Source organism: Streptomyces sp. NPDC002817 (assembly GCF_053592055.1).
Genome location: NZ_JBSFUY010000015.1, coordinates 1 through 81,703, shown reverse-complemented (window position 1 = coordinate 81,703; position 81,703 = coordinate 1). Strand labels below are relative to the sequence as shown.

74 protein-coding genes and 1 tRNA gene are annotated in these 81,703 nt (G+C 71.1%); 31 read left to right on the top strand and 44 right to left on the bottom strand.

Features of this window, described 5'->3' with window-relative positions:
* Positions 1 to 391 precede the first annotated feature (391 nt).
* Positions 392 to 1,459, bottom strand: coding sequence for an RNA ligase (ATP) (locus ACWD3I_RS26450; RefSeq protein ID WP_365408914.1), 1,068 nt, complete (start codon positions 1,457 to 1,459; stop codon positions 392 to 394).
* A 146-nt stretch (positions 1,460 to 1,605) separates the two neighbouring features.
* On the opposite strand from ACWD3I_RS26450, the gene ACWD3I_RS26445 reads away from it, so the two are divergent.
* Positions 1,606 to 2,340 carry a hypothetical protein gene (locus ACWD3I_RS26445; RefSeq protein ID WP_365408911.1) on the top strand — a complete coding sequence of 245 codons (735 nt, stop codon included), beginning with the start codon at positions 1,606 to 1,608 and terminating at the stop codon, positions 2,338 to 2,340.
* On the opposite strand, the gene ACWD3I_RS26440 is transcribed toward ACWD3I_RS26445, so the two are convergent.
* Both ACWD3I_RS26440 and ACWD3I_RS26435 read right to left on the bottom strand, forming a co-directional pair.
* Positions 2,286 to 3,014: a 3-keto-5-aminohexanoate cleavage protein gene (locus ACWD3I_RS26440; protein ID WP_365408908.1), complete on the bottom strand. Its 729-nt coding sequence runs from the start codon at positions 3,012 to 3,014 to the stop codon at positions 2,286 to 2,288. The genes ACWD3I_RS26445 and ACWD3I_RS26440 overlap by 55 nt on opposite strands.
* Positions 3,015 to 3,145: 131 nt before the next feature.
* Complete coding sequence (locus ACWD3I_RS26435) at positions 3,146 to 3,748, bottom strand: hypothetical protein (protein ID WP_365408905.1); 603 nt, start codon at positions 3,746 to 3,748, stop codon at positions 3,146 to 3,148.
* A gap of 223 nt (positions 3,749 to 3,971) precedes the next feature.
* On the opposite strand from ACWD3I_RS26435, the gene ACWD3I_RS26430 reads away from it, so the two are divergent.
* Complete coding sequence (locus tag ACWD3I_RS26430; protein WP_365408902.1) at positions 3,972 to 6,755, top strand: penicillin acylase family protein; 2,784 nt, start codon at positions 3,972 to 3,974, stop codon at positions 6,753 to 6,755.
* Positions 6,756 to 6,773: 18 nt separating this feature from the next.
* On the opposite strand, the gene ACWD3I_RS26425 is transcribed toward ACWD3I_RS26430, so the two are convergent.
* Together ACWD3I_RS26425 and ACWD3I_RS26420 are read right to left on the bottom strand one after the other, a co-directional pair.
* Complete coding sequence (locus ACWD3I_RS26425; RefSeq protein WP_365408899.1) at positions 6,774 to 8,090, bottom strand: serine-threonine protein kinase; 1,317 nt, start codon at positions 8,088 to 8,090, stop codon at positions 6,774 to 6,776.
* Between the two features lie 96 nt (positions 8,091 to 8,186).
* Positions 8,187 to 9,425 carry an exo-beta-N-acetylmuramidase NamZ family protein gene (locus tag ACWD3I_RS26420; RefSeq protein ID WP_365408896.1) on the bottom strand — a complete coding sequence of 413 codons (1,239 nt, stop codon included), beginning with the start codon at positions 9,423 to 9,425 and terminating at the stop codon, positions 8,187 to 8,189.
* Between the two features lie 112 nt (positions 9,426 to 9,537).
* On the opposite strand from ACWD3I_RS26420, the gene ACWD3I_RS26415 reads away from it, so the two are divergent.
* Genes ACWD3I_RS26415 through ACWD3I_RS26405 form a run of 3 tightly spaced genes read left to right on the top strand, consistent with a single transcriptional unit; the run spans position 9,538 to position 12,595 of the window.
* The gene (locus tag ACWD3I_RS26415) at positions 9,538 to 10,311 is read left to right on the top strand and encodes an SDR family oxidoreductase (RefSeq protein WP_365408893.1); all 774 of its coding nucleotides are present in this window, start codon (positions 9,538 to 9,540) and stop codon (positions 10,309 to 10,311) included.
* Positions 10,308 to 11,975 (top strand): class I adenylate-forming enzyme family protein, encoded by a 1,668-nt coding sequence (locus ACWD3I_RS26410; protein WP_365408890.1) that lies wholly within the window; start codon positions 10,308 to 10,310, stop codon positions 11,973 to 11,975. Before ACWD3I_RS26415 ends, ACWD3I_RS26410 begins: the two co-directional genes overlap by 4 nt.
* Before the next feature lie 26 nt (positions 11,976 to 12,001).
* Complete coding sequence (locus ACWD3I_RS26405) at positions 12,002 to 12,595, top strand: TetR/AcrR family transcriptional regulator (protein ID WP_365408887.1); 594 nt, start codon at positions 12,002 to 12,004, stop codon at positions 12,593 to 12,595.
* 59 nt (positions 12,596 to 12,654) lie between these two features.
* Here the strand turns inward: ACWD3I_RS26405 and ACWD3I_RS26400 are convergent, their stop codons facing one another.
* The 3 genes from ACWD3I_RS26400 to ACWD3I_RS26390 form a co-directional block, all read right to left on the bottom strand.
* A complete protein-coding gene (locus ACWD3I_RS26400) occupies positions 12,655 to 13,869 on the bottom strand; it encodes an acyl-CoA dehydrogenase (protein ID WP_365408884.1) in 1,215 nt (404 codons plus the stop codon).
* 6 nt (positions 13,870 to 13,875) lie between these two features.
* On the bottom strand, positions 13,876 to 14,898 hold the full coding sequence (locus tag ACWD3I_RS26395; RefSeq protein ID WP_365408881.1) for a phosphotransferase family protein: 1,023 nt from the start codon (positions 14,896 to 14,898) through the stop codon (positions 13,876 to 13,878).
* A gap of 201 nt (positions 14,899 to 15,099) precedes the next feature.
* Positions 15,100 to 15,396 (bottom strand): hypothetical protein, encoded by a 297-nt coding sequence (locus ACWD3I_RS26390; protein WP_365408878.1) that lies wholly within the window; start codon positions 15,394 to 15,396, stop codon positions 15,100 to 15,102.
* A gap of 112 nt (positions 15,397 to 15,508) precedes the next feature.
* Here ACWD3I_RS26390 and ACWD3I_RS26385 point away from each other — a divergent pair, with 112 nt between their 5' ends.
* Entirely contained in the window at positions 15,509 to 16,465 is a 957-nt protein-coding gene (locus ACWD3I_RS26385) for an NADP-dependent oxidoreductase (RefSeq protein WP_365408875.1), read from the top strand.
* Positions 16,466 to 16,471: 6 nt separating this feature from the next.
* Here ACWD3I_RS26385 and ACWD3I_RS26380 read toward each other — a convergent pair whose 3' ends face one another.
* From ACWD3I_RS26380 to ACWD3I_RS26365, 4 genes are read right to left on the bottom strand one after another with little or no spacing between them, the layout of a single operon-like run.
* Positions 16,472 to 16,795, bottom strand: a complete 324-nt coding sequence (locus tag ACWD3I_RS26380; RefSeq protein ID WP_365408872.1) for a DUF202 domain-containing protein — start codon at positions 16,793 to 16,795, stop codon at positions 16,472 to 16,474.
* The gene (locus tag ACWD3I_RS26375) at positions 16,792 to 17,184 is read right to left on the bottom strand and encodes a YidH family protein (RefSeq protein ID WP_046256647.1); all 393 of its coding nucleotides are present in this window, start codon (positions 17,182 to 17,184) and stop codon (positions 16,792 to 16,794) included. Before ACWD3I_RS26375 ends, ACWD3I_RS26380 begins: the two co-directional genes overlap by 4 nt.
* Positions 17,185 to 17,215: 31 nt before the next feature.
* Positions 17,216 to 17,731, bottom strand: coding sequence for an NUDIX hydrolase (locus tag ACWD3I_RS26370; protein WP_365408868.1), 516 nt, complete (start codon positions 17,729 to 17,731; stop codon positions 17,216 to 17,218).
* Between the two features lie 52 nt (positions 17,732 to 17,783).
* Positions 17,784 to 18,698, bottom strand: a complete 915-nt coding sequence (locus ACWD3I_RS26365; protein ID WP_365408865.1) for a DMT family transporter — start codon at positions 18,696 to 18,698, stop codon at positions 17,784 to 17,786.
* Positions 18,699 to 19,036: 338 nt separating this feature from the next.
* On the opposite strand from ACWD3I_RS26365, the gene ACWD3I_RS26360 reads away from it, so the two are divergent.
* The 4 genes from ACWD3I_RS26360 to ACWD3I_RS26345 all read left to right on the top strand — a co-directional run bounded on the left by ACWD3I_RS26360 (position 19,037) and on the right by ACWD3I_RS26345 (position 22,955).
* The gene (locus ACWD3I_RS26360; RefSeq protein WP_365408862.1) at positions 19,037 to 19,987 is read left to right on the top strand and encodes a hypothetical protein; all 951 of its coding nucleotides are present in this window, start codon (positions 19,037 to 19,039) and stop codon (positions 19,985 to 19,987) included.
* A gap of 34 nt (positions 19,988 to 20,021) precedes the next feature.
* On the top strand, positions 20,022 to 21,551 hold the full coding sequence (locus ACWD3I_RS26355; protein WP_365408859.1) for an APC family permease: 1,530 nt from the start codon (positions 20,022 to 20,024) through the stop codon (positions 21,549 to 21,551).
* Between the two features lie 74 nt (positions 21,552 to 21,625).
* On the top strand, positions 21,626 to 22,351 hold the full coding sequence (locus ACWD3I_RS26350) for a molybdopterin-dependent oxidoreductase (protein WP_365408856.1): 726 nt from the start codon (positions 21,626 to 21,628) through the stop codon (positions 22,349 to 22,351).
* A complete protein-coding gene (locus ACWD3I_RS26345) occupies positions 22,335 to 22,955 on the top strand; it encodes a cytochrome b/b6 domain-containing protein (RefSeq protein ID WP_365408853.1) in 621 nt (206 codons plus the stop codon). Before ACWD3I_RS26350 ends, ACWD3I_RS26345 begins: the two co-directional genes overlap by 17 nt.
* Here ACWD3I_RS26345 and ACWD3I_RS26340 read toward each other — a convergent pair.
* The 5 genes from ACWD3I_RS26340 to ACWD3I_RS26320 form a co-directional block, all read right to left on the bottom strand.
* Entirely contained in the window at positions 22,866 to 23,975 is a 1,110-nt protein-coding gene (locus ACWD3I_RS26340; protein ID WP_365408850.1) for a hypothetical protein, read from the bottom strand. The genes ACWD3I_RS26345 and ACWD3I_RS26340 overlap by 90 nt on opposite strands.
* 228 nt (positions 23,976 to 24,203) lie before the next feature.
* Positions 24,204 to 25,232 (bottom strand): L-idonate 5-dehydrogenase, encoded by a 1,029-nt coding sequence (locus tag ACWD3I_RS26335; protein ID WP_365408847.1) that lies wholly within the window; start codon positions 25,230 to 25,232, stop codon positions 24,204 to 24,206.
* Positions 25,232 to 25,993, bottom strand: a complete 762-nt coding sequence (locus tag ACWD3I_RS26330; protein ID WP_365408843.1) for a glucose 1-dehydrogenase — start codon at positions 25,991 to 25,993, stop codon at positions 25,232 to 25,234. The genes ACWD3I_RS26335 and ACWD3I_RS26330 overlap by 1 nt, the downstream gene beginning before the upstream one ends.
* A gap of 19 nt (positions 25,994 to 26,012) precedes the next feature.
* Positions 26,013 to 27,410: a GntP family permease gene (locus tag ACWD3I_RS26325; protein ID WP_365408840.1), complete on the bottom strand. Its 1,398-nt coding sequence runs from the start codon at positions 27,408 to 27,410 to the stop codon at positions 26,013 to 26,015.
* A 50-nt stretch (positions 27,411 to 27,460) separates the two neighbouring features.
* Positions 27,461 to 27,967 carry a gluconokinase gene (locus ACWD3I_RS26320; RefSeq protein ID WP_365408837.1) on the bottom strand — a complete coding sequence of 169 codons (507 nt, stop codon included), beginning with the start codon at positions 27,965 to 27,967 and terminating at the stop codon, positions 27,461 to 27,463.
* A 148-nt stretch (positions 27,968 to 28,115) separates the two neighbouring features.
* Here ACWD3I_RS26320 and ACWD3I_RS26315 point away from each other — a divergent pair, with 148 nt between their 5' ends.
* On the top strand, positions 28,116 to 28,817 hold the full coding sequence (locus tag ACWD3I_RS26315; protein ID WP_365408834.1) for a FadR/GntR family transcriptional regulator: 702 nt from the start codon (positions 28,116 to 28,118) through the stop codon (positions 28,815 to 28,817).
* Positions 28,814 to 29,197 carry a hypothetical protein gene (locus tag ACWD3I_RS26310; protein ID WP_365408831.1) on the top strand — a complete coding sequence of 128 codons (384 nt, stop codon included), beginning with the start codon at positions 28,814 to 28,816 and terminating at the stop codon, positions 29,195 to 29,197. The genes ACWD3I_RS26315 and ACWD3I_RS26310 overlap by 4 nt, the downstream gene beginning before the upstream one ends.
* On the opposite strand, the gene ACWD3I_RS26305 is transcribed toward ACWD3I_RS26310, so the two are convergent.
* The 5 genes from ACWD3I_RS26305 to ACWD3I_RS26285 form a co-directional block, all read right to left on the bottom strand.
* Positions 29,170 to 29,553: a YchJ family protein gene (locus ACWD3I_RS26305; protein ID WP_451084191.1), complete on the bottom strand. Its 384-nt coding sequence runs from the start codon at positions 29,551 to 29,553 to the stop codon at positions 29,170 to 29,172. The genes ACWD3I_RS26310 and ACWD3I_RS26305 overlap by 28 nt on opposite strands.
* Positions 29,554 to 29,563: 10 nt before the next feature.
* On the bottom strand, positions 29,564 to 30,907 hold the full coding sequence (locus tag ACWD3I_RS26300) for a M1 family metallopeptidase (RefSeq protein ID WP_365408917.1): 1,344 nt from the start codon (positions 30,905 to 30,907) through the stop codon (positions 29,564 to 29,566).
* Between the two features lie 74 nt (positions 30,908 to 30,981).
* Positions 30,982 to 34,842 (bottom strand): Pls/PosA family non-ribosomal peptide synthetase, encoded by a 3,861-nt coding sequence (locus ACWD3I_RS26295; protein ID WP_365408825.1) that lies wholly within the window; start codon positions 34,840 to 34,842, stop codon positions 30,982 to 30,984.
* A 263-nt stretch (positions 34,843 to 35,105) separates the two neighbouring features.
* Positions 35,106 to 36,653 (bottom strand): pectate lyase family protein, encoded by a 1,548-nt coding sequence (locus ACWD3I_RS26290; RefSeq protein WP_365408822.1) that lies wholly within the window; start codon positions 36,651 to 36,653, stop codon positions 35,106 to 35,108.
* 156 nt (positions 36,654 to 36,809) lie between these two features.
* Positions 36,810 to 36,897: transfer RNA gene (locus tag ACWD3I_RS26285), tRNA-Leu, on the bottom strand.
* A gap of 187 nt (positions 36,898 to 37,084) precedes the next feature.
* On the opposite strand from ACWD3I_RS26285, the gene ACWD3I_RS26280 reads away from it, so the two are divergent.
* The 3 genes from ACWD3I_RS26280 to ACWD3I_RS26270 all read left to right on the top strand — a co-directional run bounded on the left by ACWD3I_RS26280 (position 37,085) and on the right by ACWD3I_RS26270 (position 39,723).
* Positions 37,085 to 38,410, top strand: a complete 1,326-nt coding sequence (locus tag ACWD3I_RS26280) for a M20/M25/M40 family metallo-hydrolase (RefSeq protein ID WP_365414216.1) — start codon at positions 37,085 to 37,087, stop codon at positions 38,408 to 38,410.
* A gap of 158 nt (positions 38,411 to 38,568) precedes the next feature.
* Positions 38,569 to 38,802, top strand: a complete 234-nt coding sequence (gene chpH, locus ACWD3I_RS26275; RefSeq protein WP_030954008.1) for a chaplin ChpH — start codon at positions 38,569 to 38,571, stop codon at positions 38,800 to 38,802.
* A 126-nt stretch (positions 38,803 to 38,928) separates the two neighbouring features.
* Positions 38,929 to 39,723 carry a chaplin gene (locus tag ACWD3I_RS26270; RefSeq protein ID WP_365407802.1) on the top strand — a complete coding sequence of 265 codons (795 nt, stop codon included), beginning with the start codon at positions 38,929 to 38,931 and terminating at the stop codon, positions 39,721 to 39,723.
* A gap of 66 nt (positions 39,724 to 39,789) precedes the next feature.
* On the opposite strand, the gene ACWD3I_RS26265 is transcribed toward ACWD3I_RS26270, so the two are convergent.
* The gene (locus ACWD3I_RS26265; RefSeq protein ID WP_005485166.1) at positions 39,790 to 39,978 is read right to left on the bottom strand and encodes a DUF5703 family protein; all 189 of its coding nucleotides are present in this window, start codon (positions 39,976 to 39,978) and stop codon (positions 39,790 to 39,792) included.
* A 47-nt stretch (positions 39,979 to 40,025) separates the two neighbouring features.
* Here ACWD3I_RS26265 and ACWD3I_RS26260 point away from each other — a divergent pair, with 47 nt between their 5' ends.
* The gene (locus tag ACWD3I_RS26260) at positions 40,026 to 40,703 is read left to right on the top strand and encodes a hypothetical protein (protein WP_365407798.1); all 678 of its coding nucleotides are present in this window, start codon (positions 40,026 to 40,028) and stop codon (positions 40,701 to 40,703) included.
* Between the two features lie 158 nt (positions 40,704 to 40,861).
* Here ACWD3I_RS26260 and ACWD3I_RS26255 read toward each other — a convergent pair whose 3' ends face one another.
* Together ACWD3I_RS26255 and ACWD3I_RS26250 are read right to left on the bottom strand one after the other, a co-directional pair.
* On the bottom strand, positions 40,862 to 43,048 hold the full coding sequence (locus ACWD3I_RS26255; protein ID WP_365407795.1) for a helix-hairpin-helix domain-containing protein: 2,187 nt from the start codon (positions 43,046 to 43,048) through the stop codon (positions 40,862 to 40,864).
* Positions 43,045 to 44,028: an aldo/keto reductase gene (locus tag ACWD3I_RS26250; RefSeq protein ID WP_361486871.1), complete on the bottom strand. Its 984-nt coding sequence runs from the start codon at positions 44,026 to 44,028 to the stop codon at positions 43,045 to 43,047. Before ACWD3I_RS26250 ends, ACWD3I_RS26255 begins: the two co-directional genes overlap by 4 nt.
* 178 nt (positions 44,029 to 44,206) lie before the next feature.
* On the opposite strand from ACWD3I_RS26250, the gene ACWD3I_RS26245 reads away from it, so the two are divergent.
* Both ACWD3I_RS26245 and ACWD3I_RS26240 read left to right on the top strand, forming a co-directional pair.
* Positions 44,207 to 45,262: an LLM class F420-dependent oxidoreductase gene (locus ACWD3I_RS26245; protein WP_365407791.1), complete on the top strand. Its 1,056-nt coding sequence runs from the start codon at positions 44,207 to 44,209 to the stop codon at positions 45,260 to 45,262.
* Positions 45,263 to 45,496: 234 nt separating this feature from the next.
* A complete protein-coding gene (locus ACWD3I_RS26240; protein ID WP_365407788.1) occupies positions 45,497 to 46,285 on the top strand; it encodes a ferritin-like domain-containing protein in 789 nt (262 codons plus the stop codon).
* Positions 46,286 to 46,294: 9 nt separating this feature from the next.
* On the opposite strand, the gene corA is transcribed toward ACWD3I_RS26240, so the two are convergent.
* A complete protein-coding gene (gene corA, locus ACWD3I_RS26235) occupies positions 46,295 to 47,290 on the bottom strand; it encodes a magnesium/cobalt transporter CorA (protein ID WP_365407785.1) in 996 nt (331 codons plus the stop codon).
* A 62-nt stretch (positions 47,291 to 47,352) separates the two neighbouring features.
* Here corA and ACWD3I_RS26230 point away from each other — a divergent pair, with 62 nt between their 5' ends.
* The 4 genes from ACWD3I_RS26230 to mshC all read left to right on the top strand — a co-directional run bounded on the left by ACWD3I_RS26230 (position 47,353) and on the right by mshC (position 50,850).
* The gene (locus ACWD3I_RS26230) at positions 47,353 to 48,039 is read left to right on the top strand and encodes a histidine phosphatase family protein (protein ID WP_365407782.1); all 687 of its coding nucleotides are present in this window, start codon (positions 47,353 to 47,355) and stop codon (positions 48,037 to 48,039) included.
* 67 nt (positions 48,040 to 48,106) lie between these two features.
* Complete coding sequence (locus ACWD3I_RS26225) at positions 48,107 to 48,697, top strand: DUF3090 domain-containing protein (protein ID WP_046256624.1); 591 nt, start codon at positions 48,107 to 48,109, stop codon at positions 48,695 to 48,697.
* On the top strand, positions 48,661 to 49,470 hold the full coding sequence (locus tag ACWD3I_RS26220) for an SCO1664 family protein (RefSeq protein ID WP_365407779.1): 810 nt from the start codon (positions 48,661 to 48,663) through the stop codon (positions 49,468 to 49,470). The genes ACWD3I_RS26225 and ACWD3I_RS26220 overlap by 37 nt, the downstream gene beginning before the upstream one ends.
* A gap of 150 nt (positions 49,471 to 49,620) precedes the next feature.
* Positions 49,621 to 50,850 (top strand): cysteine--1-D-myo-inosityl 2-amino-2-deoxy-alpha-D-glucopyranoside ligase, encoded by a 1,230-nt coding sequence (gene mshC / locus ACWD3I_RS26215; protein ID WP_365407776.1) that lies wholly within the window; start codon positions 49,621 to 49,623, stop codon positions 50,848 to 50,850.
* A 75-nt stretch (positions 50,851 to 50,925) separates the two neighbouring features.
* On the opposite strand, the gene ACWD3I_RS26210 is transcribed toward mshC, so the two are convergent.
* The gene (locus ACWD3I_RS26210) at positions 50,926 to 51,192 is read right to left on the bottom strand and encodes a hypothetical protein (RefSeq protein WP_234441497.1); all 267 of its coding nucleotides are present in this window, start codon (positions 51,190 to 51,192) and stop codon (positions 50,926 to 50,928) included.
* Here ACWD3I_RS26210 and ACWD3I_RS26205 point away from each other — a divergent pair, their 5' ends adjacent.
* A complete protein-coding gene (locus ACWD3I_RS26205; protein ID WP_365407773.1) occupies positions 51,193 to 51,663 on the top strand; it encodes a hypothetical protein in 471 nt (156 codons plus the stop codon).
* Here ACWD3I_RS26205 and ACWD3I_RS26200 read toward each other — a convergent pair.
* On the bottom strand, positions 51,653 to 53,383 hold the full coding sequence (locus tag ACWD3I_RS26200) for a S8 family peptidase (protein ID WP_365407770.1): 1,731 nt from the start codon (positions 53,381 to 53,383) through the stop codon (positions 51,653 to 51,655). The genes ACWD3I_RS26205 and ACWD3I_RS26200 overlap by 11 nt on opposite strands.
* 274 nt (positions 53,384 to 53,657) lie before the next feature.
* Here ACWD3I_RS26200 and ACWD3I_RS26195 point away from each other — a divergent pair, with 274 nt between their 5' ends.
* Positions 53,658 to 54,614, top strand: coding sequence for a superoxide dismutase (locus ACWD3I_RS26195; RefSeq protein ID WP_365407767.1), 957 nt, complete (start codon positions 53,658 to 53,660; stop codon positions 54,612 to 54,614).
* 36 nt (positions 54,615 to 54,650) lie between these two features.
* On the opposite strand, the gene ACWD3I_RS26190 is transcribed toward ACWD3I_RS26195, so the two are convergent.
* Entirely contained in the window at positions 54,651 to 55,637 is a 987-nt protein-coding gene (locus ACWD3I_RS26190; RefSeq protein WP_365407764.1) for a PAC2 family protein, read from the bottom strand.
* Between the two features lie 306 nt (positions 55,638 to 55,943).
* Between ACWD3I_RS26190 and ACWD3I_RS26185 the strand changes: the two genes are divergently transcribed.
* Positions 55,944 to 58,382, top strand: a complete 2,439-nt coding sequence (locus ACWD3I_RS26185; protein WP_365407761.1) for an NACHT domain-containing protein — start codon at positions 55,944 to 55,946, stop codon at positions 58,380 to 58,382.
* A 1-nt stretch (position 58,383) separates the two neighbouring features.
* Here the strand turns inward: ACWD3I_RS26185 and ACWD3I_RS26180 are convergent, their stop codons facing one another.
* From ACWD3I_RS26180 to ACWD3I_RS26150, 7 genes are all read right to left on the bottom strand, one after another.
* A complete protein-coding gene (locus tag ACWD3I_RS26180) occupies positions 58,384 to 59,055 on the bottom strand; it encodes a FadR/GntR family transcriptional regulator (RefSeq protein ID WP_365407758.1) in 672 nt (223 codons plus the stop codon).
* Positions 59,056 to 59,153: 98 nt separating this feature from the next.
* Entirely contained in the window at positions 59,154 to 60,449 is a 1,296-nt protein-coding gene (locus ACWD3I_RS26175; protein WP_365407755.1) for an amidohydrolase, read from the bottom strand.
* Positions 60,446 to 61,198, bottom strand: coding sequence for a nucleoside phosphorylase (locus ACWD3I_RS26170; protein ID WP_365407752.1), 753 nt, complete (start codon positions 61,196 to 61,198; stop codon positions 60,446 to 60,448). Before ACWD3I_RS26170 ends, ACWD3I_RS26175 begins: the two co-directional genes overlap by 4 nt.
* Positions 61,195 to 62,061, bottom strand: coding sequence for an ABC transporter permease (locus tag ACWD3I_RS26165; protein ID WP_365407749.1), 867 nt, complete (start codon positions 62,059 to 62,061; stop codon positions 61,195 to 61,197). The genes ACWD3I_RS26170 and ACWD3I_RS26165 overlap by 4 nt, the downstream gene beginning before the upstream one ends.
* Positions 62,061 to 63,119: an ABC transporter permease gene (locus tag ACWD3I_RS26160; protein WP_365407746.1), complete on the bottom strand. Its 1,059-nt coding sequence runs from the start codon at positions 63,117 to 63,119 to the stop codon at positions 62,061 to 62,063. The genes ACWD3I_RS26165 and ACWD3I_RS26160 overlap by 1 nt, the downstream gene beginning before the upstream one ends.
* Before the next feature lies 1 nt (position 63,120).
* Positions 63,121 to 64,650: an ABC transporter ATP-binding protein gene (locus tag ACWD3I_RS26155; RefSeq protein WP_365407743.1), complete on the bottom strand. Its 1,530-nt coding sequence runs from the start codon at positions 64,648 to 64,650 to the stop codon at positions 63,121 to 63,123.
* Entirely contained in the window at positions 64,631 to 65,680 is a 1,050-nt protein-coding gene (locus ACWD3I_RS26150) for a BMP family ABC transporter substrate-binding protein (RefSeq protein WP_365407740.1), read from the bottom strand. The genes ACWD3I_RS26155 and ACWD3I_RS26150 overlap by 20 nt, the downstream gene beginning before the upstream one ends.
* 292 nt (positions 65,681 to 65,972) lie before the next feature.
* Between ACWD3I_RS26150 and mtnA the strand changes: the two genes are divergently transcribed.
* Positions 65,973 to 67,004: an S-methyl-5-thioribose-1-phosphate isomerase gene (mtnA, locus tag ACWD3I_RS26145; protein WP_365407737.1), complete on the top strand. Its 1,032-nt coding sequence runs from the start codon at positions 65,973 to 65,975 to the stop codon at positions 67,002 to 67,004.
* A 60-nt stretch (positions 67,005 to 67,064) separates the two neighbouring features.
* On the opposite strand, the gene mtnB is transcribed toward mtnA, so the two are convergent.
* Genes mtnB through ACWD3I_RS26130 form a run of 3 tightly spaced genes read right to left on the bottom strand, consistent with a single transcriptional unit; the run spans position 67,065 to position 69,000 of the window.
* Positions 67,065 to 67,673 carry a methylthioribulose 1-phosphate dehydratase gene (gene mtnB / locus ACWD3I_RS26140; protein WP_327716077.1) on the bottom strand — a complete coding sequence of 203 codons (609 nt, stop codon included), beginning with the start codon at positions 67,671 to 67,673 and terminating at the stop codon, positions 67,065 to 67,067.
* On the bottom strand, positions 67,670 to 68,404 hold the full coding sequence (mtnC, locus tag ACWD3I_RS26135; protein WP_365407734.1) for an acireductone synthase: 735 nt from the start codon (positions 68,402 to 68,404) through the stop codon (positions 67,670 to 67,672). The genes mtnB and mtnC overlap by 4 nt, the downstream gene beginning before the upstream one ends.
* On the bottom strand, positions 68,401 to 69,000 hold the full coding sequence (locus ACWD3I_RS26130; RefSeq protein ID WP_365407731.1) for a 1,2-dihydroxy-3-keto-5-methylthiopentene dioxygenase: 600 nt from the start codon (positions 68,998 to 69,000) through the stop codon (positions 68,401 to 68,403). The genes mtnC and ACWD3I_RS26130 overlap by 4 nt, the downstream gene beginning before the upstream one ends.
* Before the next feature lie 535 nt (positions 69,001 to 69,535).
* On the opposite strand from ACWD3I_RS26130, the gene ACWD3I_RS26125 reads away from it, so the two are divergent.
* From ACWD3I_RS26125 to mtnK, 4 genes are read left to right on the top strand one after another with little or no spacing between them, the layout of a single operon-like run.
* Positions 69,536 to 70,633 (top strand): substrate-binding domain-containing protein, encoded by a 1,098-nt coding sequence (locus ACWD3I_RS26125; RefSeq protein ID WP_365407728.1) that lies wholly within the window; start codon positions 69,536 to 69,538, stop codon positions 70,631 to 70,633.
* The gene (locus ACWD3I_RS26120) at positions 70,620 to 72,149 is read left to right on the top strand and encodes a sugar ABC transporter ATP-binding protein (RefSeq protein ID WP_365407724.1); all 1,530 of its coding nucleotides are present in this window, start codon (positions 70,620 to 70,622) and stop codon (positions 72,147 to 72,149) included. The genes ACWD3I_RS26125 and ACWD3I_RS26120 overlap by 14 nt, the downstream gene beginning before the upstream one ends.
* Positions 72,150 to 72,187: 38 nt before the next feature.
* A complete protein-coding gene (locus tag ACWD3I_RS26115) occupies positions 72,188 to 73,234 on the top strand; it encodes an ABC transporter permease (protein WP_046256604.1) in 1,047 nt (348 codons plus the stop codon).
* A gap of 15 nt (positions 73,235 to 73,249) precedes the next feature.
* A complete protein-coding gene (gene mtnK / locus ACWD3I_RS26110) occupies positions 73,250 to 74,422 on the top strand; it encodes an S-methyl-5-thioribose kinase (protein ID WP_365407720.1) in 1,173 nt (390 codons plus the stop codon).
* On the opposite strand, the gene ACWD3I_RS26105 is transcribed toward mtnK, so the two are convergent.
* The 5 genes from ACWD3I_RS26105 to ACWD3I_RS26085 form a co-directional block, all read right to left on the bottom strand.
* The gene (locus ACWD3I_RS26105; protein ID WP_365407717.1) at positions 74,411 to 74,980 is read right to left on the bottom strand and encodes an SMI1/KNR4 family protein; all 570 of its coding nucleotides are present in this window, start codon (positions 74,978 to 74,980) and stop codon (positions 74,411 to 74,413) included. The two genes, mtnK and ACWD3I_RS26105, sit on opposite strands and share 12 nt — an antisense overlap.
* A 154-nt stretch (positions 74,981 to 75,134) precedes the next feature.
* Positions 75,135 to 76,751, bottom strand: coding sequence for a glycerol-3-phosphate dehydrogenase/oxidase (locus ACWD3I_RS26100; protein ID WP_365407714.1), 1,617 nt, complete (start codon positions 76,749 to 76,751; stop codon positions 75,135 to 75,137).
* Between the two features lie 51 nt (positions 76,752 to 76,802).
* On the bottom strand, positions 76,803 to 78,344 hold the full coding sequence (glpK, locus tag ACWD3I_RS26095) for a glycerol kinase GlpK (RefSeq protein WP_365407711.1): 1,542 nt from the start codon (positions 78,342 to 78,344) through the stop codon (positions 76,803 to 76,805).
* A gap of 75 nt (positions 78,345 to 78,419) precedes the next feature.
* Positions 78,420 to 79,220 (bottom strand): MIP/aquaporin family protein, encoded by an 801-nt coding sequence (locus ACWD3I_RS26090; RefSeq protein WP_365407708.1) that lies wholly within the window; start codon positions 79,218 to 79,220, stop codon positions 78,420 to 78,422.
* A gap of 337 nt (positions 79,221 to 79,557) precedes the next feature.
* Positions 79,558 to 80,322 (bottom strand): IclR family transcriptional regulator, encoded by a 765-nt coding sequence (locus ACWD3I_RS26085; protein ID WP_365407705.1) that lies wholly within the window; start codon positions 80,320 to 80,322, stop codon positions 79,558 to 79,560.
* 305 nt (positions 80,323 to 80,627) lie between these two features.
* On the opposite strand from ACWD3I_RS26085, the gene ACWD3I_RS26080 reads away from it, so the two are divergent.
* Positions 80,628 to 81,703, top strand: a 1,076-nt coding sequence (locus ACWD3I_RS26080; protein ID WP_451084190.1) for a homocysteine S-methyltransferase family protein, incomplete at its 3' end; no start/stop codon positions are given.

Below are 81,703 nucleotides of genomic sequence, written 5' to 3'. Positions count from 1 at the left end.
GTCCCCAGGCGGGACGTACCCCGCGCTGGCACACCGCGCCCCCAGTCGGGGCACCGCCCGCGCTCGCGCAACGGCGAGCAGGGGACGTACCGGGGGGTGTCCGCCCGCAGCGTCGGGCGACCGACCAACGGCACAGCCCCAGCACGCAGCACCGCCCGACCGAGGACGGACACCCCCCGGTGCGGCACCGACCCCCGACGGCGATCAGTGCGCAACGCGAACCCCCACCGGACCCCGACGGGCCGCCGCAGGCATCCCCCCACCGGACCCCGACGGGCCGCCGCAGGCATCCCCCCACCGGACCGCGACGGGCCGCCGCAGGCATCCCCCCACCGGACCGCGACGGGCCGCCGCAGGCATCCCCCCACCGCCGGAGGCCACCGGCAGCCATTCACTCGAACTCGGTGCCACCCTTACGCGTCAGGTACGCGGGACTGACCGCCTTGGCGATCGCCCGCCCACCCGTAACCGGGCTGTACCGCTCGACAGCCGCCCGGATCACCACACCCTCACGCAGATGCAGCTCCCGCCCGGACACCGTCTCGCGCCCGCTCGCCAACGACAGCACCCGCTCGACGTCGTACGGCCCCTCGAAGAGCCGCGGCACCAACGGCAGCTCCCCGGCCAGCAGTTCCGCCGCATCCAACCACCGCACCACGCCATCGATCTCGGCGGAGACATCGAAGACGGCGAACCCGAGCGTGTCCCGCCGACCGTCCGCACCGTACGTCAGGTCCTGGACACCCGCCCCGTACACCTCCCCGAAGACCCCGACCCGCCGCGCCCCGAGCCGCGCGGCGAGCCGCGAGGCGGCCTCCGCCACACCGTGCCCACGCACCGCACGCCAGTACAGATTCCGCGGATCCTCCTTCAGCGCCAGCGACTTGGCACCGAAGCCCTTGGAGGACACGTACACCCGCGACGAGTCCGCGACATACGTCATCAGGCACGCCGACCCGTGCAGCTTCTCGGTCAGGACGACCGGCTCACCCGCGGCGAACACATCCGGATACCGCTGGATGTTCTCGATGTCCACCCAGGGCATGAGGTCAGGCGCGGACTCGACGTCACCGGCCATCGTCGGCGGCACGGGCGGCACCCACTTGACGACGCCCAGCCGTTCCGCGAAGTCCGTGCCGTCGGCGGCCGCCCGTACAAGGTCCACGTCCACGAGCGCGTTCGGCCGGCACACGATGCCCTGCGACAGTTCACCGCGCAGCCGGATCGCCTTGACCCGGTCCGACGCACTGCCCGCCAGCCGCCCGGTCAGCCCCAACTCCTCGATGAGCCCGCCCGGCAGCACGGCCTGCTCGGGGATGTACACGGCCACGTCACCGGTGCGATACGCACCCTTGGCGACGACGGCCCGATACAGGCCCACTTGGGCAAGCTCCAGCGCATCGGCGTTCGGATGCTCATGGACGGTCAGCACTTCGGCAGTGACGCGCAGCGTCGACATCTGGACCCCTCAACTCGACTCAGGTGCCTTTCATCGCCTCCAACTGTCCTTACGGGAAAGAGGTGGAGCGACCGGATTAGCCCCTGGTAACGTCGCGATCTTCGGCCGGCGGGACCGCCGCGCACGGAGTCCTGACGGGACGAACCATGTCCTCACCGCCCCTCGACGCCGCCCTCACGCGGATATCCACGGTCTTCCACGGCGCATCGAGCCCCGACGAGACCGGCTGCGGCTACTGCCACGCCCCCGAGGAGACCGCGTATCTGCGCACGCCGAACATCCCCGTCCCCCTGGATGTCGTGCAGTACTACCTCTTCGAGGTCTCCGACCACTTCGACGACCATGCCGCCGTCATGCGCCGCCTCCTGCCACAGGCGGCCCGCGCGATGGCCGACGGCACCCTGGGTTCGATCAACTACGGAGCCCACGGGCTGACCCGTGCGGACTGGCGTTCCTGGCCCCCGGAGCAGGCCGCCGCGATCGACGCGTTCCTGCGCGCCTGGTGGCAGGACGCCCTCACCGCACCCGACCCGCCCTACGGCATCGACGACATCTTCGACACCTGTGTCACGATCGCCGGAACGGTGACCCCGTTCCTCGACGACTGGCCCCGCACCCCGGTCGCCGACGCCCACCTCGGACACTGCGCCGATGTCTGGCTCTACGACCTGCTGTCCGACGCCTCCCCGTTCACCTGGTGGTACGACGGCAGCGAGGAGACCGGCGTCGCAGACCTGCGCACCTGGCTCTCCGGGCCCGGCGCCGTCCGCCTCCACGCCCAGGGCGAGCACGACCTCGCGACCCGTGCCGAACTCCTCGCCCTGCCCTACGACGACCGCTGGGCCCACCCGTACTGGACGAGCCCGGCAGCCACCAACTGAGCGTTGGAGGAGGCGGGTTCCCCGTCCGGCAGGACCAGTGTGTCCTCCAGCCCGATCCGCGTCGCGAGCCGCAGGCGCCCGGCCAGCCGCAGCACCGGCCACGCACCGCCGTCCTCACCGTGCAGCAGCACCGGGCGGCCGTGCGCGGCCCCCACCTCGGCCAACAGCGCACGCGCCGTGTCCTGGGCGGTCTCCGGCGACCCATCGGTCACCTCGGCCAGCACCCGCAGCACCCGGGGACCGAGCGGCGACACGGCGAACCGGGAGGCGCCGTCCGTCCCGGACCAGATGCCGGCCTCCACACCGACACCCCGCTCGATGAGCGCGGCCGCCAGCTCTTCCGCCCCCGGCTCGTGCCAGTTGACGGAGGCGTGATCGGGAAGCACGGTCCAGTCCCGCACCCGCTCCAGCCGCCGCGCGGGATCGGGTTCCGTCCAGGCGCCCGTGGTCACCCCGACCGGCACCGACACCCGGGCCCGTATGGCGTCGAGGGTCGCCGCGAGCACCCTGGGCGACAAGGTGTCGTCACCGCACGGAGACTTGGGGTGAACGTGAATGTCCGTGGCCCCGGCCGCGACAGCCGCGGCCGCAGACTCGGCCAGAGCCTCCGGTGACAGCGGCACAGCTGCTCCGTCGTTGGCCCCTCGGGGCCCGTTGAGACACACCTGAACCATGCCTCGATGGTGCCAGCCGCGAGGCACCGGTCACCGGCGGGGACCCACTGCCCGCATCAGTGCCGTACCGCGGTGGACCGCTCGAAGAGGGGGTGCGGCATCCCCGGCGCACCCCCGGTCGCTCCACTCGCTCAGGCGGACATCAGCAGCCGTCCACGCCGGGACGCCGCGAGGGCCTCGGACGTCAGCACCGGACGCGGCACCACGACCCCGCAGTCCGTGCACACCGGGCCCGAGGAGGGTTCGTGGGCCAGGTCGTACATCCAGGTCAGCCGCTCTCCGCTGCACACCGGGCACACCGAGCCCGGCTTGCGCTCCAACGCGGAGATCAGCCTGCGCAGCACCTCGGCCAGCGGTTCACGGGGGTGGAGCCGCGGGTCGTCGCACCACGCGACACCGAAACCGCCCCAGGTCAGCCGGTGCCAGTCGTCGACACTGCCCGGCCTGCGCAGCCCGTCGTGCTTCTCCTTCTTGCGCCGCTCGGCGAACTCGACCTCGTAGGCCAGCCAGACCGAACGCGCCTCTTCCAGTTCGTCCAACGCGGCCACGAGCCGCGCCGGGTCGGGGGACCGGTCCTCAGGACCGAAACCGGCCCGGGAGCACAGATGGTCCCAGGTCGCCCTGTGCCCGTAGGGGGCAAAACGCTCCAGGCACTTACGCAGCGAGTAGCGTCGCAGCGCCAGATCGCATCGCGGATCTCGCACCTGTCTCGCCAGACTCCGGAAACCGGCCATCGCCCTGCACCTCCGTCACACCTGCACCTGTACTTCGGTCACTTCGGCGTCGTCGCTTCGGACGTCGCCGAATAGACGTATCGACACGCGATTCGGCTCCATCCGATTTCCGATGCCTCCCATCAGCCTCCGGACCGGCTACCAAAACTTGACGCATGTTCATCTTCAAACCCGGGGATACCGCCGGTAACGCCTGACTCAACTCCCTTCGGTAGGAGCCGCCATGCCTCGGCGTACCTCGCGCACCGCACTCGACAGACTGAGAACTCCCGGCAGGGTCACCGGGTTCCTGAAGACCGCTTCCGTATGCGCCCTGATTGCAGGTCTTTTGTCCCCGCTTGGTCAAGCGGCCGCGGCCGCCGAAGCGACGGCCGCCAACGACTACTGCGGCAGTCAGTGCTCCGACATCCTGCCGCCCGGCCAGAACGGCAACGCCACCCTCGCCCAGATCCTCCTCAACCAGGCCTTCGGCACCCAGCCCGAGCACGCCGAGGACCAGCTCGGCCCCTACGCCAACCTGGCCAAGGGCTACCCGTCGCTGACCAACGCCACGATCAACAACTTCTTCAACGACGCCTCCTTCGGCGTCCCGTCCGATCAAGTCGCCTCCACTCTCAACCCCGGTGGCCGCAGCGACGTGACGATCGTCCGTGACAAGAAGACGGGCGTGCCGCACATCACCGGTACCACCAGATACGGCACTGAGTACGGAGCGGGCTATGCGGCGGCTCAGGACCGGCTGTGGCTCATGGATGTCTTCCGCCACGTCGGCCGCGGCCAGCTGACCACCTTCGCCGGCGGAGACCCCTCCAACCAGGGCCTCGAGCAGCAGTTCTGGCGCAACGCCCCCTACACCGAGGCCGATCTGCAGGCCCAGATAGACAACGCCGTCGCCAATGCCGGGGCCCGCGGCCAGCAGGCCCTCGCCGACGTCAACGCCTACGTCGCCGGCATCAACGCCTACATCGACGCCTCCGAGAGCGGCCGCTACTTCCCGGGCGAGTACGTCCTGACCGGCCACAAGGACTCCGTCACCAACGCCGGCACCATCGAGCACTTCAAGACCACCGACCTGGTCGCGCTGGCCTCGGTGATCGGCGCGCTGTTCGGTTCCGGAGGCGGCGGCGAGGTCAACAACGCGCTCTCACTGCTCGCGGCGCAGGAGCAGTACGGCGTCACGGAGGGCACGAAGGTCTGGGAGTCCTTCCGCGAGCGCAACGACCCGGAGGCCGTCGTCACCGTTCACGACAAGAGCTTCCCGTACGCCACCAAGCCGGCCGACCCGCAGGGCGGGGCGCTGCCGGACGCCGGCTCGGTGACCACCGAGCCGCTGGTCTACGACCCCACGGGCACCGGTGCGGGGCAGAGCGCCTCCGCGGCCTCCGCGGCGGCGACCGCGACCGCTCTCAGCTCGGCCAGGCGCGGTATGTCCAACGCCCTCGTCGTCGGCGGCAAGCACACCGCCAGCGGCCACCCGGTCGCCGTGTTCGGCCCGCAGACCGGCTACTTCGCACCTCAGCTGCTCATGCTCCAGGAGATCCAGGGCCCGGGCCTCAGCGCCCGCGGTGCCTCCTTCGCGGGCCTGAGCATGTACGTCGAACTCGGCCGCGGCCAGGACTACGCGTGGAGCGCCACGACCTCCGGCCAGGACATCATCGACACCTACGCCGTCGAGCTGTGCCAGGACGACTACCACTACCTGTACCACGGCACCTGTACGGCGATGGAGAAGATCGAGCAGAAGAACTCCTGGGCCCCGACCACCGCCGACGACACCGCCGCGGGCTCGTACACGATGCGGGTCTGGCGCACGAAGTACGGGCCCGTCGAGTACCGGGCGACGGTCGGCGGCAAGAAGGTCGCCTACACCACCCTGCGCTCGTCGTTCATGCGCGAGGCCGACTCGATCATCGGCTTCCAGATGCTGAACGACCCGGACTACGTGAAGAGCCCGGAGACCTTCCAGAGCGCGGTGCAGCACATCAACTACACCTTCAACTGGTTCTACGCCGACTCCTCGCACACCGCCTACTACAACAGCGGCGACAACCCGGTGCGCGCCACCGGCGTCGACGCCGACTTCCCGGTGTGGGCGCGGTCGGCGTACGAATGGCAGGGCTGGAACCCGACGACGAACGCGGCGACCTACACGCCCGCCTCGGCCCACCCCAACTCCATCGACCAGGACTACTACATCTCCTGGAACAACAAACAGGCCGCCGACTACTCGACCGCGCCCTGGGGCGACGGGTCCGTGCACCGCGGCAATCTGCTCGAGGACCGGGTGAAGAAGCTGGTCACCGCGGGTGGCGTGACCAGGGCCGCGCTGGTGAAGGCGATGGCCGACGCGGCCCTGGCCGACCTGCGCGCGGAGGACGTGCTGCCGGACCTGCTGAAGGTGATCAACAGCAGTACGGTCACCGACTCCACGGCCGCGGCCGCGGTGAGCAAGCTCCAGACCTGGCTCACGGCGGGCGGAAAGCGCACGGAGACGTCGGCGGGTTCGAAGGCGTACGCCAACGCCGACGCGATCCGCATCCTCGACGCGTGGTGGCCGCTGCTGGTGAAGGCCGAGTTCGAACCCGGACTCGGCACCGGCCTGTACACGGCCATGACCGCCAACCTGCCCGTCGACGAGGCTCCGTCCGCCGCGCACGGTCCGACCGGCGCGCACGCGGGCAGCTCCTTCCAGTACGGCTGGTGGTCCTACGTCGACAAGGACATCCGCGCGGTGCTCGGTGAGACGGTGCAGGGTCCGCTGGCGCAGAAGTACTGCGGCGGCGGCAGCCTGAGCGCCTGCCGGGACATCCTGATCAGCACCCTGAAGACGGCGGCCGGCAAGACCGCGGCCCAGGTCTACCCGGGCGACGACCTGTGCGCGGCGGGCAACCAGTGGTGCGCCGACTCGATCGTCCAGCGCACCCTGGGCGGCATCAAGCACTACAACATCAGCTGGCAGAACCGGCCGACCTACCAGCAGGTCGTGGAGTTCACCTCACACAGGTGACCTGACAGCGGCGGCGGGTCAGCGGACGCGGCCCGCCGCCAGCACCAGGCGCGCCAGCTCGTGGTGCACGATGTCGCTGTGCGCCCCGGCCGGCGCCCCGCCGCGTTTGACCACCTCGGCCGTGTCGATGTTGACGCACCCCGAGGTGGGCAGCGTCGCCCGCAGCGCGTCGGCGAGCTTCCACGCACGCGTGCCCGGCACCGCCTGCACCCCGTCGAAGCCCATCGCGCCCCACTTGGCGCCCAGCATCCGCCCGACGTCCGCCCCGGCGGCCCCCTGCGCGTCCCCGGCCATCCGTGAGGCCAGCGGGTACATCGTGCCCAGCGCGGAGTCGTGGCGGGAGAAGCAGCACACCAGAGGACCGTCGATCCGGTTCTGCTGACCCTGCAGCACGCCTCCCGCGCGCGTGTCGTGCGGCAGCCGGGACGCGAACGCGTAGTGGGAGAAGGCCCCTTGGAGCAGCGTCACGGACTTCACCGTGCGCACCCCCTCGGGCAGCCCGCGCAGCGCGAACGACACCAGACGCCCGCCGAAGCTGTGCCCGACCAGATGGACCCGCACCTCGGGTGCCTTCGCGGCGAGTTGCCCGATCACCCGCCCCAGACCGCGCTCGCCGACCGTTCCCGCGCGCCGTTTCATGGCGTAGTACGTCGCCTGCCGCAGCAGTTCGTGGGCGCCGTCCCAGGGATTGGGGATCGTGAACCCCGCCGTCCCGTCCGTCGATTCGAGGTGCGCCAGCGTCCGTGCGAAGTCCTCGCAGACCGCTGTCACGGGCCCGGAGAACATGTCCGGCTCGCTCTGCGGCACCCCCTCCGCCAGGGTGTCCGCCCCGAACAGGGCCTGCGGCCCCGGCGGTACCAGCTCGACCAGCATCCGCACCAGCCGGCCGAACTCCTCCAGCTCGGCCTCCTCGCGCGGCTGCTGGTCCAGCAGCCGCGTGATCTGCTCGACGACGGTCGCCCGGCCGGGGAACGTCTCCAGGAGCGCGTGCCGGGTGTCCTTGTCGAGCACCGGACGCCGGGCGGACTCGGCCGCCACGGATCGCGGGAAGTCCGGGATCGGCTCGTCGGAGAACCGCATCGACGGCCACACCACACCCACGAACCCGAGGCGGGCGTTCGGGGCGAGCGCCGGGATCGGCTCGAAGAAGCGGCTGTAGAGCCGGGTCGCGCCGGAGCGGTCGCTGTTCCAGCCGTGCGCGAAGACGATCAGATCCCGGACCTTGCGCTCCGCCACACCGGCGATGAGCCGCTCGCGCCGCTGGCCGTCCGGATCGCCGTCCGAGTCGAAGGTCAGCTCCCAGTACGGACTCACACTCATCGCCGGATCCGCCATGACAGGCCCCCTTGTCCCCCGAAGTGGTGCGATGCGGTCGCATCGTCCTGCCAGGGGGCGAAGTTGGCCATACTCAACGGCTCAACCATCGGGGGATCATCTGTACAGGAGGTACTCCCTACGGGTCGCCCGGAACGCCGCCAGCTCCTCCCGCCAGCCCGCCACGACCTCGTCGGGGCCGGCCCCCGCGTCGATCGCGGTACGCACCCGGGTGGAGCCCGTCAGCTTGTCGATCCAGTTGTCGGGCCGCCAGGCGAAGCCGCTCCACACCCGTTTCGCGGTCACCAGCAGGGCGATTCCGGTGCGCACGGGGTCGTAGGCCGCCCGGTCGTGCACATGGATCTGCACACCGCCGATGGTCTTGCCCTGGAACTTGGAGAACGTCGGAGCGAAGTACGCCTCCCTGAAGTGCACGCCCGGCAGCGCGAGTTCGCCCGCGGCCGCGGCCCAGCGTCCGTCGACGCCCTCCGCGCCGAGCAGTTCGAAGGGCCGGGTGGTCCCGCGTCCCTCCGACAGGTTGGTGCCCTCGAAGAGACACGTCCCCGAGTACACCAGCGCGGTGTCCGGGGTGGGCATGTTGGGGCTCGGCGGCACCCAGGGCAGCCCGGACGTGTCGTAGAACTCCGACCGCTTCCACCCGGTCATGAGTACGGTCTCCAGGGCCACCGGCGCGGTGAGGAACTCCCCGTTGAACAGCCGCGCCAGCTCCGCGACGGTCATGCCGTGCGCCTGTGAGATGGGCTGTCGCCCCACGAAGGTGGCGAACTCCTTGTGCAGGACGGGGCCCTGGGCCGCGCGCCCGGTCACCGGGTTCGGCCGGTCCAGCACCACGAACCGCTTGCCCGCCAGCTGGGCGGCCTCCATGCAGTCGTACAGCGTCCAGATGTACGTGTAGAAGCGCGCGCCCACGTCCTGGATGTCGAAGACGACGGTGTCGACGCCGGAGGCGGTGAAGATGTCGGCGAGTGGTTGCCCGCTCTTCAGGTACGTGTCGTAGACGGGCAGCCCGGTCGCCGGGTCGTCGTAGCGGCCCTCGGATCCTCCTGCCTGGGCGGTGCCCCGGAAGCCGTGCTCGGGGCCGAACACGGCGATCAGGTTCACACGGTCGTCGGCGTGCATGACGTCGACGATGTGGCGGGCGTCCCGGGTGATGCCGGTGGGATTGGTGACGATGCCGACGCGGCGGCCTTCGAGGAGCGCGTACCCGTCGGCCGCCAGCCGCTCGAAGCCGGTACGGAGTGGGCGATGTCGCTCGGCCGCGGAGGCGGGCGGTGCGCTGGAGAATGCCGTTGCTGCCGTGGTCGCTGCGAGGAGAGCTCGTCTGGATAGGCGCATGGGGGGCACGGTATTGCTCCCGCGGGCCGTGCGGAACGACCTCACCCCTTCCTTGATACATACCGACTGGTTAGTCTGGTCATCTCCGCAGAGCCGAAGTCGAAGGAGACCGATGGTGGAAGCCGTGCAGGGTGCTGGTGTCGTCGTCACGGGGGCCGGAGGGGGTATCGGTGCCGCCCTTGCCCGGCGGTTCGCCACCGAGGGGGCCCGCGTTGTCGTCAATGACCTGGACGGCGAGCGTGCCAAGGCCGTCGCCGAGGAGATCGGCGGTATCGCTGTGCCCGGCGATGCCTCCGCCATCGTCGGCGAGGCCCGGGACGCGCTCGGCGGGACCATCGACGTGTACTGCGCCAACGCCGGTGTCGCCTTCGGCGGGCCCGAGGTGGATGATCTCGGCGACGCCAAGGCCTGGGAACTCTCCTGGGACGTCAACGTCATGGCACACGTGCGTGCCGCTCACGAACTGCTCCCCGCCTGGCTGGAGCGGGGCAGCGGACGGTTCGTGTCCACCGTGTCCGCCGCCGGGCTGCTCACCATGATCGGGGCGGCGCCCTACAGCGTCACCAAGCACGGCGCGTACGCCTTCGCCGAGTACCTGTCGCTGACCTACCGCCACCGGGGGATCAAGGTCCACGCCATCTGTCCGCAGGGCGTGCGCACGGACATGCTCTCGGCCACCGGCAGCGCGGGAGACCTGGTGCTCAAGCCGACGGCCGTGGAGCCCGAGGACGTCGCGGAGGCCCTCTTCAAGGGCATCGCCGAGGACCGCTTCCTGATCCTGCCGCACCCCGAGGTCGCCGAGTACTACCGGGCCCGGGCCGCCGACCCCGACCGCTGGCTGGGCAACATGAACCACCTCCAGCAGAAGTGGGAGGAGGCCCGGTGACCGAGTCCCTGTACGCCGCCAAGCCCTGGGTCGCCCTGCTCAACGACGCCCAGCGCGCTCCCATAGCGCCCGACGACTCCCTCGTGCACGCCCTGCGCAGGGTCGTCGCCGAGGCCCCGGACCGCGCTTTCCTCGCCTACTTCGACGGCCGCCTCACCTACCGCGAGATCGACGAGCTCAGCGACTCCGTCGCCGGGCACCTCGCCGCGCGCGGCCTGGAGCGGGGCGACCGGGTGGCGATCCTGCTGCAGAACTCCCCGCACTTCGTCATCGCCCTGCTGGGCGCGTGGAAGGCGGGCGCGACCGTCGTGCCCGTCAACCCCATGTACAAGTCGGGGGAGGTCACCCACGTCCTGCGGGACGGCGAGGTGGCCGCGCTGATCTGTTCCGACCGGGCCTGGGAGTCGTATCTGCGCGAGACGGCGGCGGACTCGCCGGTGCGGATCGTGCTGACCGGCTGCGAGCTGGACTTCCAGACCCGCGACGACGCGCGCGTGCTGGCCTTCGAGCGGCTGCCGCGGGCCGCCGACGCCGACGACCTGGCCGCCGTGGCCCGCGCGGGCCGCCAGGCGCCCGAGGGCCGTGACCCGGACCCGGCCGGCATCGCGCTCATCAGCTACACCTCGGGCACCAGCGGCGCCCCCAAGGGCGCCACCAACACGCACGGCAACATCATGTGCAACGCCGAGCGGCAGCGCACGGGCCTGGCCCTTCCGGACGCGCCCGTGTACTACGCGCTGGCGCCGCTGTTCCACATCACCGGGATGGTGTGCCAGCTCGGTGCCTGCCTCAACAGCGCGGGCACGCTGGTGCTGACGTACCGCTTCGAGGCGGGTGTCGTGCTGGAGGCGTTCGCCGAGCACCGGCCGCACTACACGGTCGGCCCCTCGACGGCCTTCATGGCGCTCGCCGCCCACCCGGACGTCACCCGCGAGCACTTCTCCTCCTTCGTCAACATCTCCTCCGGCGGTGCCCCGCTGCCGCCCGCCCTGGTGGAGAAGTTCCGGGCGGGCTTCGGGCCGTACATCCGCAACGGCTACGGGCTCACCGAGTGCACCGCGCCCTGCGCCTCCGTGCCGCCCCAGCTGGAGGCGCCCGTCGATGCGGTGTCCGGGACGCTGGCCGTGGGCCTGCCGGGGCCCCAGACGGTCGTAAGGATCGTCGACGACCGGGGCGCCGAGGTGCCCTTCGGCGAGCAGGGCGAGATCCTCGTGCGCGGCCCGCAGGTCGTGCCCGGCTACTGGCGGCGCCCCGAGGCCACCGCCGAGACCTTCCCGGACGGCGAACTGCGCACCGGCGACATCGGCTTCATGGACGAGCGGGGCTGGCTCTACGTCGTCGACCGCAAGAAGGACATGATCAACGCGTCCGGCTTCAAGGTGTGGCCGCGCGAGGTCGAGGACGTGCTGTACACCCATCCGGCGGTACGCGAGGCGGCCGTCGTCGGCGTGCCGGACGGGTACCGCGGGGAGACCGTCAAGGCGTACATCAGCCTGCGTCCGGGCGCCGACACGGACCCGGATGAACTCGCGGTGTACTGCAAAGAGAGACTGGCCGCCTACAAATACCCGAGGCAGGTGGAGATCCTGCCGGACCTGCCGAAGACGGCGAGTGGGAAGATCCTCCGGCGGGAACTGCGTTCCCGCAGGCAGAACGAGCAGTAGCGAACGGAAAAGCAGGAGGCGGCACAGTGCCCAGGACGACCGACGGAGACGGTACGCCCGTCCCGCAGCGGCTGCTGGCCGCCGCCACCCGGCTCTTCGCCGAACGGGGCTACGACCGCACCTCCGTGCAGGAGATCGTCGAGGCGGCCGGCGTCACCAAGGGGGCGCTGTACCACTACTTCGGCTCGAAGGACGACCTCCTGCACGAGGTGTACGCGCGGGTGCTGCGCGTCCAGCAGGAGCGCCTCGACGCCTTCGCGAGTTCCGACGAGCCGATCGAGAAGCGGCTGCGCGGTGCCGCGGCGGACGTCGTCGTCACGACGATCGAGAACCTCGACGACGCGATGATCTTCTTCCGCTCCATGCACCATCTGAGCCCGGAGAAGAACAAGCAGGTACGCGCCGAGCGCCGGCGCTACCACGAGCGGTTCCGCGCGCTCGTCGAGGAAGGCCAGGAAGCGGGCGTCTTCTCGAAGGCGACCCCGGCCGACCTGGTGGTGGACTACCACTTCGGCTCGGTCCACCACCTGTCGACCTGGTACCGCCCCGACGGTCCGATGAGCTCGCAGGAGGTCGCCGACCACCTGGCCGACCTGCTGTTGAGAGCCCTGCGCCCCTGAGCGCACGAGGACATGGGTAAGGGGCGGTCGCCAAGGGCGACCGCCCCTTACCACTCACCTCACAGGTACTTCTTCAGCTCCCGCCGCGCCAGCGACCGCTGGTGCACCTCGTCCGGCCCGTCGGCGATCATCAGCGTCCGGGCGCCGGCGTACAGCTCGGCCAGCGGGAAGTCCTGGCTGACGCCACCCGCGCCGTGCAGCTGGATCGCCCGGTCGATGATGTCGACCACCGCACGCGGCGTGGCGATCTTGATGGACTGGATCTCCGTGTGGGCGCCCCGGTTGCCGACGGTGTCCATCAGCCAGGCCGTCTTCAGCACGAGGAGCCGCAGCTGCTCGACGGTCACGCGCGCGTCGGCGATCCAGTTGTGCACCACGCCCTGCTGGGCCAGCGCCTTGCCGAAGGCCGTACGGGACACCGCCCGGCGGCACATCAGTTCGATCGCCCGCTCCGCCATGCCGATCAGCCGCATGCAGTGGTGGATCCGGCCCGGACCGAGGCGGGCCTGGGCGATGGCGAAGCCGCCGCCCTCCTCGCCGATCAGGTTCGACACCGGCACGCGCGCGTGGTCGAAGACCACCTCGGCGTGGCCGCCGTGGGAGTGGTCCTCGTAGCCGAAGACCTGCATCGCCCTCTTGACCGTGACGCCCGGGGTGTCACGGGGGACCAGGATCATCGACTGCTGGCGGCGGATGTCCTCGCCGTCCGGGTCCGTCTTGCCCATCACGATGAAGATCTTGCAGTCCGGGTTCATCGCCCCGGAGATGTACCACTTGCGGCCCGTGACGACGTACTCGTCGCCCTCCCGCTCGATGTACGTGGTGATGTTGGTGGCGTCCGAGGAGGCCACCTCCGGCTCGGTCATCGCGAACGCCGAGCGGATCTCACCGGCAAGGAGCGGCTCCAGCCACTGCTTCTTCTGCTGCTCGTCACCGAACTGCGTCAGCACCTCCATGTTGCCGGTGTCCGGCGCCGCGCAGTTCAGCGCGGTCGGCGCGAGCTGCGGGGAGCGGCCGGTGATCTCGGCGAGGGGCGCGTACTGCAGGTTGGTCAGCCCGGCACCGTACTCGGAGTCCGGCAGGAAGAGGTTCCACAGGCCCTGCCTGCGCGCCTCTGCCTTCAACTCCTCCACCACGGCCGGGGTGTCCCACGGCGACGCCAGCTGCGCGCGCTGCTCCTCGGCGACGGCCTCGGCGGGGTAGACGTGCTCGTCCATGAAGGCGAGCAGCTTGGCGCGCAGTTCCTCGGTGCGTGCGTCGAACGCGAAGTCCATGGCGGATCAGCCTTCCTGAAGGGTGGTCAGGCCGTGCGAGATGAAGACGGGGACGAGGTCGCCGATGCGGTCGAAGCCGTGACCGACCGTCTGGCCCAGGGTGTAGCGGTAGTGGATGCCCTCGAGGATCACGGCGAGCTTGAACCAGGCGAACGCCGTGTACCAGGAGACCTTGGAGACATCGCGCCCCGACCGGGCCGCGTACCGCTCGATCAGCTCGGCCGGATCCGGGTGCCCGGGGGCCGCGGCGGTGGTGGAGACGGGGGAGTCGGGCAGCGCGAGCGGCATGCTGTACATGACCAGCAGACCGAGGTCGGTGAGCGGGTCACCGAGGGTCGACATCTCCCAGTCGAGGATCGCCTTGATGCTGTCGTCGTCACCGATCAGCACGTTGTCGAGCCGGTAGTCGCCGTGGATCACGGTCGCCTCGGGGGACGTCGGCAGCTGCCGGCCGAGCGCCGCGTGCAGCTCGTCGATGCCGGCCAGCTCACGGTTGCGGGAGGCGTCCAGCTGCTTGCCCCAACGGCGCAGCTGACGGTCCAGGAAGCCCTCGGGGCGCCCGAAGTCCGCGAGTCCCACCTCGGCAGGGTCCACCGCGTGCAGTTCGACGAGCGTGTCCACCAGGGACAGCACCGCGCCCCGGGTGCGCTCCGGGCCGAGCGGGACAAGCTGGTCGGCGGTGCGGTACGGAGTGCCCTCGACGAACTCCATGACGTAGAACGGCGACCCGAGCACCTCCTCGTCCTCGCACAGCAGCACGGGCCGCGGCACCGGAACGTTCGTCGGATGCAGGGCGCTGATCACCCGGTGCTCGCGCTTCATGTCGTGCGCGGTGGCCAGGACATGGCCGAGCGGAGGCCGTCGTACGACCCACTTCGACGTGCCGTCGGAGAGCGCGTAGGTGAGGTTCGACCGTCCGCCCTCGATCAGCCGGCCGGTCAGGGGGCCGTGGACCAGTCCGGGCCGCTCGCGGTCGAGCAGGCCGCGCAGCCGGTCGAGGTCGAGTCCGGGCGGATGGTCGGGGCTCATGCATCGCTCCTACGGCAGACGAACGGTTCCCGACTCATGATGCCGACCGGTCGGTATGTCGTCCAGTGTGTAGTGCGAACGTGATCTGAGCCACCCTAGGACGCCACCCTAGGCCGACAGCTCCCCGCGCGGTGCGTCGGGGAGCTGTCGGCGATGCTTCTCGGTCAGGCGATGTCAGGTCACGGCCGGGTCAGTGCCGGGTCAGTGGTCGTCCCAGTGGCCGTCGTGGCGGGCGTGCCGGTGCCCGTCGTGCAGATAGTCGACGTGGTCACCGTGCAGCACGCTCTCGTGGCCGCAGGCGTCCCCGTGCGTGTGCTCGTGACCGTCGTGGGTGACGTGCCCGCCCGGCTCGCACTCGTCCCAGTGGCCGCCGTGCTCGCGGTGCAGATGCCCGCCGTGCGCGTAGTCGACGTGGTCCCCGTGCGGCACCTCGGTGTGGCCGCAGTCGGGGCCGTGGACGTGTGCGTGGGAGGTGTGTTCCTGGTGGAGGGTGGTCATGCTGCTCACCTTCGGAGATGTTGCCGATGCCGTCGGAAAGGCTGCCACGCGAACGCCGCATATCCGGGCATCCCGCTTGCGTGGCGTCCGAGTACCCCGGAGGGTCGGTGCCATGAAAGGCATCAGCTACTCACGCTACGGCGGACCCGAGGTCCTCGCATACGGGGACGTGCGCGACCCCAAGGTCGGGGTCGACGCGGTGCTGGTCAAGGTCCGGGCGGCGGCGGTCAACCCGGTCGACTGGCACGCCCGCGAGGGGCACCTCGACCGGATCCTCGACCCCGTCTTCCCGGTGGTCCCCGGCTGGGACGTCTCCGGGGTCGTGGTCGGACTCGGAGTGTCCGTCACGGAGTTCGCCGTCGGTGACGAGGTCATCGGATACGTCCGTGAGGACTTCCTCTCCCGGGGCACCTTCGCCGAGTACGTGGCCGCCCCCGTGCGCACCCTCGCCCGCAAGCCCCGCAACCTCTCCTTCGAGGAGGCGGCCGGCCTGCCGCTGGTGGGACTCACCGCCTACCAGGTGCTGGTGAAGGCGCTCCAGGTCAAACGCGGCGAGACGGTCCTGGTGCACGCGGCGGCGGGGGGCGTGGGCTCCGTCGCCGTACAGCTGGCCCGCCACTTCGGCGCCCGGGTCATCGGTACGGCGAGCCAGGGCAACCACGACTTCGTCCGCGGCCTCGGCGGCGAGCCCGTCGAGTACGGCGAGGGCCTGGCCGAACGGGTGCGCGGGCTGGCCCCCGAGGGCGTGGACGCGGTGTTCGACACGATCGGCGGCGAGACGCTGACGGTCTCGGCGAACCTGCTGGCACCCGAGGGCCGCCTGGTGTCCATCGCGGACGGTGAGGTCGTCGGATACGGCGGCCGCTACTACTGGGTGCGCCCGGATGCAGAGGACCTTCAGCGGCTGTCCGAACTCGCGGATCAGGGTGTGGTGTCGGTGCATGTGTCGCAGACGTTCCCGCTGGAGCGGACGGCGGAGGCGCAGCGGCTGAATCAGGAGGGACGGACCCGGGGGAAGATCGTGGTGACGGTCGACTGGGAGGCCGAGGGGGAGGGCGGGGTGGGCTAGAGGGAGCTAGAACACCAGGGCGGCCCCGCACGCGGCCATCGCCACGGTGCACAGGACGGCCGCCATGGCGTGGCGCGGGGCGATCGCGGAGGGGGTTTCGGCGGTGGCGAGGGCGCGGATACGGCGGTGCGCGAGCAGCAGGAAGCCCAGCCACAGGACGCAGGCCAGCGCGCAGGCGACGACCCCGGAGGCGGACGGGCCGCCGTGCAGCGCGGTCTTGACGGCGAGTACGGCGGAGACGGTGCCGGAGAGGGTCGTACGGCGCCAGGCGAGCCGGGTGCGCTCGGGCTGGAGTCCGGGGTCCCGTTCCTCGGTGGCCGGGGTGCTCACCCCTCCCACCCGACAAGGACGACGAAGACCATCGCGACGGCGACGACCGCCACGACGACGCTCAGCACCGCCGGGAACCGTGACACGGGCAGATCCTCACCCCGGCGCATCGCCCGCTCGCACCGCATCCAGTGATTGACCGCGCGCAACGAGCACAGCACCCCGGCCCCGAGCAGCGCGAGCGCCAGCCCGACCCGCCACCCCCAGCGCAGATCCGGCAGGAACTGGTCCACCGCGAACCCGCCGCCGATGAGCGCGAGCGCGGTCCGCAGCCAGGCCAGAAAGGTGCGCTCATTGGCGAGCGAGAACCGGTAGTCGGGCGTCCTGCCGTCCTCCCGAATCGCCTCGGGCGCGAACCAGAGCCGGACGTTCCGTGCAAAATCGATCACGCTCCGGACCCTACCGGGCGTCCGGCCCGGATCAGCCGCCCGCCCGGTAGGCCCGCAGTCGCTCGTACGCGTCCAAGCCGTCCGGTACCCACTCCCACTCCGGCAGCCGTCGCTCCACCTCCTCCTCCGGGAGGAAGTCGTGCCACGCGACCTCCTCGACCTGAGGATTCACCGGCAGATCGCAGCGGACCTCGTACACCGCCGACCACCAGGTCCGCCCGGCGCCGTCGTCGTACAGGAACTTGAAGAGGAACTCGGGGGAGGGGAGGCCGGAGACGCCCAGCTCCTCCTCCGCCTCCCTCAGCGCCGCGTCGTCGTAGGTCTCGCCCGCGCCGACCACTCCGCCGACCCACATGTCGTACAGGGAGGGGAAGACCAGCTTGGTCGGGGTGCGGCGGTGGACGAAGAGACGGCCGGTGGCGTCCCGGACCTGGATGAAGGCGCAGCGGTGACGCAGCCCCTGGGCGTACGCCGCACCGCGGGGGGACTGCCCGATGACCTGGTCGTTCTCGTCGACGATGTCGAGGATCTCGTCAGCAGAGCTCATGGGTCCATCCAAGCAGGGTGTCCCCACGCGGCCGCCCCGCGCCCCAGGAAGATCAGTTCGGTTGCAGATCCCGTGCCCGCACCGGTCGCTGCGCCGCTCCGCACGGCATCGCCGGATGCAGCCCCAGCAGCACGATCCCGACCACGACCGCGGCGAGCCCCGCCGCCTCCCACGCGAGCGCCCCCGCGTCGGTGCGCAGCCGGTCGCCCAGGAAGCCCACGCCGCAGATGATCCCGGCGAGGGGCTGGGCGGCGGTGAGGGCGGGGAGCGACATCCGCAGGGAGGCCGTCTCGAAGGCGCTCTGGACCAGTACCAGGCCGGTCACGCCGAGCACCAGCACCGCGTACGGCTGCCAGCCGGTGAGGACGTGCACGAGGCCGCCCTCGGAGAGCCGCTCGCCGCTCACCCGCGTCAGCGCGTCCTGCACGCCGTACAGCAGTCCGGCCGCCACCGCGAGCAGCGCCGGCCCCGCGACCAGCCGGGACCGCTTCGCGTACGTCGTCAGCAGCAGCGCGAGACCGATCATCGCTCCGATGATCAGCCAGTGCCGGAACGGGTCCGTGACCGCCGTACCGCCGCGCGGCTCGCCCGCCACGATGAACGCCGTTACGCCGCCCGCGAGGAGCAGCAACCCCGCCCAGCCCTGGCGGCCCAGCGACTGCTTGGTCTGGTGGCGGGAGAGGGCCATCGCGAACAGCAGGTTCGTCGCCAGCAGCGGCTCCACCAGGGAGATCTCGCCCTGGCCCAGCGCGATGGCGCCGAGGACCATGCCGGCCGCCATGAGCGCGATACCGCCGAGCCAGCGAGGCACCTTGACCAGGTCCAGGAGGAGGCGGGGCGAGAGGAAGTCGTTCAGGGGTGCCCGCTGAGCCACGTTCTGCTGGAGGACGAAACCGAAGCCCAGGCAGCAGGCGGCGCTCACGGCGAGAACCAGAACAAGAACCGACACGCTGCGTACCTCGATCATCGGGCCGGGCTACGGGGCGGGTTAGGGGCCGACTTTAGCGCCCTCGGGCCCGGCTTGCTCCTCGGAGTACCCGGAACCGGGCAGTTGACTCGGTCACCCCGTACGACCTTCCGGCCATGGTGCGGGGGCGGGGCCCATGGCGCCATGGCGTACGCCACACATGTGCCCGGCGACCTGCCGTTCATGATCACAACTGCCCCTCCAGTCACGACAGTTGAACCGTGTAACACCCGTCCCAGCCTTGACGAGAAGCATTGGCTGCGGGTTTGCTGTCCGTGACCATCTGCCCACGCAACGAACTACGACGTCGAGCAACGTCGCGTGAGGAAGTCTCCGCGGTGTCTCCACCCCCACCACCACTGGGCCGCAGTCGAAGACGCGCGGCCCAGGCCTTCGACGCCGCCCTCGACGACGCCGAACTCGTCTCCGCCCGCTCCGCCCTGGCCCAGGGCCGCTGGCAGGCCGCCCGTTCCCTGATCGCCCAGTCCGGGGACGAGTGGGATCTGCGCGGCCACCGGGTGACCGTCCTCGCCCTGGAGCCGTACAGCGCCGCCTGGACCCGCGACTGGCTGCTCGCCGAACCCGAGTCCGCCGACGCCCCGGTCCTGCTCGCCCTCGCCCAGGTCCAGCGCGCCCTGCGCGGCAAGGAGAAGCCGGACCGCGCCCGCGAGGCCTGCCGGACCGCCGCCGAGCGTGCCCCCGCCGACCCCACCCCCTGGCTGGGCCTGCTCATGCTGGAGCAGGGCACGGCCGGTGCCGGGAGCGCCGTCCGGATCTTCGAGGAGGTCCGCCGCCGCTACGCCGACCACCACCACGCCCACCATCTGATGGTCGCCCGGCTCGCCGAGCACCGCGCCGACGCCGGCCCGGACCCGCTGCACGAGGTCTACGACTTCGCCAACTGGGCCGCCGAACAGGCCCCCGCCGACTCCCCGCTCGCGATCCTCCCGGTCATCGCCCACGCCGAGCGCTACCGCGTCCTCGCCACCGCCGGCCACGAGCCCCCCGACCCGGCCGCCTCCGGCCACTGGGTCGGCCGCCGGGCCCGCCAGGTGATGAAGGCCGCCTTCGACTGGTGGCTGGAGTGGGAGCACGAGGGCCACCCCCGCCGCCTCGTCGACCTCAACTTCCTCGCCCACGCCAAGGTCTGCGAGGGCCGGGGCGCCGAAGCCGCCGCCCTGTTCCACCGCATCGGCGAGCATCCGACCCCCGCCCCCTGGGCGTACCCCGACCGCGACCCCACCTCAGCCTTCCGTGCCGCACGCGACAGCGCGCTCGGCACGGTGTGACGCCCTCCCCTCCCCCGAAAAGGACGGTTTCCCCGTGACAACGGACAGTTCGAGTACGAAGAGAACCGACGGCATCAGCACCTTCAAGGGCCAGGAGCGGGCCCTGCGCGCCGACCGCCTGGGCACCGGGGGCCTGCTGCTCTCCGTGCTCGCGGCGACCGCCCCCCTCATGGTGGTCGCGGGTGTCATGCCCACCACATTCGCGGTGATGGGCATCGTCGGACAGCCCCTGCTCTTCGTCCTCCTCGGCGTGATCCTCGTCCTGTTCGGCATCGGCTACGCGGAGATGAGCCGGCACGTCCACAACGCAGGCGCCTTCTACGCGTACATCTCCCGCGGCCTCGGCGGCACGGCCGGCGCGAGCGCGGCGCTGGTCGCCCTGGTCGCCTACAACGCCCTCCAGGTCGGCATCTACGGCATCTTCGGCTTCGAGGTCTCCGGCCTCTTCGCCACCTACGCCGAGGTGGAGGTCGCCTGGTGGATACCGGCCCTGGTGGCCGCGCTCGCCGTCGGCGCACTGGGCTGGCTGAAGATCGACGTCAACGCGAAGGTGCTCGGCGTCCTGCTGGTCATCGAGGTGGCCCTGGTCGTCATCTTCGACATCGCCGCCATCGCCGACCCCGGCAAGGAGGGCCTGTCCCTGCACGCCTTCAACCCGGACACCCTCACCGGGGCGGGCGTCGGCACCGCCCTGTGCTTCTGCATCGCGGCCTTCCTCGGCTTCGAGCAGGCGCCCGTGTACGCCGAGGAGACCAGCCGCCCGCACGTCCTGGTGCCCCGCGTGATGTTCCTGGCCGTCGGCGGGGTCGCCGTCTTCTTCGCGGTCAGCAGCTGGGCCCTCACCGTCGCCACCGGGCCCTCCGCGATCGTCGGCGAGTCGCAGAAGCAGAGCGCCGGACTGCTGTTCAACCTCACCGAGTCCCGCCTCGGCGGCACCTTCACCGACGTCCTGCACATCCTGTTCGTGACCGGCATGTTCGCCGCCATGCTCAGCTTCCACAACGTCGTCGCCCGCTACGCCTTCGCCATGGGCCGCGAAGGACTGCTCCCCGCCGCCTTCGGCCGCACCACCGGCACCAGCGGTGCCCCCGGTACCGGGTCCCTGCTCCAGACGGTCGTCTCGGTGGTGATCGTCGCCGCCTTCGCGTTCGCCGACGACAAGCCGACCGGTGACCCCACCGAACCCGTCCTGCACCTGTTCACCTGGGGCGGCAACATCGGTGCCCTCGGCGTGATCCTGCTGATGGCGGCGGCCTCCTTCTCGGTGGTCGTCTTCTTCGTCCGCCGCGGCGCCGTCGGCGCCCAGGCCTGGCGCCTGGTCACCTCCGCGGTCGCCGGCATCGCGCTGCTCGTCATCGCCGGCTACACCGTCAAGGACTTCGACGTCCTGGTCGGCGCCGGACCGGACTCGTCCCTGAGCTGGCTGCTGCCCGGCATCATCGGCCTGGCCCTGGTCGTCGGCCTGGCCCAGGGCCTGTTCCTGCGCGCCCGCTCGCCCGAGGCCCACGCCCGTATCGGTCTGGGCAACGAGGCGTTCCAGCTGGACAAGGCGGCCTCTTCGTAAGAAGTGGTTACGGAAGTCTGACGGGCACCCGCGAACCCTGGTCCGCCAGGGCCCGCGGGTGTTCGAATGGACAGGTGAACTCCGGACAACCCGAGGAACAGGGCCGGCCCATCGGCCGCCGTGTCCTCCTCGGCACCCTCGGCCTGGGCGCCCTCGGCGTGGTCGCCGCGCCCACCCTGCAACGCGGCCTGGAGTCCTTCCTGGGCAGCGCGGCCGACAAGGACCCCACCGGCCTCACGGGCCTGCTCCCCAACGGAGGCGGCTTCCGCTACTACTCGGTCGCCTCCTCCGTCCCCCACAAGAACGCCTCGAACTACCGCCTGAAGATCGACGGCCTCGTCGACCGCCCGGCCACCTACACCCTGTCCGACCTGCGGGCGATGCCCCAGACCCGGATGGTCAAGGACGTCCAGTGCGTCACCGGCTGGCGGGTCCCGGACACCCCCTTCGAGGGCGTACGCCTCTCCCGGCTGCTCGACGCCGCCGGAGTACGGGCCAAGGCCACCGCGATCCGCTTCACCTGCTTCGACGGCACCTACACCGAGAGCCTCACCCTCGACCAGGCCCGCCGCGCGGACGTCCTGGTCGCCCTGCGCATGCAGGACAAAGACCTCGGCCACAGCCACGGCGGCCCGGTCCGCCTCTACGTCGCACCCATGTACTTCTACAAGTCCGCCAAGTGGCTCTCCGGCATCACCGTCACCGAGGACGTGGACCCCGGCTACTGGGAGGAGCGCGGCTACGACGTCGACGCCTGGGTCGGCAAGTCGAACGGACGGGACGATGACCCTACGAGCTGAAGCCCCGCCGGAGACGCGCGTACGCCGCTTCGGCCGTTCCCAGCGCTGGGTGCACCGCACGACCGCCGTCCTGATGGGCGTCTGCGTGCTCACCGCCGCCTGTCTCTACATCCCCCAGCTCGCGGAGCTAGTCGGCCGCCGTGAGCTGGTGGTCCGCATCCACGAGTGGTCCGGCCTGGCCCTGCCGGTCCCCGTCCTGGCCGGCCTCGCCTCCCGCCGCTTCCGTACCGACCTGCGCTTCCTGAACCGCTTCGGCCCGCACGACCGGATCTGGCTGCGCGCCGCCCTGCGCCGCGACAAGCGGCCCTCGGCGCGTCCGGCGGGCAAGTTCAACGCCGGGCAGAAGGTCTACGCCTCCTGGATCGCCGGCGCCACGCTGGTGATGCTCGGCACCGGTCTGCTGATGTGGTTCACCCACCTCACCCCGATCCAGTGGCGTACCAGCGCGACCTTCGTCCATGACTGGCTGGCACTGACCGTCGGTATCGTCCTCGCCGGCCACATCGGCATGGCGCTAGGGGACCCGGAGGCGCGGCGCGGCCTGCGGACGGGGAAGGTGAGCCGGGAGTGGGCCGAGCGGGAACACTCCTTGTGGCGCCACTGACGCGGTGGGCGTCCCCGGCTCGGACACCGTGGGAGCAGGCGCCACGACGGTGAACGCGTCCTGCGCCCGCACCTCGACGCCCCCGAACCGGACCGCCACGTCGACGGCCCTCGGCAGGCCCTCCACCACCGGCACCACCACGTTCAGCACCAGATGGTCACCCGTCTCGGAGGCGAGGACCGGCGGCCCGTCCAGCTGCCGGCCGTCGATGAACACCCGCCCGTCCCGCAGCAGTTCGGCATGGTCGAAGTACGTTCCGGCCAGCTCGACGCCGATGGTCTCCCCGGGCCGCGCCTGACCGTCGCCGCCCGAGTCGACCCCGGCGATCGCGTACGCGCACGCGGGCGTGGCGCCGGAGGCGGCCTCGAGCCGCACGGTGGCGGCGGGGTGTCGCCGGTGGAAGTCGAGCAGCCCGCCCAGCACGGTGTACCCGGCCCGTCCCTTGCAGGTGTCGGACTTCCCCGCGAGCGCGGCGAAGTCCCGTGACGCCGTCTCCCAGCTGCCGCCCTTGCCCTGCACGGCGAGACAGGCGGAGGCGAGCCCGCGCAGCAACCGCCACTCGTCGTCCGCCGGCTTCCCGGGGATGACATCGAGGGCGGTCCGGCACCCGGTGGGGGCGCGGAGTCCGTCGTAGACGCTGGACGGGTCCGGTATGCCGTCGGCGTCGGGGGAACCCGGACCCGGCGGCAGCCAGCCGGGGATGTCGAGGGGGCTCTTGCTCGCGGAGGGAGCGGGGGTGGGTGCGGAGGTGGGCGAGGAGTCCGGGCTCCGCAGCGGCCCGGGAGTCGCGGTGGGGCTGTTCACATGGCCGTCGGGCCTGGGCTGAGCCGGGACGACGGGGGAGGGGGAGCCGGTGCGCCCCGCCGGCGCACGGCCCGAGGGGCCGACCGTGACGATCGTGCCCCCGCCGTCGCCTCTGTCCGACGTGTCACTCCCGTCACCGGTGAAGGCCGCGGCGGCCACCGCCACCGCTCCGACGACGAGCAGCCCCGAGATGCGCACCCCGAGGGAAACCGCCATGACGCCCCCCGACACGGTCGCCCCTGGGATGCCGTTCCCAGGGGACTCCCATCATCGGGCCGACCGCGCCGACAGGGAAGCCGAATCAGGGCGAAGCCGGGTGCAGGATCTTGCAAGAGGCGAAGCTCCGGTTCCGTTTCACGCACCGGCGACCACAGGCGGCCCAGGAGCCCGGCAGGACACCGAGGAGCGGCCGGGCCCGGTTCCGCCGCCGGCGGCGGAACCGGGTCAGCCCTCGAAGTCCAGCAGCACCTTGCAGGACACGTTCCGGTCCGCGGCCAGCGCGAACGCCGACTCCGCCTCCCGGACCGGGACCACCGCGCTGACCAGCCCGTCGAACGACGGCTCGGCCGCGAGCAGTTCCAGCGCCGCGTCGAACTCCCCGTCGAAACGGAACGCCCCCCGCAGCTCGATCTCCCGGCTCACGACGAGATTCCCGGCGAACGGCGACTGCCCCGGCGGCAACATCCCGAGCTGCACGACCACACCCCCGCGCCGCACCAGCCGCAGACAGGTGTCCAGCCCGGCCGCGACCCCGGACGCCTCGACGGCCACGTCCACCTCGGACGGCCACCCGGCATCATCCGGATCGTCGGCCCGTACGACGCTGTCGGCGCCGGCGGTCTCCGCGTACCGCAGAGCCGCGGGCAGCAGGTCCGTCACCGTCACCCGGGCCGCACCGGCCGCCTTCGCCGCCGCGACCACCAGACAGCCGATGGGCCCGGCCCCGGTGACGAGCACATGCTTCCCCGCGACCTCCCCGGCCCGCCGCACCGCGTGCAACGCGACGGACAGGGGCTCCGCGAGAGCCGCCCGGCGAAGGCCCAGTCCGTCCGGCAGCGGCCTCAACTGCTCCGCGGGCACCACCACTTGGGCCGCGAACCCGCCCTGGACGTGCGGAAAGCGTGCCGCGCTGCCGAGATAGCGGGTGTCACGGCAGACGTTGCGCCGACCGTCTGCGCACTCCGGACACACCCCGCAGGGAGTGGCCGGGTGCACCGCAACTGCCGTACCTGGAACGGGACCTGACGCACCGGCACCGTACGAGAGGACGGTCCCGACCACCTCGTGCCCGAGCAGCATCGGCTCCCTCAGGCGGAAGTCCCCGACCCCGCCGTGCCGCCAGTAGTGCAGATCGGAGCCGCAGACCCCGCCGTAGCGGACCGCGACCAGGGCCTGCCCCGGACCGGGCGACGGCGCCGCCAACTCCTCGACCCGCAGGTCGCCCTGCCCATGGATCACACAACCGAGAGTCATCACAGCACGCTCGTCATTCCGCCGTCGACGTACAGGATCTGTCCGCTGACGAAGTCCGCGGCGGGCGAGGCGAGGAAGAGCACCCCGCCCACCAGGTCCTGTGTACGGCCCCAGCGGCCGGCCGGGGTGCGGCGGCGCACCCAGGAGCTGAACTCCTCGTCCTCGACGAGGGCTTGGGTCAACTCGGTCTCGATGTAGCCGGGGCCGAGGCCGTTCACCTGGACGCCCTGCGGGCCCCAGTCGGCGCACATGCCCTTGGTGAGCATCTTCAGCGCGCCCTTGGTGGCGGCGTACGGCGCGATGCCGGGACGGGCCACCTCGCTCTGCAGCGAGCAGATGTTGACGATCTTGCCGTGGCCGCGCGCCGTCATCCGCCGGGCCGCTTCCCGGCCGACCAGGAACGCGCTGGTCAGGTTGGTGTCCAGGATGCGGTGCCAGTCGGAGTCGGTGAACTCCAGGAGCGGGGCGCGCAGTTGCATGCCCGCGTTGTTGACCAGGATGTCGAGCGGGCCGACCCGTTCCTCGACGTCCGCGATCCCGGCGGCCACCGAGGCGCCGTCGGTCACGTCGAACACGGCCGTGTGGACGCGGTCGCCGGGCAGTTCGGCGGCGGCCTTGGTGAGCCGCTCGCCGTCCCGCCCGTTGAGGACCACCGTGCAGCCGGCCTCCGCGAGACCCCGGGCCAGGGCGAGTCCGATGCCCCGGCTGGAGCCCGTGACCAGGGCGGTCCTGCCGGTGATGTCGAACAGAGGGTGACTCATCGTCCTACTCCTCGTATCTCTAGATGATCAGTGAGAGGAGCAGGACCAGGCCACCGGCGACCACCGAGATGATCGTCTCCATGACGGACCAGGTCTTGATGGTCTGGCCGACGTTCAGGCCGAAGTACTCCTTGACCAGCCAGAACCCGGCATCGTTGACATGGCTGAAGAAGAGCGAGCCGGCGCCGATGGCGAGGACCAGCAGGGCCGCGTGGGTCGTCGACATGTCGGCGGCCAGCGGAGCCACGAGCCCCGCGGCCGACACGGTCGCCACCGTCGCCGAACCCGTCGCGAGCCGGATGGCCACCGCGATCAGCCAGGCCAGCAGCAGCGCCGGTATCGACCAGTCCTCGGAGATGTCAAGGATCATGGCGCCCACGCCGGTGTCGATCAGCGTCTGCTTGAACCCGCCGCCCGCGCCGACGATCAGGAGGATGCCGGCGATGGGCGCGAGGCCCTTCTCGACCAGCGGCGTGAGGCGCTCCCTGCCGAACCCGGCGGGCCGCAGCAGCGTGAAGATGCCGAGGAGTACGGAGGCGAGCAGGGCGATCAGCGGCGAACCGACGACGTCGAAGATCCGCTGTGTGGTGTTCTCGGGGTCGTCGATGACGATGTCGACGAGCGCCTTGGAGAGCATCAGGATGACCGGCAGCAGGATGGTGATCAGCGTGGCGCCGAAGCCGGGACGCTTCTCCAGGTCCTCGGACGGGCGCTGCGGGATCATCTTGTCCGGCGCCGGGACGTCCACCCAGCGGGCCGCGTACCGGGAGAACAGCGGACCGGCGATGATCACCGTCGGGATGGCGACGAGCACGCCGAGCGCCAGCGTGACACCCAGGTCGGCCCCGATCGCGTCGATCGCGACCAGCGGGCCGGGGTGCGGCGGGACCAGGCCGTGCATCACGGACAGACCGGCCAGCGCCGGGATGCCGATGCGCATCAGCGAGTAGTTGCCGCGCTTGGCGACCATCAGCACGACCGGGATCAGCAGCACGACGCCGACCTCGAAGAACAGCGGCAGACCGATCACGGAGGCGATCAGCACCATCGCCCACGGCATCGAGCGGCCGCCCGCCTTGGCGAGGATGGTGTCGACGATCTGGTCGGCGCCGCCGGAGTCGGCGAGCATCTTGCCGAGGATCGCGCCGAGCGCGATCAGCACGCCCACACCGGCGACGGTGGTGCCGAGGCCGCCGGTGAAGCTGGTGATGACCTTGTCGAGCGGCGCTCCGGCGAACGCGCCCAGCGCCAGCGACCCGATGGTCAGCGACAGGAACGCGTGGAGCTTGAACTTGGTGATGAGCAGGACGATGACGGCGATGCCCGCCAGGACGGCGATGCCCAGCTGAGCGTGACCGGCCGAGGTGATGGGCTCGACCGGGTCCGCTGCCAGCAACTCGACGCTGAGTCTGGTCACGGGGGTTCCCTTGCAGGTACGGGGATGGGGGAGGGGTCTTGCGCGGGGGGTTACGGGAGCTCGGTCAGGGCCTGCGCGGCCCGGCCGGTGATCTCCTCGGGGCTGCCGGTGACGTCCACCACGACTCCCGCCTCGTCCTCCTGGAGCGGCTGGAGGGTCGCGAACTGGGAGTCGAGCAGCGCGGTCGGCATGAAGTGCCCCTGCCGATGGGACATGCGGTCCTCGATGAGGGCGCGATCGCCCGCGAGGTGCACGAAGACGAGCCCGGGAGCGGCGGCGCGCAGCCGGTCGCGGTACGAGCGCTTCAGCGCCGAGCAGCTGACCACCCCACCGAGTCCCGCCCGCCCGTCCGCCCAGTCGCCGATGGCGTCCAGCCAGGGCCACCGGTCCTCGTCGGTGAGCGGGGTGCCGGCCGACATCTTGGCGATGTTGGCCGGCGGGTGGAAGTCGTCGGCCTCGGCGTACGGGACGCCGAGACGGGCGGCGAGCAGCGGACCGATGGTGGTCTTGCCGGTGCCCGCGACGCCCATCACCACGACGACATGGGGGGTGTTCATCGCTGCCTCACTGTCTGCTGTCTTCATCGACACGTGGACGCCCTTGGGCGTCGACGCAACTGAAACCCATTAGGTACGACAAATTCAAGAGCCTGTGATGAATAAGTCTGACTTTTTGGGTCCGTGACCTGACGCGTACGCTGAGTGCATGAGCACATCGGGCCGGGGGCTGCACGGCCAAGTACTGGAATCCCTCGGCCCCGCGATCACCGCGGGCGAGTACCCGCCGGGCAGCGTTCTGCGCACGGACGAACTGGCCCAGCAGTTCGATGTGTCCCGCTCGGTGATGCGGGAGGCGGTCCGCGTCCTGGAGTCCATGCACCTGGTCGAGTCCCGCCGCCGCGTGGGCGTCACGGTCCGTCCGAAGGCGCAGTGGAACGTCTACGACCCGCAGGTCATCCGCTGGCGCCTGGCCGGCGCCGACCGCCCCGGACAGCTGCGCTCCCTGACGGTCCTGCGCTCGGCGATCGAGCCGGTCGCGGCGGGCCTCGCGGCGAAGTACGCCACGGCGGATCAGTGCGCCGAGCTCACCGAGTGCGCGCTGGGCATGGTCGCCCACTCACGGGGCCACCAGCTGGAGGGCTATCTGATCCACGACATGGCCTTCCACCGCGTGATCCTCACCGCCTCCGGCAACGAGATGTTCGCCCGCCTGGGAGACGTCGTCGCCGAGGTCCTCGCCGGCCGCACCCATCACGAGATCATGTTCGAGGACCCCGACCCGGCCGCGGTGACGCTGCACGTCCAGGTCGCCGAAGCGGTCCGCGCGGGCGACGCGGTCCGCGCGGAGACGCTGACCCGGGAGATCACGGTGGGGGCGCTGCAGGAGCTGGACATCCTCGCGCCGTGACCGAGGGAGACAGACGCGCCGACATCGAGCGGATCATGGATCCGCTCAAGCAGAACATGGACCAGGCCGGAGACTTCAGCTTCGAAGCCATCCAGCGCCTCGGAAACCCGGTTCCGATGGCCGTGACGAACGACGGCGAACAGCCCCTGGAGCTGTGGCTGGAGCCGTTCGGCCAGGACTACTGGCTGGAACCCGGGGAGAGGGTGTACGTCACCTCGTACGGCACGTGGAACGACTGTCCGTTCGAGACGGTCCACGAGCCCGACTGCCTCACCGTCTGGGCGACGTCCTGGTTCGCCACGGTCTCCCACCCCGACGGCACCGAGTTCCCACCGGGACCCCGCCGGGACGGTCACTCCAGGAAGTCCCCGTCCACATAGACCCACGCCCCGTCCACCCGCTCGAACCGGCTCCGCTCATGCAGCGACCCGCCCCGGAACGAGGCCCGGAAGGTCACCGTCCCCACGGAGTGGAACGCCGACCCGTCACCCGTGCCGAGGATCTCCAGACCGGTCCACCGCATGCCCGCGTCGAGGTCCAGGCTCGCCGGCCGTGTCCGCGGATGCCAGGTCCGCAGCAGATACCCGGCGTCCTGCCGCACGAAGGCGCAGTACCGGGACCGCATGAGCGCCTCGGCGGTCGGTGCCGCGGCGGCGCCGGCGTGATAGCGGCCGCAGCACTTGGCGTAGGGCTCGGGCAGGCCGCAGGGGCAGGAACGCGTGCTCATGGCCGTCATTCTCCCGGAACTAGCCGGCCGCCCGTGTCTCGGGCAGGGGCACCGGCGGCAGCGCCGTCCCGTACACCCACGCCTGGAACACCTCGTCCAGCGGCTCGGGGGAGAAGCGCGAGGCGTGCGCGGTGAACGTCGTCGTGGTCACGGCGCCGCTCCGGTGCAGCCCCGCCCAGCCGCGCAGCATGCGGAAGAAGGCCACGTCGCCCATCGCGCACCGCACCGCGTGCACGGTCAGCCCGCCCCGTTCGTAGAGCCGGTCGTCGAACATCGACTTGCGGCCCGGATCGGCCAGCTTCAGATCCTGCGGGAGCCCCGACAGCAACCGGTGCGCGGCGGCGCCGAGTTGCTGGGCCGTCCGCCCGCCCGACCGCTCCGACCACAGCCACTCGGCGTACTTCGCGAACCCCTCGTTGAGCCAGATGTGCCGCCAGTCCGCGATGGACACGCTGTTGCCGAACCACTGGTGGGCCAGCTCGTGCGCGACCAGCCGCTCCGAACCCCGCGCCCCGTCCACGTGGTTGGCGCCGAACAGCGACAACCCCTGTGCCTCGACGGGGACATCGAGCTCCTCCTCCGTCACCACGACCGCGTACTCGTCGAACGGGTAGGGGCCGAACAGCTCCTGGAACAGGTCCATCATCTGCGGCTGACGCGCGAAGTCCCTGGAGAACTGGGGGAGCAGATGCGACGGGATGTGCCCGTGCTGCGGCACCCCGCCCAGCCCGGGGTCGCCCAGCAGCACCGTCTGGTACTTGCCGATCGACAGCCCCACCAGATAGCTGGAGGTCGGCGCCGACTGCTCGTACACCCAGGTCGTGGTGGAGGCCTTCGTGGTACGGGTCAGCAGGCGCCCGCCCGCCACCACCGAGTACGCCGACGGCGTCGTGATCGAGATCTGGTACGACGCCTTGTCCGCGGGCCGGTCGTTGCACGGGTACCAGGACGGCGCCCCGATCGGCTGGCTCGCCACCAGCGCCCCGTCCTCCAGCTCCTCCCAACCCAGGCCGCCCCACGGGCTGTTCACCGGCTTGGGGTTGCCCGCCCAGTGCACCTCCACCGTGAACGCGGCCCCGGGCCGGACCGGCTTCGCCGGCCGGATCCGCAGCTTCCCGCCGCGATGCGTGTAGTGCGGCTGCCGGCCGTCCACCCGCACCCGGCCGACCTTGAAGTCGGCCAGGTTCAGGAAGAACTCGCCCAGCGGCGACCGTCCCGCTATGGCGTTGATCCGGACGGTGCCGGACAGCCGGTTCGGGCCCGGGCGGTAGTCCAGCGCGAGCTCGTACCGGTGCACCCGGTACCGCGCGTCACCGTTCTCCGGGAAATACGGGTCCGAACCCGCCGCCTGCTGAACCGCCACCGCTGTGTCTACTCCCTGTGCCATGCCACCACTCCGCTCGGGTGCACCGCTCTCCCGTGCCGAGTGGCCGGCGTTCAGGGACGCCATGCCTCGATCGGGTTGCCGAGCCAACGGGTGTCGTCGGGGACGGACTCCGCTGCCATGACGAGCGACGCGGGACCCAGGGTCGTCCGGGCCCCGATCGTGCTGCCGGGCAGCACGATCCCGCCAGGACCCAGCGTCGCGCCCTCACGGAGGACCACAGTATCCGTCCGCAAGATCCGGTCGTGGAAGAGGTGCGTCTGGAGCACACAGCCACGGTTCACCGTCACCGCGTCCTCCAGCGTCACCAGATCCGTCTCCGGCAGCCAGTAGCTCTCCACCCAGACGCCCTTGCCGACGTGCGCACCGAGCCCCCGCAGCCAGGCCGTCATCAGCGGCGTACCGGGCACGGATCCGGCCAGCCACGGCACCGCCACGACCTCGACGAACGTGTCCGCGAGCTCATTGCGCCACACGAAGCCGCTCCACAGCGGATGCTCCCCACTGCGGTGCCGCCCCACGAGCAGCCACTTCGCGACGACGGACACCAGCCCGGCCACGGCACCCGCCGCGAGCAGCACAAGGCCCGCCAGCGCCCACGCCCACACACCCAGCGCACACAGCGCACACAGCGCCGCCACCGTCAGCACCCCGATCGCCGCCGAGCAGAACACCGGCACGATCCGGCACAGCTCGACCAGCCCGCGCGCCCACAGCAGCCGCGCCGGCGGGTCGTACGTCAGGCTCTGGTCACCGCCGGCGGCGGCCCGCGGCAGCTTCACCGGCGGCAGCCCCAGATACGAGCTGCCCTTCTTCGCCTTCTTCGGCGTCGCCGACAGCACCCCGACGAGCCCGCCGTCCGGCACGGACCGCCCCGGCGCGGTCATCCCCGAGTTCCCCAGGAACGCCCGCCGCCCGATCTCCGCCCGCCCGATCCGCATCCAGCCACCACCGAGCTCGTACGGCGCGGTCAGCGTGTCGTCGGCCAGGAACGCGCCCTCGCCGACCGTGGTCAGGCTCGGCAGGGCGAGCACGGTCGACACCTCGGCACCCCGTCCGATCCGCATCCCGAGCAGCCGCAGCCACACCGGCGTGACGAGCCCCGCGTACAGCGGGAAGAGGGTCTCGCGCGAGCGGTCCATCAGCTGCGTGACGGTCCAGGCCTGCCACCCGATCCGGCTGTGGGTCGGATGCGTGCCCTCGCGCAGCCGCAGGCTGAGCAGTCGTACGGCGACCAGGATCAGCAGCGCGTACGCCAGCCCGAAGGCGAGCGTCGCCGGCACGAGGGCCGCGGCGGCGCCCAGGAGAGGCGCGTCCGGCGTGAAGAACACCCGCCCCACGAGGAAGGCAGCCACCCCCGCCAGCACCGGAAGCGCGGTGAGCGCGAAGCCCGTCACGCCGTACATCACACGCCAGTACGTGCCCCTGCGGGGCCGCTCCTTGGGCCAGTTCCGCTTGGCCTTGCCCAGCTTGACCGCGGGCGCGCCCGCCCAGCGCTGCCCCGTGGGGATCTGCCCGGTGACCGCCGAACCCGGTGCCACCTCGGCCCGCTTGCCGACCCGCGCGCCCGGGAAGAGGATGCTGCGCGTCCCGACGACCGCGTGCGCTCCCACCCTGACCGGGCCGATCTCCAGCCGGTCGCCGTCCAGCCACCACCCGGACAGGTCCACCTCGGACTCGACGGCCGCGCCCCGGCCCAGCTTGAGCATGCCGGTCACCGGCGGCAGCGAGTGCAGGTCGACATCAGGGCCGATCCTGGCGCCCAGCGCCCGCGCGTACCGCTCCAGCCACGACCCGGTCAGCGAGGTCGCCCCGCTGAACTCCGCCAGCCGCTCGGCCGCCCACAGCCGCAGATGCACACCGCCACCACGCGCGTACCGTCCCGGCTGCACACCCCGCAGCAGCAGGCGTGCGCCGCCCGCGGCGATCGCGAGCCGACCGGGCGGGCTGAACAGCACCAGCGCCGCCGCCCCGACCAGCCACCAGGAGGCGGTCGGCAGCCACGCGTAGGGCAGTACGTTGCCCAGCGCGGCCAGGACCACGGTCCAGCGCAGTCCGAGCAGGGTGAACAGGGGGACCATGGCGAGGAGCTGGATCGCCTGGGCGCGCACCGGGACCGGGGCGACGATCCGCGCGGCGCCGTCGTCCTGCGCCGACTCCTCCAGGTGCCGCGCCAGCTTCCGCAGCACGGGCTGCTGGTAGATGTCGAGGACGGCCGCGCTCGGATAGCGGGTGCGCAGCCGTGTGGTGAGCTGGGCGGCGGCGAGGCTGCTGCCACCGATCGCGAAGAAGTCGTCACGGGCACTCGACACGGGGATGCCGAGCACCTCGCTCCACTGCTCGGCGAGCCACGCCTCGGTGCCGTAGAGCTGCTCGGCGGGACCACTGGTCTCGAGGTTCTCCAACGGCCACGGCAGGGCGCCGCGGTCCACCTTGCCCGACGTCCGGGTCGGCAGCTCGTCGACCGGCGCCAGCAACGGCACCAGGGCCGCGGGCAGTTCGGCGCGCAGCTTCTCGACCGCCGTCGCCTGGTCCCAGCCGTCCTGCGTGACGACGTAGCCGACAAGGAGCTGGTTGCCGCTGCGGGCGGTGCGCACGGCGGCAGCCGCTCCCGCGACCCCCGGCAACGCCTGGAGGGCGGCGTCGACCTCGCCGAGCTCGATACGACGCCCGCCGAGCTTGATCTGCTCGTCGGCCCGCCCGAGGAAGACCAGCCCCTCCGGCTCCGCCTTGACGAGGTCACCGCTGCGGTACGCGCGGTCCCAGCCCAGCGACTCCAGCGGCGCGTACTTCTCCGCGTCCTTCTCGGCGTCCAGGTACCGGGCGAGCCCGACGCCGCCGATCACCAACTGCCCGGTGGCGCCCATCGGTACGGGCGCCCCGGCCTCGTCGACGACGGCCAGCTCCCAGCCGTCCAGCGGCAGCCCGATCCGGATCGGCTCCTCGCCACTCATCAGCGAGGCACAGGCCACGACGGTCGCCTCGGTCGGCCCGTACGTGTTCCAGACCTCGCGCCCCTCGGTCACCAGCCGCTGCACCAGCTCGGGCGGGCACGCCTCACCGCCGAAGATGAGCAGCCGTACGTCGTTGAGGGTCTCCGGCTCCCAGAGCGCGGCGAGCGTCGGCACCGTCGACACGACGGTGATCTCCTGCTCCACCAGCCAGGGCCCCAGATCGGCACCGCTCCTGACCTGCGCACGCGGCACTGGCACCAGACAGGCCCCGTACCGCCACGCCAGCCACATCTCCTCGCAGGACGCGTCGAAGGCGACCGACAGCCCCGCCATGACCCTGTCAGCCGGACCGATGGGGTCGTCCGTGAGGAACAGCGCGGCCTCGGCGTCCACGAACGCGGCGGCGCTGCGGTGGCTGACGGCGACGCCCTTGGGCTTCCCGGTCGATCCGGAGGTGAAGATGATCCACGCGTCGTGCTCGATGCCGGGCCGCGCGGCGGGGACCTCGCTGCGTCCGGTGACGGTCAGTTCGTGACCGGCCCCGACGACGGCCCGTACGTCCGCCTCCCCGAACACCAACTCGGCCCGCTCGTCCGGGTCCTCGGCATCCACCGGGACGTAGGCGGCACCGGCGGCGAGCACGGCGAGAATCGCGATGTAGAGGTCATTGGTCCCGGACGGAACGCGGACACCCACCCGGTCGCCGAGCCCGACCCCGGCGTCCGCGAGCCCGCGGCGCAGCCGTTCGACCTCCACGGCGAGCGCACGGTAGGTCAGGCAGGTCGTACCGTCGTCCAGCGCGGGCTCGTCCGGGTAGGACCGCACCGACGCGTCGAAGACGTCGACGAGCGTGCGCGGAGAGGCCGCAGGCCCCCCGGAGAAAGGTGCCGTATCGCCGAACCGCTCGCGGATCTCGTCCTCGAGCAGGCCGAGAGCACTGCTCTCGTGTATGGCTGCCATCGGTCCTCGCGTCTCGATCCCGGAAGCCCGGGGCGCTGGCGGGCCCGCAGGTCTGCCTGGGGTTGTCCGGGTCCAGCTCCGTAACAAGCCGGAAATTTTAGTACGACGCTAGGTCCGTGCCCTGGGAGCGGCCACCGCAGGGGCCCGTTCGGGTGGGTGCCCGAACGGGCCGCACATGGTCTGACCTGCGGCTCCGGGCTCCGGACGAGACATGCCCCACATCACCCAAGAGCTCCGGGAACAGGCCGAGTTGGCGCTTTTGTTTACTGCGCGTACGTCTCGAATTCAGCTAGTTGTGGTGTGCCGTTCGCGCTGGTGATCACGAAGGTGATCTTCTTCAGCGAGGCCGGAGCGAAGGTGATCGTGCCCGCCCCGCTGCCGGAGGTCAGGACCGCGCCGGTGTCGGCGTTGAGCACCTGCCAGGAGCCGACCCTGCCCGCGGCGGCGGAGGTCTCCTCGACGGCGATCCTCGAGACGGCGGTGGCCGATCCCCACTTGATCGAGACGTGGCCGGTCGAGCCGCTCGGCGACCAGTAGGTGCTCGGGTCACCGTCGCGGACGTTGCCGTAGCTCGTGCCGTCGGCCTTGCTCGAACCGTCGGACCCGGCCCCGATGCTGAGGTTGGTGCCGGTGGTCTCGGTGGCCGTGGGCGTCGCCGTCGGTGTGGTCGTGGCGGTCGGTGTCGCGGTCGCCGTCGGCGTCTGGACTGTGCAGCTGCCGTCCGACACGGCAAGGCCCGTCCCCGCGCCCGCCGTCCTGTCCACCACGGCGGGTACACAGGACGCCTGGTCGAGGGTGTAGGCGTACGGAATGCTCACCGAGGTGTTGGACACCGGGTCGGGACCCGCCGGATTGTTCTCGTCCCCGGCGGCGGACCACGTCACGTTGTCGAAGATGTTCCCGCTGACCTGCCAGTACCCGGCCAGGTCCGTGTAGAAGGTGCCGAGGACGTCCTTGGAGTCCTCGAAGTAGTTGCTGTCCACCTTGGCCTTGGCGCCGGCTCGTGAGTTGATGCCGGACTCGTTCAGGCTCACGTAGTGGTTGTTGTAGAGGTGCGCCGTGCCGCCGCGCAGCAGGGGGGCGCGGGAGTCGATGTTCTCGTACAGGTTGTGGTGGAACGTGACGTAGTTGCTGGTCAGATCGCCGTCACTGGAGTTGATGAGACCGCCGCGGCCCGAGTTGCGCAGGGTGCTGTACGAGAGGGTCACGTACTGGGTGTTGGCCTTGAGGTCGAAGAGTCCGTCGTAGCCCTCCGACTCACCGCCGGACGCGACCAGGGAGACGTGGTCGACCCAGACGTTGCGGACGTCGCTCTCCATGCCGATGGCGTCACCGCCGTTGGAGGTCGGCGAGCCCGACTTCTTGACGTTCTGGACGGTCACGTTCTGGATGATGATGTTGCTCGACTCGCGGATGTGGATGCCCAGTTGGTCGAAGACGGCACCGCTGCCGACCCCGATCAGGGTGACGTTGCTTATCTGCTTGAGCTCGATCACGCCGTCGGCGGTGTTGCAGCTGTCGCCCGAGACCTTCGTCGTGTTGCCGTGGTTGATCGCCCCCTCGACCTCGATCGTGATCGGGGTGCTGCTGTCGGCCCGGCCGCACAGGGCCGCGTGGATCTGCGTCCCGGTGGTGGCCCGAACGGTCGCCCCGCCCGCTCCGCCGGTGGTCCCGCCGTTCCGGGTCGCGTAGCCGGTGGCGGCCGCGGTGGCCGCCGAGGCCTCCGGCGTCACCAGTACCGCGCCGGTCGCGACCGCCAGGCCCAGCCCGGCCAGCGCCGCGTACAGCTTTGGTGCACGTGCTCGTCTCATCCGCTTCATCCCTGTTCGTCCCTGAAAAAGGGGTGCTGGATGGTGCAGTGCCAGGGCGTAGTGACCGCGGAGGGACGCGAAGTTGCCGACTCGGCGGGGAAGATTTCGCAGATGCGCGAGAAAAGCAAAAAACCCCTGATCAACAGGGGTTTCAGCTGGTGTCCGAGGGGGGACTTGAACCCCCACGCCCGATAAAGGGCACTAGCACCTCAAGCTAGCGCGTCTGCCATTCCGCCACCCGGACAAGGTGTCTGTCGCGCGGGTTTCCCCTCGCGGCGACAGAGAAAACATTACCAGGCTTTCGAGGTGCCCCGATCACCCCCTCGTCCCGGCGTGAACGGCGTGTGACGGGCCGGGTCCGCTCTTGGGCGCGGCCGGTCGGAGAGGGAGGATGAGGGGAACCACCAGCAGTGACAGCGGGAGGAACCAGCGTGAGCGGGACGGACACGACCAGGCACGTCACCGGCGAGGACGAGGTCGTGGACCTCTGCCGCGAGCTGATCCGGATCGACACCAGCAACTACGGCGACCACTCGGGACCGGGGGAGCGCAAGGCGGCCGAGTACGTCGCCGAGAAGCTCGCCGAGGTGGGCCTCGAACCGCAGATCTTCGAATCCCACCAGGGGCGTGCCTCCACGGTCGCCCGCATCGAGGGCGAGGACCCCTCCAAGCCGGCGCTGCTCATCCACGGGCACACCGACGTCGTACCGGCCAACGCGGCGGACTGGACCCACCACCCCTTCTCCGGCGAGGTCGCCGACGGGTGTGTGTGGGGTCGGGGCGCCGTCGACATGAAGGACATGGACGCGATGACCCTCGCGGTCGTCCGCGACCGGATGCGCAGCGGCCGCAAGCCCCCGCGCGACATCGTCCTCGCCTTCCTCGCCGACGAGGAGGCGGGCGGCACGTACGGCGCCCGGTACCTCGTCGACAAGCACCCCGATCTCTTCGAGGGCGTCACCGAGGCGATCGGTGAGGTCGGCGGGTTCTCCTTCACCGTCAACAAGAACCTGCGCCTCTACCTGGTCGAGACGGCCCAGAAGGGCATGCACTGGATGCGGCTCACCGTGGACGGCACGGCCGGCCACGGTTCGATGACCAACAACGACAACGCGATCACCGAGCTGTGCGAGGCCGTCGGCCGGCTCGGGCGGCACAAGTGGCCGGTGCGGGTCACCAAGACCGTGCGGTCCTTCCTCGACGAGCTCTCCGACGCGCTCGGCACCGAGCTCGACCCCGAGAACATGGACGAGACCCTCGCCAAGCTCGGTGGCATCGCCAAGATGGTCGGCGCCACGCTGCGGAACTCGGCGGCGCCCACCATGCTCGGCGCCGGCTACAAGGTCAACGTCATCCCCGGCCAGGCCACCGCCCACGTCGACGGGCGCTTCCTGCCCGGCCACGAGGAGGAGTTCCTCGCCGACCTCGACCGCATCCTCGGTCCGCGCGTGCGCCGCGAGGACGTGCACGGCGACAAGGCCCTGGAGACCGACTTCGACGGCAAGCTCGTCGACGCCATGCAGGTCGCCCTGAGCGCCGAGGACCCGATCGCCCGCGCCGTGCCCTACATGCTCTCCGGCGGCACCGACGCCAAGTCGTTCGACGACCTCGGCATCCGCTGCTTCGGCTTCGCGCCGCTCCAGCTGCCGCCGGAGCTCGACTTCGCCGGGATGTTCCACGGCATCGACGAGCGCGTGCCGGTGGAGGGGCTCAAGTTCGGTGCGCGGGTGCTCGACCGGTTCATCGACGCGTCCTGACGGCGGTAAGCCGAGAATTGACGTCGATATTCGACAGCCCGTGCGGAATCGAATGAGAAGGGTGAATGGACTCATAGGCTCGTAGCTTCATTACTCCCTCCTCGTTACAGGTGATGCGATCGGCAACACGAGATCGCTTTTGCCAACAAGGAGGAATAATGATCAAGAAGGTCGTCGCCGCTGCGGCTGCCACTGGTGGCCTGGTTCTCGCGGGTGCGGGCCTGGCCGTCGCCGACTCGGGTGCCCAGGGTGCCGCCGTGCACTCCCCGGGTGTTCTGTCCGGCAACGTCGTTCAGGTGCCCGTCCACGTCCCGGTGAACGTGTGCGGCAACACGATCTCCGTGATCGGTCTGCTGAACCCCGCCTTCGGCAACACCTGCATCAACAAGTGACATCGATCCGCTGAGGGTCGTTTGACACCCGTGTCGGCCCCGGAGCGCGCGCCATGCGCTCCGGGGCCGACCGGTCTTTTCACGAGGATTGCAGGTCGGAATCGAAAAGGCAGGGGGAATTCAGGAATGCGACAGGTCACCCGCAAAGGCCTGATGACCGTGGCGGCCGCGACCGGCGTGATCGCCGCCGCGGGCGGTGCCGCCCACGCCGACTCGGCCGCCAACGGATCGAGCTCGAACTCGCCCGGCGTGCTGTCGGGCAACACGGTGCAGGCGCCGGTGCACGCGCCGGTGAACGTCTGTGGCAACACCGTCGACGTGGTCGGGGTGCTCAACCCGGCCATGGGCAACAAGTGCGCCGACAAGAGCGGATCGTCCGGCGGGTACGGTGACGACGGTGGGTACGGGGGTGGCTCCGGCGGCAGCGGTTCGTCGTCCGACGGCCACGCGAGCGGTTCACCGGGCGTCGGCTCCGGCAACCACGTCGAGGCCCCGGTGCATGTCCCGGTGAACGTCTGCGGCAACAGCGTCGACATCATCGGGATCGGCAACCCCACCACGGGCAACGACTGCGCGAACGACGGCTCCGGCGGCGGGCACCCCGGCACACCTCCGGGCGGCGGCCAGACGCCCCCCGGCGGCCCGGACCAGCCCGGCAACCCCGGGCAACCGAACAACCCGGGCAACCCCGTGGAGCCGGGCAACCCCGGATCCCCGGGCACACCGCCGTCCTCGGGAGAGGAGACGCCGGGCTCGCCGGGCGGCAACCACCCCGGTGCACAGACGGTCACCCAGCCGCACGGCGAGGCCCAGCTCGCCCACACGGGCAGCGACCTCCCGCTGGGGCTCACCCTGCCGGTCGGGGCGGGCGTGCTGCTGGCCGGCGCGGTGCTCTACCGCAAGGCACGGGCAGCCGCATAACGGACACGGCGCATGACGGAGCGGGCCCCGCATCGGCGGGGCCCGCTCCGTTTTCGTCGCGTCATCTCACCAGGTGGCACGAACCTGGCGGATGATCCTGCGGCGCAGCCGCACCCTGCGGCTTCCGTCACGCAGCAGGCTCAGGCGGTCCAACTCCCAGTGTCCGTACTCGGCATGGTCCGTCAGCAGTCGAGTGGCGTCCTTGCGGGAGACCCCGCGCGGTACGTACACGTCGACAAATTCGTATTCCGGCATCGCATCTATTGTGCGGGCTGGGGCCCGGTACGGATAGCGTCTGCACTATGTCTGATGCTGTGCAGCCCACCGCTGCCGAGGTACGTGCCGCCGCCGAGGCGGTCAAGACCGCGCTCGACCGCCACCTGGCCGCGGTCGAACGCCGGTCGGGGGAGGACGACCCGGCCGTGTACGAGGCGTTCAACGAGCTCGCCGCGGCCGCCGAGACGTACGACGAGCTGCTCTACGACCGCTACGACGAGGTCACCCCTTTCGAGATCCCCGGCACGGAGGACGAGCTCCCGCCGTACACCGGTCCCGAGGAACCGCATGCGGTGAGCGTGCTGATCCGCCGTGACTACGCGGTGGCGGAGCCGCAGCGCCTGCTCGCGCAGGCCCAGCGGATCGACGCGGCGGACTACGAGGACGGTGCGGAGGCCTCCGGCACCGTGCACGGAGCGTTGGGCACCCTGTTCGGAGAGTTCGAACCGGACGAGATCGCCTCCCGGCACAAGGAGTTCGGCCTGGAGGAGGGCGACTCCACGCTGTGGGTGACCGCGGCGGACGAGCAGGCGGATCCCGGTGAGTGGCTGGCGGGGCCGTTCGAGCAGATCGACCCGCAGCGGGTGGTGTGCCGGTTCGACGTCAGCGCGGTGTTCGACGACGAGATCGATGACGGCGAGGACGAGCTGGACGATCTCGACGCGGAGCTGGACGAGGACGAGGATCTGGAGCGCCACGCTTAGCGCTGGGCTTGGGCGGCGGTCGCGGAGGGGTTCCGTGGCCGCCGCCTTCTTGCGTGTGCGGGGCGTGGTCGGTGCGGTCGCGCCGTGGTTCTTGCGGCCGGTGGGCGACTGCGGGTCGTCGGGGGCCTGTCGCGCAGTTCCCCGCGCCCCTCAGTGGGTCAACCGGGCGTTGGTACCTGAGTGCCCAGCAGGACCGGGAGGCGGGTGGTGCGGGGCTTCGGTTGGACCTCGGCCACCGCCCTGGGGAGGGCTTGGTCCGCGCCCTGGACCACGGAAAGGTGGCGCTCCGCCCGGCCGAAGGCCGTGTAGACCCACGGGCGGCTGAGGGCCGGTGCCGCGTCTCCCGGGAGTACCACGACCACTGCCGGCCAGCGGCCGGCCGCCGCCTGATGGGCGGTGAGGGCCCAGCCGTGGCGTACGGACTCCTCCACGCGCTCCTTCGGTACGACGACGGGCTCGCCGGCGCAGGACAGGTGGAGTCCCTCCGCGTCGGCCTTCACCACGTGGCCCGGCAGGGTGCGGCCCGGTGCGGGGGAGTAGGCGACGCGATCGCCGGGGTCGAAGCCGCCGAAGCGGCCGGGGCCGGGGCCGGGGTTGAGGCGCTCCTTGAGGGCCGCGTTGAGGGCGCGGGTGCCGGCCGCGCCGCCATGGCCCGGCGTGATCACCTGGGTCTCCTCGGGCGGAACGCCGATCGCCCGCGGTACCGAGTCGGCGACCAGCTGCACGGTTCGGTGCACGGCCTCGCCCGCGTCCCGCGCCGGCACGATCACGACCTCCTTGCCGGGGGCCTCGACCTGGTTCAGCTCGCCGATGCCGATACCGGAGACGAGCTCGCCGAGGGGGCCCGGGTCCGGCCGCCGGGAGGCGATCTGGGGGCAGACGCGCGCCGACAGCAGATCACCGAACACCCGTCCCGGCCCCGCCGACCACAGCACCGCCGGGTCCCCGGCCAGCACCAGCCGCGCCCCGTCCGGCAACGACTCCGACAGCAGCGCGGCGCTCTCCACGTCCAGCTGCGGCGCGTCGAGCACCACGAGGAGGTCGAGATCGAGCGCACCGTCGGCATCGCGGCCGGGGCCCTCGGTCCCGGAGAGGAGGCCGGTGACGGTGGTGGCGGTGTCGTCGGAGGCCAGGGCCGCGAAGCGGTCCCGTCCCAGGGGGCCGTGGGCTGCCGCCCAGGCACGCAGGCCGAGTTCACGGGCCGCGTGGAGCAGAGCCGCGGGTTCGGCCAGGGACGCCTCGCCGCCGGTGTGGAGGACCAGGCCGCTGCCCGCGACCGCGCGGATCAGTTCACCGGCGGAGCCCTGGGCCGAGTCGGCGGCGCGCTCCCAGTCCTCGGCCGAACCGTCCTGCTTCGGTACGGAGTTGATCAGCCGGGCCAGTCCGTCGGCGAGGCTCTCCTCGGCCATCGCGTACCGCTCCAGACCGACCAGGACGCGGACCGGGCGCTCCTCGCCCTCCTCCGGTTCCGGGGCCCGCGGGTCGAGGGCGTCCTGGAAGACCAGCGCCTCGGCCTCCGCGAGGGTGCTCTGGACGGCCGCGTCGGCATCCGGCACCCCCTGCTTGCCCAACGCCACCGTGAGGGTGGGAAGTTCGAGAGCCGTGTGCCCGGCCACGGCCGCCTGTTCCAGCAGCCAGACGGTCACCGCCCGGCCCCGCCGCTCGTCGTCCGGACCGCACTCCGCGCCGAGGAGTGCCCGCGCGAACCCGTCGGCCTGCTCGGGCCGCACCCCGGCGACCCGCAGCAACTGCCAGGGGTCCTCGCGCAGTTGCTCGGCTGCGCCCTCGCCGAGCGCGGCCGCGACCTGCGGGACGAGGGCCTTTGGCGCACCGCCGTCGGCCAGTACCCGCTGTACGGACTCGACGGTCTGGGCCGCGGGAGCGGGGGGCGCGTCGGCCGTCACCGGCCGAGGGCGCGCTACGGGCTCCGGCGCGGGCCGGCGCGGTGGCTCGGGCTCGGCGAAGACGGTCGCCGCCGGCTTGTCCCCGCTCTCCACGGCCCGCACGGCGGCCAGCAGATCGGCGGCCTTGCCGCTGAGCTTGGTCCCGGCCTCGACGGGACCCTGCTTCTCGGCCTTGCGCCGGGCGATCCGCTCCCGCTCGAGCTTCTGCGCCGCGAGTTCGGCCGCGGCCTCGGACAGCTTCGCGGCGGCCTCGCCCTGCCCGCCGTCGGACGCGGAAGCCTCGCTGGACGCCTCGTCCGAGTCGCCCTCGGCGACGGCGGGCGTCTCGGCCCCGTCGCCTCCGACCGCCGCCCCCGCCGCGGTGTCGCCGGCGACCGCGTCCTTCGCGGTGTCCGGCGATTCCGGCTCGGTCTCCTCCGTGGGCTCCGGCTCCGTGCTCACAGCGTGCTCCAGTCGTGATCGGGATAGCGGTGCACGGGCGCCGACACATCGTCGAGCGCCCGGCAGATCTCGTCAGGAAGACTAAGGGCCTCCACTGACAATGCCGCCGTGAGCTGCTGCGCGTTGCGCGCGCCGACGATCGGCGCGGTCACGCCGGGCCGGTCGCGGACCCAGGCGAGGGCCACCTGGAGCGGGGTCACCGCGAGCCCGTCGGCGGCGGTCTGCACGGCGTCCACGATGTGGCCGGCCGTGTCGTCGAGGTACGGCGCGACGAAGGGGGCGAGGTGGTCCGAGGCGCCCCGCGAGTCGGCCGGCGTGGCGTTGCGGTACTTGCCCGTCAGCACCCCGCGGCCCAGCGGGGACGACGGGAGCAGGCCGATGCCCAGGTCCAGCGCGGCGGGCAGCACCTCGCGCTCGATGCCCCGCTGGAGCAGCGAGTACTCCAGCTGTGTCGCGGCCAGCCGGGTCCGGGTGCCCGGGGCCGCCAGCTGCCAGGTCGCGGCCTTGGCGAGCTGCCAGCCACAGAAGTTGGAGACCCCGGCGTACCTCGCGCGGCCGCTGCTGACCGCGAGGTCGAGCGCCTGGAGGGTCTCCTCCAGCGGGGTGTCCGGGTCGTAGGCGTGGACCTGCCACACGTCGACGTAGTCCGTGCCGAGCCGGGCCAGCGAGGCGTCCAGCGCGGAGAGCAGATGGCCGCGCGAGCCGTCGAACCGCCGGTCCGGGTCGGGCACGCTGCCGGCCTTGGTGGAGATGACCAGATCCCGGCGCGGGATCAGCCCTTCTATGAGGCGTCCGAGCAGATACTCGGACTCCCCGTCGCCGTACACGTCCGCGGTGTCGACGAGGCTCCCGCCCGCTTCCCAGAACGTCTTCAAGAGGTCCGCGGCGTCGTGCTCGTCGGTGTCCCTGCCCCACGTGAGGGTTCCGAGTCCGATGCGGGACACACGCAGGCCGGTGCGGCCGAGATGCCTCTGCTCCATGAACGCCGACATTACTGGCCGGAACCAGCGGTGTGGGGGCCTGTGGACAACCAGTTTCCGTCAGCGACACACGCGTTCATGTGGGCGGAAGAACACGACCGTCACCTGCCCCGATCCGCACACCCCACGCTAAGGTCGGGAAACCAGGGACGTTACTGATGGGTAAGGGGAATCGGCCATGCAGCTCGGCATCAACCTCGGCTACTGGGGCGCCGGAATGGACGCGGACAATCTCGCCGTCGCCCAGGAGGCCGACCGACTCGGGTACGCCGTGTGCTGGGCCGCCGAGGCCTACGGCTCCGACGCGGCCACCGTGCTCAGCTGGGTCGCGGCGAAGACCGAGCGCATCGACGTCGGCTCGGCGATCTTCCAGATCCCGGCCCGTCAGCCGGCGATGACCGCGATGACAGCCGCCACCCTCGACTCGCTCTCCGGCGGCCGCTTCCGCCTCGGCCTCGGTGTCTCCGGGCCGCAGGTCTCCGAGGGCTGGTACGGCGTCAAGTTCGACAAGCCGCTGGCACGCACGCGTGAGTACGTCGAGATCGTCCGCAAGGCGATGACGCGCGAGCGCCTGTCGTTCGAGGGCGAGCACTGGACGCTGCCGCTGCCCGGCGGCCCCGGCAAGCCGCTCAAGCTGACCGTGCACCCGGAGCGCGAGCACATCCCGCTGTACATCGCCGCGATCGGACCGAAGAACCTGGAGCAGACCGGTGAGATCGCCGACGGCGCGCTTCTCATCTTCCCGTCCGCCGAGCATCTCGAGGAGACGACGCTCAAGCACCTGCGCGCGGGACGCGCGAAGGCGGGCAAGACCCTCGACGGGTTCGACGTCCACCCGACGCTCCCGCTCGCCCTCGGCGAGGACAAGGACGTGGCCACCCTCGCCGACACCTTCCGCCCCTACACCGCGCTGTACGTCGGCGGCATGGGCAGCGCCAAGCAGAACTTCTACAACCAGCTCGCCCAGCGCATGGGCTACGAGGCGGCCGCCGCCGAGGTCCAGGAGAAGTACCTGTCCGGCGACAAGCAGGGCGCCGCGGCAGCCATCCCGCACGACCTGATCGACAAGACGGCGCTGCTCGGCTCCGTGGACCGCATCGCGGACCGGATGAAGGAGTACGCGGCGGCGGGTGTCACCACGCTGAGCCTCGCTCCCGCGGGCTTCACGCTCGACGAGCGGATCGCCGGGCTGCGGGCCGGGTCCGAGGCCCTGGAGCGGGCCGGACTCGCGTAACACACGGCGGAGCCGCCGGAGGTTTCTGCGGCCGTGGTGGGGGCTCGGGGGTCTTCCCCGCCACGGCCGTCACGCAGAACAACGCGCCCGCGCCCGTGTGGTTACGCCCCTGTCGTGACTCCCGGGGTCCTCCTTTTGGCGGAGTTGTCCGACACAGCTGTTGCAGCACCTCTCGCGCCGCATTTGACTCGTTCTTTGCGGAATGCCGCGGAGTCCCGCAGAGAGGTGCCCACGATGCTTTCGGCCAAGAGTCTGTTCCAGGAGATCATCGACAACGACGAGTCCTTCCGCCTGTTCTGCTCCATCGCGGCCGGCGGAGAGTCGCAGGGAGGCTGGGAGAACGCCCGCATCGCCGCGCTCGTCCCGGACGGCGAGCGCGCCCTCGCCCCCAAGATCACCCGGCACGGCGCGGACGAGGACAAGCACGGGCGGATCTTCCTCGCCCTGATGAAGAAGCGCGGCCTCGAGCCCGTCCCCGTACCGCCCGACACCGACTACACCATGCTCCTGGAGCACAGCGGCATCGGTCTCGCCCACGACAGGCTCAAGGCCGACAAGGCACTGACCGTGCAGGACATCGTGACCTACCTCGCCCACAGCCGCGTCACCGAGCAACGCGCCTCCGAGCAGATGGAACTGCTGCGCAAGCACTTCGCGGACCATCCCGACCTCGGCCGTGCCGTGAAGATGATCTCCAACGACGAGGACAACCACCTCGCCTACTGCCACGAGGAGTTGCTGCGCTTCGCCTCCGCGGGGCACGGCCGGGCCATCCAGCGGACGCTTCGGGAGTGCGCGCTCGCCGAGATCCGCATCTACCGGGACGTCAGCCTCGCGGTCATGGCCCACATGGGCCGCATCCTGGGCTGGCCGAGGGCGAAGTCGGCCGTCCTCGCGGCGGGCATCCACGCCGTGTACGCGTACGAACGCGCCGCGGGCTGGCGCCGGATGGTCTCCCTGAGGATGCCGGAGCGGCGCGACGCCCTCGGCGGACCGGTGACCGCGGCTCCCGAGGTCGCCTGAGCCGCGGCGCTACAGCCAGCCCCTGCTCTTGAACAGCCGGTACAGCAGCACCTCCAGGGCGGCCATGAGCGCGATCACCGCCGGATACGACCACACCCAGTGGAGCTCCGGCATGTGCTCGAAGTTCATGCCGTAGATCCCCGCGATCATCGTGGGGACCGCGGCCATGGCCGCCCACGCGGAGATCTTCCGCATGTCGTCGTTCTGACGGACGCTCATCTGCGCGAGATGCGCGGAAAGGATGTCCGACACCAGCCGGTCCAGACCCTCCACGGACTCGTTCACCCGCGTGAGGTGGTCGTTGACGTCCCGGAAGAAGGGCCGCGCCTTCTCGTTGACGAACGGCACCCCCGAGCCGAACTGGCCGACGGCGGCCAGCCGGGTCAGCGGCAGTGCCAGCGGGCCGGTCGCCCGGCGGAACTCCAGGATCTGCCGTTTGAAGGTGTAGATCCGCGACGCCGTGTGGCGCGAACCGCCGCCGTCCGGCGAGAAGACCTCCGCCTCCAGCTCCTCCAGGTCGGTCTGGAGCTCCGTCGCCACGTCCAGGTAGTGGTCGACGACGGCGTCCGAGACCGCGTACAGCACCGCCGTGGGGCCCTTGCCGAGCAGCTTCGGCTCCTGCTCCAGGCGCTGTCGTACCGCCTTGAGCGGCGAGCCCTCGCCGTGCCGGACGGTCACCACGAAGGCGTCGCCGATGAAGAGCATGACCTCGCCGGTGGAGACCCGGTCGCTCTCCGGCTCGTACACGACGGGCTTGAGGACGAGGAAGAGCGAGTCGTCGTAGACCTCCAGCTTGGGCCGCTGGTGGGCCTTCAGGGCGTCCTCGACCGCCAGCGGGTGCAGCCCGAACTCCTGGGTGACGAGGTCGAACTCCCGTTGCGAGGGCTCGTGCAGCCCGATCCAGACGAACCCGCCCGCGGCCCGCGCCTGGTCCAGGGCGTCGGACAGGTCCTCGGGGCCCTCGGTGCGGTGCCCGTCCCTGTAGATGGCACAGTCGACGATCACGCTGCGTATTCTCCCGTCGCTCGCAATCCGCCGCACGCGCGCGTACGCCTACGCTGGGCCGCATGCCCACGTTGATCCTCGTCCGCCACGGACGATCCACCGCCAACACCGAGGGACTGCTCGCCGGGTGGACGCCCGGGGTCGCCCTGGACGAACGCGGGGCCGCGCAGGCCGCCGCACTGCCCGGGCGGCTCGCCGGGCTGCCGATCTCCGAGGTCGTCAGCAGCCCGCTCCAGCGCTGCCAGGAAACGATTCAGCCGCTCCTCGACGCCCGTCCCGAGCTGAACCCGCACACCGACGAGCGGATCGGCGAGTGCCACTACGGCGACTGGTCCGGCCGCAAGCTCGCCGAACTCATGGACGAGCCGCTGATGGAGGTCGTCCAGGCCCACCCGTCGGCGGCCGCGTTCCCCGGCGGCGAGTCGATGCGGGCGATGCAGACCCGCGCCGCCGAGGCCGTACGCGAGTGGAACGCGCGCGTGGAGCGCGACCACGGCGACGACGCCGTCTATCTCATGTGCTCGCACGGCGACATCATCAAGTCGCTCGTCGCGGACGCGCTCGGACTCCATCTCGACCTCTTCCAGCGGATCTCCGTAGAACCGTGTTCCATCACGGCGATCCGTTACACCCGTCTGCGGCCGTTTCTCGTACGCCTCGGCGACACCGGTGATTTCGCCTCGCTCGCACCCCGCGAGGAGCCGCCCGCCGGGGATGCCACAGTCGGTGGTGGTGCGGGCGCACCGTGATCGTCGGGCGCAGTAGGGTGAAGCGGTCGAACCAGCGCCGTACCCACGATTCCAATGGAGACAGGACGTGTCCCGTCAGGTGTTCCTCTATGACCCACCGGAGCGTTTCGTGGCCGGCACGGTCGGACTGCCCGGGCGCCGTACGTTCTTCCTCCAGGCCTCCGCCGGCCCCCGGGTGACCAGCGTGGCCCTGGAGAAGACCCAGGTCGCCGCACTCGCCGAGCGGATGGACGAGCTGCTGGACGAGGTCGTGCGCCGCAGCGGCGGCAGCGCCTCCGTCCCGGCCATGGCACCCACCGAGGTGTCCGACGCCGCCCCCCTGGACACCCCCGTCGAGGAGGAGTTCCGCGTCGGCACCATGGCGCTCGCCTGGGACGGCGAGGAGCAGCGCATGATCGTCGAGGCGCAGGCCCTGGTGGAGCTCGACGCCGACTCCGAGGAGGACCTCGCCGAGGCGGAGGAGCGGCTCCTCCAGGACGAGGAGAACGGCCCCCCGATGCTGCGGGTCCGGCTCACCGGCGCGCAGGCGCGAGCCTTTGCCAAGCGCGCCCTGGACGTCGTCAACGCCGGGCGGCCGCCGTGTCCGCTGTGCAGTCTCCCGCTCGACCCGGAAGGACACGTATGTCCGCGCCAGAACGGATACCGCCGCGGAGCGTGACCACGGCAGAGCTGCTCACCCGGGGTGAGCTGACGGTGCGCGGACAGATCCGCGAGGCCTCCAACGCGGTGCTGTACTGCGCCGTCTCGTACGAGGGGCAGGAGGCCGCGTGCGTCTACAAGCCCGTACGCGGTGAGCGCCCGCTGTGGGACTTCCCCGACGGCACCCTCGCCCAGCGCGAGGTCGCCGCGTACGAGGTCTGCGAGGCGACCGGCTGGGGGCTCGTACCGCCCACCGTGCTGCGGGACGGGCCCTACGGCGAGGGCATGGTCCAGCTGTGGATCGAGGCCGAGCCGGGTCCCGAGCTGCTGGCGCTCGTCGACACGGAGGAGCCCGGGCCGGGCTGGAAGGCGATCGGGTTCGCCGAGGTCGGCGACGGGAAGACCGCGCTGCTGGTGCACGCCGACGACGAGCGGCTGCGCCGGCTGGCCGTGCTCGACGCCGTGATCAACAACGCGGACCGCAAGGGCGGCCATCTGCTGCCCGCCGGGGACCGTCTGTACGCCATCGACCACGGCGTGACCTTCAACACCGAGAACAAACTGCGCACCCTGCTGTGGGGCTGGGCGGGCGAACCGCTGCCGGGCGAGGCCGTCGACGTACTCAAAGGCCTCAGGGAAGCCCTGACGGGGGAGCTGGCCACCCGGCTGGCCGCACTGATCACCCCGGCCGAACTCGACGCCACGCGCGCGCGTGTCGACGCCCTCCTGACCTCCGGAATGCACCCGGAGCCGAGCGGGGAGTGGCCGGCCATTCCCTGGCCACCGGTCTAGGAGCGGACCGGGCGGCATCGCGCCCCGCCCCCACCGGTCGGCAGTTTTGCCACGGTTACCCAAGCGGAGCGTTTCGCGCAAGACCGCCTTACCGGCCATCCGGCCCGGTCCGGTTCGTATACGGAACATCCGTCCGGTTAGGCTCATGACATGCATGCCTGGCCCGCTTCCGAGGTCCCCGCCCTGCCTGGTCAGGGCCGCGACCTGAGGATCCACGACACCGCGACCGGTGGCTTGGTCTCCCTTGCCCCCGGTCCTGTCGCCCGTCTCTACGTCTGCGGCATCACGCCGTACGACGCGACCCACATGGGACACGCGGCGACGTACAACGCGTTCGACCTCGTTCAGCGCGTGTGGCTCGACACCAAGCGGCAGGTTCACTACGTCCAGAACGTCACCGACATCGACGACCCGCTCCTGGAGCGCGCCGAGCGGGACAGCGTCGACTGGGTCGCCCTCGCCGAGAAGGAGACGACCCTCTTCCGCGAGGACATGACCGCCCTGCGGATGCTGCCTCCGCAGCACTACATCGGCGCGGTCGAGGCGATACCCGGGATCGTCCCGCTCGTCGAACGGCTGCGGGACGCGGGCGCCGCCTACGAACTCGAAGGGGACGTCTACTTCTCCGTCGAGTCCGACCCGAACTTCGGCAAGGTCTCGAACCTCGACGCCGCCGCCATGCGGCTGCTGTCCGCCGAGCGCGGCGGCGACCCGGACCGTCCGGGCAAGAAGAACCCGCTCGACCCGATGCTGTGGCTGGCCGCCCGTGAGGGCGAGCCGAACTGGGACGGCGGCTCGCTGGGCCGCGGCCGGCCCGGCTGGCACATCGAGTGCGTCGCCATCGCCCTCGACCACCTGGGCATGGGCTTCGACGTCCAGGGCGGCGGCTCCGACCTCGCCTTCCCGCACCACGAGATGGGCGCCTCGCACGCCCAGGTGCTGACCGGCGAGTTCCCCATGGCCAAGGCGTACGTCCACGCCGGCATGGTCGCCCTGCACGGCGAGAAGATGTCCAAGTCCAAGGGCAACCTCGTCTTCGTCTCGAAGCTGCGCTACGACGGCGTCGACCCGGTCGCGATCCGGCTCGCCCTGCTGGCCCACCACTACCGGGCCGACTGGGAGTGGACCGACCAGGTGCTCGAGGACGCCGTCGCCCGGCTCGGACGGTGGCGTGCCGCTGTCTCCCGGCCCGACGGTCCGTCCGCCGACGCCCTCGTGGCGGAGATCCGCGAGGCCCTGGCGAACGACCTCGACGCCCCCACCGCGCTGGCCGCCGTGGACCGCTGGGCGGTGCTGCAGCAGGAACAGGGCGGTACGGAGGAGGGTGCACCCGGCCTCGTGTCGCGGGCGGTGGACGCGCTGCTGGGCGTAGCGCTCTAGGCAGAACAGCGGCGAGGGCGCTTCCTCCCGCGTGGGAGGAAGCGCCCTCTGTCATGTCAGGCCGTCAGACGCGGGTCAGAGCCGCTGGATCCTGACGCTGCGCAGCACGTTCGGGGACTGGGTGTCCCAGACGCCGATCACCTGGTGGCCGAAGGCGAAGGCCTCCTGGATCTGCTGCTGGATCTGCGGGATCGGGTTGTTGAGGACCCGGAACTGGTTGTTGATGCGCAGGAAGATCTGCCGCGGCTGGCCCTGGAGCGGCTGGATGATGTCGATGAAGCCGTTGGCCACACCGGCCGCCAGAGGCTGTGCCTGGACCTGCTGAGCGACCTGCTGGACCACTTGCTGCACGATCTGCTGGAGATGCTGCTGCACCTGCTGCTCGATCTGCTGCGCCTGCTGGTCCTGCTGCTGGCTCTGCTGACCCTGCTGCTGCCCCTGTTGGCTCTGCTGCTGACCGAGCTGCTGGAGCAGCTGCTGGAAGGGCTGCTGCTGGCCGAGCTGCTGGAGCTGTTCCAGCGAGCCGCCCCCCATGCCGAACGGCTGTTGCTGCTGGCCCTGCTGGCCGTAGCCCTGCTGGCCCTGCTGGCCCTGCTGCCCTTGCTGGCCGAAGCCCTGTTGCCCGTACGGCTGTTGCTGCTGGCCGAAGCCCTGCTGGCCGAACGGCTGCTGCTGCTGTTGCTGCTGGTAGGGCGAGGTGCTCGGGAACTGCTGTCCCTGCTGCTGTCCCAGTTGGCTCATCTGCGGGGTGGTGCTCATGCGGGTGCCACCTTCCCTTGTGATGGTTGGGATGTGCCGACCGTCAGCCGGTGACGACCAGGCCGACGATCTCGTCGTCCGCGAACCAGACGCGGACGTCGGGGCGTCCCCCCGCGAAGGCGGAGTGCACCGCCTGGCGGATCTCGGGGGACGGGTGGTTCAGGTTCCGCCAGCCGCCGGCCACGAACAGCCGGAGCCTGGGCGGGAGTTCGCGCGGATACGGCAGCAACTCGTCCCAGTACCGCTCGGCCTGGCCGGAGCCGACCGCGTGCGGCAGCAGATGGGTCACCGCCGCCTTGATGTCGGGCCGGCTGCCGATCCGCTGGGAGGCGGGCCGGCCCGGTGCGTCCTGCTGCGGGGCCCCGGTCGCCCGCAGCACCGCGCGGGCACGCTCCGGGGACATCGGTGCCTGGGCGGCCGCCCTGAGCATGCCCTGCAGCGCGGCCAGAGCGCCGACCACCATCGGGGAGGCCGAGGAGGTCCCGGAGAACGTGTCCGTGTACCAGGCGATCTCCTCGGGCCCGCCCTGCAGGTCGCCGGGCTTGTCCCAGAAGCCGCCGGTGGTCGTGACCTCGCGTCCCCAGCCCTGGGCGTCCACGCGGGCACCGTAGTTGGAGAACGCGAGCCGTGAGCGGTCCGGTCCGTGGTCGCGGCCGTGTGTGCCGGGCGGCGGGGCGCCCGCGCCGACCAGGACGGCACCGGAGGACTGGTTGGACGGGTTGAACGGGTTGCGCCACCACGCAGGGAACTCGTCGGGGCGGCGCTCGTAGACCGCGTCGTCGAGGGACTCGCCGCCGTTGCCGGCGGCCGCCACGACGAGGACGCCCTTGGCGGTGGCGTAGCGGACGGCCGCGAAGTCGTCCGGCCACCACTCCAGGGCGACGTAGCCGCGCTGGTCCTCGCGCTCGGCGAACTCCGACCGCGGTCCGGGCCGGTGGAGTTCGATGAGGACGATGTCCCCGGGGCCGAGCCGGTCCGCCGCCGCGTGGATCGCGGCCGCGGTGCCGATGCCCTGGAAGGACGCGGCCGCGGTGGTCGCCTCCGGCACGATGCCGGTGACCCCGTGCTCGCCCTGGTCGCCGCCGATCACACCGATCACGGCGGTGCCGTGGTTGCGCCAGGCGATGTCGGTCAGCGGGGTGCCGACCACGACACCGGCCAGCTTGGCGGCCAGGTCCTCGTGGCCCAGCTGCCAGGAGCCCTCGACGTCGATCACGGTCACGCCGTGACCGGTCCCGCCGGGCCGCTGCCAGGCCCAGTGCGCGTCGATCCCCTCGGGCGCCGGCCGCAGATAGCCCTGGCGGCTGCTGAAGTCCGGTGTGACCGGGGCGCCTTCCTTCAGTCGCCCGCTCTCCTCGCCGACCTGCTTGAGGGCTGCCGGTACGGCGCCCGGCTTCACGTACGCGGTGTCGACGCCCGGCAGCGCGGCGATCCGTGAGCGCAGTTCCTCGGCGCGGCTTCGGTCGCCGCGCACCTGGTAGAACAGCGCGAGGTCGGGCACGTCCTCGGAGCCCGAGACGGCCGACTGCTGTAACCTTTCTTCGCTTCCGAACAGCGGTTCAAGAGCGAGCTGTTCGTCACTGAGGAACATGTTGAGGGCCGAGACGTCGGCGCCCGCCGCCGACCGTACGCCGTCGGCCTGGGCACGCAGCCGGGCCTCTGGACGGGCGACGACGATCAGTTCCTGTTCGGCTCCTCGATAGCTGAATCCCGCTCCGTCGGGCCCCGGCCCGGACGTTCCCGGGCCCTGCGCCGGCTGTACCTGGTCGGTCATCGGGTTCCGCTCCCTTCGGTCCTTGCGGGTGCCTGGTTGCGGGTGGTGAGCCTCCGTGGGACAACCAAGCACTCCGACGGCGCCCCGTCCACCCCGCGTTCGCCAACTCGGTTTGAAAACAAGTTGAATTGGGTAACGTGTGCAATCCGTCCTGAAACAGATGTCACGTAGCAATCCGGCCAAAGACTGCGGAGGTGACGGTCATGTGATGGGGTGAGAGCGCCTGTTGACCGTTCGGCCGGCCATCCGCCGGCCCTTGGCAGAAGGACGCACAGTGGCACCCACAGACCGTTCCTTCGCACGTCGAAGACTCCTCACCGCGACCGCGGCGCTGACGGGAGCAGCGCTGCTCGGCGGCACGGCCCATGCAGCCGAAAAGCCCAAAGGCGCCTGGCCCGACCGGTTCCCGCTGCCCGACGGCTTCCAGCCCGAGGGCATCGCCATCGGCACGAAACCCTTCGCGTACTTCGGTTCCCTCGCCAACGGCGACATCTACCGGGCGAGCCTCGCCACCGGCCGGGGCTCCGTGATCAGCGAGGGCCTCGGCGCGGGGCACCAGACCGTCGGCCTGAAGATCGACGGGCACGGCCGTCGGCTGTTCCTCGCCGGCGGCGCCAGCGGCGAGATCCGCACGGTGCACGTCCGCTCCGGCGAGATCGAGAAGGTGTACGCCACCGGCGGCACCTTCGTGAACGACGTGATCCTCACCCCGGGCGCCGCCTGGTTCACCGACTCGTTCAAGCCGCAGCTCTACAAGGTGGGCCTCGGCAAGCACGGCGAGCCCAAGGGCGTCGAGACCGTCCCGCTGACCGGCGACTGGGTCCAGGGCGACGACTTCACCGCCAACGGCATCGAGCGCACCCCCGACGGCCGCGCCCTGCTCGTGGTGAACGCCTTCGCCGACGGCGGCACCCTCGAACGGGTCGACCCGCGCACCGGAGTCGCCCGCGCCGTCGACCTCGGCGGGGCCAAAATACCCAACGGGGACGGCCTGTTGCTGCTCGGCAGGATCCTCTACGTCGTCCAGCAGCAGCAGAACGCGATCGATGTGTTCCGGCTGAACTCCGCCGGCACGAAGGGCACGGCGATCGTCAGGATCACCGACTCCCGCTTCCGTATCCCGACGACCGTCGCGGCCTGGGACGAGAAGCTGTATCTGCCCAACGCCCGCTTCGACGTGGAACCGACGCCCGACACCGAGTACGACGTCGTGGCGGTACCGAAGGTGTGACCGTGAGGTGGGCGGTGCGAACCGCCCACCTCCGTCTCACTCCTCCGACGACTCCTCGTCGTCCGTGCCGCCGGCACCCGGTTTCGGCGGCTTCGACGGCCGCGTACGACCGCCGGGGTTGTCCCGCAGATACGTACCGTCGCCGCCCTCGGTCGCGTGCCCGCCCGGCGGGGTCGGACCGCCGCCGTCCCGTCTGCGCAGATACCGCTCGAACTCGCGGGCGATCGCCTCGCCCGTCGCCTCCGGCAGCTCCGCGGTGTCCCGGGCCTCCTCCAGCGTCTGCACGTACTCGGCGACCTCGGTGTCCTCGGCGGCCAGCTGGTCCACACCCACCTGCCAGGCGCGCGCGTCCTCGGGCAGCTCGCCCAGCGGGATGCGTACGTCGATCAGGTCCTCGAGCCGGTTCAGCAGCGCCAGCGTCGCCTTCGGGTTCGGCGGCTGCGACACGTAGTGCGGCACGGCCGCCCAGAGGCTGACCGCCGGTACGCCCGCGTGCGTGCACGCTTCCTGGAGGACGCCGACGATGCCCGTGGGGCCCTCGTACTTGGTCTCCTCCAGGTCCATGCGCTGTGCCAGGTCAGGGTCGGACGTGGTCCCGCTGATCGGGACCGGACGCGTGTGCGGGGTGTCGCCGAGCAGGGCGCCCAGGATCACGACCAGCTCCACGCCCAACTCGTGGGCGAAGCCGAGGAGCTCGTTGCAGAACGAGCGCCAGCGCATGGACGGTTCGATACCTCGGACCAGTACGAGATCACGCGGCTTGTCGCCGCCGACGCGGACCACCGAGAGGCGGGTCGTCGGCCATGTGATCTTCCGTACACCGCCGTCCAGCCACACCGTGGGGCGGTTCACCTGGAAGTCGTAGTAGTCCTCGGCGTCCAGCGCCGCGAACACCTCGCCCTTCCATTCCCTGTCCAGATGCGCGACCGCGGTGGAGGCGGCGTCGCCGGCATCGTTCCAGCCCTCGAACGCGGCCACCATGACCGGGTCGATCAGCTCGGGTACCCCCTCGAGCTCGATCACCCAGTGCCTCCTTCCGATGTGCCCTCACGTACGCCCCAACCTTACGGCGTCCAACGGGGGCGTCCGCAGCCCCCTTGCACGGGGGAGTGAACGCATCACTGCCCCATTAGCCACCCCGGAACACCCTCCATTCCTCGGATCTGTGCCGGATCACCGTGCACGACTGTCACTGCGGCGGCTCGGTGACCCGGGTAGACGTCGGATGACCCGGAGAAGTCCGATGACCGGCGGGATTGTTCACTCACTCGTGTGGCGGTACGTCCATCAGGGCGCCCGACGTGGGGCTCGTGCGCAACTCTTCGTCGGGTGAGCGGAGTTGCCCCAGGGGCGCGGGTACGGCGTGTCGGGATCGTGTACCTGGTCCTGTTCGGCACGGGGACCGCGGGGGCGCTGGCGGCGGCGCTGTATGTCCAGGACCCCGCGGCCGTGGTCGCCGCGCTGCTGCCGACCGGGGCGGGGGCGTATCTGGCGTGGAGCGCGTACCGGGCGGACCGGATCGAGGCGGCCGTCGCCGAGAGCCCGGCGGCGGTGGCCGAGCGGCTCGCCCTCGTCGTACGACGACAGTGGGAGACGGAAGCCCAGGTGCGGCGTTTGGAAGACCCGTATCCGCTGCCGGTGTCCTGGCGGCCGGCGGACGTCGATCTGGCTGAGGTGGCGCTCGCGGGAGGAGCGGGGGAGATCGGGGAGGTGTTCGAGGGCCTTCCCGGGCGGCGATTGCTGGTGCTCGGCGATCCCGGGTCGGGCAAGACGGTGCTGCTGGTACGCCTGTTGCTCGCGCTGATCGCCCGACGGCAGGAGGGCGAGCCGGTGCCGGTGCTCTTTCCGCTCGCCTCGTGGGATCCGGCCGCGCAGGACCTGCGGGGCTGGATGGAGCGGCGGCTGGTGCAGGACCACGCGGAGCTCGGTGCCGTGGGCGGGGGCCGCACCCTAGCGGGCGCACTGCTGGACCGGCGGCTGGTGCTGCCGGTGCTCGACGGTTTCGACGAACTCCCGAGCGTTGTGGCCGCGTCGGCGCTACATGGCATCAACGAGGCGCTGCCGTACGGCTGCGGGCTGGTCCTGTCGAGCCGTCCCTCGGAGTATCGGGCGGCGCTGCGGCCCCGGGACGGGGTACCGGCGCGGCTCAGGGAGATGGCGGGCATCCGGCTCGAACCGCTCGGCGCCGGGGACGTCGCCGAGTATCTGCTGCAGGACGCGGGCGGCGAGGGGACGTCGGCCGCGGCCCGCTGGCGGCCGGTCGTCGAGGTGCTCGACACGGACGTACCGGTCGCGCGGGCCCTGACCAGCCCACTGATGGTGTCGCTGGCACGGTCCGTGTACAACCCGCGCCCGGGGGAGAGGACGGGAGAACTGCCCGATCCGGCTGACCTGTTGCTCTGCCCGGCACGGGAATCGGTCGCTGACCACCTCTTCGAGGCCTTCGTCGACGCCGCGTACCGGCCTCATCCATGCCGGCCGTCCCGATGGACGGCGGCGCAGGCCCGCACGGCGCTCCGGTTTCTGGCCCGGCGAATGGAGCGGGGGCTCGACGGGGCGGCGGAGGTGGCGTGGTGGGGGCTGAACGCCGTCGTGCCGGGCGCCCTGATGAGGGTGCTTGCGGGGCTGCTGCTGGGTACCTTGGGATGGCTTCTGGAAAGCGGAGGCCTGGTGGCGATGCACCAGCTGACCCAGGGGCGGGTGAACGGGAACGGCCCGGAGGCGGCCGGAGCGTTCGGAGTGATGGCGGCGGGCATCTGCTCAGGACTGGTCGGCGGTCTCACCGCGACTGTGGTGACCACGGGGCTGAACGCGGTCTCCGCGTGGGGAGGGCTATCCACCGGCCTCGTGCTGAACCGCCTGGCGGACGGGATCGCGATGACCCTGGTGGGCATGGTCGTCGCCGGATTCGCGGACCGTCCGGGATCGGTCCTGCGCCCGCCGTCGGCCTGGGACCGGCGCGCCGCGCTGGCGGGAGTGGCCGCTGGCTGCCTGTACCTGGCCGGTCTTGGTAACGGGCACGGCGTCACCAGCGCCCTTCTCTACGGGATTCTCGCGGCCGCTGTCGGAGCCGACGGGCCTCAGCCGCACCGTGCCGCGCCGGTGGCCAGGGCGCGCTGGTCGTGGAACGGTCGCGGCGTCGCCCTGGGTTGTCTGGGCGGTGCCGTGCTCGGTGCGGTCTACTTCCTCGAAGCGCTGCTGACCGGGGTTTTCGTCGGCCGCTCGACCGGCGCCGCGGCGACGCCGTCCGGTGACCCGGTCGCGGCGTTGTGGTTCGCGGCGCAGGAGGGGGCGGTGCTCGCGGTGGCCTGCCTGTTGCTTCGGGGCATGCGCATGGCACCCGTGGATCTCGGCGGCCCGGTCGAGGCGCGGGCCTTGCTGCGCAACGACCGCAGGATCCTGGCAGCCTGCGCGATGACCGCGACACTGCTCGGCACGATGGTGATCGGGGCCCAGGCCTGGCTCGTGATGGTCGCGGCCTACCCGGTGCTCCGGAACCAGTCACTCAGCGCCCTGAACCTCTGGTTGTTCGTCGCGGGCCTGATCCCCGCAGCCCTGATGGCGCTGGCTGCCGCGCTGCGGCAGACGGCCTGGCCCTGCTACACGGTGGCCCGCCACTACCTCGCCCTGCGGTCGGGGCTCCCGCGCGACTTCATCGCCTTCCTCGCCGACGCCCACGAACAACGCGGGGTTCTCCGCCGCGTCGGCGCCGTCTACCAGTTCCGGCACATCGAGTTGCAGCACCATCTCGCGGACCGGGAACGGTAGTTCACAGCGAGGCCCGCAGCCACTGCTCCACGCTCGCGATGTGCACCGTTGCCCACGACCGCGCCGCCTCCGCGTCACGATCCCGTAGCGCGGCGAGGATCATGCGGTGTTCGTGCAGGGTGCGGCTGACCGCGTCCTCCTGTGTCAGGCCTCGCCAGATCCTCGCCCGGGTCGTGGGGCCCGACAGTCCGTCGAGGAGGGAGCAGAGGACCGAGTTGCCGGAGCTCTGCACGATGCCGCGATGGAAGTCGAGGTCGCAGGCGACCAGTTCCTCCACCGAGGGGCTGGAGCCCAGTTTGTCCAACTGGGCGGACAGGGCGTTCAGCTGCTGCTCGCTGATCCTCAGCGCCGCCATCGAGGTCGCGGCCGGCTCCAGGATGCGGCGGACGGCCAGGAACTCCAGGACCGTGTCGTCGCGGTGGAAGTCGACGACGAAACTCAGCGCCTCCAGGAGGAGCTGGGGGTCCAGGCTCGTCACATACGTGCCGTCGCCCTGTCGCACGTCCAGGATCCGGATCAGCGACAGGGCCCGCACGGCCTCCCGCAGGGAGTTGCGGGACAGCCCGAGTTCGGAGGCGAGCTCGCTCTCCTTGGGGAGTCGGTCGCCGGGGCGCAGGGCGCCCGAGACGATCATGCCCTTGATCTTCTCGATCGCCTCGTCGGTGACTGCCATGGTCGGCCTCCCAGTGGTTCCCGCATGCCCGTCAAGACATCCGATGTCTTACGCCATTATGGGGGCCGCCCTGCCGATCGGGGTGCCAAACGCCCCGCTCAGAGAAGGTCTTCCAGATCGGCGATCACCGCATGCTCGTCCAGCGTCGTCAGCACCCGGTCCCGCAGAAGAACCCGCCCGTCGACGACGGTGTCCCGCACATCCGCCGAGTGCGCCGCGTACGCGAGCGTCGACCACGGATCGTGCAGGGGCCGCAGGTGTGGTGCGTCCAGGTCGAGCACGACGAGGTCGGCCCGCTTCCCGGCCTCCAGCGAGCCCAGCTGCTCCCCGAGCCCCAGGGCCCGCGCACCCTCGATCGTCGCCATGCGTACCGCCTGCTCGGCGCCGACCGCCGTGGGGTCGCCGCCCGCCTTGTGCACCAGCGCCGCCTGCCGCACCGCCCCCAGCACATCCAGCGTGTTGGAGCTGACGGCCCCGTCCGTACCGAGCCCGACGGTCACCCCGGCGCTCAGCAGCCGCGGCACCGGCGCGATCCCGCAGCCCAGCTTCAGGTTGGACACCGGACAGTGGGCGACCGCCGTGCCGGTGCGGGCCAGCGCCGCGATCTCCGGTCCGGTGAGGTCCACGGCATGCGCGAGCAGCACGTCCGGGCCGAGCAGACCGAGCGAGTCGAGCAGCTCCACCGGACGCCTGCCGTACTTGACCTCGACGGTGGCGACCTCGGTCGCGTTCTCCGAGGCGTGGATGTGCAGCAGGGCCCCGAACTCCCGGGCCAGCGCGAAGATCTCGGTGAGCTGGTCCGGGCTCAGGGTGTACGTGGAGTGCGCGAAGAGGACCGGGCGGGTACCGGGGCGGGCCGTGCCGCGGGCTGCCAGATCCCGGCGCGCCCAGTCCAGGCGCTCCTCGTAGGCGATGCCGTCGGGCGGGCCGGGCACGTCCATGAAGGTGGGCCCCGTGTGCAGCCGCCAGCCCGCCTCACGGGCCGCCTGCTCCGCCGCCTCGTGGAACCAGTACATGTCGAGCGCCGAGGTCACCCCCGCCCGTACGCTCTCGGCGACCGCCAGCCGCACCGCCGCCGCCACGTTCTGCGGCGTCAGCAGCTCGGCCTCCCACTTCAGCACCCGCTCCAGGAAACCCTGGAGGGTGACGTCGTCGGCGCGGCCGCGCAGCAGGGTCATCGCGAGGTGGGTGTGGGTGTTGACCAGCCCCGGGAGGACGAGACAGCCCGTGGCGTCGATGGACTCGGCGGCCGTGAAGCGCGTACTCAGCTCCTCGGCGGAACCCACGGCGACGATCTCGCCCTCGTGGACGGCAACAGCCCCGTCCTGTACGACAGTTCCCTCGTCGTCCACGGTCAGGACGTCGCCGCCGTGGATCAGTAGGTCGATGCTCACGCCTGGTACTCCTCCGCCAGCAGCCGCAGCGCCTCCAGCGACACCACCGCACCCCGCTCGACGCCCGCCGCGACGACATCGCGGTGCGGGTCGTAGGCGCTGGCGCCCTCCTCGTCCACCAGCTCGTCCGCGTTCGCCCCGTCGATGACGAGGACGCCGCCCGCGACCAGCCCGCGCAGCGACGCCGTGACCAGCAGTGCGGAGAGCTCCATCTCGATGGCGGCGAGGCCGGCACCGTCGTAGGAGAAGAGCGGGAGGAGGCCGGGCTGGAAGGCCGCCCGGGTCCAGACGATGCCGCGGTGGTGCGGGGCGTTCGCCTCGCGGGCCGCACGCTGGAGTGCGATGACCGCCTCGGGGGAGGAGACCGCGGGGTACTCCGGCGGGAGCAGCTGCTGGGTGACGCCGTCGTCGCGGACGGCCGCCTCCGCGATGACGAGGTCGCCGTCGCCGATCCCGGGCTTCATCGCGCCCGCCGTGCCGAACCGCAGGATGGTGTGGACCCCCGCGTCCGCGAGCTCCTGGAACAGCAGGATCGCGCCCGGACCGCCCACCCCGTGCGAGGCGACGACGACCGGCAGGCCCTTCCAACTGCCGCTGAACGTACGGTATTCGCGGTGGTACGAGACCTCCTCGGCCCCGTCGAGCAGCGCGGCGACGGCCGCGGCGCGCGCCGGGTCGCCGACGACGACCGCGTGCGCCGGCAGGCCGGTGCGGGGTATGCGGGTGATGGGCAGCAGGTCCTGCGTCATGCGGCGGCTCCGGTGGACGGACGGGTACGGCGACGGCGCGCCGTGGTGAGGAAGAGGGCGCCGAGCGTGACGACGTACGGCGCGGCGTCGGTCGCCTGCTGCGGCAGGCCGAGGCCCTGGAGACGGAAGCCGGCCGCCTCGGCGAGACCGAAGAGCAGCGCGGCGAGCAGCACACCGAGGGGCAGGGCGCGACCGAGCATCACGGCGACGACGGCGATCCAGCCGCGGCCCGCGGTCATGTTCTCGGTGAACAACGTGACGTTGCCGAGGGCGAGTTGGGCCCCGGCGAGACCGCACAGGACACCCGAGACCAGCACGGCCGCGTACTTGTACCTCGCCGGGCTGACCCCGAGCGTGGCCGCCGCGTCCGGTGCCTCGCCGACCCCGCGGAGGCGCAGTCCCCACACATGCCGGGACAGCATCACCGCGGCCACCGCGACCGCCGCCCACGACAGATAGGCGAGCGGGCTGAGGCCGCCGATCAGGGGGAGGCCGAGGAGGGACGGGTCGTCGAAGGTGCCCTGCACGCCGAAGACCGTACGGAGCAGGAAGCTCGTCAGGCCCACGGCCAGCAGGTTCATCGCGATGCCGAGAACCACCGCGTCCCCGCGCAGAGTGACCGTCCCGACCGCGAGGATCAGCGAGTACGCCGCCGCGGCCAGCGCCGCCGCGAGCACTCCCAGCCAGGGGCTGCCGGTGAACCAGCTCGTGGCCACGGCGGTGAAGCAGCCCATCAGCATCATGCCTTCGAGGCCGATGTTGAAGACGCCTGCACGCTCGCAGACGGCTCCGCCGAGCGCGGCCAGCAGGATCGGGGTCAGCGCGCGCAGCGCCGACATGAGGAGGTCGGAGTCGAAGAACATCACACGGCCTCCTTGACGTCGACGCCGGCCTTGGCCTTGCGGCGAGTGAAGCGCGGGAAGGCCAGCCGGGCCGCGAGGAACACGATCACGATCGCCTGGAGCACCTGGGTCAGCTCACGCGGCACCTCGGTCGTCCGCTCCATCGCGAGACCGCCGACCGCGAGGACGGCGAAGAAGAAGGACGCGATCACCGTACCGAGCGGGGCCGCCGTGGCCAGCAGGGCGGCGGTGAGGCCCGTCCAGGTGTAGCCGGGTGCGGTGAGCGAGCCGTCGACGAAGCGGTACGGGAAGCTCAACACCCCGATGGCGCCCACGAGTCCGGCGATCGCTCCCGACACGGACATCAACTTCAGGGTCAGGCCCCGGCGTTCGACACCCGCGTACGCGGAGAAGCGGGCGTTGAGACCGGTCATGCGTATCTCGTACCCGAACGCGGTCCGCTTGTCCGTGAACCAGTACGCGGCCGCCGCGAGAACGACCAGAACGAGACCGAGGGTGACCGTGGAGTCGCCGAAGGCGGGCAGCGCCACGCCGTCGGGCATCGCCCGTGTCTGCGGCAGGCTGGAGCCTGGCTCCTTGAGTGGGTAGCGCGCCAGGTAGGAGGCGAGCGAGACCGCCGGGTAACTCAGCAGCAGGCTGCTGACCAGGAGCGGCACGCCGAGGTGGTTCTCGCACAGGGCGGCCAGCGTGGCGTAGGCGGCGCCCGCCGTCATGCCCGCAAGCAGCGCGAGTACGACGGTGAGGGGCGCCGGCAGCGGGGAGTACAGGCCGGTGACGGCCGCGGTGATACCGCCGAGGACCAGCTGGCCGTCGCCGCCGAGGTTGATGAGCCCGGCACGCAGCGGGATCGCCAGTGCGAGGGCCATGCCGAGCACGCTGGTGACGGTGGTGAGCGTGGAGCCGATGCCGTCGGCGCCGAGCGAGCCGGTGAGGACCGCCTCGTACGCCGATATCGGGTCCGCGCCGGTGCCGACCAGGAAGAGCGCGCCGATGAGGACGCCGGCGAGCACGGAGAAGGTGATGGGGGAGCGCAGGGCTCCGGATATCCGGTTGTTCATGTCAGTCGACGGCCTCCACCGTGACCCGGGCGCCCGCCATCGCGAGGCCCAGCGTCCGTTCGTCCGCCTCGTTCTTGTCGTACGACGCCGTGATCCGGCCTCCGTACATCACCAGCACCCGGTCCGCCAGGCCCCGGATCTCGCTCAGTTCGGCCGAGACGAGGAGGACGGCGTGGCCGGCGTCGCGGTAGGCGACGATCTGGTCGTGGATGTTCTGGATGGCGCCGATGTCGACACCGCGCGTGGGCTGCTCGACGAGCAACAGCGGGGCGTCGTGGGCGAGTTCGCGGCCGATCAGCAGCTTCTGGAGGTTGCCGCCGGACAGCGCGGAGGCGGGGACCTCGGGGCTCGACGCCTTGACGCCGAACCGCTCGATCAGCCGCTGCGCGTGCGCCCGGACGGCCGTCGGCGGCAGCAGGCCGCGGGCGGACAGGGACGTACGGTGGTGGCCCATCGCGAGGTTGTCGGCGACGGACGCCGCGGGCGCCGTACCGACCGCGTGACGGTCCTCGGGGACGTACGCCAGGCCCTTGAGGCGGCGTTCGGTGGCGGAGGCGTGGGTGATGTCCTCGTTCTTGAGAGTCACCCGCCCTGCGGTGGTCGGCCGCAGACCGGCCAGCGCCTCGATCAGCTCGCTCTGGCCGTTGCCCGCGACGCCCGCGATGCCGACGATCTCGCCGGCGCGGACGGTGAGTCCGGCGTCGTGCACCCCGTCGGTGGCGAGCCCGGTCACCTCCAGTACGGCATCTCCGGGTGTGCCCTCGGCGTGGACGCGGTCGAGTTCGACCGCGCGGCCGGTCATGGCTGCCGCGATCTCGTCGGCGGAGGTCTCCGCGGTGACCAGACGGGCGACCACCCTGCCGTCCCGCAGGACGGTCACGTGGTCGCTGCCCTCCAGCACCTCGCGGAGCTTGTGCGTGACGAGGATCACCGTACGGCCCTGTGCGGCCAGCGACTTGAGCACCGCGAACAAGGCGTCCGCCTCGGCCGGTGTGAGCACCGCCGTCGGCTCGTCGAGGATCAGCGTGCGGGCACCGCGGTGCACCAGCTTGAGGATCTCCACGCGCTGGCGCAGACCCACGGGCAGATCACCGACGCGCGCGTCCGGGTCCACGGCGAGGCCGTGCTCCTCGGCGAGCTCGCGCACCCGGCGGCGGGCCGCGGCGCGGTCCACCAGGCCGAAGCGGCGCGGCTCGGCGGCGTAGACGACGTTCTCGGCGACCGTCAGCGAGTCGAACAGCTTGAAGCTCTGGTGGACCATGCCGAGCCCGGCGGCCATCGCGTCGCTCGGGCTGGCGAAGTGCGCGTCACGGCCGTCGACGCGGATCGAGCCCGCGTCGGCGCGTTCCATGCCGTACAGGATCGACATGAGCGTGGACTTGCCCGCGCCGTTCTCGCCCATCAGGGCGTGGATCTCGCCGTGGCGGACGGTCAGGTCGACGGAGTCGTTGGCGAGCGTGCCGGGGAACCGCTTGGTGATTCCCCGGAGCTCGACTGCCAGGCCCTCGGCGTCAGCTCGCGGCGGGGTCATCGACCTTCAGCTCTCCGGAGACGATCTGGTCGCGCAGTTCCTCGACCTTCGCCAGGACGTCCTTGTGGTCGGCGATCACGCACTTCGACGAGTCGACGCCGTCCTCCAGGCCGGTCAGGCTGATGCCGCCCTCCTTGAGGCCGTAGGAGACGGTGCCTGTCTCACCGGCCAGGACCGACTCGATGCCCTTCTCCACGGCGACGTCCGTGCGCTTGATCACGTTGTCGACGACCGTGCCCGGCGCCGAGACGCACTGGTTGACGTCGACGCCGTACGCGTAGGCTCCCTTGGCCTTCGCGGCCTCGAAGACGCCGTAGTTGCCGGCCGCGGCGGCCGCCATGATCTGGTCGTAGCCCTTGGAGAGCAGGGTGTTCGCCTGCTCCTTGGCACGCGCCGAGTCGTCGAAGGGGGACTGGCCGCCGACGAAGCGCGTCGACGTCTCGGTCTTGGCGGCGACCTTCTTGGCGCCGGCCGCGAACGGGTCGCTGTAGCGGCGGAACTGGGGCGTGTCGAGGACGTCGACCGCGCCGACCTTGCCCGACTTGCTGAGCAGACCGGCCTCGGCGCCCGCGAGGTAGACGCCCTCGTGCTCGCGGAAGACCGCGCAGCCGACGTTCTTGAAGGTCTTGGTGGTGCAGGCGTCGATGATCAGGAACTGCTGCTTCGGGTTCTTCTGAGCCTGCTGGGCGACGAGGTCGGCGAACTCGAAGCCGACCAGCACGATGACGTCCGGCTTGGCGTCGACCGCGGCCTGGACGTTCTGCTGCTGGGAGGCGGTGTCCGTGGACTCGTAGACCTTCTGCGAGCCGTCGTGCTGCTTCGCCGCGTCCTTGACGCCGCTGACGGCGAGCTTCAGGAACTCGTTCTGACCGACCGCGTCGGGCGTGACGAGGGTGAAGGTCTTGCCGCTGCCGCCGCTCGCGCTGTCGGAGGCGTCGCTCTTCGCGGCGGCGTTGCAGGCGGTGGCCGCGGTGACCATGAGGGCGGTGGCGGCGGCGAGCTTCAGGGAACGGTGGTGTCTACGGGACATCGGGAGACCTTCCGGGTACGGCGAGGCACGCTCGGGCGGGAGCGGCGATGAGGTGAGAGGGGACGCTGGAACGGGGACGGGTCAGCGTCGACAGCCGTCACCGGCACACCGGCCGAAGTCGAGGAAACGGCGCTTGGTCAGCAGCACGGGCTTCCTCCTTCGTCTCGGTCTGCGGACTGATTGCCGGACAGTAGCATCCGTTTCCGGACACCTGCCCGACTGTCTCGAACTATGGTTCTACCAGGTCATGTACCGTGGCCGGACACCACCGGAACATCAGGAGTGTCCCGATATGCCCCAGGAATTGCGTGCCGTCGACTGGACCGGAAACGGCCTCGCACTCATCGACCAGACACTGCTCCCGCACCGCAACGAGACGATGGCTGTCCGCGATGTGGACACTCTGGTCGACGCGATCCAGCGGCTCGTGGTGCGCGGCGCGCCCGCGATCGGCGCGGCCGGCGGGTACGGCGTCGCGCTCGCGCTGGTGCAGGGCGAGCGCGAGGGGTGGTCGGTGGACGAGGTGCGCGCCGCCGTCGCACGCATCCGGGAGGCCCGGCCGACCGCCGTCAACCTGATGGTGTGCGTGGACCGCGTGATGACCCGCTTCGACGAGGGCCTCGACGCCGTGCTGGAAGAGGCCGCCGCCGTCCAGCGCGAGGACGTCGAGGCGAACCGGGCGATGGGCGTCCACGGCGCCGACTGGCTGCTCGAAATGGTCGGCGCCGACCGGCCGTTGCGCATCCTGACCCACTGCAACACGGGCGCGCTGGCGACAGCCGGATGGGGCACGGCACTCGGCGTCATCCGCGAACTCCACGCGCGCGGACGCCTTGAGGTGGTCTACGCCGACGAGACGCGCCCCCTGCTCCAGGGATCCCGCCTCACCGCCTGGGAGTTGGTCCAGGAGGGCATCCCGCACTACGTCCAGGCGGACGGCGCCGCCGCCGGCACCATCCTGCGCGGCCAGGTCGACGCGGCGATCGTCGGCGCGGACCGCATCGCCGCCAACGGCGACACCGCGAACAAGGTCGGCACGGTGGGTGTGGCGCTCGCGTGCGCGGACGCCGGGATCCCGTTCCTGGTGGCGGCGCCGACGACGACCGTGGACCTGTCGACCAAGACCGGCGACGAGATCCACATCGAACTCCGCGGCGAGGACGAGGTGTTGGAGTGGGGCGGGATACGGACGGCTCCCGCCGGGTCGCGCGGCCACAACCCCGCCTTCGATGTGACGCCGGGACGGCTGGTGACGGGGCTGGTGACGGAGCGGGGCGTGCTGGAGGTGGCGTCCGGCCAACTGCCCGGTGACCACCTGCAGTAGAACCCGCGGCACGAAGAAGGGGACCCCCGAGCCCGGAGGTCCCCTTCTTCCTGGTGCCGCTCAGCGCTGCGACAGCTCCAACTCCAGCAGCCACTCCACGACCTCGGTGTGGTGCCGCGCCTGACGGGGATCGGCGCCCCACACGTACAGGCCGTGCCCCGCGACCACCACGGCCGGCATCCGCGGGTCGCGTGCCGCCTCCAGGCGGTCCCCGAGCACCTTCATGTCCTGGCTGTTGGCGATGACCGGCAGCGTCACCTCGACGTCGTGCGCGGGCTGGCCGACGCCCTTGAGCATCTCCACGTCCTTGAAGACGATCCCGCCCGGCTCCCGCCGGCCCATGGCCACGGAGGCGACCGTGTGGACGTGCACCACGGCCCCGGCCCCCGTCAACGCGGCGACCCGCGCGTGCAGCTCGGCCTCCGCGGACGGCTTGCCGCCCCGCACCGCGGCGCCCCGGCCGTCCACCAGCACCACGTCCGCGGGCGTCAGTTCACCCTTGTCGTGGCCACTTGCCGTCACAGCCAGCCGCAGCGGCTCGCGGGTGAGCACGACGGACAGGTTGCCGGAGGTGCCCCGCATCCAGCCGAAGCCCGCGAAGCGCGCGGACTCGGCGGCGAGGACCGCCCCCGCCTCCTCCAGGTCCAGTTCGGTGATCTCGGCGGTCATACGGTGCTCCCGGTGGTGCTGATGGTGATCTCGTCGAACGCCCCCGCCTCGGCGTGGTCGCCGACGCCCTGCTCGTAGTACGGCTCCCCGGGCCGCCGGATGCCCACCGCGTGCCAGCCGGCCGCGCGGGCCGCGTCCAGCTCGCCGGGGCGGTCGGAGAGGAAGAGGAGCCGCGAGGGCTCGATGCCGGTCGACTCCGCGATACGGCGGTACGACTCCGGCTCCTGCTTGGGTCCCGCGTTCTCGGTGTCGTGCAGACCGGAGACGAGCGAGGTGAGGTCGCCCTCCGGGCTGTTCGTGAACCACGCCCGCTGGGCGGCCACCGAGCCGGACGAGTAGACGTACAGCCTCGCCCCCGCCGCGTGCCAGACACGCAACCTCGGTACGACGTCGTCGTAGAAGTGCGAGACGAGGTCGCCGCGTGCGAAGCCCTCGGACCAGATGATCCCCTGGAGGGTCTTCAGCGGCGTGGCCTTGCGGTCCTCGTCGAGCCAGGCGCCCAGGGCCTTCTCGACCGCGGCCGCGTCGGCCTGCGGATCGCCCAGCTCCTCGCGCACCTGCGCGACGGCCCGCGCCACGTCCGGATCGTCGGCCCGCTCGTTCAGCAGCGCGCCGAAACGCGCGCGCGAGTACGGGTACAGCACATCGACGACGAAGCCCGTGGCGCTCGTGGTGCCCTCGATGTCGAGCACCACGGCGTCCACGTCGTACGTCAGGCCCTGCTGCGTCACGCCGCGGCCTTGTCGGCCTCGTAGCCCGCCGCGATCGTGTCGTAGTCCGGGAAGCGCGAGGCGATCGTCGAGCCGGTGAAGTTGCCGATCCAGCCGTCCTCCTCGTGGAAGAAGCGGATCGCCGTGAACGACGGGCTGGTGCCCATGTCGAACCAGTGGGTGGTGCCGCGCGGCACGCCCAGCAGGTCGCCCTTCTCGCAGAAGACCGCGTGGACCTCGCCGTTCACGTGCAGATAGAAGATGCCGGAGCCGGAGACGAAGAAGCGGACCTCGTCATCGTCGTCGTGCGTGTGCTCCTGGAGGAACTTCGCGCGCGCGGCCGCGGCCTTCGCCGGGAACTCCGGGTCGTCGCTCGGGTGCAGGCCGAGGACATCGACGGTGGTGAAGCCCTCCTCGGCGTTCAGCTTGTCGATCTCCGGGCCGTACGCGGCGAACACCGTGTCGCTGTCGGCGTCGAACGGGACGTCCTCGCGGATGGGCCACTGCTCGTAGCGCACACCGAGCGGCTTGAGGGCCTCGGCGATCTCGGCGGGGTCCGAGGTACGGCGGACCAGCGTCTCGGGGCCGGACTCGGACCAGGTCGTCAGCAGGGTCATGGGAACAACTCCAGGCGTCTGGAAGGGATGTCCGGATACCGAGACAAGCACCGGACGGGCGGGGCAGGAAGAGGGGCGGCGACGGACAGCTGGTCAGCCGCGACACGCGGCGCCGGGACAGCAGCGGGGCATGCGGGGCATGCGCAGCGCTGTCGCGCGTGGTGTCGTCATCAGGGCCTCACTGGTCCGGGGTGGGGTGCCGGTTCGGTGATGGTAACTCGACCCGGCAGGTCAACCCGGTGTGACGAAGTTGTTGTCTCAAGCAGTGAGAAAGCATGTTCAGTGCTTTGACGAATGGCCGGAATCGTTCCCATGATCTGTGCATGAAGACGCTGCTGCTCGTGCGGCGGCTGCACGTGGATCTGCTCCGGACGGCCACGGCCAGCTGTCGCTGACCCCACCCGGAGCCCCCGCACGCCCTTGTCGCCGCGGGCCGCCACCCCTGCTCGAGGTGGCGCATTCCTTTCCCTCGCTCCGGGTCGCGCGCTCCCCTCCGCTTCACCCCCTTCGCACCACCCCGCACCTGGAGCCCCTCATGCCCCGTGTCCGCCTCCCCCTCGCCGCGCTCTCGCTGGCCTCCGTCTCCACGCTCCTGCTCGCCGGCTGCTCACAGTCCACGGACGCCTCTAAGGACACTGGCAGCACCGCCGCCTCCGCGTCGGCCGCCACCGGCAAGAAGCCCGCCCCCTTCAGCGACGGCGCGGTCAAGGTCGCCCTGGTCCGGCAGAGCGGCGCCGGCGACTACTTCGAGCAGTGGGGCAACGGAGCCAAGGCCCAGGCCAAGGCCCTCGGCATCGACCTGACGGTCTACGACGCGCAGGCCGACAACGCCAAGCAGGCCACCGACCTCTCCTCCGCGATCAACTCGGGCGCCAAGGCGATCATCATCGACCACGGCTTCCCGGCGACCATCCAGCCGGAGATCGACAAGGCCGTGAAGAAGGGCATCAAGGTCGTCGTCTACGACGTCGAGACGGCCACCAAGGGTGTCGTCTCGACCAAGCAGGACGACGCGAGCATGGCCCAGGCCGTCCTCGACGTGATGGCCAAGGAAGTCGGCAAGGACGCCAAGGTCGGCTACGTCAACGTCGCCGGCTACGCGGCCCTCGACAAGCGGAACACCGTCTGGACCAAGGAACTCGCCGCGCAGGGCTGGAAGCAGGAGTTCAAGGTCGGCAAGGTGACCGACTCCACGGCCACCGACAACGTTCCCCTGGTCTCCGCCGCGCTCACCCAGCACTCGGACGTGGCGGGCGTCTTCGCCCCCTACGACGAGCTGGCCAAGGGCACCGTCCTCGCCGTCCAGAACAAGAAGCTCCAGGACAAGGTGAAGGTCTTCGGCGCGGACGTCTCCAACGCCGACATCCAGCAGATGACCGCCGCCGACAGCCCGTGGGTCGCCACGGCGGGCACCGACCCGTCCGCGGTGGGTGCCGCCGTCGTCCGCACGACCGCCCTGGAGCTGGCCGGCCAGCTGGACAAGACCTCCGTCGAGTTCCCGGCCGTCGCCATCACCCAGGACTTCCTGAACAAGAACAAGATCGAGAACATGGACCAGCTGCGCACGGCGCTGCCCGCCCTGAACCTGTCCCAGGTCTCGACCGCGGACTGGATCTCGAATGTCGCCCACTGAGACGACTGAGACGCCTGCGGTCGGTCTCACCGACGTCAGCATGGCCTTCGGAGGCAAGACCGTCCTTGCCTCCGTCTCACTGGACATCGCACCGGGCAGCGTCGTCGCGCTGCTCGGTGCGAACGGCGCCGGCAAGTCCACGCTGATCAAGATCCTGTCCGGCGTGCACACCGACCACGGCGGCGAGGTGCGGGTCGCAGGGGAATCCGCAGCTCTCCAGTCGCCGCTGGCCGCACGCCAGTTGGGCATCCAGACCGTGCACCAGCGGATCAGCGAGGGCATCGTGCCCGGCCTCACGGTCGCCGAGAACCTGGTCTTCGAGGAGCTGGCGCAGAGCCGGGGCAACCCGTTCCTGAACGGGGGCAGACTGCTCGCCCGCGCCCGCGAGATCCAGGCCGGCCTCGGCCTGGACTGGAGCGACAGCCTGCTCAAGCGGGACGTCACCGAACTCGGCATCTCCGACCGCCAGTTGCTGATCCTCGCCCGCGCCCTGGCCACCCGCCCGCGCCTGCTCATCCTCGACGAGCCGACCTCCGCCCTGTCCGCCGCCGAGGCGGAGCGCCTGTTCGCACTGGTCGAGAAGATGCGCGACGACGGCATCGCGGTGCTCTACGTCTCCCACCGCCTCGGCGAGATCGACGCGCTGGCCGACCGTCTGGTCGTCCTGCGGGACGGACGTCTCACCGAGGACCAGGCCAAGCCCTTCGACTGGGACGCGGCCCTGCGGGCGATGCTCGCCCAGGCCCAGGAGACGACCACGGCCCGCCCGGTCCGCGAGGGGGCGTCCGGCGATGCCGTGCTCTCCCTTCGGGGGGTACGGCTCTTCGCGGGCCGCACGCCTCTCGACCTGGACATCCGCGCCGGCGAAGTCACCGGTGTCGTGGGCCTGTTGGGCGCGGGCAAGACCGAGCTGGCCCGCGGCCTGTTCGGCGCCGAGCCCTTCGCGGCCGGCTCCGTCGAGCTCGACGGCAAGGACTTCGCGCCCCGGCGGCCCGCCGACGCGATCCGGGCCGGCATCCATCTGGTCCCCGAGGACCGGCACGCCGACGCCCTCGTGCCCGGCTGGTCGCTGGCGCAGAACATCTCGCTGCCGTTCCTGAAGTCCCTGTCGAGAGCGGGGCTCGTCCAGCGCGGGAAGGAGGACGCCCTCGGCCGCGCCACCATCGAGGCGCTCGGCGTCGTCGCCCGCGACGAACACAGCACCGTCGAGGAGCTGTCCGGCGGCAACCAGCAGAAGGTCGTCGTCGGCCGCTGGCTGGCACATACGCCCCGTGTCCTCATTCTGGACGAGCCGTTCCGAGGCGTGGACATCGGCGCCCGGCGCGACATCGGCCGCCGCGCCCGGTCCCTCGCCGCCGAGGGTGCCGCCGTCCTCGTCCTGTCCGCCGACGTCGACGAGATCCTCGAGATCGCCGACCGGGTCGTCGTCCTCGCGTCCGGTGAGATCCATCTCGACGCCTACGGCGAAGACGTGGAACGCGACCGCGTGATCCAGACCATCGCCGTGTCCGTCTAGCCCCGGCTGGCACCGGCCGCCGAAGGAAGCAGCCCCCCATGACCACCCAGCAGAGCACCGAGGTCCCGGTGAAGGCGGCGATCCCGCCCGCCACCACCACCGCCGTGCGCGTCCAGAACGCCGTCATCAAGTACGGCTTCATCTTCGTGACGGTCGCGCTCTTCCTGTACTTCGCGCTGAGCGAGGGCTCCTTCCGCGAGTCGGCCACCCTCCTCGACACCCTGCGCTACGTCTCCGTCGCCGCCATCCTCGGCCTCGGCGTCACCCTCACCATGGCCGTCGGCGGAATGGACATGTCCGTCGGCGCTGTCGCCGGACTGGGCGTCTCCGTCGCCGCGCAGACGATGGTCGTCCACAACCAGGTCGGCACGGTCGCGATCATCGCGGTGATCGCGGCGGGCGCGGTGGCAGGTCTGCTGAACGCGCTCCTCATCGTGGTGCTGAAGATCCCCGACATGCTGGCCACGCTCGGCACGATGTTCGTCATCCAGGGCACCAAGCTCATCCTGGTCGACGGCCAGTCGATCACCCCGGGCATGACCCTGGACGACGGCTCCACGGCACCCGGCAAGTTCACGGACGGCTTCCTGAAGATCGACCGGGGCACGGTCCTCGGCATCCCCATCTCGGTCCTCGTCTTCGGCGGCCTGACGATCGCCGCCTGGGTCTTCCTGGCCCGCACCCGCTGGGGCCGTGTCCTGTACGCCATCGGCGCCAACCCCGAGGCCTCCCGCCTGGCCGGCATCCGCGTCGGCGCGTACCGCTCCCTCGCCTACGTCATCTCCGGGGTCCTCGCCTCGATCGGGGGCCTCATCCTGGCGTCCCGCATCGGCCAGGGCGATGTGAGCGCCGGAACGTCCCAGCTGCTGGAGGCGGTGGCGGTCGCGCTGGTCGGCACCTCGGTCCTCGGCCGCGGCCGCCCGAACGTCTGGGGCACGGCCCTCGGCGCGGTGCTGATCGGCATCATCACGACCGGCCTGACCATCAAGGGCCTGCCGTACTACACGCAGGACGTCGTCGAGGGCGCGGTCCTCATCCTCGCCCTCGTCTTCAGCTTCACCCTGTCCAAGCGCCGCACCGCATAGGGGAGTTCACCGACCATGGGCTACCGCATCCTGGAGACCGACGACATCCCCGCGTACCTGCGCGAGCGGGGCCACTGGGGCGAGGCGGCCGATCCGCAGGTCCGCGAGGTCTCGGACGGCAACATGAACCGGGTGTTCCTGGCGTCGAACGCCGACGGCACCCGCAGCCTCGCCCTCAAGCAGGCCCTGCCCTGGGTCCGCGTCGCCGGCCCCTCCTGGCCGATGAACCCGGACCGCGCCGACGCCGAGGCACGGGCCTACGAGCAGGTCGCCCGCGTCGCCCCGGACAAGATCCCGGCGATCCACGGCTACGACCCCGAGAACTACGCCCTCGTCATGGAGGACATGTCGGACCTGGAGGTGCTGCGGACCCTGCTGAACGAAGGCGCCTCCTACGGACCGCACACCTCGGCGAGGACCGGCGAGTTCGTCGCCCAGTTCTCCTTCGCGACCAGTGACTTCGGCATGGCGTCGGCCGACCGCAAGGCGCTGATCGCGGCCTCGGTCAGCCCGGAGCTCTGCAAGATCACGGAGGACGTGGTCCTGTCGGAGCCGTACATCGAGCACGAGCACAATCACTGGCACGAGGGCCTGGACGACCTGGCGGAGGAGTTCCGCGCCGACGCCGGGCTGCGCACGGAGGTCGCCGATCTCCGCCACACCTTCATGACCAGCGCCCAGGCCCTGCTCCACGGCGACCTGCACACCGGCAGCATCATGGTCGGCGAACGCGAGGGCGCCCCCGTGATACGGGTCTTCGACCCCGAGTTCTCCTTCGTCGGCCCGATCGGCTACGACCTCGGCCTGTACTGGGCCAACGCGCTGGTGTCGGAGGAACGGGCCCGCGCGCTGGGCACGCTGTCGGACCACCCCGGCCAACTCCGCCTGTCCTGGGAGGCGTTCGAGTCGGAGTTCCGCCGGCTGTGGCCGGCCCGCATCGACACCTTCTTCGACGACGCCTATCTGGACCGTTTCCTGCGCCGGGTCTGGACCGACTCCGTGGGCTACGCCGGCACGGAGATCATCCGCCGCATCATCGGCTTCGCCCATCTGACCGACCTGACGACTCTTCCTGACCCGGTACCGGCGTCCCGCCGGGCACTGCTGCTGGGCCGGGAACTCGTCGTGCGGCGCGAGGAGCTGACGTCACCGCAGGCCGTGCGCGACGTCGTGGCCTCACTCGGCTGACTCGGCGTCGAACCACTCCTTGCCGGCAGCCCAGTGCCCCACCCAGCCCGCGAAGCCGGGCGCGGAGGTCGTGAAGCCGAACTCCGCGCCGAAGGGCATGGCGCCGACGTCCGTGACGTGCCAGATGTGCCCTCGGTGCGGGCCGGTGACGACGAGGTGCCAGTTCATCGCGCACCCGTCCGTCCCGAGCACGATGGAACCGTGGTCGAAGACCTGGCCGGTGACGGCCTCGGGGTCCTCGTAGGGCCCCTCGTCCTCCTCCCAGAGCCACGGCTCCGTCAGCGGGAACGGCTCGGCCAGGCTCCGCTCCGCGCCGTCGCCGCCCCAGTCGGACGGCAGCTCGGCCAGCCCCACCAGTCCGTACTCCGGCGGCCCCTGGAAGGAACCGTCGGATATCTCCGCCACGAACGTCCGGTACGGCTCCGGCAGCACGATCCCGTGCTCCGCCTCGAAGGCGTACACCGCCTCCCACCCGAGCGCCGACGCACCGTCGTCGTCCACGCCGAACGCCTTCCGGAGCGCGTCGAGATCCTCAGGGGCGGCCTGTTCCATGTTCATACACCCATGGAAACACCCGCCACTGACAACGCGGGCACACGAAAGGGGCGGCTCCGTCGGCGCGGAGCCGCCCCTTTCGCGTGCCGGCCCCCAGAGGGGAGAGGGGCCGTTTCTCGGTGGTGCCGGCCAGGTCAGGGAGGGGCCGGCCCGAGGTCTACTTCTTGTCGAGCAGGTCCTGGACCTTGGCGCGGACGTCGTCCGTGGCCAGGCCGCGGATCGTCAGCGTCGTACGGCGGCGCAGCACGTCGTCCGTCGTCTCGGCCCACTCGTTGTCCCGGGCGTAGACGACCTGCGCCCAGATCTCCGGGGCGTCGGGGTGGACGCGCTGGGCCAGCTCCGGGTCCTCGTTCGCCAGCCGGGCGATGTCGAAGGCCAGCGAACCGTAGTGCGTGGCCAGGTGCTTCGCCGTGTCCGCCGCCATGCGCGGACCCGGCGCCGGGTTGTCGACCAGCAGCCGGTGCGCGACCGCGCGCGGGTTGGCGACACCCGGCAGCGGCAGCTTCTTCGGCAGCGAGGAGATCGGCTCGAAGTCGTCGCCCAGCGGGTGGCCCGGCAGCGCCTCCAGCTTCTGCATGACCGTACGGCCGATGTGCCGGAAGGTCGTCCACTTGCCGCCCGCGACGGACAGCATGCCGCCCTTGCCCTCGGTCACCACGGTCTCCCGCTTGGCCTTCGCGGTGCTGCCGGGGCCACCCGGCAGCACGCGCAGCCCCGCGAAGGCGTACGTGATGAGGTCACGGTCGAGCTGCTGGTCCCGGATGGAGAACGCGGCCTCGTCGAGTATCTGGGCCGTGTCCTTCTCGGTGACCGAGACGTCCGCCGGGTCGCCCTCGAACTCCTCGTCCGTGGTGCCGAGCAGCAGCATGTCCTCCCAGGGGAGGGCGAAGGTGATGCGGTACTTGTCGATCGGGGTGGCCAGCGCGGCCTTCCACGGCGCCGTCCGCTTCAGGACCAGGTGCGCGCCCTTGGACAGACGGATCGACGGGGCCGCGTTCGGGTCCTCCAGCTTGCGCAGGTGGTCGACCCACGGGCCGGTCGCGTTGAGGACGAGACGGGCGCTGACGCCGAACTCGTCGCCGGACTGGCGGTCGCGCAGCTCGGCGCCCGTGACCCGGCCCTTGGTGAACCTCAGGCCGGTCACCTCGGCGTGGTTCAGGACCACCGCGCCCGCCTCGACGGCCGCGCGGACCGTCATCAGCGCCATGCGCGCGTCGTTCATCTGGTCGTCGCCGTACACGGCGACGGCCTTGAGGTTGTCGGTGCGCAGCTCGGGCACGTCCTGCGCCGCCTTGGCCGGCGAGAGGAGGTGGCCGACGCCGTCACCGAACGCGGAGAGCGCGGAGTAGGCGAAGACGCCCGCCCCGAGCTTCGCGGCGCCGTGCGGCCCGCCCTTGTACACGGGGAGGTAGAACGTGAGCGGGTTCGCCAGGTGGGGAGCCACCTGACGGGAGACCGCACGGCGCTCGAAGTGGTTCTCCGCCACCAGCCTCACCGCGCCGGTCTGCAGATAGCGCAGACCGCCGTGGAGAAGCTTGGAGGAGGCGGAAGAGGTGGCACCGGCGAAGTCGCCGGCGTCGACCAGGGCCACCCGCAGGCCGGACTGCGCGGCGTGCCAGGCAGTGGAGATGCCCAGGATGCCGCCGCCGATCACGAGAAGGTCGTACGACGCCTTGGAGAGCTGCTCCCGGGTCTCGGCGCGGCTCGGGTTGGAGCCGGAGGCCGGGCGCGTACCGAGGGCAGGCACGGACTGCAGGGTGGTCTGACTGGTCATTTCGGGTTCTTACTCCTCATCAGAGCGTGCTGAGCCTACGAGTGGCTCTCGTCAGCTCTCTTCGTCCTCAAGCCAGCCCATCGTCCGCTCGACGGCCTTGAGCCAGCTCTTGTACTCACGGTCGCGCTTCTCTGCGGCCATGTTGGGGGTCCACTCGGCGGCCCGGCGCCAGTTGGCGCGCAGGTCGTCGGTGCTGGTCCAGAAGCCGACGGCGAGACCGGCGGCGTAGGCGGCGCCGAGGCAGGTCGTCTCGGCGACCATCGGGCGGACCACGGGGGCGTCCACGAAGTCGGCGAGGGTCTGCATCAGCAGGTTGTTGGAGGTCATGCCGCCGTCGACCTTGACGGCCGCGAGCTCGACACCGGAGTCCTTCGTCATGGCGTCGGTGATCTCACGGGTCTGCCAGGCCGTGGCCTCCAGGACGGCGCGTGCGAGGTGCGCCTTGGTGACGTACCGGGTCAGGCCGGCGATCACACCGCGGGCGTCGGAGCGCCAGTACGGGGCGAACAGACCGGAGAAGGCCGGCACGAAGTAGGCGCCGCCGTTGTCCTCGACCGAGAGCGCGAGCGTCTCGATCTCGGCGGCGGTGGAGATCAGGCCCATCTGGTCGCGCATCCACTGCACCAGCGAACCGGTGACGGCGATCGAGCCCTCGAGGGCGTAGACGGCCTTCTGGTCGCCGATCCGGTAGCCGACCGTGGTGAGCAGGCCGTTGTACGAGTTGACCGGCTTCTCGCCGGTGTTCATCAGCAGGAAGGTGCCGGTGCCGTACGTCGACTTGGCCTCGCCCTCGGCGAAACAGGTCTGGCCGAACAGGGCCGCCTGCTGGTCACCGAGCGCCGAGGCGACCGGGATGCCGCCGAGCAGCTCGCCCAGCTTGCCGCCGGCGACCTCGCCGTAGACCTCGGCGGAGGAGCGGATCTCCGGGAGGATCGCGAGCGGCACGCCGATGGACTCGGCGATCTTCTCGTCCCACTCCAGCGTGTGGAGGTTCATCAGCATGGTGCGGGAGGCGTTGGTGACGTCGGTGTAGTGCTTGCCGCCGTTGACACCACCGGTCAGGTTCCAGATGACCCAGCTGTCCATGGTGCCGAAGAGGATGTCGCCGGCTTCGGCGCGCTCGCGCAGACCCTCGACGTTGTCGAGGAGCCAGCGGGCCTTCGGGCCGGCGAAGTACGAGGCGAGGGGGAGGCCCGTCTCGCGGCGGAAGCGGTCCTGGCCGACGTTGCGGCCGAGCTCCTTGCAGAGCGCGTCGGTGCGGGTGTCCTGCCAGACGATGGCGTTGTGGACGGGCTCACCGGTGTTCTTGTCCCAGAGCAGCGTGGTCTCACGCTGGTTGGTGATGCCGATGGCCTTGATGTCGTCGCGGGTGATGCCGGCCTTCTGGATGGCTCCGGCGACGACCTCCTCGACGTTGGTCCAGATCTCGTTGGCGTTGTGCTCGACCCAGCCCGGCTTCGGGAAGATCTGCTCGTGCTCCTTCTGGTCGACGGAGACGATGCGTCCGTCGCGGTCGAAGACGATGCAGCGGCTGGAGGTGGTGCCCTGGTCGATGGCGGCGATGAAGGGGCCGGCGGTGTGCGCGTCGGTCACGGTGTGCTCCTGAAAGGTCCTGGGTCGGAAAGCTGTGGGTACCGCGTGCTGCGAGGCTCGTGCTGCGAGGGTCTTCTAAGCAAAAGCGACGTTGTAGATACCCGCAGCGATCGCGCCGCCGATCAGCGGACCGGCCACCGGGATCCACGCGTAGCTCCAGTCCGAACCGCCCTTGTTGGGCAGCGGCAGGAGGGCGTGCACGATACGCGGACCGAGGTCACGGGCCGGGTTGATGGCGTAGCCGGTCGGGCCACCGAGAGACAGACCGATCGAGACGACGACCAGCGAGGTGATCAGAGCGCCGAGGGTGCCCAGGCCGTTGCCGCCGTCGTTGAGGCCCTGCGTGAGGACGGCGAGCACCAGCACGATGGTGCCGATGATCTCCGTGGCCAGGTTCTGCACCACGTTCCGGATCTCCGGACCGGTGGAGAAGATGCCGAGGACCGGACCCGCGCCCTGTTCCTGGGCTTCGACCGCCTTGGTCTTGGTGGCCTGCGCGCCCGGACCGCCGACGATCTCCTTGTCGGTGAGGTGGGCGTGGAACTGGCCGTAGTAGGCGACCCAGACCAGGGTGGCACCGATCATGGCGCCGAGCAGCTGCCCGCCCCAGTAGGTCGGGACCTGGCTCCACTCGATGCCGTTGTCCTTGAGCGCGAGCGCCAGGGTCACGGCCGGGTTCAGATGCGCGCCGGAGAGCGGTGCGGAGGTGTAGACGGCCGTCAGTACGGCGAAACCCCACCCGAAGGTGATGGCGAGCCAGCCGGCGTTGCGGGCCTTGGAGGCCTTCAGCGTGACGGCCGCACAGACGCCGCCGCCGAGCAGGATGAGTATGGCGGTACCGATGGTCTCGCCGATGAAGATGTCGGAGCTGGACACCCGCGACTCCTTTGTCCTTCGTCCAGGGGACCGAACCCCGGGTCCCTCCGGAGGTTCGAGCTGCTCTCGGGTGAGAGCTGTGCCGGCCCTTGGCGTTGTCACACTCTAGCGCGTATTGCCGGTAGGTGTTCGACAATGCCGACCGATGGACGGGAGTCTCGCTCCGGCGTTACGCGTGCGTCAAGGGTTCTGTTATCGAAAGCACGATCGTTATTGATTGCTGTGAGCTATCGATCTTCATATGAGGCTGCTATAGGGACTCGCCCGATATGTCCGCTTCAGGGTATGGCGAAGACCGGAACGCCGAAAGGGCGTCCCGGTGTGCTCTTACCGACTTCTAGAAGCGCCCGGCGCCCAGGTCCCGCGACACCGCGCGGGCACAGTCCCGTACGGCCGCGATCAGCTCGGGACGCAGCTCGCCGTCCCGGCACAGCCGCTCCACGGCCCCCGTGATGCCGACCGCGCCCACCGGCATCCGTCGCCGGTCGTGGATGGGGGCGGCCACACCGGCCACGCCCTCCCAGGTCTCCTCCACGTCCGCGGAGTAGCCACGCGCGCGTGTGATGTCGAGGATGTTCTCGAAGGCGTCCAGCTCGGACACCGTGCGATCGGTGAACGTCTTGCGGTCCGCCTCGATGGCCTCACTGTGCGCCACCGGGTCGTACGCCGACAGCACCTTGCCCAGCGCCGTGGAGTGCAGCGGCTGCATGGCCCCGATCTCCAGCACCTGCCGGCTGTCGTCGGGCCGGAAGACGTGGTGCACGATCAGCACGCCCTGCTGGTGCAGGACGCCCAGATAGACGCTCTCGCCGCTGGACCGGGCCAGATCGTCGGTCCACACCAGGGCGCGCGCCCGCAGCTCGTGCACATCGAGATACGTGGTGCCCAGGCGCAGCAGTTCGGCGCCCAGCTGGTAACGCCCGGACGCCTCGTCCTGCTCGACGAACCCCTCCAGCTGGAGGGTGCGCAGGATGCCGTGCGCGGTGCCCTTGGCGAGGCCCAGGGCCGAGGCGATGTCCGAGAGGCCGAGCCGCCGCTCGCCGCCCGCGAGCAGGCGCAGCATCGCGGCCGCCCGTTCGAGCGACTGGATGTTCCGTGCCATCGCCGTTCTGCCTCCGTCCCCTTCGCCGTCGACCCGCGACGTCGCTGCCGCCGTTCGGCAATGTCGAACACTACTAGTCCATGCCGACCAACCGCCAATGGTCGTACGACACCTTTAGGTCACTTGTGATGCACGCTCGCGTCACTCGTATCCCGGGAATGACCTGCCCGGCATCCTCGTCCGTCCCGTGGACGCTCTGACCGTTCGGGTCGGGTCCCGGCTACCCTGACGGCGTGCGCCCGCTGTGGGAAGCCCCGCGGCAGGACGCAAAGCCGACAGCCGTCGCACCCACAGGGAGCCCTTTCATGGCCTCGTTGCCACCGACCCCTTCCGCCGACAGCCGGACCCGTGCGTCCGCGCTCCGTGAGGCGCTCGCCACCCGTGTGGTGGTCGCCGACGGGGCGATGGGCACGATGCTCCAGGCGCAGGACCCCACGATGGAGGACTTCCAGCAGCTCGAGGGCTGCAACGAGATCCTCAACGTCACCCGGCCCGACATCGTGCGCTCGGTGCACGCCGAGTACTTCGACGCCGGCGTCGACTGCGTCGAGACCAACACCTTCGGCGCCAACCTGACCGCCCTCGGCGAGTACGACATCCCCGAGCGCGTCCACGAACTGTCCGAGGCCGGCGCCCGCATCGCCCGCGAGACGGCCGACGAGTACGCCGCCCGCGACGGCCGCCGGCGCTGGGTCCTCGGCTCGGTCGGCCCGGGCACCAAGCTGCCCACGCTCGGCCACACCACCTTCGGTGCCATCCGTGACGCGTACCAGCAGAACGCCGAGGGCCTGCTCGCCGGCGGCGCCGACGCGCTCCTGGTGGAGACCACCCAGGACCTCCTCCAGACCAAGGCCTCCGTCATCGCCGCCCGCCGGGCCATGGAGACGGCCGGATACGACGTCCCCCTGATCGTGTCGGTGACGGTGGAGACGACCGGCACGATGCTGCTGGGTTCGGAGATCGGTGCCGCGCTGACGGCGCTGGAGCCGCTCGGCATCGACATGATCGGCCTGAACTGCGCGACCGGCCCCGCCGAGATGAGCGAGCACCTGCGCTATCTGGCCCGCCACTCCCGCATCCAGCTGTCCTGCATGCCCAACGCCGGCCTTCCCGTCCTCACGAAGGACGGCGCCCACTACCCCCTGACCGCGCCCGAACTGGCCGACGCGCAGGAGAACTTCGTCCGCGACTACGGCCTGTCCCTCATCGGCGGCTGCTGCGGTACGACGCCGGAGCATCTGCGCCAGGTCGTCGAGCGGGTGCGTGGCCTCGCGCCCACCGAGCGGAGCCCGCGCCCCGAGCCGGGTGCTGCCTCCCTGTATCAGGCGGTGCCGTTCCGGCAGGACACGTCGTACATGGCGATCGGTGAGCGGACGAACGC

Coding starts and splice junctions, on each gene's coding strand:
- ACWD3I_RS26450 (WP_365408914.1), bottom strand. CDS start 1,459: ATGTCGACGCTGCGCGTCACTGCCGAAGTGCTGACCGTCCATGAGCAT.
- ACWD3I_RS26445 (WP_365408911.1), top strand. CDS start 1,606: ATGTCCTCACCGCCCCTCGACGCCGCCCTCACGCGGATATCCACGGTC.
- ACWD3I_RS26440 (WP_365408908.1), bottom strand. CDS start 3,014: ATGGTTCAGGTGTGTCTCAACGGGCCCCGAGGGGCCAACGACGGAGCA.
- ACWD3I_RS26435 (WP_365408905.1), bottom strand. CDS start 3,748: ATGGCCGGTTTCCGGAGTCTGGCGAGACAGGTGCGAGATCCGCGATGC.
- ACWD3I_RS26430 (WP_365408902.1), top strand. CDS start 3,972: ATGCCTCGGCGTACCTCGCGCACCGCACTCGACAGACTGAGAACTCCC.
- ACWD3I_RS26425 (WP_365408899.1), bottom strand. CDS start 8,090: ATGGCGGATCCGGCGATGAGTGTGAGTCCGTACTGGGAGCTGACCTTC.
- ACWD3I_RS26420 (WP_365408896.1), bottom strand. CDS start 9,425: ATGCGCCTATCCAGACGAGCTCTCCTCGCAGCGACCACGGCAGCAACG.
- ACWD3I_RS26415 (WP_365408893.1), top strand. CDS start 9,538: ATGGTGGAAGCCGTGCAGGGTGCTGGTGTCGTCGTCACGGGGGCCGGA.
- ACWD3I_RS26400 (WP_365408884.1), bottom strand. CDS start 13,869: ATGGACTTCGCGTTCGACGCACGCACCGAGGAACTGCGCGCCAAGCTG.
- ACWD3I_RS26395 (WP_365408881.1), bottom strand. CDS start 14,898: ATGAGCCCCGACCATCCGCCCGGACTCGACCTCGACCGGCTGCGCGGC.
- ACWD3I_RS26390 (WP_365408878.1), bottom strand. CDS start 15,396: ATGACCACCCTCCACCAGGAACACACCTCCCACGCACACGTCCACGGC.
- ACWD3I_RS26385 (WP_365408875.1), top strand. CDS start 15,509: ATGAAAGGCATCAGCTACTCACGCTACGGCGGACCCGAGGTCCTCGCA.
- ACWD3I_RS26370 (WP_365408868.1), bottom strand. CDS start 17,731: ATGAGCTCTGCTGACGAGATCCTCGACATCGTCGACGAGAACGACCAG.
- ACWD3I_RS26365 (WP_365408865.1), bottom strand. CDS start 18,698: ATGATCGAGGTACGCAGCGTGTCGGTTCTTGTTCTGGTTCTCGCCGTG.
- ACWD3I_RS26345 (WP_365408853.1), top strand. CDS start 22,335: ATGACCCTACGAGCTGAAGCCCCGCCGGAGACGCGCGTACGCCGCTTC.
- ACWD3I_RS26340 (WP_365408850.1), bottom strand. CDS start 23,975: ATGGCGGTTTCCCTCGGGGTGCGCATCTCGGGGCTGCTCGTCGTCGGA.
- ACWD3I_RS26335 (WP_365408847.1), bottom strand. CDS start 25,232: ATGACTCTCGGTTGTGTGATCCATGGGCAGGGCGACCTGCGGGTCGAG.
- ACWD3I_RS26330 (WP_365408843.1), bottom strand. CDS start 25,993: ATGAGTCACCCTCTGTTCGACATCACCGGCAGGACCGCCCTGGTCACG.
- ACWD3I_RS26320 (WP_365408837.1), bottom strand. CDS start 27,967: ATGAACACCCCCCATGTCGTCGTGGTGATGGGCGTCGCGGGCACCGGC.
- ACWD3I_RS26315 (WP_365408834.1), top strand. CDS start 28,116: ATGAGCACATCGGGCCGGGGGCTGCACGGCCAAGTACTGGAATCCCTC.
- ACWD3I_RS26305 (WP_451084191.1), bottom strand. CDS start 29,553: ATGACGGCCATGAGCACGCGTTCCTGCCCCTGCGGCCTGCCCGAGCCC.
- ACWD3I_RS26295 (WP_365408825.1), bottom strand. CDS start 34,842: ATGGCAGCCATACACGAGAGCAGTGCTCTCGGCCTGCTCGAGGACGAG.
- ACWD3I_RS26290 (WP_365408822.1), bottom strand. CDS start 36,653: ATGAGACGAGCACGTGCACCAAAGCTGTACGCGGCGCTGGCCGGGCTG.
- chpH (WP_030954008.1), top strand. CDS start 38,569: ATGATCAAGAAGGTCGTCGCCGCTGCGGCTGCCACTGGTGGCCTGGTT.
- ACWD3I_RS26270 (WP_365407802.1), top strand. CDS start 38,929: ATGCGACAGGTCACCCGCAAAGGCCTGATGACCGTGGCGGCCGCGACC.
- ACWD3I_RS26265 (WP_005485166.1), bottom strand. CDS start 39,978: ATGCCGGAATACGAATTTGTCGACGTGTACGTACCGCGCGGGGTCTCC.
- ACWD3I_RS26260 (WP_365407798.1), top strand. CDS start 40,026: ATGTCTGATGCTGTGCAGCCCACCGCTGCCGAGGTACGTGCCGCCGCC.
- ACWD3I_RS26250 (WP_361486871.1), bottom strand. CDS start 44,028: ATGGAGCAGAGGCATCTCGGCCGCACCGGCCTGCGTGTGTCCCGCATC.
- ACWD3I_RS26245 (WP_365407791.1), top strand. CDS start 44,207: ATGCAGCTCGGCATCAACCTCGGCTACTGGGGCGCCGGAATGGACGCG.
- ACWD3I_RS26240 (WP_365407788.1), top strand. CDS start 45,497: ATGCTTTCGGCCAAGAGTCTGTTCCAGGAGATCATCGACAACGACGAG.
- ACWD3I_RS26230 (WP_365407782.1), top strand. CDS start 47,353: ATGCCCACGTTGATCCTCGTCCGCCACGGACGATCCACCGCCAACACC.
- ACWD3I_RS26220 (WP_365407779.1), top strand. CDS start 48,661: ATGTCCGCGCCAGAACGGATACCGCCGCGGAGCGTGACCACGGCAGAG.
- mshC (WP_365407776.1), top strand. CDS start 49,621: ATGCATGCCTGGCCCGCTTCCGAGGTCCCCGCCCTGCCTGGTCAGGGC.
- ACWD3I_RS26200 (WP_365407770.1), bottom strand. CDS start 53,383: ATGACCGACCAGGTACAGCCGGCGCAGGGCCCGGGAACGTCCGGGCCG.
- ACWD3I_RS26180 (WP_365407758.1), bottom strand. CDS start 59,055: ATGGCAGTCACCGACGAGGCGATCGAGAAGATCAAGGGCATGATCGTC.
- ACWD3I_RS26170 (WP_365407752.1), bottom strand. CDS start 61,198: ATGACGCAGGACCTGCTGCCCATCACCCGCATACCCCGCACCGGCCTG.
- ACWD3I_RS26165 (WP_365407749.1), bottom strand. CDS start 62,061: ATGTTCTTCGACTCCGACCTCCTCATGTCGGCGCTGCGCGCGCTGACC.
- ACWD3I_RS26160 (WP_365407746.1), bottom strand. CDS start 63,119: ATGAACAACCGGATATCCGGAGCCCTGCGCTCCCCCATCACCTTCTCC.
- ACWD3I_RS26155 (WP_365407743.1), bottom strand. CDS start 64,650: ATGACCCCGCCGCGAGCTGACGCCGAGGGCCTGGCAGTCGAGCTCCGG.
- ACWD3I_RS26150 (WP_365407740.1), bottom strand. CDS start 65,680: ATGTCCCGTAGACACCACCGTTCCCTGAAGCTCGCCGCCGCCACCGCC.
- mtnA (WP_365407737.1), top strand. CDS start 65,973: ATGCCCCAGGAATTGCGTGCCGTCGACTGGACCGGAAACGGCCTCGCA.
- mtnB (WP_327716077.1), bottom strand. CDS start 67,673: ATGACCGCCGAGATCACCGAACTGGACCTGGAGGAGGCGGGGGCGGTC.
- ACWD3I_RS26130 (WP_365407731.1), bottom strand. CDS start 69,000: ATGACCCTGCTGACGACCTGGTCCGAGTCCGGCCCCGAGACGCTGGTC.
- ACWD3I_RS26125 (WP_365407728.1), top strand. CDS start 69,536: ATGCCCCGTGTCCGCCTCCCCCTCGCCGCGCTCTCGCTGGCCTCCGTC.
- ACWD3I_RS26120 (WP_365407724.1), top strand. CDS start 70,620: ATGTCGCCCACTGAGACGACTGAGACGCCTGCGGTCGGTCTCACCGAC.
- ACWD3I_RS26115 (WP_046256604.1), top strand. CDS start 72,188: ATGACCACCCAGCAGAGCACCGAGGTCCCGGTGAAGGCGGCGATCCCG.
- mtnK (WP_365407720.1), top strand. CDS start 73,250: ATGGGCTACCGCATCCTGGAGACCGACGACATCCCCGCGTACCTGCGC.
- ACWD3I_RS26105 (WP_365407717.1), bottom strand. CDS start 74,980: ATGAACATGGAACAGGCCGCCCCTGAGGATCTCGACGCGCTCCGGAAG.
- ACWD3I_RS26100 (WP_365407714.1), bottom strand. CDS start 76,751: ATGACCAGTCAGACCACCCTGCAGTCCGTGCCTGCCCTCGGTACGCGC.
- ACWD3I_RS26085 (WP_365407705.1), bottom strand. CDS start 80,322: ATGGCACGGAACATCCAGTCGCTCGAACGGGCGGCCGCGATGCTGCGC.